The 115343-nt window shown below is 35.0% G+C and carries 98 protein-coding genes and 1 pseudogene (1 of these 99 running past the window's edge); 45 read left to right on the forward strand and 54 right to left on the reverse strand.

The window, feature by feature from the left end; all coding sequences use genetic code 11:
- Positions 1–89: 89 nt before the first annotated feature.
- Both VJJ03_RS05305 and radA read right to left on the reverse strand, forming a co-directional pair.
- Positions 90–1094, reverse strand: coding sequence for a hypothetical protein (locus VJJ03_RS05305; RefSeq protein WP_323974287.1), 1005 nt, complete (start codon positions 1092–1094; stop codon positions 90–92).
- Positions 1095–1191: 97 nt separating this feature from the next.
- On the reverse strand, positions 1192–2568 hold the full coding sequence (gene radA, locus VJJ03_RS05310) for a DNA repair protein RadA (protein ID WP_323974289.1): 1377 nt from the start codon (positions 2566–2568) through the stop codon (positions 1192–1194).
- 217 nt (positions 2569–2785) lie between these two features.
- Here radA and VJJ03_RS05315 point away from each other — a divergent pair, with 217 nt between their 5' ends.
- Positions 2786–5692 (forward strand): glycoside hydrolase family 3 N-terminal domain-containing protein, encoded by a 2907-nt coding sequence (locus VJJ03_RS05315; protein WP_323974290.1) that lies wholly within the window; start codon positions 2786–2788, stop codon positions 5690–5692.
- A gap of 69 nt (positions 5693–5761) precedes the next feature.
- Here the strand turns inward: VJJ03_RS05315 and VJJ03_RS05320 are convergent, their stop codons facing one another.
- The 18 genes from VJJ03_RS05320 to VJJ03_RS05405 form a co-directional block, all read right to left on the reverse strand.
- Positions 5762–6619 carry a cbb3-type cytochrome c oxidase N-terminal domain-containing protein gene (locus VJJ03_RS05320; RefSeq protein WP_323974291.1) on the reverse strand — a complete coding sequence of 286 codons (858 nt, stop codon included), beginning with the start codon at positions 6617–6619 and terminating at the stop codon, positions 5762–5764.
- Positions 6616–6807: a cbb3-type cytochrome oxidase subunit 3 gene (locus VJJ03_RS05325; RefSeq protein ID WP_009745516.1), complete on the reverse strand. Its 192-nt coding sequence runs from the start codon at positions 6805–6807 to the stop codon at positions 6616–6618. Before VJJ03_RS05325 ends, VJJ03_RS05320 begins: the two co-directional genes overlap by 4 nt.
- Before the next feature lie 9 nt (positions 6808–6816).
- Positions 6817–9012, reverse strand: coding sequence for a cytochrome-c oxidase, cbb3-type subunit I (gene ccoN / locus VJJ03_RS05330; RefSeq protein WP_040358034.1), 2196 nt, complete (start codon positions 9010–9012; stop codon positions 6817–6819).
- 11 nt (positions 9013–9023) lie between these two features.
- A complete protein-coding gene (locus tag VJJ03_RS05335; RefSeq protein WP_323974294.1) occupies positions 9024–9257 on the reverse strand; it encodes a cbb3-type cytochrome oxidase assembly protein in 234 nt (77 codons plus the stop codon).
- A 96-nt stretch (positions 9258–9353) separates the two neighbouring features.
- Positions 9354–10001, reverse strand: a complete 648-nt coding sequence (locus VJJ03_RS05340; RefSeq protein ID WP_009745519.1) for an alpha/beta hydrolase — start codon at positions 9999–10001, stop codon at positions 9354–9356.
- 12 nt (positions 10002–10013) lie between these two features.
- Positions 10014–10436, reverse strand: coding sequence for a copper resistance protein NlpE (locus tag VJJ03_RS05345; protein WP_009745520.1), 423 nt, complete (start codon positions 10434–10436; stop codon positions 10014–10016).
- A gap of 12 nt (positions 10437–10448) precedes the next feature.
- The gene (locus VJJ03_RS05350; RefSeq protein ID WP_323974296.1) at positions 10449–11393 is read right to left on the reverse strand and encodes a glycosyltransferase family 2 protein; all 945 of its coding nucleotides are present in this window, start codon (positions 11391–11393) and stop codon (positions 10449–10451) included.
- A gap of 14 nt (positions 11394–11407) precedes the next feature.
- Entirely contained in the window at positions 11408–11917 is a 510-nt protein-coding gene (locus VJJ03_RS05355; RefSeq protein ID WP_323974298.1) for a DUF4199 domain-containing protein, read from the reverse strand.
- Positions 11914–12306, reverse strand: a complete 393-nt coding sequence (locus VJJ03_RS05360; protein WP_323974299.1) for an SRPBCC family protein — start codon at positions 12304–12306, stop codon at positions 11914–11916. The genes VJJ03_RS05355 and VJJ03_RS05360 overlap by 4 nt, the downstream gene beginning before the upstream one ends.
- Position 12307: 1 nt before the next feature.
- Complete coding sequence (pyrE, locus tag VJJ03_RS05365; protein WP_323974301.1) at positions 12308–12946, reverse strand: orotate phosphoribosyltransferase; 639 nt, start codon at positions 12944–12946, stop codon at positions 12308–12310.
- Positions 12947–12950: 4 nt separating this feature from the next.
- Positions 12951–15794, reverse strand: a complete 2844-nt coding sequence (gene infB / locus VJJ03_RS05370; protein WP_009745525.1) for a translation initiation factor IF-2 — start codon at positions 15792–15794, stop codon at positions 12951–12953.
- Between the two features lie 65 nt (positions 15795–15859).
- Positions 15860–17095, reverse strand: coding sequence for a transcription termination factor NusA (gene nusA, locus VJJ03_RS05375; RefSeq protein WP_009745526.1), 1236 nt, complete (start codon positions 17093–17095; stop codon positions 15860–15862).
- A gap of 7 nt (positions 17096–17102) precedes the next feature.
- The gene (gene rimP / locus VJJ03_RS05380) at positions 17103–17567 is read right to left on the reverse strand and encodes a ribosome assembly cofactor RimP (RefSeq protein WP_323974303.1); all 465 of its coding nucleotides are present in this window, start codon (positions 17565–17567) and stop codon (positions 17103–17105) included.
- Between the two features lie 124 nt (positions 17568–17691).
- A complete protein-coding gene (gene mnmD, locus VJJ03_RS05385; RefSeq protein ID WP_009745528.1) occupies positions 17692–18366 on the reverse strand; it encodes a tRNA (5-methylaminomethyl-2-thiouridine)(34)-methyltransferase MnmD in 675 nt (224 codons plus the stop codon).
- Positions 18366–22376, reverse strand: a complete 4011-nt coding sequence (locus VJJ03_RS05390) for an AAA domain-containing protein (protein ID WP_323974305.1) — start codon at positions 22374–22376, stop codon at positions 18366–18368. Before VJJ03_RS05390 ends, mnmD begins: the two co-directional genes overlap by 1 nt.
- A gap of 93 nt (positions 22377–22469) precedes the next feature.
- On the reverse strand, positions 22470–23279 hold the full coding sequence (locus tag VJJ03_RS05395; protein WP_009745530.1) for an enoyl-ACP reductase FabI: 810 nt from the start codon (positions 23277–23279) through the stop codon (positions 22470–22472).
- Positions 23280–23360: 81 nt separating this feature from the next.
- Entirely contained in the window at positions 23361–25955 is a 2595-nt protein-coding gene (mutS, locus tag VJJ03_RS05400; RefSeq protein WP_323974308.1) for a DNA mismatch repair protein MutS, read from the reverse strand.
- Positions 25956–26060: 105 nt separating this feature from the next.
- The gene (locus tag VJJ03_RS05405) at positions 26061–26336 is read right to left on the reverse strand and encodes a Sec-independent protein translocase subunit TatA/TatB (protein WP_009745532.1); all 276 of its coding nucleotides are present in this window, start codon (positions 26334–26336) and stop codon (positions 26061–26063) included.
- A gap of 105 nt (positions 26337–26441) precedes the next feature.
- Here VJJ03_RS05405 and VJJ03_RS05410 point away from each other — a divergent pair, with 105 nt between their 5' ends.
- Positions 26442–27146: a phosphoadenylyl-sulfate reductase gene (locus VJJ03_RS05410; protein ID WP_323974311.1), complete on the forward strand. Its 705-nt coding sequence runs from the start codon at positions 26442–26444 to the stop codon at positions 27144–27146.
- On the opposite strand, the gene VJJ03_RS05415 is transcribed toward VJJ03_RS05410, so the two are convergent.
- Positions 27147–27797, reverse strand: a complete 651-nt coding sequence (locus VJJ03_RS05415) for an alpha/beta hydrolase (RefSeq protein WP_009745535.1) — start codon at positions 27795–27797, stop codon at positions 27147–27149. It lies immediately after the preceding gene.
- A 127-nt stretch (positions 27798–27924) separates the two neighbouring features.
- On the reverse strand, positions 27925–29181 hold the full coding sequence (locus tag VJJ03_RS05420) for a dihydroorotase (protein WP_323974315.1): 1257 nt from the start codon (positions 29179–29181) through the stop codon (positions 27925–27927).
- 292 nt (positions 29182–29473) lie between these two features.
- Here VJJ03_RS05420 and VJJ03_RS05425 point away from each other — a divergent pair, with 292 nt between their 5' ends.
- From VJJ03_RS05425 to VJJ03_RS05445, 5 genes are all read left to right on the forward strand, one after another.
- Complete coding sequence (locus VJJ03_RS05425; RefSeq protein ID WP_323974316.1) at positions 29474–32011, forward strand: TonB-dependent receptor domain-containing protein; 2538 nt, start codon at positions 29474–29476, stop codon at positions 32009–32011.
- A 111-nt stretch (positions 32012–32122) separates the two neighbouring features.
- The gene (locus VJJ03_RS05430) at positions 32123–32950 is read left to right on the forward strand and encodes a hypothetical protein (protein WP_009745538.1); all 828 of its coding nucleotides are present in this window, start codon (positions 32123–32125) and stop codon (positions 32948–32950) included.
- Positions 32950–33903: a transketolase family protein gene (locus VJJ03_RS05435; RefSeq protein ID WP_009745539.1), complete on the forward strand. Its 954-nt coding sequence runs from the start codon at positions 32950–32952 to the stop codon at positions 33901–33903. Before VJJ03_RS05430 ends, VJJ03_RS05435 begins: the two co-directional genes overlap by 1 nt.
- 1 nt (position 33904) lies before the next feature.
- Positions 33905–34225, forward strand: a complete 321-nt coding sequence (locus VJJ03_RS05440) for a translation initiation factor (protein ID WP_009745540.1) — start codon at positions 33905–33907, stop codon at positions 34223–34225.
- A 144-nt stretch (positions 34226–34369) separates the two neighbouring features.
- Positions 34370–34732, forward strand: a complete 363-nt coding sequence (locus VJJ03_RS05445) for a diacylglycerol kinase (RefSeq protein ID WP_040358331.1) — start codon at positions 34370–34372, stop codon at positions 34730–34732.
- A 103-nt stretch (positions 34733–34835) separates the two neighbouring features.
- On the opposite strand, the gene purE is transcribed toward VJJ03_RS05445, so the two are convergent.
- Positions 34836–35321, reverse strand: coding sequence for a 5-(carboxyamino)imidazole ribonucleotide mutase (gene purE, locus VJJ03_RS05450; protein ID WP_009745542.1), 486 nt, complete (start codon positions 35319–35321; stop codon positions 34836–34838).
- Between the two features lie 148 nt (positions 35322–35469).
- Here purE and obgE point away from each other — a divergent pair, with 148 nt between their 5' ends.
- From obgE to VJJ03_RS05470, 4 genes are all read left to right on the forward strand, one after another.
- Complete coding sequence (gene obgE / locus VJJ03_RS05455) at positions 35470–36468, forward strand: GTPase ObgE (protein WP_009745543.1); 999 nt, start codon at positions 35470–35472, stop codon at positions 36466–36468.
- A 155-nt stretch (positions 36469–36623) separates the two neighbouring features.
- On the forward strand, positions 36624–37022 hold the full coding sequence (locus VJJ03_RS05460) for a hypothetical protein (RefSeq protein WP_009745544.1): 399 nt from the start codon (positions 36624–36626) through the stop codon (positions 37020–37022).
- Positions 37023–37161: 139 nt separating this feature from the next.
- Entirely contained in the window at positions 37162–37431 is a 270-nt protein-coding gene (gene rpsO, locus VJJ03_RS05465) for a 30S ribosomal protein S15 (protein WP_009745545.1), read from the forward strand.
- A 137-nt stretch (positions 37432–37568) separates the two neighbouring features.
- The gene (locus tag VJJ03_RS05470; RefSeq protein ID WP_009745547.1) at positions 37569–39746 is read left to right on the forward strand and encodes a polyribonucleotide nucleotidyltransferase; all 2178 of its coding nucleotides are present in this window, start codon (positions 37569–37571) and stop codon (positions 39744–39746) included.
- 103 nt (positions 39747–39849) lie between these two features.
- On the opposite strand, the gene VJJ03_RS05475 is transcribed toward VJJ03_RS05470, so the two are convergent.
- Genes VJJ03_RS05475 through upp form a run of 3 tightly spaced genes read right to left on the reverse strand, consistent with a single transcriptional unit; the run spans position 39850 to position 43163 of the window.
- The gene (locus VJJ03_RS05475; RefSeq protein ID WP_323974322.1) at positions 39850–41700 is read right to left on the reverse strand and encodes a hypothetical protein; all 1851 of its coding nucleotides are present in this window, start codon (positions 41698–41700) and stop codon (positions 39850–39852) included.
- Between the two features lie 25 nt (positions 41701–41725).
- A complete protein-coding gene (locus VJJ03_RS05480; protein WP_323974324.1) occupies positions 41726–42505 on the reverse strand; it encodes a hypothetical protein in 780 nt (259 codons plus the stop codon).
- Between the two features lies 1 nt (position 42506).
- Positions 42507–43163: a uracil phosphoribosyltransferase gene (gene upp / locus VJJ03_RS05485; protein ID WP_009745550.1), complete on the reverse strand. Its 657-nt coding sequence runs from the start codon at positions 43161–43163 to the stop codon at positions 42507–42509.
- Positions 43164–43227: 64 nt separating this feature from the next.
- Between upp and VJJ03_RS05490 the strand changes: the two genes are divergently transcribed.
- From VJJ03_RS05490 to VJJ03_RS05520, 7 genes are all read left to right on the forward strand, one after another.
- Positions 43228–43827, forward strand: a complete 600-nt coding sequence (locus VJJ03_RS05490; protein WP_323974327.1) for a DUF4254 domain-containing protein — start codon at positions 43228–43230, stop codon at positions 43825–43827.
- A 132-nt stretch (positions 43828–43959) separates the two neighbouring features.
- Complete coding sequence (locus VJJ03_RS05495; protein ID WP_323974329.1) at positions 43960–46461, forward strand: SLBB domain-containing protein; 2502 nt, start codon at positions 43960–43962, stop codon at positions 46459–46461.
- Positions 46462–46478: 17 nt separating this feature from the next.
- Positions 46479–47582 (forward strand): Wzz/FepE/Etk N-terminal domain-containing protein, encoded by a 1104-nt coding sequence (locus tag VJJ03_RS05500; protein WP_323974331.1) that lies wholly within the window; start codon positions 46479–46481, stop codon positions 47580–47582.
- A 48-nt stretch (positions 47583–47630) separates the two neighbouring features.
- On the forward strand, positions 47631–47813 hold the full coding sequence (locus VJJ03_RS05505; RefSeq protein ID WP_009745554.1) for a CAL67264 family membrane protein: 183 nt from the start codon (positions 47631–47633) through the stop codon (positions 47811–47813).
- A gap of 23 nt (positions 47814–47836) precedes the next feature.
- Complete coding sequence (locus tag VJJ03_RS05510) at positions 47837–49423, forward strand: NADP-dependent glyceraldehyde-3-phosphate dehydrogenase (RefSeq protein WP_009745555.1); 1587 nt, start codon at positions 47837–47839, stop codon at positions 49421–49423.
- A 21-nt stretch (positions 49424–49444) separates the two neighbouring features.
- Entirely contained in the window at positions 49445–49636 is a 192-nt protein-coding gene (locus VJJ03_RS05515) for a hypothetical protein (protein ID WP_009745556.1), read from the forward strand.
- 56 nt (positions 49637–49692) lie between these two features.
- Positions 49693–51681 (forward strand): ComEC/Rec2 family competence protein, encoded by a 1989-nt coding sequence (locus VJJ03_RS05520; protein ID WP_323974333.1) that lies wholly within the window; start codon positions 49693–49695, stop codon positions 51679–51681.
- A gap of 55 nt (positions 51682–51736) precedes the next feature.
- Here the strand turns inward: VJJ03_RS05520 and proS are convergent, their stop codons facing one another.
- Positions 51737–53215 carry a proline--tRNA ligase gene (proS, locus tag VJJ03_RS05525; RefSeq protein WP_323974335.1) on the reverse strand — a complete coding sequence of 493 codons (1479 nt, stop codon included), beginning with the start codon at positions 53213–53215 and terminating at the stop codon, positions 51737–51739.
- A gap of 180 nt (positions 53216–53395) precedes the next feature.
- Between proS and VJJ03_RS05530 the strand changes: the two genes are divergently transcribed.
- The gene (locus tag VJJ03_RS05530) at positions 53396–54346 is read left to right on the forward strand and encodes a hypothetical protein (RefSeq protein ID WP_323974337.1); all 951 of its coding nucleotides are present in this window, start codon (positions 53396–53398) and stop codon (positions 54344–54346) included.
- An 18-nt stretch (positions 54347–54364) separates the two neighbouring features.
- Positions 54365–55957, forward strand: a complete 1593-nt coding sequence (locus tag VJJ03_RS05535) for an OmpP1/FadL family transporter (protein ID WP_009745560.1) — start codon at positions 54365–54367, stop codon at positions 55955–55957.
- Positions 55958–56038: 81 nt separating this feature from the next.
- On the opposite strand, the gene VJJ03_RS05540 is transcribed toward VJJ03_RS05535, so the two are convergent.
- A complete protein-coding gene (locus tag VJJ03_RS05540; RefSeq protein WP_009745561.1) occupies positions 56039–57211 on the reverse strand; it encodes a sigma-54-dependent transcriptional regulator in 1173 nt (390 codons plus the stop codon).
- A 15-nt stretch (positions 57212–57226) separates the two neighbouring features.
- Positions 57227–57718, reverse strand: coding sequence for a hypothetical protein (locus VJJ03_RS05545; protein ID WP_009745562.1), 492 nt, complete (start codon positions 57716–57718; stop codon positions 57227–57229).
- Positions 57719–58008: 290 nt separating this feature from the next.
- Between VJJ03_RS05545 and VJJ03_RS05550 the strand changes: the two genes are divergently transcribed.
- Positions 58009–58458 (forward strand): DUF6790 family protein, encoded by a 450-nt coding sequence (locus VJJ03_RS05550; protein WP_009745563.1) that lies wholly within the window; start codon positions 58009–58011, stop codon positions 58456–58458.
- A gap of 121 nt (positions 58459–58579) precedes the next feature.
- Here the strand turns inward: VJJ03_RS05550 and VJJ03_RS05555 are convergent, their stop codons facing one another.
- From VJJ03_RS05555 to VJJ03_RS05570, 4 genes are all read right to left on the reverse strand, one after another.
- Positions 58580–59050: a hypothetical protein gene (locus VJJ03_RS05555; protein WP_009745564.1), complete on the reverse strand. Its 471-nt coding sequence runs from the start codon at positions 59048–59050 to the stop codon at positions 58580–58582.
- Between the two features lie 16 nt (positions 59051–59066).
- Complete coding sequence (locus VJJ03_RS05560) at positions 59067–59723, reverse strand: PASTA domain-containing protein (RefSeq protein WP_009745565.1); 657 nt, start codon at positions 59721–59723, stop codon at positions 59067–59069.
- Between the two features lie 38 nt (positions 59724–59761).
- Complete coding sequence (locus VJJ03_RS05565) at positions 59762–60319, reverse strand: TlpA family protein disulfide reductase (RefSeq protein WP_323974342.1); 558 nt, start codon at positions 60317–60319, stop codon at positions 59762–59764.
- Between the two features lie 65 nt (positions 60320–60384).
- Positions 60385–61746 (reverse strand): exonuclease domain-containing protein, encoded by a 1362-nt coding sequence (locus VJJ03_RS05570; RefSeq protein WP_009745567.1) that lies wholly within the window; start codon positions 61744–61746, stop codon positions 60385–60387.
- 183 nt (positions 61747–61929) lie between these two features.
- Here VJJ03_RS05570 and VJJ03_RS05575 point away from each other — a divergent pair, with 183 nt between their 5' ends.
- From VJJ03_RS05575 to VJJ03_RS05585, 3 genes are all read left to right on the forward strand, one after another.
- Positions 61930–63039, forward strand: coding sequence for an adenylate kinase (locus tag VJJ03_RS05575; protein WP_323974344.1), 1110 nt, complete (start codon positions 61930–61932; stop codon positions 63037–63039).
- Between the two features lie 437 nt (positions 63040–63476).
- Positions 63477–63731, forward strand: a complete 255-nt coding sequence (locus VJJ03_RS05580) for a hypothetical protein (RefSeq protein WP_117601759.1) — start codon at positions 63477–63479, stop codon at positions 63729–63731.
- A gap of 154 nt (positions 63732–63885) precedes the next feature.
- Positions 63886–64683 (forward strand): PepSY domain-containing protein, encoded by a 798-nt coding sequence (locus VJJ03_RS05585; RefSeq protein ID WP_009745573.1) that lies wholly within the window; start codon positions 63886–63888, stop codon positions 64681–64683.
- A gap of 725 nt (positions 64684–65408) precedes the next feature.
- Here the strand turns inward: VJJ03_RS05585 and VJJ03_RS11495 are convergent.
- The 4 genes and pseudogenes from VJJ03_RS11495 to VJJ03_RS05605 form a co-directional block, all read right to left on the reverse strand.
- Positions 65409–65510 (reverse strand): annotated as a pseudogene (locus tag VJJ03_RS11495) (penicillin-binding protein); the annotation flags it as partial.
- Between the two features lie 169 nt (positions 65511–65679).
- The gene (locus tag VJJ03_RS05595; RefSeq protein ID WP_323974347.1) at positions 65680–67533 is read right to left on the reverse strand and encodes a DNA topoisomerase IV subunit B; all 1854 of its coding nucleotides are present in this window, start codon (positions 67531–67533) and stop codon (positions 65680–65682) included.
- A gap of 42 nt (positions 67534–67575) precedes the next feature.
- Complete coding sequence (locus VJJ03_RS05600) at positions 67576–68286, reverse strand: hypothetical protein (RefSeq protein ID WP_323974349.1); 711 nt, start codon at positions 68284–68286, stop codon at positions 67576–67578.
- Between the two features lie 9 nt (positions 68287–68295).
- Entirely contained in the window at positions 68296–69003 is a 708-nt protein-coding gene (locus VJJ03_RS05605) for a porin family protein (RefSeq protein ID WP_323974351.1), read from the reverse strand.
- A 108-nt stretch (positions 69004–69111) separates the two neighbouring features.
- Between VJJ03_RS05605 and VJJ03_RS05610 the strand changes: the two genes are divergently transcribed.
- From VJJ03_RS05610 to VJJ03_RS05640, 7 genes are all read left to right on the forward strand, one after another.
- The gene (locus tag VJJ03_RS05610; protein WP_416377845.1) at positions 69112–70020 is read left to right on the forward strand and encodes a dimethylarginine dimethylaminohydrolase family protein; all 909 of its coding nucleotides are present in this window, start codon (positions 69112–69114) and stop codon (positions 70018–70020) included.
- 26 nt (positions 70021–70046) lie between these two features.
- Entirely contained in the window at positions 70047–72092 is a 2046-nt protein-coding gene (locus tag VJJ03_RS05615; RefSeq protein WP_323974353.1) for an HDIG domain-containing metalloprotein, read from the forward strand.
- 83 nt (positions 72093–72175) lie between these two features.
- Positions 72176–73408, forward strand: coding sequence for a metallophosphoesterase (locus VJJ03_RS05620; RefSeq protein ID WP_009745581.1), 1233 nt, complete (start codon positions 72176–72178; stop codon positions 73406–73408).
- 75 nt (positions 73409–73483) lie between these two features.
- Positions 73484–73786 carry a thioredoxin family protein gene (locus VJJ03_RS05625; protein WP_323974354.1) on the forward strand — a complete coding sequence of 101 codons (303 nt, stop codon included), beginning with the start codon at positions 73484–73486 and terminating at the stop codon, positions 73784–73786.
- Positions 73787–73789: 3 nt separating this feature from the next.
- Positions 73790–74470, forward strand: coding sequence for a trimeric intracellular cation channel family protein (locus VJJ03_RS05630; RefSeq protein WP_323974356.1), 681 nt, complete (start codon positions 73790–73792; stop codon positions 74468–74470).
- 185 nt (positions 74471–74655) lie between these two features.
- Positions 74656–77496 (forward strand): excinuclease ABC subunit UvrA, encoded by a 2841-nt coding sequence (gene uvrA / locus VJJ03_RS05635; protein ID WP_323974358.1) that lies wholly within the window; start codon positions 74656–74658, stop codon positions 77494–77496.
- Entirely contained in the window at positions 77493–78608 is a 1116-nt protein-coding gene (locus VJJ03_RS05640) for a glycosyltransferase family 1 protein (RefSeq protein WP_323974360.1), read from the forward strand. Before uvrA ends, VJJ03_RS05640 begins: the two co-directional genes overlap by 4 nt.
- Before the next feature lie 4 nt (positions 78609–78612).
- Here VJJ03_RS05640 and VJJ03_RS05645 read toward each other — a convergent pair whose 3' ends face one another.
- Both VJJ03_RS05645 and VJJ03_RS05650 read right to left on the reverse strand, forming a co-directional pair.
- Positions 78613–79692 carry a mannose-1-phosphate guanylyltransferase gene (locus tag VJJ03_RS05645; protein ID WP_323974362.1) on the reverse strand — a complete coding sequence of 360 codons (1080 nt, stop codon included), beginning with the start codon at positions 79690–79692 and terminating at the stop codon, positions 78613–78615.
- Positions 79693–79754: 62 nt separating this feature from the next.
- Entirely contained in the window at positions 79755–80621 is an 867-nt protein-coding gene (locus VJJ03_RS05650; RefSeq protein WP_009745588.1) for a ComEA family DNA-binding protein, read from the reverse strand.
- Positions 80622–81502: 881 nt separating this feature from the next.
- Between VJJ03_RS05650 and VJJ03_RS05655 the strand changes: the two genes are divergently transcribed.
- The 5 genes from VJJ03_RS05655 to VJJ03_RS05675 all read left to right on the forward strand — a co-directional run bounded on the left by VJJ03_RS05655 (position 81503) and on the right by VJJ03_RS05675 (position 88098).
- Positions 81503–83230 (forward strand): DEAD/DEAH box helicase, encoded by a 1728-nt coding sequence (locus tag VJJ03_RS05655; RefSeq protein ID WP_323974364.1) that lies wholly within the window; start codon positions 81503–81505, stop codon positions 83228–83230.
- 136 nt (positions 83231–83366) lie between these two features.
- The gene (locus VJJ03_RS05660) at positions 83367–84122 is read left to right on the forward strand and encodes a carboxypeptidase-like regulatory domain-containing protein (RefSeq protein ID WP_009745591.1); all 756 of its coding nucleotides are present in this window, start codon (positions 83367–83369) and stop codon (positions 84120–84122) included.
- A 26-nt stretch (positions 84123–84148) separates the two neighbouring features.
- A complete protein-coding gene (locus tag VJJ03_RS05665) occupies positions 84149–86860 on the forward strand; it encodes an AsmA-like C-terminal region-containing protein (RefSeq protein WP_323974366.1) in 2712 nt (903 codons plus the stop codon).
- 6 nt (positions 86861–86866) lie between these two features.
- Positions 86867–87529 carry a protein-L-isoaspartate(D-aspartate) O-methyltransferase gene (locus tag VJJ03_RS05670; RefSeq protein ID WP_323974368.1) on the forward strand — a complete coding sequence of 221 codons (663 nt, stop codon included), beginning with the start codon at positions 86867–86869 and terminating at the stop codon, positions 87527–87529.
- Positions 87530–87681: 152 nt separating this feature from the next.
- Positions 87682–88098 (forward strand): CBS domain-containing protein, encoded by a 417-nt coding sequence (locus VJJ03_RS05675; protein ID WP_009745594.1) that lies wholly within the window; start codon positions 87682–87684, stop codon positions 88096–88098.
- A gap of 137 nt (positions 88099–88235) precedes the next feature.
- Here the strand turns inward: VJJ03_RS05675 and VJJ03_RS05680 are convergent, their stop codons facing one another.
- The 6 genes from VJJ03_RS05680 to rpiB form a co-directional block, all read right to left on the reverse strand.
- On the reverse strand, positions 88236–90140 hold the full coding sequence (locus tag VJJ03_RS05680; protein WP_009745595.1) for a S9 family peptidase: 1905 nt from the start codon (positions 90138–90140) through the stop codon (positions 88236–88238).
- Between the two features lie 57 nt (positions 90141–90197).
- The gene (gene dnaJ / locus VJJ03_RS05685; RefSeq protein ID WP_009745596.1) at positions 90198–91319 is read right to left on the reverse strand and encodes a molecular chaperone DnaJ; all 1122 of its coding nucleotides are present in this window, start codon (positions 91317–91319) and stop codon (positions 90198–90200) included.
- A gap of 21 nt (positions 91320–91340) precedes the next feature.
- Positions 91341–92036: a nucleotide exchange factor GrpE gene (locus VJJ03_RS05690; protein ID WP_323974371.1), complete on the reverse strand. Its 696-nt coding sequence runs from the start codon at positions 92034–92036 to the stop codon at positions 91341–91343.
- Positions 92037–92107: 71 nt separating this feature from the next.
- The gene (locus VJJ03_RS05695) at positions 92108–92860 is read right to left on the reverse strand and encodes a YoaK family protein (protein ID WP_009745598.1); all 753 of its coding nucleotides are present in this window, start codon (positions 92858–92860) and stop codon (positions 92108–92110) included.
- Positions 92861–92895: 35 nt separating this feature from the next.
- Positions 92896–93918 carry a phenylalanine--tRNA ligase subunit alpha gene (gene pheS, locus VJJ03_RS05700; protein ID WP_009745599.1) on the reverse strand — a complete coding sequence of 341 codons (1023 nt, stop codon included), beginning with the start codon at positions 93916–93918 and terminating at the stop codon, positions 92896–92898.
- A gap of 21 nt (positions 93919–93939) precedes the next feature.
- Positions 93940–94362 (reverse strand): ribose 5-phosphate isomerase B, encoded by a 423-nt coding sequence (gene rpiB, locus VJJ03_RS05705; RefSeq protein ID WP_009745600.1) that lies wholly within the window; start codon positions 94360–94362, stop codon positions 93940–93942.
- 136 nt (positions 94363–94498) lie between these two features.
- On the opposite strand from rpiB, the gene VJJ03_RS05710 reads away from it, so the two are divergent.
- Positions 94499–95269, forward strand: coding sequence for an MBL fold metallo-hydrolase (locus VJJ03_RS05710; RefSeq protein WP_040358342.1), 771 nt, complete (start codon positions 94499–94501; stop codon positions 95267–95269).
- Positions 95270–95301: 32 nt separating this feature from the next.
- Here VJJ03_RS05710 and VJJ03_RS05715 read toward each other — a convergent pair whose 3' ends face one another.
- The 6 genes from VJJ03_RS05715 to VJJ03_RS05740 are packed head-to-tail and all read right to left on the reverse strand — an operon-like array spanning position 95302 to position 102291.
- Positions 95302–97419 carry a glycoside hydrolase family 97 protein gene (locus VJJ03_RS05715; protein ID WP_009745602.1) on the reverse strand — a complete coding sequence of 706 codons (2118 nt, stop codon included), beginning with the start codon at positions 97417–97419 and terminating at the stop codon, positions 95302–95304.
- A gap of 47 nt (positions 97420–97466) precedes the next feature.
- Complete coding sequence (locus VJJ03_RS05720; RefSeq protein ID WP_009745603.1) at positions 97467–97934, reverse strand: hypothetical protein; 468 nt, start codon at positions 97932–97934, stop codon at positions 97467–97469.
- 20 nt (positions 97935–97954) lie between these two features.
- A complete protein-coding gene (locus tag VJJ03_RS05725) occupies positions 97955–98503 on the reverse strand; it encodes a hypothetical protein (RefSeq protein ID WP_009745604.1) in 549 nt (182 codons plus the stop codon).
- Positions 98504–98530: 27 nt separating this feature from the next.
- Entirely contained in the window at positions 98531–100276 is a 1746-nt protein-coding gene (locus VJJ03_RS05730) for an ABC transporter ATP-binding protein (RefSeq protein WP_009745605.1), read from the reverse strand.
- Positions 100277–100328: 52 nt separating this feature from the next.
- Positions 100329–101798: an RNA polymerase factor sigma-54 gene (gene rpoN, locus VJJ03_RS05735; protein WP_323974377.1), complete on the reverse strand. Its 1470-nt coding sequence runs from the start codon at positions 101796–101798 to the stop codon at positions 100329–100331.
- 25 nt (positions 101799–101823) lie between these two features.
- Positions 101824–102291: a hypothetical protein gene (locus tag VJJ03_RS05740; RefSeq protein ID WP_009745607.1), complete on the reverse strand. Its 468-nt coding sequence runs from the start codon at positions 102289–102291 to the stop codon at positions 101824–101826.
- A gap of 404 nt (positions 102292–102695) precedes the next feature.
- Between VJJ03_RS05740 and prmA the strand changes: the two genes are divergently transcribed.
- From prmA to aroC, 8 genes are all read left to right on the forward strand, one after another.
- A complete protein-coding gene (gene prmA, locus VJJ03_RS05745) occupies positions 102696–103526 on the forward strand; it encodes a 50S ribosomal protein L11 methyltransferase (protein ID WP_323974379.1) in 831 nt (276 codons plus the stop codon).
- Entirely contained in the window at positions 103523–104605 is a 1083-nt protein-coding gene (ribD, locus tag VJJ03_RS05750) for a bifunctional diaminohydroxyphosphoribosylaminopyrimidine deaminase/5-amino-6-(5-phosphoribosylamino)uracil reductase RibD (RefSeq protein WP_009745609.1), read from the forward strand. The genes prmA and ribD overlap by 4 nt, the downstream gene beginning before the upstream one ends.
- A gap of 52 nt (positions 104606–104657) precedes the next feature.
- Positions 104658–105899: a hypothetical protein gene (locus VJJ03_RS05755; protein WP_323974381.1), complete on the forward strand. Its 1242-nt coding sequence runs from the start codon at positions 104658–104660 to the stop codon at positions 105897–105899.
- A 5-nt stretch (positions 105900–105904) separates the two neighbouring features.
- Complete coding sequence (locus tag VJJ03_RS05760; RefSeq protein ID WP_009745611.1) at positions 105905–106159, forward strand: hypothetical protein; 255 nt, start codon at positions 105905–105907, stop codon at positions 106157–106159.
- Between the two features lie 690 nt (positions 106160–106849).
- Complete coding sequence (locus VJJ03_RS05765; RefSeq protein WP_323974384.1) at positions 106850–108079, forward strand: hypothetical protein; 1230 nt, start codon at positions 106850–106852, stop codon at positions 108077–108079.
- A 23-nt stretch (positions 108080–108102) separates the two neighbouring features.
- Complete coding sequence (mnmE, locus tag VJJ03_RS05770; RefSeq protein ID WP_323974386.1) at positions 108103–109530, forward strand: tRNA uridine-5-carboxymethylaminomethyl(34) synthesis GTPase MnmE; 1428 nt, start codon at positions 108103–108105, stop codon at positions 109528–109530.
- Positions 109531–109598: 68 nt separating this feature from the next.
- Complete coding sequence (locus VJJ03_RS05775) at positions 109599–110207, forward strand: IMPACT family protein (protein ID WP_009745616.1); 609 nt, start codon at positions 109599–109601, stop codon at positions 110205–110207.
- A 4-nt stretch (positions 110208–110211) separates the two neighbouring features.
- Positions 110212–111285, forward strand: coding sequence for a chorismate synthase (aroC, locus tag VJJ03_RS05780; RefSeq protein WP_323974388.1), 1074 nt, complete (start codon positions 110212–110214; stop codon positions 111283–111285).
- Here aroC and uvrB read toward each other — a convergent pair.
- From uvrB to VJJ03_RS05795, 3 genes are all read right to left on the reverse strand, one after another.
- Positions 111267–113270 carry an excinuclease ABC subunit UvrB gene (gene uvrB, locus VJJ03_RS05785; RefSeq protein WP_323974390.1) on the reverse strand — a complete coding sequence of 668 codons (2004 nt, stop codon included), beginning with the start codon at positions 113268–113270 and terminating at the stop codon, positions 111267–111269. The two genes, aroC and uvrB, sit on opposite strands and share 19 nt — an antisense overlap.
- Positions 113267–114340, reverse strand: a complete 1074-nt coding sequence (locus VJJ03_RS05790) for a GDP-L-fucose synthase family protein (protein WP_009745619.1) — start codon at positions 114338–114340, stop codon at positions 113267–113269. The genes uvrB and VJJ03_RS05790 overlap by 4 nt, the downstream gene beginning before the upstream one ends.
- A gap of 88 nt (positions 114341–114428) precedes the next feature.
- A protein-coding gene (locus VJJ03_RS05795) for a metallophosphoesterase (RefSeq protein WP_323974392.1) crosses the window boundary here: on the reverse strand, positions 114429–115343 show its 3' portion. 255 nt of this gene lie beyond the right edge of the window; 915 of the gene's 1170 nt are visible here — the last part of the coding sequence; its start codon lies off the right edge, out of view — the gene reads right to left on this strand; the stop codon is at positions 114429–114431.

Consider the following 115343-nt stretch of genomic DNA (forward strand, 5'->3'; position numbering starts at 1 on the left):
TATCTTGATGTAACTTGGATTGGAATGCTTCTATTAGGGTTTATCTCCAAGTTCCTCAAAAAAGTTTAAACACGTTTAGTATTAAAATTTTATTTGTAAAAGGTAAAAGTTCTTTCGTAGATATGGGATAGTTTGTTATTGTAATATACTTCTTGCTTGACCCAATTATCATGCTCGTCATAAAAATAAATTATTTTTTGAGAAAGACGGCTATTACTTTCTTCAATCAAATTTCCCTTTCTATCGTATTGGTATGTAGTATAAGAATTATATTGACTATTATCAGGAAAAGTATAGACATTTTTTATTTCTCTTCCTTTCTCATCATATTCATATGCTATATTATTTTGTAATTTATGACCTACATAGATATCACAAGATATAAGAAGTTCTTTGTCATTGTATCTATATATTTTTTCTACATCTGTAGTATAGCATCCTGCGAAACTGCTATTTTCTTCCTTTTTAGTTTTTAATTTTTTATTTTCATAGAAATAAGTATAGGTATATGAATAGCTTTTTTCTGCGTAACATTCTTTTATTAGTAAGTCATCTTTGTAAGTTCTTTTGAAAATATTGAGTGTATCTTCTCTATCAGTATTTTTTTCTTTTACAAAAATGAGACGGTTTTTGTCATCATATTTATATTTTCTTAGATATTTGTAGTTTTTTTGAGTATCTTCATAGGTTTCTTCTATTTTATTGGTGTGCTCGTCATATTTGTAAGTATAGCTGCTTATCAGATCATTGTTTTTATAATATAATTCTTTTGTAAGTAAGTTCTTTTCATTATAAGAGTATAGAAATTTTTTCTCTTCTATGAGTTTGTTTGAATTATCATATTTATAAGTTTGAGTTATATTGCCTTTTTCATCAAATAAATAAAGATATTCATTGTCATAAACTTCACGAAATGTTCTTATGGTATTTCTATTATCTATAACACTACAGCTAATATAGTTTATAGATTTTACTTTTCCAGAAAAATCGCCTATTGTTCTATGTGTTTTTTTAATTTTTCTCGGTAAAGGATCGTTTTGTCTCCATATAACAATAGAGTAAAGGAATAAAAAGGGGAATAAATAGTTTTTCATAGCATTACAAATTAAAATTATCTTACAGAACGGAGTGTTTTTGGTAGTGATTCCTTCCAAAACTTCTAGTTATGAGTACCTTGTCAGAATATTTCAGTTAGTCAAATAGGTGAGCGATGACCTCTTCTACTTTGGCATAGGCAATGACATTGATATTGCTTTTGGTAGCGGTGAGTTTGCAGTATTTGGAGATAAAGATAGTGTTGAATCCCAATTTCTCTGCCTCCGAGATACGTTGTTCTACGCGCTGTACGGGTCGTATTTCTCCCCCTAAGCCTACTTCGGCAGCAAAGCAAAAGGTCTTAGGGATTGCCACATCTTCGTTGGAGGAGAGGATAGCCATAGCCACGCCCAAGTCGGTGGAAGGGTCATCTACCGAGATACCTCCTGTGATGTTTAGGAACACGTCCTTGCTGCCTAAGCGGAAACCGGCACGCTTTTCCAGTACTGCAAGAAGCATATTCAGGCGCTTGGCATTGAAACCTGTGGTGGAGCGTTGAGGGGTGCCATATACAGCGCTGCTCACAAGGGCTTGTATCTCAATCATGAGCGGACGCATACCTTCTATAGTAGCCACTATGGCTGTGCCTGAGCTATTCTCATCAGTCTTGGAAAGGAGTACTTCGGAGGGGTTGCTCACTTCCCTAAGACCTGTGGAGAGCATCTCATAGATGCCCAATTCGGAGGTAGAGCCAAAGCGATTTTTCAGAGCTCTGAGGATACGGAATACATGGTTGCGGTCGCCCTCGAACTGTAAGACCGTATCTACCATGTGTTCTAATATTTTAGGGCCTGCTATGGTACCGTCCTTGGTGATATGCCCTACGATGATCACAGGTACTCCCGTGAGTTTGGCATACTTGATGAGCTCTGCTGTACATTCTCGAATCTGGGAGATACTCCCAGCTGAAGCCTCTATATAGTCCGAGTGGAGTGTCTGTATGGAATCTATGATAAGGATTTCAGGGTCAAGGCCTTTTATCTGTTGAAAGATGTTTTGGGTCTTGGTTTCTGTAAGTATATAGCAATTGTTACGAGCATTGGTGATACGCTCCCCTCGCATCTTGATCTGTTTTTGGCTTTCCTCGCCCGATACATATAGAGTTTTGTAGGGCATACGCATGGCGATTTGTAGCAGCAGCGTACTCTTACCTATCCCAGGTTCGCCTCCTATGAGTACGACTGAACCAGGTACAATCCCGCCCCCAAGAACGTTGTTCAGTTCTTGGTCACCACTATCCAAGCGCATTTCCTTTTCAGTGGTGATTTCATGTAAGGGAATATATTTGTTCGTTTTCCTTGAGCGGAGGGTATCATCTTCCTCATCATTCTTTTTCCACTCATGTTTTTCTTCTTTTTGGATTACTTCTTCTACTATAGTATTCCATTCCTTACAAGCATAACATTGTCCTTGCCATTTACTATATTGTGCTCCACAATTCTGACAGAAAAAAGCGGTTTTTGTCTTTGCCATTCTGATATATTTTTAGAAAAGACAAATTTAAGCAAAAAAGGGAATAGTTAAAAGTTAAAAATGAATACCATAAAAAATATTTAATTATCTTATATCTGAATTATTTCATCCTAAAAAATTAACAATTTTATCGTTAATAAATAGAATTTGTGAGGAAAAGAAAATCTTGACAAGAGAATTTATTTTCTTTATTTTTGCTTTCTAAATAAGAGACGAAATGAAATCATTTACTTTATTATTTTTTATACCTTTTTTTTCAATCTCTCAAAATATAGATCCACTTCGTACTAAGGATGATCAAGCACAAACACATTGGGTAGATAGCATCTATAAAACAATGAGTTTAGAGCAAAAGATAGGACAACTATTCATGGTGCAATCCTTTAGTTCTCAATCTTCTAAACAAAATAAACCTATTAAGGAACTGATAGAGAAACATTATATAGGTGGAATTATTTTTTCAAAAGGGACTCCTGTAGCTCAAGCTAAACTTACCAATGAATTTCAAAGGAAGTCAAAAATTCCATTATTTATAGCTATGGATGCTGAGTGGGGGTTAGCAATGCGCTTAGATTCTGTTTATGCCTTCCCTTGGAATATGACTTTAGGAGCTCTTAAAGATAACGGCTTGGTAGAACAGACAGGTATTCGTATCGCCCAACATTGCAAACGATTAGGGGTTCATATTGACTTTGCTCCTGATATTGATATTAATACCAATCCAAAGAATCCTATTATAGGAAATCGTTCTTTTGGAGAGAGTAAATTTAATGTAGCCCAAAAAGGAATCGCTTTCACTAAAGGCATGCAAAGTATGGGAGTATTGGCTTGTGTTAAACATTTTCCTGGACATGGGGATACAGAAAAGGATTCTCATAAAACACTTCCTACAGTTTCTTTTTCTAAAGAACGATTAGAAACTACTGAATTTTATCCTTTTGAGCGACTTATTCACACAGGAGTAGCTTCCTTAATGGTAGGGCATCTTAATGTACCTGCTTTAGATGAAGGAAAACCGGCATCTATATCCTATAAAATAGTTTCAGGGATCATCAAACAACAAATGAATTTTCAAGGAATTATTTTCTCTGATGCTTTAGGAATGAAAGGAGTAGCCGATTATGCAGATACTGCACAGGTGGATTTGCAAGCTTTTCTAGCTGGAAATGATGTTCTCCTTATGTCCTCAGACCCTCTTAAAGGGATTGAAGCTCTTAAAAATGCTTATAATACAGGAGTAATTAATGAATATCGTTTAGCATACTCTGTTAAAAAAATTCTTAAAGCTAAGTACTGGGTAGGACTTAATAAGTATAAACCTATTCCTCTTACTAATCTTACTAAGGATCTTAATATGAAAGAAGATGAACTTCTCTCTGAGAAAATTTATGAAAAGGCAATTACTTTGGTACAAAATAATAGAAATATTCTTCCTTTGAAAGATTTGGCTACAAAAAGAACTGCTTATATTAAGTTTGGAGACGATAGTGGTTGGGAGTTTTTTAAAAATTTGCGTTATTATCAAGATGTAGTACAACTGAAAAGTAGCTCTTGGGGAGCTCTTAGTAAAGAGATGGCTCCTTACGACCGTATTGTTATTGGGGTACATCGTTCCAATACAAACCCTTGGGCTGAATATAAGCTTAATGCTCAAGAACTCACTCTACTACAGAAAATAGCTTCTCAAAAGGAGGTTATTCTTACTTTTTTTGTAAAGCCTTATGCTCTTTTAGATGTTCCTAATGTAAAACAAATCGGAGCTATAGTGATGGCTTATCAAAATGCCTCTATAGCACAACAGAAAGCAGCTCAGCTCATTTATGGAGCATTACCCTTTGAAGGAGTATTACCTGTAACAGTACATAAGGATATTCTCTTTGGGAGAAGCCTACCCACTCGGAGCCTTAAACGGTTAGGATATGGTTTGGCTGAGAATGCAGGAATGAATTCTAACAAATTCTATAAGATTGATTCTATTATTACAGAGGCAATACAAAAACAAATGACCCCTTCTGCCCAAATATTAGTGGCTCGTAGAGGAGTAGTTGTCTATAATAAAAGTTTTGGAAGATGTACTTATGATATTACTTCTGATCAAGTTACTAATAATACTCTTTATGATCTAGCTTCTCTTACTAAAATTCTTTCAACTCTTCCTGAACTTATAGAATTGTATGATAAACAAAAAATTAAGTTGGACACTACCTTGGCTACACTCTTACCTATACTTTCAGGAACCAATAAGGCTAATATTACGGTAAAGGAGGCTCTTTCTCATTATGGTCAATTACAGTCTTGGTTACCATTTTATCGTGCTACAATAGATAGCAAAACAAAGGTACTTTCTAATGAGGTATATAGCCCTACATTGAGTAGTAAATATCCTACTCAAGTAGCTGATAATCTTTTTATTAAAGAACATTATCGCGACACTATTTTAGCTTCTATAGCACAAAGTGATTTGATTAAACAAAAAAAATACCTTTATAGTGATCTTGCCTATTATATTTTTCAGCGATATATAGAATTACAAAAAGGGAAACCTTTGAATGAGATTATTCAAAAGGACTTCTACGGAAGTATGGGAGCTTATCAACTTACTTATTTACCATTACAACATTTTTTGAAATCACAAATAGCTCCTACTGAAGAGGATAAAAATTTTCGACAACAACTCATACGAGGATATGTACATGATCAAGGAGCAGCTATGCTCGGTGGAGTTGCAGGACATGCAGGTCTTTTTGGGACAGCTAATGATGTTGCTAAGATGATGCAACTCTATTTGCAGAAAGGATATTATGGAGGGATTCGTTATTTTTCAGCTAATGCTTTTGATGCCTTTAATAAGACTTACTTTATTTCAGATCGCAATCGTCGGGCATTAGGATTTGATAAACCTCAATTAGATGGACAGATAGGGTATACCTGTGGCTGTGTATCCCCAGAGAGTTTTGGTCATACTGGCTTTACAGGAACCTTTGCTTGGGCAGATCCTCGAACACAAACAATATATGTTTTTCTTTCTAATCGTACATTTCCTACTTCAGATAATAAAAAACTTATTACTGAAAATATTCGTGCTAAAATACAGCAAGTAATACAAGAGGCTATTATAAATTAAAAAGAGATGATATTCCAAAAATTATCATCTCTTCTATTAATATGAGAGAAACTATTCAACAATCTCAGTTTATTCTTTCCAAACATCTCCCTCAGGTGCTTTGGGGCTTGCAGGAGTAGTCCCTTGTAAGGAGAGTACATAACTGGCTACCTGTTGGCGTTCTTTAGCTGATAGAGTTGCTTTCCACGCTACCATTCCTTTCCCTTCACGTCCTCCTTCTGAAATGGTATGAAAAACATTCTTAATGCCACCTCCTAATATCCAATGATCATCTGTAAGATTAGGTCCTATACCTCCACCTCCATCTGGGGCATGGCACATCATACAGTTAGCTTGGAAAATATTTTTCCCTTCTTGGATATCTGCATCATCAGTCAGTTGAGTAACATTATCTGCATCTATTAAGTTGGGATTTGCTTTCTTAAATGCTTCGATGGTAACCTTAGCTTCATTCATTTCTTTGTTATATTCTGTAATCTGGCTGTCTCCTCCAAACACTTCATATCTAAGTAAGTAGACTATAGCAAAGATTATACAAGCATAGAAAAGGTAAGTCCACCAAGGAGGAAGATTATTATCAAGTTCTTGAATACCATCATAATTATGGTCAAGGATAATTTCAGATTCTTTCTCAAGAGGTTTCTGATCTAACATCTTTTGATAAAGGCGCCCTAACCAGCTATTTTGTTGTTGGACTTCTCTTTGTCGTTTTTGCTCATCGGTAAGCAGGTGGTCTATAATATCCTCTACTCGATAATTGACCATCTCAATAGCAATGAGGATTAAGGTAAGAAAACCTAAAAATATATCGATAGCAGGGATAGAGACAATAGCTGAAGCTTCTTCTGTCCCATATATGTATTCAAGTGATAAGGCAGCAAGCCCTACAATGATAAGAATACGTATTAAAGCTAATAAATTTCTCATAAAAAGTTGTTGTTTTGTTCGTCGTCGTTTAAAGGGAGGTTACTGATCTCATTCAAATCTTTCTTCTTATAGGAAAGGACCCACCAAAAAAGAAGTACAAAAAAAGTAAAGCAAATAATTAATGAAATGATGGGGTAGATAGATACTCCACTAATTGTTTCCATGTGGTGTTTTATGAACTTCATCATAACAAATTATTATTTTTGGGTTGTTTCTTTCTTTGTTTTAATATCTACACCTAATCGTTGTAGGTAGGCAATCATGGCAACAATCTCACGCTTTTCTATAGGAAGAAATTTTTCACCGCGAATTTCAGCATTTTTCTTTGATTTTTCATAGCTTGCTACGAATTTGGGATCATTATTTAGACTATTGGCAATAGCACGTGCTTGCACTTCTATATTCTTTTGAGCATACTGGAAGTCTGCTTCATTATAAGGAACACCAAGTTTTGCTAAGGTACGCATTTTTTGAATAATTCTATCAGTATTTAGCTCATTTTGGATAAGCCAAGGATAGGCAGGCATAATACTTCCGGGAGAAGTTTCTCTAGGATCGAGCATGTGATTGAAGTGCCAATTATCATTATATTTTCCTCCTAAGCGATGTAAGTCCGGACCTGTACGCTTGCTTCCCCATAGGAATGGATGATCATATACAAATTCTCCTGCTTTTGAATATTCTCCATAACGTTCTACTTCACTACGGAATGGGCGTACCATCTGAGTATGGCATCCTACACACCCTTCACGAATATATAGGTCTCTTCCTTCTAATTCTAAAGGGGTATAAGGTTTTACTTCAGCAATAGTAGGTATATTTTCTTTTACTAATAGGGTAGGAATAATCTGTACAGCTCCTCCTATAGCTACTGCAATAGTTGCCCAAATAGTCATTTGTACGGGTTTCCTTTCAAGCCAATGATGGATGGTTTCTCCAGCGACCCTCCTTTTGCTAATAGGAGTCAAGGCTGGTGCCTGAGCAAGCTCATCTGTAACTCTCTTCCCATATCTGATAGTCTGTATTACATTAATTACAGCGAGGATAGCTCCTACAATATAAAGAGTCCCCCCGATGGCTCGCATAATATACATAGGCATAATGGCATTCACAGTATTGAGAAAGTTACCATATACTAAATTACCGTCAGGAGTAAATTGTTTCCACATAGAGGCTTGAGTAAATCCTGCAATATAAAGGGGAATAGTATAGAAAACAATTCCTAAAGTACCTATCCAGAAGTGTATGTTTGCAAGGCGTACGGAGTACAGATTGGTTTTCCACATCTTAGGAACGAGGTAGTAAATCATACCAAAAGTAAGAAATCCATTCCAAGCTAGTGCTCCCACGTGTACATGAGCAATAATCCAGTCAGTAAAATGAGCTATAGCATTTACATTTTTGAGAGCCAAGGTAGGTCCTTCGAAGGTAGCCATTCCATAACCAGTAATAGCCACCACCATAAATTTTAATACGGGCTCGGTACGCACTTTATCCCATGCACCACGAAGGGTAAGTAGTCCATTAATCATACCTCCCCATGAAGGAGCTATAAGCATTACAGAGAAGACAACACCAAGATTCTGTGCCCATTCAGGGAGTGCGGTATAGAGCAGATGATGAGGTCCTGCCCACATGTAGATAAATATTAAACTCCAAAAGTGTATGATAGAAAGCCGATAAGAGTACACCGGGCGTTCGGCAGCTTTGGGTACAAAGTAGTACATTAATCCAAGAAAAGGTGTGGTAAGAAAGAAAGCTACTGCGTTATGTCCATACCACCACTGTACAAGGGCATCCTGCACTCCAGCATATACGGAGTAACTTTTCATAGAAGTGATGGATATAGGAAACTCTAAACTGTTGAAGATATGTAATAAGGCTACAGCAACGAAAGTAGCTAAGTAAAACCAAATTGCTACATAAATATGACGTTGTCTTCTTTTGATAAGAGTACCTATCATATTAGCACCCCATGCTACCCATACAATGGCAATAGCGATATCAAAAGGCCATTCAAGCTCTGCATATTCTTTGGAAGTACTTATTCCCATTGGAAAAGTAATAGCAGCGCCTAAAATAATAAGTTGCCATCCCCAGAAGTTTAGTTTGCTCAGAAAGTTACTATACATACGAGCTTTAAGCAGACGTTGTATTGAGTAGTAGCTTCCTGCGAAGATCGCATTTCCTACAAAAGCAAAAATTACTGCATTAGTATGTAATGGACGCAGACGCCCAAAACTTAACCACGAGATACCTTCAGTCATTGTAGGAAATAGGAATAGATATGCAAGGACTAAGCCCACTCCCATTCCTACAACTCCCCAAAAAAGAGTTGCATAGATGAAGTTTTTAACAATTTTGTTGTCGTAGTAAAATTGTTCCATTTCCATAAAAAATGATTTTAGCAAGTTTTAAGTTGTTTTTGCTTTTCATTTTTATTTTTGTGGTGAGAAGAATTTTCTTGGTTTGATTCAGTGGAAGAGGAGTTTTCTATTAATTCATCTTCAAAAAGCATTCGTATGGCAGGACTTTCCACATCATCATACTGGCCTTTGTGTATGGCACGTATGTATAGATATAAGAATAAGCCCACTACTATTGTGCTAATAGAAATCAACATATAGATAACGCTCATCTACTTACAAATTTGGTGCAAAAATAATATTTTTTACTATATCTAAAAAATATTTTTTCTAAAAATTATTAATGCTATTAAGTATAATTAATTTGTTTATTGCAAATCGTTAGTCATTAGTATCTTAGGTAATTGTTCATTAAGCCAACGGAAACGATTGATGATCATAATATGTGTACCTTTAGGAAGTACTATACATTCTTTAATGTTTTTAATAGGGAAAATGGGGTCTCTGTCCCCATGTATATGAATAATTTTCTTAAGAGAGTTAGGTGCTTTCCAATCCAATAACTCTTGTACTGACCATGCTAAGTAATTAGCGGTATGTAATCCTATATATTTAACATACAGTTTTTTATATCGTTTTGTGTTTTTCCAAAACTGTATAGAAGCTAATCTTCTTAAGGGTAGGAGGTGATGAAGTTTCAATCTTTTACACCATTGCATCCAATGGGGGAGTTCTTTCTCAGACTTTATACTGGAAATAAGAATAATATTACGATAGTTAGGGATAAGTAAGGCTATCTCCTGCATAAGTATTCCTCCTAAGGAAACTCCTATCAAAATGGGTGAGGGAAGAGTAATTTGTTGGGCTATACGTTTAGCATATTGTTTGAGAGATTCTTTTGGATTAGGTTCGACCCATTCCAGAAAATGCATTTCATATTCTTTAGGCACGTTCAAGTGCTCAAATATGCGAGAACTAGCGGCCATACCAGGCATACAATAGATAGGAATTGCCATACTTATAAGGAGTTATTTTTGGTGTAGAGAGTAGCGCTCTTCTTCTTCTGCTGTCATTTTTTTGTTAGGGTTATTGTCATTGAGGAATATAAGTACCTGTGCATCTACTTTATAGAAAGTTTTTTTATTATTCTCCCCTATAAGGGCAATTGTTTTATCATTTTCATTCCACTCAAAAATACCCTTCTCTGTATGGGTACGTCCATCTTCTAAGAAGGTCTCTGTTATTGTATAATTATTATTCTCTTTTAAAATGATGGTAGTGTCTACTCCTTTACCATTGGTACTGGGGAGAATCCCTTGATAACGTATTCCTTCGGTAGCAGGTGCTTTTTCGGAGGTACTTTGTTGTGTTTCTGTAGCTAATGTATTTTCTTTCGGAGAGGATCCATTACAAGCTATTAGAATTAAGAAAATAATACAAAGACGGTGCATATAATTAAATTTTTAATTGATAGATTCTTTAATATGGTATCTAGGTTCTGGGTCTCGACTTCTTAGAATAAGTTCAGCTAAGAAGCCTGTGAGAAAAAATTGAGTACCTATGATCATGGTAGAAAGAGCAATAAAAAATTCTGGGCGGTTCGTAATTAGCCGGTTATATGGATTGATAAAGAGTTTATCTATTCCTAAATAGAAAGCAAAACAGAAGCCTATAAAGAACATCAAAACCCCTAAAGCTCCAAATAAATGCATAGGACGTTTGCCAAATTTAGAAAGAAAACCAATAGTAAGTAAATCCAGAAAACCATTAATAAAGCGCTCTACGCCAAATTTTGTCTTCCCATATTTCCGTGCTTGATGTTGCACTACTTTCTCTGTAATCTTTTCGTAGCCAGCAGATTTTGCTAATACGGGAATATAACGATGCATTTCTCCTCTTACATCAATATTTTTGACGACTTCCTTTCGGTAAGCCTTGAGTCCACAGTTGAAATCATGTAAGGTAAGTCCGGATACTTTTCGTGCTGCCCAGTTAAAGAGCTTGGAAGGGAGATTCTTCGTAAGTATATGATCATAGCGTTTTTTCTTCCATCCAGAAACAAGGTCATATCCTTCTTGAGTAATCATTTGATAAAGAACAGGTATTTCTTCGGGACTATCCTGTAAGTCAGCATCCATAGTAATGACTACATCCCCTTGTATTTTGGCAAATCCAGCATTGAGAGCCTGAGACTTACCATAATTCTTTAGAAAACGAATAGCCTTGATGTGAGAATCCCTTGCACTAATTTCTTGTATTTTCTTCCAAGAAAGGTCTTTAGATCCATCATCTACAAAGAGTATTTCATAAGAAAAACTTCTTTGATTCATTACCTGCGTAATCCATTGATAAAGTTCAGGTAAAGATTCTTCTTCATTGAATAGGGGAATAACTACCGATATTTGCATGATTTGAGTTTTAGTTATCTTTGTCTTTGAACAATTTTTGAAAAGGAACTTCTTAATAAGGAAATGATAAACCCAAAAAGCATATTACTTACTACTGAAAAATTGAATTGCGCCCATAGTGATTTCCCCTTTTCCATACTTTCTTTTAACTGGGTAATTTCTTCAGGAGTAGCATTGGGATTTTCTGTGATGAACACTTCTAACTGAATAGTATTGAGAGTATTTAAAAGATCAGGATGGATATACTTGATAAAAATAACCCAAAAAATACTTGTAATTATAGAGAATAACAGAGAAATACCTAAACCTATCTTGAGCATTTGGCGAAAACTTCTTTCTTTACTTTGGTAAATTCCTAAAAAAATAAATAAAGAAAGCATAAATACAGGGAAAATTCCAAAAAACAATTTTATTAAAGAGGAACTATTATAAGAATTGGTAAAATATTGTAATAAGACAAGTCCTATACTGATAATCCCTGAAAGAAAGCCATAGATAAGCATTAATTGTTTGGAACTTTTCATAAGGATTTTGTTTTTTCAGCCATTGTTTCTAGGAGCTTAGTAATAGGAGCTTTCACCATCATAGATATCACAGGATTGAAATTTCCTTCAAAGGTATAGATGATCTGTGTTACTACTTCATTTATTCTATTTAGTTGTATGGATAGAATAAAAGGTAATTTACCTTCAGGAGCTCCATAAATAAGTTCTATAGAAGGGATTGATTTTTTTTTCTCTAAAAAAATTTCAGGCATTCCTTTTAATGCAAAGGAAAAGGAATGAGTACCTCTAATAGAAAAATGAGCTAAATTATTAGGCATTAGATACTCAAAGTTAGATACATTTTCTAACTTTTTAAATAGAAGAGTGTCTCTTTCAAGAACTTGTACAGGAGGAGAAGTTATTTTCATATTAATCCCATTTATCAGGAGCTAAGCGCCATTTAGTTAAAATATCTATTTCTTGAACAGAGATATAGTTTCTATCTTTAGCCTCTTCTAATAAAGCATCATATTGACTAAGAGTGTCTAGAGGAATATTTTCTTTGGTGAAATTTTGTTTAGCAATTTTGAATAGGTATGAAAAGATAGCAACCATACCTAGTACATTTAATTGACTTTCACGTAAGGCTTTTACAGCTCCTAAACTACTCATTCCAGTGCTGATAAGATCCTCTATTACTACTGTTTTTTCTCCTTGAGTGAAATTTCCTTCTATTTGATTTTGTCTACCATGTTTTTTAGGTTCAGGACGAACATATACAAAAGGAAGATCAAGCCTATCAGCTACGAGCATTCCTATGCCAATAGCTCCTGTAGCTACTCCTGCTATAAGTTGTACTTCAGGATATTTCTCTTTAATAAAGGCACTTATAATAATAGCAACTTTATCTCGTGCTTCTGGATAAGAGAGCAACATACGATTATCACAATAGATAGGAGATTTCCACCCTGAAGCCCATATAAAAGGCTTCTTAGGGCTGAGCTTAATAGCATGAATATCTAATAATAAACCCGCTATAGTTTTAGCTATTGAAGGACTTATTTCCATAAATTTATAGTTTTTTCTTAACAGCTATTTCTTGGAAGGCTTCTAATACATCTCCTTCTTTGATATCATTGTAATTCTTTATCTGTAATCCACAGTCATATCCTTTGCTTACTTCCTTCACATCATCCTTAAAACGCTTAAGGGAAGAAAGTTCACCTGTATAGACAACAACATTCTCACGTAATAAGCGTATTTTGGAATTACGATATATTTTTCCATCGGTAACCATACATCCCGCAATAGTGCCTACCTTTGAAATCTTAAAAAGTTCTCGTATCTCTACAGTACCTGTAACTTCTTCTTTCATTTCAGGAGATAGCATTCCTTCCATAGCAGCTTTTAGATCATTGATAGCATCATAGATGATAGAGTATGTGCGAATATCTATCTCTTCTTTTTCTGCTAAAGCCCGTGCATTGGACATTGGACGAACATTAAAGCCGATAATGATTGCATTAGAAGCAGAAGCTAATAATACATCAGATTCAGTAATAGCACCCACTCCCTTATGAATAATAGATACTTGAATTTCTTCAGTAGAAAGTTTCTGGAAAGAATCTGTAAGAGCTTCTACGGAACCATCTACATCTCCTTTAAGGATGATGTTAAGTTCTTTAAAGTCGCCAAGAGCAATACGACGACCAATTTCGTCTAAGGTGATATGACGTTGTGTACGTACAGATTGTTCACGAAGAAGTTGAGTACGCTTAGCAGCAATTTGTTTTGCTTCTTTCTCATCTTCAAATACGTAGAACTTATCTCCTGCTTGAGGAGCTCCATCAAGCCCTAAAATGGTAACAGGAGTTGAAGGAATAGCCTCTTCTACATTTCTCCCTCGCTCATCCTGCATAGCGCGAATTTTTCCAGAATGGGTTCCTGCTAATACATAATCCCCTATTCTAAGTGTTCCTTCTTGTACTAATACGGTAGAAACATATCCACGACCTTTGTCAAGAGCAGCTTCTACTATGGTTCCTACAGCATGTTTGTTGGGGTTTGCTTTTAGTTCTAGTATTTCAGCTTCTAAAAGAACCTTATCGAGCAAGTCACTTACACCGATTCCCTTTTTAGCAGAAATATCTTGAGATTGTATCTTACCACCCCATTCTTCTACTAAAAGATTCATATTAGCTAAATGTTCTTTTATTTTATCAGGATTAGCCGTAGGTTTATCTATTTTATTAATAGCAAAGATAATAGGTACTCCTGCCGCTTGAGCGTGACTAATAGCTTCCTTAGTTTGTGGCATGATGTCATCATCAGCAGCAATTACAATGATAGCAATATCTGTGATCTGAGCTCCACGAGCACGCATTGCAGTAAAAGCTTCGTGTCCTGGAGTATCTAAGAATGTAATACGTTGTTTGCTTCGTTTAAGAGTTACAGAATAGGCTCCAATATGCTGAGTGATTCCTCCACTTTCTCCAGCAATTACATTTTCATTACGAATGTGATCAAGTAAGGAAGTTTTACCATGGTCAACATGTCCCATTACAGTAACAATAGGAGCACGAGGTACTAAATCCTCTGGATTATCTTCTTCTATAGGGATTGCTTCATCAATATCAGCAGTAGAGAATTCTATTTGATATCCAAATTCATCTGCCACAATAGAAAGGGTTTCAGCATCCAAACGCTGGTTCATAGTTACAAAGATTCCCAATGACATACATGCTCCAATAACCTTATTTACAGGAACATCCATCATTGTAGAGAGTTCATTCACGGTAACAAATTCTGTTACACGTAAGATAGTACTTTCCTTTTCTTGTAGTGCTATTTCCTCCTCATTTTTATGTCGGTGAGTGTCACGTTTTTCTTTACGATACTTTGCCCCTTTAGATTTGATTGATTTTCCTTGTAATTTTTCTAGAGTTTCTCTTACTTGTTTTTGTACTTCTTCCTCTGTAGGCTCTACTTTTATAAAGGGTTTATTATCTTTTTTCTGTTTTTTATTGCTTTTATCTCTATCCTTATTATGAGGATTGTTCTTCTGAATAGGAGGAGTAACTGCATTTTCTTTTTCAGAAGAAATACGCTTACGTTTACGTTTACTCTGTTTTCCTTCAGTTGTGATAGAAGTATTTTTATCTTTTTCTTTTCCGTTCTTTTTCTTTTTAGGACGTTCAAATTGAGATAAGTCAATTTTTTCACCCACGAGTTTAGGCCCTGTAAGTTTAGTATATTTGGTTTCAATAATACCTATTTCAGGTTCGGGCTGTATCTTTTTTTCTTCTTTTTTAGCAGTTTCTTTAGGAGGCACAGTTTTTCCGGATAGAAGTTCTCTACTCTTATTCTTAAAGTCTTTTTCTTGTTTGGAAAGAGTGTTTTTTTCTTCTTTATCCTTATGTTTGTGCTTATTTTCCTTTTTTACTTCTCCCTTTTCTTGAGGTAGAAAATCCTCTTGAGTTACAGTTTGAGTAATAGTATTGTTTTCTGTAGATTTTTCAGCAGCTGGAGTTTCCTCCTTAGTAGGTTCTATTTTTTTAGATTCTACTTTTTTAGGTTCTTCCAAATCAATTTTTCCAATAATTTTAGTTCCTGCAATAGATGCTTTAGCACGAATAATTTCTTGCTCTTTTTGTTTCTCTTGCTTTTCTTTTTCCAATAACTCTTGGCGGATGGCTTCTTTTTCTTTACGTTGTTCCTCACTTATCTCTTGAGAAGCCATACGACGGCTCTTATCTGAACCAAATTCTTTATCTAGCAAAATAATGAGTTCTGCCGGAATTTTTGTATTTGGTTTAGATTCAATGGTATGCCCTTTTGATTTAAGAAACTCAACAACTCTATCTGTAGAGATATTGTATTCTTTTGCTGCTTTATTTAGTCTTTTATCCTCAGCCATAAATTCTAAGCTCGTTTTTTAATTTTCTGATTGTGGTGTTATATATATTTAGTTTTATTGTATACTTAGTTTTCGAATTCTTCTTTAAGAATGCGTAATACATCTTGAATAGTTTCTAATTCTAAGTCTACTCGTTTTTCTAACTCTTCGGCACTATATTCTAATACACTTTTTGCAGTATCAAGACCTATGCGGCGAAATTCTTCAATTATCCATGGTTCTATTTCATCTTCAAATTCAGAGAGTTCTATATCTTCCTCTGCTCCTTCTCTGAATACATCTATTTCATAACCAGTGAGCATGCTCGCCAAACGAATATTGCTTCCTCCTTTACCAATGGCTTTGGAAACTTCCTCAGAAGCTAAGAGTACCTCTGCACGCTTAGTTTCTTCATTTACAGTAATAGAGGTAATCTTCGCAGGAGCTAATGCTTTGCTAATAAATAAGCTAATATTGTTAGAGAAATTTATAACATCAATGTTCTCATTGCCTAATTCTCTGACAATACTACGAATACGTGCTCCATTCACTCCCACGCATGCTCCTACAGGATCTATACGGTCATCATAGGAATCTACTGCGATCTTAGCTTTTTCTCCGGGAATACGAGCTACTTTTTGTATTGTAATGAGTCCATCTGCAATTTCTGGTATCTCTTGTTCGAAAAGGCGTTCTAAGAATAGAGGAGAAGTACGAGAGAGAATAATTGCAGGTTTGTTACCTTTAAAATCTACAGATTCAATGATTCCTTTAATTGTTTCTCCTTTCTTAAAAAAGTCAGAAGGTATTTGTCTATCTCTGGGTAAAAGAATTTCATTTCCATCATCATCTAGAAGAATAACAGTTTTTCCTTTTATATGATGGATTTCGGCAGTATAAATACCTCCAATGAGTTCCTTGAATTTTTTATAGATAGTATTATTATCATATTCATGTACTTTTGAAATCAGATTTTGTCGTAAAGCTAAAATAGCACGACGACCTAATTGACTGATTTTTACTTCTTCAGAAACTTCTTCCCCTACTTCGAAATCTGATTCAATTTTAAGAGCCTCACTTAAAGGAATTTCAGCATTAGGATTCTCTACCATCCCATCATCTACAATAATACGGTTGCGCCATATTTCTATATCTCCCTTGTCAGGATTGATGATGATATCAAAGTTCTCATCGGAACCATATTTCTTTTTTAAAGCAGTTTTGAATACTTCATCTAATATTGACATGAGTGCCTCTCTGTCAATAAGTTTATCGTCTCTAAATTCTGAAAAGGATTCAATCAAGTCTAGATTATTTTCCATAAAGTATTTAAAATTTTAATTTTAATTTTGTTTCTTTAATATTATTAATAGGTAGCACTATGGTTTCAGTAATAGTTGTTTTCCCTTTTCCATTAGCTTTAGGTTGGTGAGAGGTTACTTCTAAGGAAACTTTCCCTTCATGAACTTCTTTGATAACCCCTATATATTTTGTTTCTGTAGTTTCTATTTCTACTTCACGTCCTATATTTTTTATATATTGTCTTTCTTGGGTTAAAGGAGCAAAAATACCACAAGAACTTACTTCCAGAGAGAAATTCTCCTCTTCTCTGTCTAAATTATGCTCAATGGCACGACTTAGTATCACACAATCATCAATATTAACACCATTATCACCATCAATGATTACTTTGATAAGGTTACCTTTTCCTATTGAATATTCAATAAGAAATAAAGAAGGGTTCTCTTTCAACGCCTTATCTATCAAATATTTAACTCGTTCTTTTAAGTTCATGTTATTATAAAAAAAGAGGACTTAACTGCCCTCTACCTCTTTAATTACCAATTCCGAGTGCAAAAGTACAACTATTTATTTAAAAAACAAATATTTGTAAGGAAAAATTTTTATGTAAGAAAAATCATTTATGTTTTTCATTCTTATAAGCTCTAAGCATCTCTCTTTTTCCCATCGCACCGGGAAGTTTCTCTACTTGGAATCCTACCTCTATCATAGCTCTTCGCGCGCTTCCTTTAGAGGAGTAAGTAACTAATATCCCCTCATTTTTTAGAGCTTGATACATTTTCTCAAAAATGGGTATTGTCCATAGGTCAGGCTGTACACGTGCACTAAAAGCATCAAAGTAGATTATGTCAAACTTGCTTTTATCAGAGATATTTTCAAAAAATTGTTGTCGTTTTTTAAAGGTAAAAGTAGGGGAGAGTTCTATAATCTGTTCCCAGGGAGATTGATGTATCATATTGAAAACAGACATTTTATCAGGAGCATTAAGTTTGTCAGTATAATTTAAGTTTTTTATCTCTTTTTCTGTTAAAGGATAAGCTTCTATTCCTTCATAGTGAATAGTTTGCTCAAATCCTTTATGTTCTAAAAAGGTAATAAAGGCATTGAGACCTGTTCCTAATCCTATTTCTAAAAGATGTACTTTTTTTCCCTTGAATAAGGATAACCCATTTTTGATGAATACATGATAGGATTCTGCTATAGCCCCATGAGTAGAATGGTAATGTTCTTTCCATTCCTCTATTTCTATGGTGGAAGAGCCATCTTGAGTAAGTATAATTTTTCGTTTCATTAGTTATTTAAGAATTTTTCAAGTGCGGTAAGATAGTTTTTTATTGGCATATCAGCATGAATACGCATATAGAAAAGTCCGGCTTGGGTGAGAATCTGTTCTTTGTGTATATCTTCTAAATATCCCATTTTATTTTGATAGATAGATTTGCTAATACATTCAATAGCGATGGATTTTTCTTTTTCCCTTTCTATAAAAATGTCTATTGTGTATCCACCAAAGGGCTTGTCCTTAGTAAGGGTAAGTGAAGGAAATTTTTCTTTTAGTAATAGAAATACCTGTTCTTTAAATAGGAGTTGTCCGACGGAAGTTTCTTCTTTTTGATTATTTCCATACAGTGCAAGAGTTTGTAATACTTTTTGTCGTTCGAGTTCATTATTTTCACTAATAGATTTGGTGTAAGCAAGATATGCATAGAGAACGGCACGACGGTTATTGGATTGTTCTTGGGCTAATGTGTCTGCATAATTCATGAAAAATTCCTCTGGGATTGAGTTGCATATATATATTTTTTCCTTAGCACGAGTGATAATTACATTTAGAAGTTTATATCCTTTCTGATGGTTCAAAGGTCCAAAACTTTGAATAAATCTACCATCTTTTTTTCTACCATAGGTGATGGATATAATAATAATATCACGTTCATCTCCTTGTATATTTTCTAAATTCTTAATGAAGAGCCCTGCTTGTTCCAATAGGTTTAGCTTTTGAGCAAAAACTTCTTCCTTGGGATTATTACGCAAAGAGAGGAGTTTTTTTCGAATAAAATTTCGTTGTGTGATGTTGAAAGTGGCTACTCCTATTGAGGGGTAAGAGCCATCAGGTTTTTGAGGGATATTTCTTAATATGTCAATTACTTTGAGTGCCTCTTGTTCATTGATGTGTTCATGAAAAATGCCATTAATTTGGTAAAATTCAATAGGGGAGATGGATTCAAAACAAGGTAAGGGGCGGAGCATACCTTTATAGAAGGCTATATTGGAGAAGTCTATCAGATATGGATGTTTAGAACGATAATGAAAGTTTAAATAATGCTTGTCATACTTATATTCTAAGGCAAAATCAAGTAAGGATTCTATGGAAAGTAATGAATTCTTTACAAGAACTTCATCCTCGTCTTCCATGTCCTCTTCATCTTCATAGTTTCCTTCAAAAATTTTACTAAAATAATTACTTGGAGGCATCTGATGCTCATCTCCTGCAATAATAACTGTTTTTCCTTTAAGTATGGCAGGAAGGTTATCTTCTAATTTCAATTGACTAGCTTCATCAAAAATAACATAGTCAAAGTAAAAATATTCTCCTTGGAACAGGTTACAGCAGGCATCAGGAGTGGTTAGGATAATAGGAAAGAAAGTAGTGAGTAGGTCTATATCTTTCTTGGCAATTTGTCTAAGAGTAAGCCTATTGTGTTTTTCACTTTTGCGTTTATTATATAAGTTGGCTACAGTAAGATCTTTATGATTAGTTTCAAAGTTTTTAACAGCAACTTGCTGAGCATTATCCCAATATCTTTGAATTATATCTTTCTGTAAAAGAGTGAAGTGTTGTATTTTCTTTTTAAAATCTTCATAGATTTTTGCGGAAAAGGGAATATTCTCTTCTGATTCTTTAAGTAAGAACATTTTATAGTAGGCATATAAAAAGGAGGCTTCCCAATGATTGGCTCCTGCCTTTTGTAGAAGGGAAATACATTGTTTTTGAAGGTTATTTAAGGGGAAGTAGAAGGAGAACCACTCATAGCCTATTAAAAGAGGATTGTTTTTGTCCTCTTGATATTGATCATATTGAGTAAAAATAGCTTTTATTATTTCTTCAAATTCAAAGAAAGTACTACCAAAATCTTTATGAGAAACATAATTATCTAATTTTATTTTTTCTTTTAAGGATCTAATATTAAAAATAAGATTTTTTAGAGTTTCATTGGAATATTTTATTTCAAAAAAAGTACAAATGTCTAATGTTCTAAAATCATTTATAATATTTTTCTCAAAGTTTTGCTTTGCATTATCTATTTCTTTCCTATATAATAGAATATTTTCTTTGTTTGAATATAAGTTGTCAGAGAGGGATATAGTAGGGAAGTTAGAATGTAGACTTATTTTCTTGATTTCTTGGAAGAGCCATAATAGGCGCTTTTGATTGACAAGCACTTCCTTCTTAGTAGAAGAAAACAGGGTGCTTATTTTATAAAAAAGACTTCCTGTTTTCTTTCTATTATATTCATCTGCATCAAGAGGCAAAAGGGTAGTAAGCGTTTCTATTTCATTGATGTATTGGTTCAAGTATTTTAGTTGATGGGCAAATTCTTCTTGGCGCATTCTTTTGTAATCACATTCATATTCCTTATAAAGGGATAATATTTTTCCCCATTCATTTTTATAGAAAAGGAATGCTTCTTCTATATTATGAAAGGTTTGTTGTAATGATTTGTGAATTAATTCTTCAGGATTATATAAATAATTTTCTTCGTAAGGAGTAAAAGGCATGTAAAGTTCCTGAGCTCTTTCTAATATATTTTTTAAAGATGCATATTCTTTCTCATTGAAGGAGAGTGCTAGTACAGATAAGTCAATAGGAGTTTTTATAGCCTCATATTCAAGGATTTTTCCAGAGATATCTGTCCAGTTTTCTTGAGAGAGAATAGGAGAAAAGAGTGTCGAGTGATGTAGGTTGATAGCATTTTTCAAAGAATCTATACTTTCTGTTTGCTCCTTTCTGATATTTTCTGGATATGGTTCTATAGCATTTTTAAAAGTAGCACTATCAAGGGTATTTCTTAGGGCATCTACTACTAATTTCCGATCAGTAATACTATCTTTGATAAGGATGGTATATTTTCCTAACCCCCGTTCTTTAAGAGCATTATGGAGTACTTCTAAGGCAGTTTGCTTTTCGCATACTACTAATGTTTTTTGTTTATTCTCAAGAGCATTGATAAGAATAGCAGTTAGAGTCTGGCTTTTTCCTGTACCAGGAGGACCTTGTATAAGGATATGTGATTGGGTGCGTAATCCCTCCAATATCTCCTGTTGAGAAGGGTCCGTGGGAACTGAAGAATAAGATTGAAAATCTTGTTTAGAATTAATTTCTATTGGTTTAAAGTTATCTTTTAGAGTTTCATAATCATTGATGATATTCTGTTTCTGTACTTCGAAAATAGAAAAAAGTCCTGATTTTTCTATAATTGCTTGTCCTTTCTCATAAAGTAGTTTTTCATAAATAGATTTTGGTTTAATAGGAAGAATTTCTGTATAATTATTTTCTATAAAATCAATATTTTGTGTAATCTTTAATTGATTGAGAAGATCAGTACATATTTTGAACAGTTCTGGTTTGTCTATCTTTCCATCTTCCAGCATCTCTTCAGGAATAGGATTGATAATAATACCAGAATCATTTTGTAGATGGTTGATAAGTACTTCATTAATATAAATAGGGTCATCCTCAGTACGGCTAATTTCCCAAGTATTCATCTGTGAAGTTGGTCGTATCCTGACCGACCAAATAAGGATCGGAGCCACTGTGATCTGTCCATCAGCAAAATCTCTTCTCGCTAAAATAGGGAAGCCAAATCCTAAGGAATTAATACCTTTTTCCTGAAAAATGGCATCACCTTGGAAAATGAGATTGTCCATACTTGTGGATAATTTTTCCAATAGACTTTCTCTCTCATTATTTTTCTCTGCAGAATTATCAATTCTTTTAACTATAGCTCTATTAAACTTTTCCTCTGTAGGAACATCCTGCATTATTTCTGTAGTATAAGAACGATTATCTATAGCAGTAGAAGGAGTATCATAGAGAGAAAAAGTAAACTTAAGATTCTTTAGAGTAAGTAAATCTAAAACGAAACGCTCTGGTAGGCTTTTAAAAATAACAGAAAGTCTAGCCAAGTCAAACTTATAGCGAGAATTATTTGGAATAGCATTTAGGTGCACTCCTCTTCGATTCCCTACTTTTAATTTTTGTTGGAATAGTTCAAAAATTTCTTTATTGAAAGGTTCCATAGAATTTATAAGAATTGATTACAATTTAAAAAACTATCATTATTTATAAGCACAGTAAATAATGATAGTTCTTACTTTAAAGAAAAGAGGTTTTTATTTGTTAATATAAGCAATCACTTCAGGAGTTACTCCAACTTTGGAAAAGCCTCCGTCATGATAGAGGTTTTGCATTGTTACTTTACGGGTAAGGTCACTGAAAAGGCATACAGTATAATTAGCACAGTCATCAGCAGTAGCATTACCAAGTGGAGACATCATATCAGCGTAAGTAATAAAACCATCAAATCCTTTTACTCCTTGACCGGCAGTGGTAGGAGTAGGAGACTGAGAGATAGTGTTGATGCGCACATTTTTATCTTTCCCATAAAAATATCCAAAACTACGAGCAATAGATTCCAAATAGGCTTTATTATCTGCCATATCATTGTAATCAGGGAAAGTACGTTGTGCAGCGATATAGGTAAGAGCAACAATACTTCCCCATTCGTTCATTGCGTCGTTCTTATGAAGAGCCTGACATACTTTGTGGAATGAAAGAGCTGATACATCCCAACCTTTAGCATAAAAATCATAATTGGATTCTGTGTAAGGAATATTCTTACGTACATTTACAGACATTCCTATGGAATGTAATACGAAATCCAGTTTCCCTCCAAGTATTTCCACTGCTTTAGTTACCAAATTTTGTAAATCATCCATACAGGTAGCGTCAGCAGGAATTACTTGAGCTCCTGTTTTTTCTGCTAATTCATTTATTTTTCCCATACGCATAGCTATAGGGGCATTAGTAAGGACAAATTGTCCCCCTTCTTCATGTACACGTTCAGCTGTTTTCCATGCTATGGAATTCTCATCTAAAGCACCAAAGATGATACCTTTTTTTCCTTTTAGTAAATTATACATATGATATTTATTTAAGTTGTATCGCACAAAAGTAATAATTTTATTTTAAACAGCCACTATTTTATAGTAAAAAAAGTAATTTTACTTTTTTTCAAGCATTCTTTTAATATTATTAAGTTTCATCAATGCTTCTATAGGAGTGAGATTATCAAGATTGGTGTTCATTATTTGCTGTTTTATGTTTTCCAAAAGAGGATCATCTAACTGAAAAAAACTTAATTGCATTCCTTCTTTATTGGTTAATTGTTCTTTATTACTTTCTAATTGATGACTATTTTCTAATTTCTTTAGCACATTATTAGCTTTCTCTATTACATATTGAGGCATTCCTGCCATTTTGGCTACATGAATACCAAAACTGTGTTCACTTCCTCCTTCTACAAGTTTTCGAAGGAACAGAATGCTTCCTTTGACCTCTTTTACCGAAACAGAGAAATTTTTTATACGAGAGAATTCATTTTGCATTTCATTTAACTCATGATAGTGAGTGGCAAAGAGGGTTTTTGCATGAGTAGGATGCTCGTGTAAGTATTCAGCAATAGCCCAAGCAATGGAAATACCATCATAGGTACTGGTGCCTCTACCTATTTCATCTAAAAGAATAAGACTTCGTTGTGATAAGTTATTTAGGATAAGAGCAGCCTCATTCATCTCCACCATGAAGGTAGATTCTCCTTGAGAGATATTATCACTAGCTCCCACTCGGGTGAAAATCTTATCCACAATCCCTATTTGTGCTTCAGAGGCTGGGACAAAACTACCTATCTGTGTCATAAGAACTATGAGAGCTACTTGTCGTAATAAAGCAGACTTACCACTCATATTAGGTCCTGTAATCATCATAATCTGCTGTGAATCATTGTCCAAATAAATATCATTAGCTATATAAGGTTGAGTAGGAGGAAGTTGTTTCTCAATGACAGGATGGCGAGCCTGTTTAAGATTGATAGTGAATGATTCGTCCAATTTTGGACAGATATAATGATTTTCTATTGCTAAAGTAGAAAATCCACAAAGAGTATCTATTTCACCTATGATAGAGGCTGTTTGCTGAATAGGTGAAATATAGCGAATGATCTCAGTAATAAGTTTAGAAAAATATTCTTGTTCTAAAATAGTAATTCTCTCCTGAGCATGAGTAATTTTTTCTTCATATTCTTTTAGCTCTTCGGTAATATACCGTTCAGCGTTTACAAGGGTCTGCTTACGAATCCAATGATCAGGGACTTTGTCCTTGTGAACATTGCGTACCTCAAAATAGTACCCAAATACATTATTATTATCAATTTTTAAGGAAGAAATATGAGTGTTTTTTATTTCACGTTCAAGCATCTGGTCAAGATAAGTCCTCCCCGATACAGAAAGATTTCTCAACTCATCCAGTTCTGTGGAGAAATTCTCTCTAATAACATTTCCCTTTAAAATATTTACAGGAGCTTCTTCATTTAAAGTTTCTTCTATTCTATCGCATAAGTCTTGCAAATTGTGAATTTGTTTTCCTAAAGAATTTAGGTATGAGCTATTGGATTCCATAGCAAGTTTTTTGACAGGAAGGATAGCTGTAAGAGAATTTTTAAGATAGATAACTTCTCGTGGAGTAATTTTTCCTGTTGCTATTTTAGAAAGCAAGCGTTCTATATCATTTACTTTTTTAAGATGATCACGTACTTTTTGGCGAATCTCATTGTTTTCTACGAAAGTAGCTACTACTTGATGTCTGTTTTGTATTTGAGATAAAGAGGTCAAGGGAAGAGCAAGCCATCGTTTTAGAGTACGACTTCCCATGGGGGATAATGTTTTGTCAATAATATCTAATAAAGATACTGATTCTGTGCTTTGTCCACTATAGATTTCAAGATTTCGAATGGTGAATTTGTCCAGCCATACATATTCACCATTCATAATGCGCTTAATGGTGATAATATGTTGTAATTGATGATGTTGTGTTTCAGATAAATAATGTAAAATAGCACCAGCACTTAGGATACCATTATGCATATCTTCTATAGCAAATCCCTTGAGAGAATTGGTGTTAAATTGTTTAGTAAGAATGTCGTAAGCGAAATCTTCCTTATATACCCAATCTTCTAATCCAAAGCAATGAAAATGAGTTCCGAAGCATGTCTCAAATTCTTTTCGCTGTTTCTTAGCAATAAGTATTTCGTTAGGCTGGAAGTTTTGTAGAAGTTTATCAATATAGGCATTGTCTCCTTCGGCAAGGTAGTATTCTCCTGTGGAGATATCTAAGAAGGAAATACCATTATTAGTAGTATCTAACCAAACCGATGCTAAAAAATTATTCTTATTAGCTTGAAGGATATCGTCATTTAGAGCAACACCGGGAGTTACTAATTCTGTAACTCCTCGTTTTACGATAGTTTTGGTAAGTTTAGGATCTTCTAGTTGATCACAAATAGCCACACGAAATCCTGCTTTGACTAATTTAGGGAGATAACTATTAAGAGAATGATATGGAAATCCTGCTAGTTCCGTTTGTTCTCCTCCATTATTTCGGTTGGTAAGAACAATTCCCAATACTTGTGAGGTTTTGATAGCATCTTCTTTGAAAGTTTCATAGAAATCTCCTACTCTGAAAAGTAATAAAGCATCAGGGTATTTAGCCTTTATCTGATTATACTGTTTCATTAGAGGAGTCTCTTTGTCTGTTTTAGCCATAGTTCTAATTGTTTAGATATTATTATCTTTTGGAAAGGATATTAAAAAAAGGGATTGATTAAAAGTCCCTTTTTCTAATTAATTTAAAATCTTATAAAATGACATTTATTTGTTTCGCTTGATGCTTCCAAAGGGGTCTTCTAATCCTTCTTTTGCTTTTTCTACCTCTTCTTTTACTTCATCAATTAAAGAGGTATCTACCCCTGCTTTCTCTACACTTTTATTGATTTCATTCTTAATTTCAGAAGTAGCATCTCTTAATTGGCGCATTCCCTTGCCTAAGGTACGAGCTATTTCTGGAATTTTATCTGTACCAAAAAGCAATACAGCCACAAAGAGAACAAAAAACAATTCGGGAGTACTTATGAATAAAGGTACCATCTATTGTATGAAATTTTTTGCAAATTTACAAAGATTTTGCAGGAATGAAAGTAATTTGTCAAATTATTTTTTATACTTTTGCCATTGCTAACAAAAAGAAACTGAATGGAAATAGAAATAGCAACTTTACTTACTGAAATAGAGAAACTTACAGAGAAAGAGATCCTTGAATTACTTATAAAGAGATACCCACATAAGGTGGTTTTCTCTACTAGTTTTGGAATGGAGGATCAGGTTATTACTGACTTTATTCTTAAAAATAAAATCCCTGTGGAAATATTTACCTTAGATACAGGTAGATTATTTTATGAAACCTATACGACGTGGGAAAATACAAATGAATATTATCATACAGAGATTACTCCTTATTATCCTGATGCCAAAGCAATAGAGAGATATGTAAAGGATAATGGTGTTAATGCTTTCTATAATTCAGTACCTTTGAGACAAGCATGCTGTCATATCCGTAAAGTAGAACCCCTTAAACGAGCATTAGCAGGGAATAAGGTTTGGATTACAGGGCTCAGGGCAGAGCAATCTGCTAACCGCGAGCAAATGAAAATGGTAGAATGGGATGAAACAAACCATATTATAAAAGTACATTTGCTATTACATTGGAGAACGGAACAGGTACTGTCTTTTCTTCGTAAAAATGGAATACCCTATAATCCTTTGCATGATAAGGGTTATCCTAGTATTGGCTGCGCTCCCTGCACCCGTGCTATTAGGGAAGGTGAGGATTTTCGTGATGGTCGTTGGTGGTGGGAGAGCAAAACCAATAAAGAGTGTGGGTTACATATACATAAATAGTTATTCTTTTTCTATCCATGTCTTAACTGCATAGAACATCTCAGCAGAAAAGACATGTCCAGAGGCAAATGTTTGATAAGAATATGGAATGTGCAAATTCTTGAGAAAATTGATAGTTTCTTCAGCCCACTCTAAAGGAATCAATTCATTGGAAAAACCATGTAGTAGACATATTTTTAGGTTTTCGAAATTGTTCTTTTGGTAACCAAAGTTGAGGAGTTTTTTATCTATAAAGCTGTTAATAGCCACTACACGCTGAACCTTTTCAGGGAAAGAAATGGCTATAGAAAGGCTCAAAATTCCTCCTTGGTCGAATCCTAAAAGTGTAATATTCTTCATATCGATATTAAACCTTTCACAAGACTGATTGATAAAAGTCAAAAGTTTATTTTGAGTAGCTTGTGCTTGAACAATGTCACACCACTGGGAAGAGGCAAGTTCTATGGCATACCAAAAAAATTGTGTTTCTGATAACCCATATGGAGCTTGGATAGAAATAACAATATACTCCTCTGGGAGTTCGTTGGCTATAGAAAAAAATTCCTCTTTATTTTGACCATAACCATGTAACATAAAAATGGCAGGTGATTTACCATTTTCCTGCTCTATAATAGCAGGCCTTACCAAATAGTTCAAAGAAAAACCTTTCATTTTGGTAGGTGAGAATAAAAATTGTAGAACTTAATTGTATGCCTGTATTAATTGAATATAGGTAATTAGTATTTTGTGTTTGTTTTTTGTTAGGATTTTAAGTATTCTTAAGTACAATTATCTGTATTTATTGCTCTCCTTTAAACCATTTACCTCTTTCAGTGATAACACCAAGGACATTTCCTTTGCATTTTTCACCAATAAAAGCACAATTTTTAGAAGAAGAGCGGATCATTTCTGTAGAAAAAGTAGTTTCTCCATCTATATTAAAGAGAGTAATATCTGCTTTAGCTCCCACTTTGATAGGAGAGGAGGGAAGGAAAAATCTTTTTTTTGCTTTAGTGAGCATTTCAATTACTTTTTCTAAAGAAAAGTGTTGGATAAGGATACCAAAAGCTGCCTCTAAGCCTATGGTGCCAAAATCTGCAAGGTCAAATTCTTTAGCTTTACATTCAATATCAAGCGGATAATGATCTGTGGTTACCATATCAATAGTTCCATTTTCTACTCCTTTATGTAAGGCCTCTACCTGTGCCTTATCACGCAAAGGAGGAAGGACTTTGTAATTGGTATTGAAGTTGTCAAGTGTATTATCTGTAAAATGCAGATTATGTAGGGCAACACTGCAGGTTACATCTAATCCTTTTTCTTTAGCTTGAGCGATAAGGGCTACCGATTGTGCTGTAGATATAGTAGGTATATGAAGCTTTCCTCCTGCATACTCTAAAATAGATAAATCTCGTGCAACAATAATTTCCTCTGCTAAAGCAGGAATTCCTTTAAGCCCTAATCGTGTGGAATTTATATGTTCATTTACGACTCCCTTTCCCATAATGGAAGAATCACAAGGGAAAGAGATAACAATTCCTCCAAAAGGTTGTGTGTATTGTAGGGCTATCTTTAACAAGTTTGCTTGAGGAATACATCTCTTATAGTCTCCAAAGGCAATAGCTCCAGCCCTTTGCATATCATAAAGTTCAGCTAAATATTCTCCTTTACTCTCTGTGGTGAGAGCTCCTATAGGGAAAACTTGTGTTATAGCTCCTTCTGTAGCCGTTTTTAAGTAGCTAATTTGACTACGGGTTTCAGTAATAGGATGTGTTGTAGGATTAAGTATTATTTGTGTAAAACCACTCTCAGAGGCAACCTGTACTCCATGAACTAAGGTTTCCCGTTCTTCATAACCAGGTTCTCCAAAACTCACACTACTATCCGCCCACCCTTGTGATATATAACAATTAGAAATAACATCACAATCCTCTGAAGGAGCAATCTCATGAGCAATCTGGATGATAGCCCCATTCTCTATAAGAATATCTTGTGTCTTCTTATGAAAGGAACTATCTCTGTCTATGATAGTTACGGATTTTAATAGTGTTTTCATTTTATGAAAAAATCTAAGTAGCAAATGTAATCAATTTTTTTATAATCACAAACATAAAATAAGTTTTTAAGTATAAAAATGACGAGAATATCTTTTTATATGTAAAAGAATATCAGAAACTATAACAAAGATAAATGAATAACAAATATAAATAAATATTATTCTCTCATTTATTTTGTGTAATGGATGATAATAGTAAAGTAGAATAGTTAAAAATATATTTATTATTGAAACCTATAAAATAATGAAAAACATTTGTAATTTTGCAACAGTCTAAATAAAAATATTATATATGATTTTTCAAAGAAATTTATTATTCATTTTTACATTTTTGTGTGGAATGTCATTGTATGCACAAACATACAAGATTAAAGGGAAAGTCCTGGATGAAAACAAACTTCCTATAAAAGAGGCTTCTGTTAAAGATATTTTAACAGGTACTTATGTATTTACAGATAAGGGAGGGAATTACTCTTTAGAACTGCAAGAAGAACATCCTACCTTGCAGGTAAGTAAGGAAGGATATACTACTATTGAATTCTCAGTAGTACTCCAAAATAATGAGAATAGAGTTACCTATGTGGAAACAATCTTGAAACATATTCAAGAGGATATTTCAAAGGTGGTGGAATTGCAACCTGTGATAATCTCTGATAATCCAAGCCTTGTAGCTAACTCCGTGGGGTTGGCAAAGATGAAATTAGACAAGATAGCAGGAGGGACTAACTTAGCTGATCTCAAAGATCTTACTACTCAACGTTCCCAAACGCTCAAGGATGCACTCCAAAGAGAACCTGGAATTATTATTCAGGATTTTTTCGGTGGGAATGACCAACCACGACTCAATATCCGTGGTTCAGGTATCCAGAGCAATCCTCAATCTCGTGGGGTGGCACTCTCTCAAGATGGAATCCCTATTAACTTTGCTGATGGTTCTTATATCATTGGTGTACTGGAACCCCAAGTAAGTAATTTAGTAGAGATATATCGTGGTGCCAATGCTTTAGAACATGGAGGGGCTACTTTGGGAGGTGCTATGAATTTTGTAACTAAAAATGGCTATAATGCTTCTCCTTTGAGTGTAAAGATGGAAGCAGGTAGTTTTAATTATTTTAATAGTAGTATTTCTTCAGGGTTTTCATCAGGGAGAAATGATCTCTTCGTAGCATCCTCTTATACCCATAGTGATGGTTATCGTACCTATAATAGCTCTAAGCGCTTTAATGCCTTGCTCAATGTAGGTCGCAAATTCACCGATAAGTTTGAGGCACGCCTTTATGCATCTTTCACTGATCTCTATTTTGATATACCGGGGCCCCTCACTCGCTATCAAATGGAGACAGATAGTAAACAAATTAATAAAGCCCCTAAGCAAACATTCCCTTATGCATTTGGTCCTAATGTGCTTCGAGATAAACCAAATAGAAGTAGTAAGATTGCACGTTTTGGAACCAAATTTGCCTATCAGATAAATGATAATAACTTTTTATTAGCAACTCTCTACTATCAATATGCCGATGATGCTTTCACTTATCCTATTGCCAATGGTATTCGTCAGGATTTCAATAATGACTATGGGGTACGCCTCTCTTACACTAATACTACAGAGAAGAATGATTTTACTCTTGGATTGCAGTACAGTCAAGGTCTTATGCACCAATCTCGCTTCCACAACGATCGCGGTAATTTCGGAGCACTCTTTGCCAAACAGGATCTGACTGCTAACCATGCTATAGTTTATGTTTCTGATACTTACAAGATTACGACTTCCTTCTTAGCCAATGTAAGTATACAAGGGAGCTATGATACCCGTAAGGTAGAGGATAAGTTTACAGGAGCTAAGCGCCCATTCCTTTTTGTAACACCTAATGGCTTGCAGGCACGCGCATTACCTAATCCCAATGCAGTTACACCTGTCACAGGTGATTTCTCTTACAGTGCGATAAATCCTAAGGTGGGGGTTATCTACAAGCTAACGGATCGTGCACAGGTCTTTGCTAATTTCTCTCGTAGCTATGAACCACCTACATTCTTAGAGATCGTACGACTTACAGGAAGTGCAACGCCTAATCCAAACCGTCCTCCCGTACCTCCTGTGGTTTATAGCAATAGTTCCAACGTGAATTCAGGACCTACTACTATTACTATCTCTGACCTAAAGGCACAAAAAGCATCTACTGTGGAGCTTGGTACCAAAGGAAATATTGGACAAGCCCTCGTTTGGAATGTAAGTGCTTATCACTCTTGGGTGAAAGATGAAATTTTCACCATTGCTGATGGAAGTGTTGGCGTAGGAGGAAATACAGTGAATACCCCTTATAGAACTATACACAGAGGAGTAGAAGCAGGTTTGAAATCTATATTTTTGACAAATATTTTTTCTTCTAAGGAGGATTCTTTTACTATTTCAGTCAATTATAACTATAGCGACTTCTTCTTTGACGGTGGCGAGCTTAAGGACAACCAAATTGCAGGAATTCCTACGCATTACGTCTTTGGAGCACTTACCTATAAGCATCCAATAGGTATCTTTGCCGAAGTGAACCTCGAATCGCTTCCTGTAAAGACCCCAATTGACCACAAGAATACTCTTTATCAAGATCCTTACAGCCTTGTAGGGGCACGTATTGGATATAAGAAAGGACAATGGACATTCTTCTTACAAGGTAACAACTTAGCCGATAAGGTATATGCCTCCAGCTATCTTATCCAGGCTGAGGTTACACCCCCTCCTGCAAGACTTACACCTAAACCTGTACCAGATGATAAGACAAACTTTATTCCAGGGGTAGGAAGAAACATTATAGGAGGACTTTCCTTTACTTGGTAGTTGATCCTTTTCACATTTTTCATAAACTTTGTCAGCCTAAATCAAGGTTGACAAAGTTTTTTTGTCTAATAGAATTAAAAATAGTATCTTTGCGCTCTGATAGCAAGTACTATGAAACTGATAACTTTGCTGGAAACAAAAGGGATAAACTCACAACCTCTACAGTATTTCAAACCTCGTGGAGGCGTTATTCTCATGGACGACAACGAGCGTGAGGAAATCCTTCAGTGGATAGCACAGTACGACCTTGGCTTTGAGCTACTGCCCCTGTTCTCCAACCAAGAGAGTGATTGTATGGCTATCTATACCACAGGTTTCCTAAAAGGCAAAGTGGTAATCGTAAGGCACGATGAGGCGGTGTTTGCCCCAACATTCAGGAGCTTGGACTCTTTTCTCAAGGCTTATGAAAAAGCAGCCAAGCAGGCCGATTTTTATGATTGGGATGATATAGAGGAAGAAGATTATCCTATTACAAAGGAGAATGAGGCAGAACCCATTGTATTACAAGAATGTTGGCAGTATATAAAAGCAGCCAATTTTATCTCCGATGTACAAAAAGAAACGATACAAACCATGACCATTTGGCTTACCCCTCCTTCTCAGTTGGACTCCTTATTGCCCTTTGTCCAAAAGGAGTTTGCTCTTAAAGAAACTCTGTTTGTAGTGGCTTATGCTATAGATGCATTAGGCATTACCCATCAGTATACGCCTGCCAAACCTTTGATAGCAGAGCTGCTCAAAACAAGGCGATTTGCCAACTATTATAGGCGAGATAGCTTGTATCATGGGGAGTTTAAAGTAAAAGAGACCCTTATAGGAAAAATGGTGCGCCCACTGCTTAGGGTGATCACCGTTCCTTTTATGCTATTGAGTCTTCTTTTTGTAGAGCTTATAGATAGGTTTAAGAAGAAAAATAAAAACATTAAAAATAGTATCTGATGAAAAAATATACCGATACAGGCAAGAAAGACACCCGAAGTGGTTTTGGGGCGGGACTTGCCGAGCTGGGACGTAAAAATCCTAATGTAGTGGCTCTTTGTGCGGACTTAGTAGGTTCGTTGAAAATGGAAAAATTTATTGAAGAAAATCCTACCCGTTTCTTTCAAATAGGCATTGCTGAAGCTAATATGATGGGAATTGCAGCAGGGCTTACCATAGGAGGAAAAATTCCTTTTACAGGTACCTTTGCCGCTTTTTCCACAGGACGTGTGTATGACCAAATACGTCAGTCTATTGCTTATTCTAACAAAAATGTAAAAATTTGTGCCTCCCATGCAGGACTCACTCTCGGTGAGGACGGTGCTACTCATCAAATATTAGAAGATATTGGGCTGATGAAGATGTTGCCTAATATGGTGGTTATTAACCCTTGTGATTATAATCAAACCGAAGCGGCTACCCTTGCCATTGCGGACTATGTAGGACCTGTGTATCTGCGTTTTGGACGTCCTGCTGTACCTAACTTTACCCCTGCAGACCAAACCTTTGAGATAGGAAAGGGTATCTTGCTCAATGAAGGGAATGATGTAACTATTATTGCTACAGGACATTTAGTATGGGAAGCACTCTTGGCTTGTGAGGTCTTGGAACAAAGAGGTATCTCAGCAGAAGTAATAGATATTCATACTATTAAGCCATTAGATGAAGAAATTATTCTAAACTCTGTAAAGAAAACTAAAGCAGTTGTAACTTGTGAAGAACATAATTATTATGGTGGTTTAGGTGAGAGCGTAGCTCGTATACTGGTGCAACACTATCCCGTACCACAAGAGTTGGTAGCAGTCAATGATACTTTCGGGGAAAGTGGTACTCCATCCCAACTGATGCAAAAGTACGGCCTTGACAAAGAGGGTATCCTCAAAGCAGTAGAGAAGGTGCTAAAAAGAAAATAAGATGCTAAGAGAACAACTCCAAAAACTCTTCCCTGACCATAAGGAGGAAATACTTCCCGGAGAACCTACCTCTAATATCTGGCTACAGGACAACCCTCTTTTGTGTAAATACGAAAAGCGCAAGGGTAAACCCATTACCCTTATTGAGGGCTATACAGGTGCCGATGCCGATTTCAAAATATTAGCTAAGGAACTCAAAGTCCGCTTAGGAGTGGGAGGGGCTGTAAAAGATGAGAAAATTATTATTCAGGGAGATTATCGAGATAAAATAATGGATTTCCTGAAAGAAAAAGGATTTAAGGTAAAGCGAGTGGGAGGGTAGACTTTTTAATAAGATAGCTTCATAGCATCATAGAGCACTTAGTGTTAAGAGTGTTTATACATGCTATTGTTTGATATAAATATGTTTTTACAATTGCTAATTTCAGAGGATGAAAGTGATAAGAAAATACAAAGTAGAATAACAATGAAAAAATTTATAGTTGGGCGTGTGAAAAGCACTCGTTATGCTTTGCAAGGTTTTTGGTTATTAGTTCGTACGGAGGATGCTATTATTACTCATAGTATTGGTTTTGTGCTTTTTATAGGTTTAGGGATATTTTTTAAGATTACTTTTACTGAATGGATGTTTCAGCTATTAGCTTTTGGAGTTCTATTAGCTATAGAGGGGCTTAATACAGGGTTAGAAAAATTATGTGACTTTGTTCATCCTGATTTTCATGTTAAAATAGGAGAGATAAAAGATGTAGCTGCAGGAGCAGTTACCATGATATTTTTTGCTGTGGTAGCAGTATTAGGATTTATTTATATACCCTATTTGATTAGGTAAAAAAATTAAAAAGTAAAGTTGTGCCAGTGAGTATGTGGGAAAAATTGTGTATTAGTATAGGGCATATCCATTGTATCTTAGAAAGATAAGAATATTTTACGTATTATCTATTATTTACCTGCTCCGCTCCTTTTAATACTGCTTCTTCTAAGGATTTTTTGTAGAGGATGATTTTCTCTTGGATCTCTTTATGGGCGACACCTAAGATTTGGGCAGCGAGGATACCCGCATTCTTAGCACCATTGAGAGCAACAGTAGCTACGGGAACACCTGCAGGCATTTGTAAGATAGAGAGTACTGAATCCCAACCATCAATAGAATTTCGACTTTTGATAGGTACCCCAATTACAGGAATAGGTGTAACAGCAGCTAACATTCCTGGCAGGTGGGCAGCACCTCCTGCTCCTGCAATAATTACATCAATCCCTTTTGTGTGGGCAGTTTTCCCAAAAGAAATGAGTTTTTCTGGGGTACGGTGAGCAGAGACAATATCTACTAAAATAGGGATTTGTCTCTCTTTTAAGAAATCAATGGCCTCTTGCATAATAGGAAGGTCACTTTGGCTTCCCATAACTACAGCTACTTTCATTACTGAACTATTTTAATTAAAAAGCAAAGATACAAAAATAATAATGAATGGTGAATGATTAATGGTTAATTAACATTACTCAATATAATATTAATAGCTTTTTTTATTGTTAGAGTTCTTATAAGAATGATACTAATATCAAATCACTATGACAGAAGGAAATTTCACAGATTATGTAAAAGTATATGTCCGATCAGGCAATGGAGGAAAGGGTTCTGCACATTTGCATAGAGAAAAATTCATAGAAAAAGGGGGACCTGATGGAGGAGATGGTGGACAAGGTGGTAATGTAGTTATTCGTGGAAATAAAAATCTTTGGACACTTATTCATTTTAAATTTCAACAGCATTTTAGAGCAGAGCACGGTGGTGATGGCGGTGCCAATCGCAGTACAGGTGCCGATGGAGAGAGTGTATATTTAGAGGTGCCTTTAGGGACTATTATCAAGGATGCTCTTACTGGAGAATCTCTTTTTGAGATTACTGAAGATAAAGAGGAGAAAATAGCTTTAAAGGGTGGAAAAGGAGGTTTAGGAAACTGGCATTTTCGCACCTCTATCAATCAAACACCTCGTTATGCACAACCTGGTTTACAAGGTGAGGAAAGAGAGTTATTATTAGAATTGAAAGTCCTTGCTGATGTAGGCTTAGTAGGTTTCCCTAATGCAGGAAAATCTACTTTACTTTCGGTATTAACTTCTTCTAAACCTAAGATAGCAGACTATCCTTTCACTACCTTGAAACCTAATTTAGGAATAGTTCAATATCGTGATTATCATTCTTTTATTATAGCTGATATTCCAGGTATTATAGAAGGAGCTTCTCAAGGAAAAGGATTAGGATATTATTTTCTGCGGCATATAGAGCGTAATTCAGTGTTGTTATTTTTAGTGTCCTCTGATAGTAAAGATATTGTAGAGGAATATTATATTTTACTTTCTGAACTAGAAAAATATAATCCGGAACTTCTAGATAAACAACGAATTCTTGCTATCTCAAAAGCTGATTTATTAGATGAGGAACTTCGAAATCTGATGATGAAAGAACTTGAGAAATCTTCTTTGAATATTCCTTATTTGTTTATTTCATCTGTGGCACAACAAGGGATTATACAGTTAAAAGATAAGCTATGGCAGATGCTTCAATAATTATGTTAAATTGATTGGTGTAAATAAGTTGAATAGTTATAAAATGTTAATAATAAGTGTAAAAATAACTTTTTTTTAACTTGTGAGATTATTTGATACTCATTTTTTTCGCTTAATTTTGCCCCACTTAAAACAATAAAAATATTTAGGAAATAATGAAAAGAGCTATTGTTGATTACAAAAAATTGACTAAAGACATTTTAGCTCTCTTAGTGGAGAAGTATCCTGAGGGTTACCAAGACCATGATGTGATCAAATTTAAAAATGCCAAAAATGAGACAGTAGAGGCTCTTGAAGTACGTACAGAGGATACTATTTATTTAGTGAAGGTAAGTACTCGATTGGCTAGTTCTATGGAACGCTATTATGAAGAAGATGAGGAAGATGCGTATTATGGAGAGGGAGCTATAGAAATGCCGAAGGAAGATGAAATTACTTTTAAACCTAGGAGAGAGGCTTCTAAAATGATTCCTCCTATAATAGAAGAGGAAGAAGAGGAGGATAGCTATAATGATAATTATGATGATGAGTTAGAAGAGGAAGAAGAAGAATAGGATGATGATTAAGTAAGAGATAATTATTGATCATAATTAGTGGATAGTTTTTTTTCTCATAAATGTTGTGTGTAAAAAAAAAATATATTAACTTTGCCGCCGATTTAAAATACATAATAATCATTTAAATAATATTGGAATGTATCTAACAAAAGAAATTAAAGCTGAAATTTTTAAAAAGCATGGAGGCAGTGAAACTAATACAGGATCTGCTGAAGGACAAATCGCTCTATTTACGCACCGTATCAATCATTTAACAGAGCACATGCGTATTAATCGTAAGGATTATAATACACAGCGCTCTTTAGTAAGACTTGTAGGTAAGCGTAGGCGTTTACTAGATTATCTAAAAGAAAAAGATATTGAAAGATATCGTACTATTATTAAGGAATTAGGTATCCGAAAGTAGTTTTGTTATTGAACAAGAGGGGCTTTTTGCCCCTTTTTTTATGAAAAGAAGCCATTACAATCTTGAAAAGTAGTTTTTCATTGGGATAGACGTAATACAACACAACACTATTTGTTTCATTTTAATAAAAAAAAATTATGATTCCAGAAGTAAAAAAAGAAATCATTGAACTTGGCGATGGACGTACTATTTCCATTGAAACAGGTAAATTGGCTAAGCAGGCAGATGGTGCTGTAGTGGTACGGATGGGTAATGCAATGCTCTTGGCAACCGTAGTTGCCAATAAAGAACCTGGAGAAGGAGTTGACTTTCTTCCACTTACGGTAGATTACCGTGAGAAATTTGCGGCAGCAGGACGCTTTCCGGGTGGATTTTTTAAAAGAGAGTCACGTCCTAGTGATCAGGAAATACTTACCATGCGCTTGGTAGATAGAGTGCTACGTCCCTTGTTTCCTGAAGAATATTACTGTGAAGTACAGGTAATGATTCAATTAATGTCTCATGATGAAAATGTAATGCCTGATGCCTTGGCAGGACTTGCTGCTTCTGCATGTTTGGCAGTTTCTGATATTCCTTTTGATGGTCCTATCTCTGAAGTACGTGTAGGACGTATTAATGGACAATTTGTTATAAATCCTAATGCTAAAGAACTTACTCAATCTGATATGGATATTATGGTAGGTGCCTCTAAAGAGTTCGTCGCTATGGTAGAAGGAGAAATGGATGAGGTTTCTGAAAAGGATATGGCAGATGCTATTCGTTTTGCACATGAAGCAATCAAAACACAGATAGAAGCTCAAGAGCGTTTAAAGGCTAAGGTAGGGAAGGTTCTCCGAGCTTATGAAGTACCTCAGGAGAATAAAGAGGTTGCTCAGAAAATATATGATTTTTGCTATGATAAGTGCTATGCCATTGCTAAGGAGAATACTACCAAGCATGAGCGTAATGACAAGTTTGATGCTGTAAAGGAAGAGTGTAAGGCTCTATTTACTGAAGAAGAATTGGAAGAATATAGCGCTTTAGTGAATAAATATTTTTCTAAAGCACAAAAGGAAGCTGTTCGTAACCTTATCCTTAATGAAGATATTCGTTTGGATGGTAGAAATACCAAACAGATACGTCCTATATGGTGTGAGGTAGGCTACCTTCCCTCTCCTCATGGTTCTTCTATTTTTACCCGTGGAGAAACACAAGCACTTGCTACTGTAACTTTGGGAACTTCACGTGAGGCTAATGTTATAGATATTCCATCTGAACAGAGCGAAGAACGTTTCTATTTACATTATAATTTCCCTCCTTTTTCTACAGGAGAAGCGCGTCCACTCAGAGGAACTTCTCGTCGTGAGATAGGACATGGTAATTTAGCACAACGAGCTCTTAAGCGTATGATTCCAGAGGATTGCCCTTATACTGTAAGAGTAGTTTCTGAAATTTTGGAATCTAATGGATCTTCCTCCATGGCAACAGTATGTGCAGGTACTTTGGCTCTGATGGATGCAGGTATTCAAATGAAGAAACCTGTATCAGGTATCGCAATGGGGCTTATTACTGATGGTGATAAATATGCAGTACTTTCTGATATTTTGGGGGATGAGGATCATTTAGGAGATATGGATTTTAAGGTGACAGGAACAAAGGATGGAATTACAGCTTGTCAAATGGATATCAAGATTAAAGGGCTTACCTATGAGATTCTTGAGAAAGCTTTAGAACAGGCTCGAGAGGGACGTATGTACATTTTAGGTAAAATTACCGATACTATAGCCGTACCTAATCCAACCGTAAAACCACATGCACCTAAGATTATTCGTCTTGAGATGCCTAAAGAATATATTGGAGCCTTTATTGGAACTGGAGGTAAGAATATCCAAGACTTACAAGAACGTACTAAAACGACTATTGTAGTAGAAGAATTAGGTGAATTGGGTATAGTGGAAATCTTAGGTACTGATACTGAAGGTATCCAAGAGGCTGTAGATGCTGTATATCATGTGTCTTTTGAACCTGTAGAAGGAGAAATCTATAAGGTAAGAGTAGCGCGTTTGGTTGACTTTGGTGCTTTTGTGGAATTCGTTCCTGGTAAGGATTCTCTTTTACATGTTTCAGAAATAGCATGGGAACGAGTAGAAAAACCTTCTGATGTGCTTAAAGAGGGTGATATTATTGAGGTGAAATATCTTGGTATAGATCCTAAAACTAAGAAGACTCGAGTATCTCGTAAAGCACTTCTTCCACGTCCTGAGCATCTCGAAAAGAGGGAAAGACCTCATTCTGAAAAAAAAGATAAAACTTCCCTTAAGAAAGATAAGAAATAGAAGTTTTAGTACATATCTTTGATTTTATTAGAGTACCTTTTCTTTTTCTAGAGAAGGTACTTTTATATTTATAATTCCTTATTAATTAAGTTATAATATAAGGTTACTCATAGCGGATAAGTTCAGGGACACTATAGTTAAAGTTTGGGAGCCTGAAATCTGTGTTTCCAATACCCATAAACTTCTGTATACCGTTGCCTACTCCAGGTACTCTTGGCATAAAAATGAAAGAGAATTGGAAATTTCCCAAAGGAATATAGTCATTGGTGATATAGAAACCAATACCAAATTTAGTGAATACTTGATCCTTAAAAAAGGAAGTGGAAGGTTCTCCAATGAATCCTACATCTGTTGTCAGAAAAGGGCTTACACGGAATCCCCATATGGAAAAGGGTGAATAAGATTGAGTTTGTGCTGTGAAAATAGACTTATGTGTACCTGAGAGTGTGGGACTATCAAAGCCCATAATACCTGTGCGTCCATTCAAGGTTATACGATCTTTTACATAATCTATACGAGAGAGACCAATTACAGATCGCCATTTGCCAAACTGTCTGAAGTTCCATTTTCCTAAATGGAATAATGGAGAAAAATAAGTAAATTCCCATTTGAGGGTTGTTTGTTTGTAATCTTTGTTAGAAAAAAAACTTCCTAACTGTACATCTCCGGAAAAATAACCTAAAGAAAAATAATCTGCATACATTATCTTTCCTCCTAGATAGGGTTCCATTTTTCCGAGTTTCTGTTGTGCTCCCCAGAGGAAAGTCAGGGATTTCCCTATGGGGATATCTTCTATGTCTCGATGACGAAAAATATACCTATCCTGTTCATATCCAAAGTAGTTAATCCCTATAGAGGCTAAAAATATATCTCTGCTTGAGTAAAAATGATGTTCATCTAAAAAGGAGGAAGGAGCCTTGAGATAGTCTATCTGATAATGCCGTAAGGATAAGACTAATTTTGTGATATGGTTGGTAGGGGTATATTTTTTTAAGATAGGAAAAGACACACTCCCCCATACTCCTTTTCCAGCTATTTTAAAATTTTGATGATATAAGGAATCACTTTTTAATATAGTATCCTCAAAAGTACGTGAATATACATTAATTCCTCCTGCCCAACGTGTATATATAGAGTAATATGGGCGAGTAAGTGACCAGTATTTGTAGTAATGTTTGTCAAAATCAAAAGAATAGCCTATAGCAGTATTAAGTGTACTGGCATAAATATTGGGAATTTCATAGTCAAAACCAAAACTTGGGCGTGCATTTCCTGAGAATTCTTGGCTATATCGAGCAGAAACTTGATGTCCATATCCTAAAAAGTTCCGTTCAAATACTCTTATTGTCCCATGTTTTAATGAACCATCTGCATCAGCATATAGGCTCCAGCTATCTAATATAGATACACTTATATCTACTGAGTCCTTACTTTGGGTAGGTAAGGGGATAATGCGTACCCTACGTATGTAATATTGGCTGCGTAATACTCGCTCAGTTTCTGTAACCTTAGTAGAATCTAAAGGCATGTTGTTATTGAAAAGAAGTAACCGTTTGATTACTTTATTTTTTGTTTTGTTATGGAAAACATTCCCTAATCGTTCCCATTTGTCAGGTTGCTTGGAATTGTCTCGTTCATCATAACCTAAAGGATCATAAGTATCTATATAGATTTTACGAATGATCTTTCCTTGAAAAGGCTTCCACGGACGTTTCTCCTTTTTCTGTATAGGAGCAGAAGGTATGTCCTCTTTTATTGAAGAGAAAAGAAGTTCATGAATTTTTTGAGTAAATTTGTTCTTCTGTGTTTTTAGTTCTATTTTTTTGTAGAGGGTGTCATCTTTTGCTTTTAAGGAGTCGTTTTCAATCACTTTAGTACGTAAAGTGTCTTGTGCCAGTAGCAACTGGCACCAAAAAAAGACTATAAGAGCTATGAAAATAGATAGTTTTTTCAAAAAGGTACAGTAATTTGTGTCTTTATCAGTCGATGAAACTTTCGTACTCCGTTGTGTTTAGTTTAGTACAGGTATAAGGAAAGATTTGTTCATTTTCATTTTTCCTATGGTTATACTCTTCTACTACCCTATAGATATTTCTCCCATTAAGTTGTTTTCGGTTAACCTCTACAAAGTAAAAAGCATTGGTATTGAAGCCCGAAGCCCTTCTATCATAGAAAAGAACTAAGGTCCGTTTATGCTTAGGACAGTGATAGATAACGTGTTTCATTGTAGCCTCTACCAGCTCGTAAGTGTCTTTGAAGTGATATTCTTCAAAGCCCGTTTGTTCCTCCTCAAAAGGTAATTTCTTAGGAAAGACTACCCTCTCTTTTTTCCTTGGCAAGCTAAAACGTACCCAAGTAGTATATCCGTCAGGCGCTCCACAATCAAATCCATGTAGGTCAAAAGGGAGTTCTATCTGGATACTATCAGAAGTAGCAATAAGCATGCCACGAATGTAAAACTCTTGTAAGATACTTTTTTTTAAATAATTATCTTTTTTTTGGTTGAGTATATGTTGGCGTAAAGCCCTCTGATACCCATCAAAATCCTCTCCATATTTGGCTTTGGTTGCCCTGATGATACTATCACTGTGAGATTCTTTTTCAGGTTCTTGAGTAGTCTTCTGCATAGGTGTTTCTGTACTAATGACAGGAGATGTCTTTGTGTTATCAATTATGGTAATTGTTTGATTGGTAGTAATCTGAGGCTTCTTTTGACAAGAAGTTAAAAGGATAATGAGAATAATAGTAAGAGGTTTCATACTATCCTTGCATTTTTTCACCAAAAGCCAGATCACCAGCGTCGCCTAAGCCTGGAACGATATAGCTATTTTCGTTGAGGTGGTCATCTATAGTGGCAATCCAAAGGTGGGTACTTTCGGGGAAATGTTGGCTGACATACTCCAATCCTTGTTGGGATCCGATGACGGCAAAAAGGTGTATTTCCTTGGGGGTGCCCAGTGGCTGGAGGGAGTTATATACATTGACAAACGAACGTCCTGTTGCCAACATAGGGTCGGCTAAGATCAGGATATTGTCCTGCAAGGAGGGAGATGCCAAATACTCTACCAAAATCTCAAACTCCGAGGGAGAACTGTGTTTACGGTAGGCAGAGATAAAGGCATTGTCTGCTTTGTCAAAGGAATTCAATATTCCCTGGTGTAGTGCCAGTCCTGCGCGTAGGATAGAACAAACCACGATCTTATCTTGTATCAGGGGAATGTCCTTTTCCCCCAGTGGGGTGGTGATCCGTTGGGTCTGGTAGGGGAGCGTCTTGCTCATCTCGTAGCTTAGGAGAGCACCTATACGTTCTAAGTTTTTTCTAAAGCGCATCCTATCCTGTTGGACATCAACGCTTCTGAGTTCGGCAACAAACTCTGAAAACAGGGAAGGTGTTTGGTCAAAGGGGTGGATAATCATTTGTTTAAAAATAAATTTTTTTATTACGCAAAATAACGATATTTTTGCAAATAAAACAAGGAATATGTTTAGTAAATTAGCTTATGACATTTTTTGGGAGAGTATCCTGCATTATCATATAGTCGATAATGTGAACCAACCCTTTGAGAATCCGTATGATAGCAAGACTATTGAACACCTATTGTACCGTAAAAACTGGATAGACACAGTACAATGGCACTACGAGGATATCATTCGAGACCCTAAAATTGATCCCAAAGAAGCGCTGCTGCTCAAGCGAAAAATAGATGCATCCAACCAAGATCGTACCGATACCGTAGAGTATATTGATAGCTATTTTCTACACCAATATAAGGACGTAATCCCTAGGATAGGGGCGACTATCAACACCGAAAGTCCTGCATGGGCAGTGGATAGACTTTCTATATTAGCCCTAAAAATCTATCACATGCAACAGGAAACAGAGCGTACTGATGCTACTGCTGAGCATATTGCCAAGTGCCGAGAGAAGCTACAGGTACTCCTTGAACAGAAGGAAGACTTATCCCTTGCTCTTGATCAACTTCTTACTGACATCGCTGAAGGTAAGAAATATATGAAAGTATATAAGCAAATGAAAATGTATAATGATGAGGAGCTAAATCCTATTCTTAGAAAAATGTAATGATATATATTTTCAAGAGATGGGTAATTAATTTTATTTATCTTTGTTATGTCTTAAAATAATAAGTCATTAAAAAATTTTATTTTTTCGGAGAAAGGAAGTATATTTGCACTCTGATTTAAAACAACGAAAATGATTAGGAGAATATTATTTTTTCTTTTTCTAAGTATAAGTTTTACAGCACAATTATCTGCTCAAATACAGAATCTTAACTTAGAACAACTGACTTATATCAATGTAGATCAACTTTCTGATGAGCAAATACAAGCTTTTTGGGATAAAGTGCAAGCACAAGGATATTCTCTTACAGATTTGGAAACAGCTGCTCGTGTGAAGGGAGTCCCTGTTTCTCAGATTAATAAATTACGTCAACGTATTATGTTAACATCTTCACAAAAAGGAAAGAAAGCTACATCATTAGATAAAGCAAATGTTCCTCAACAAGAAATATTTGGACGTACAGGAAGAGAACGATTGAAGGATACTTTAACACCCGTAAAGAAAAGTCGTGTTTTTGGATATGATTTTTTTCAAAATCCTAAGATTTCCTTTACTCCTAGTATCAATGTACCTACTCCTGAGAATTATATTATTAATACAGGAGATGAGCTTTTGGTGGAAGTATGGGGTGCAGCAGAAAGTAGTTCTATACAAAAAGTAGATAATCAGGGTAACATTATCCTTCCTATGGCAGGAAAAATTCATGTAGGAGGACTTAATTTTGTAGAAGCAAAAGCAAAAATTAATACAGCTTTACGTAAAATATATGCAGGAATTTCAGCCCCTGAAGGAAGTTACTCTAAGGTATATACAGGTGTCTCTATAGCTAATATACGTACTGTAAAAGTTAATATTATTGGGGAAGTAGAAACTCCCGGAACCTATTCCTTAAGTGCTCTTTCTACTGTTATCAATGCTCTTTATGCTAGTGGAGGTCCCACTGAGAATGGTTCTTTTCGGAATATACAAGTAGTTCGTGGAGGAAAAACAATAGATCATTTAGACATTTATAATTTCTTACTTAAAGGGTCTCAGGAAGGAAATATTAATCTGAATGATCAGGATGTCATTATTGTTCCTCCTTATAAAAACCAAGTAGAAGTGATAGGTTTTGTTAAGAGAGAAGGTATTTATGAAGTGAAGGAAGGGGAAAAACTTTCAGACTTGATAGATTATTTTGGAGGTTTTAAATCCAATGCTTATAAAGATAATTTAGTAGTAGAACGTATAATAGGAGCCAAACGTGAAGTAAAAGAAGTACCTTACACAGAAGCGGGAGAGTTTGCAATGCAAGGGGGAGATAAATTATTAGTTCACAGATTATCAGATATCTTTCATAACAGACTTAGTATTACGGGAGCAGTATACCAACCGGGTAATTATGCTTATTCGGAAGGAATGACGGTTCTGGATCTAATTAATAGGGCGGCGGGAATACGTGATGAGGCTTATCTCAATAGAGCTATTCTTTTTAGAACAGTAGATAGGGTAGATAGACAGAGTATTCATTTCTCATTGAGAGATATTCTGAGTAAAAAACAAATAGTTGCCTTGCAGCCTAATGATAGTTTGCATGTATATGGAAAAGATAGTTTAAGTATAAAACCTATGGTGCGTATAGAGGGAGCTGTACGTAAACCTCAAAAAATTCCTTTTGCAAAAGGAATGCATCCGGAGGATTTAGTAATTATGGCAGGGGGGTTTATTGAAGGCGCTGATAATACACATTTACAAGTAGCACGACAATTGAATGATACTAATTTTAAAACGATTAGTAAAGTATATGATGTCATTCTCTCTCAAGATAAAACTACAGAAACTATAGAGCTAGAACCTAATGATATTGTAACAGTACATTATCAAAAAGGATATGTTCCTCAACAAATTGTTAAGATAGAAGGAGAGGTTACTTATCCGGGATTCTATGCAATCCTATCAAAAGAAGAACGAATTTCAAGCCTTATAGAACGCTCTGGAGGATTTGCTCCTTATGCTTATATAGAAGGAGCTACTTTAGTAAGAAAGAAAGGAAAAGAGAAGGATGAAAAAACACAAGAGAAACAACTTAATGAACTTAAAAAAATAGATAAAGAATTATCAGTTATTAAAACTAAAGATACTTCAGAAAATAGTAAAAATGAAAATAATGAAGATGTTAAAAGTATTAAAAAAGAGAATAATGTAGAGAGTGAAGATGAACTCTCAGAATATCGTGTAGGAATTAATCTTAGAGAGATAATGGAGAATAAGGATTCCTATCAAGATCTTATTTTAAAGGAAGGAGATGTACTTATAGTCCCTTCAGAGAAGCAAACTGTAGAAGTAAAAGGATTGGTCTTAGCACCTTCATTGGTACGTTATGAAAGAGGAAAATCTACTCGTTCATACATTAATAGTGCAGGAGGATTCTCTGATAAAGCACAGAAAAAGTCAGTATATGTAATGTATACTAACGGAGATGTAAAAGGAACTAAACATTTTCTTTTTTTTAGAAGTTATCCTAAAATAGCTCCAGGAGCTATAGTTATAGTACCAGAGAAACCAGAGAAAAAAGGTCTTTCAACTACGGAGACAGTGAGTATTACTACTGCTTTAGCTACTTTAGCTGTTTTAATATACAATACATTTAAGTAATTGATAATACATTGAATATGAATCAAGAAATACAGAGAGAAGATGAAATAGATTTAATAGCTCTTTTACAGAAAATATGGAAGGGGAGAAAAACTATTCTAAAATATTTTATATTATTTTTTCTAATAGGTGTTTTTATAGCTATATTTTCTAAGAAAGAGTATACAGCAACCTCTTTAGTATTAGCACAAGAAAGTAATTCATCAACAGGGAATTTATCAGGATTAGCCTCCTTAGCAGGAATTAATATTAATTCTTCAACTTCTGAACTAATCTCTCCTAAATTGTATGCTATTGTCGCTAAAAGTATTCCTTTTCAGAAGAAAATGATACAAACTCGTATTCAAGTTCAAGAAAATAGAGATTTTGTTACCTATCAAGAATATTATCAAAAGCATAATAAGACTAATTTTTTAGATATAGTAGGAAAATATACTATTTTTCCTTCTCTTATTATGGATAAAGTATCTCCTAAAAAAGAGAATTTTTCACAATATGCAGTAACAGAAAAGGACACAACAGGAGTTTATAAACTTACTCCAGAAGAAAAAAGTCTTTTTGAACTTTTGGAAAGTCAATTGAAAATTACTAATAATGAAAAAGATAATACAGTAAGTATTTCTTTTTCAATGGACGATCCTTTGGCAGCGGCACAAATGCTTGAACAGGCTAAAAATTATCTACAAGAGACAATTATTGAATTCAAAACACGCAAAGCAAAAAAGCAGTTGGAGTTCGTTCAAAAACAATATGAAGAAGCAGAGAAATCTTTTAAGGAAAAACAAATTCGATTAGCTGCTTTTCAGGACAGTAATAGGGGGCTTATTACAGCAATTCCTATGACCCGACAATCACAATTACAATCGGATTATAACCTAGCTTATAATCTTTATGTAGAATTAGCAAAACAATTTGAAAATCAGAAAATAAAAGTACAAGAAGATACACCTGCATTTATTACTATAGAACCTGTAAGTGTTCCTTTGGAAAAATCAAAACCTAAAAAAGGGATGATTATTGCTATTTGGAGTTTTTTGGGAATTATAATAGGAATTGGCATTATTTTTGGTAAGGACTTTATGAAAGCTATGAAGAATAGATCTTTGTCAGTAGAAGAGTAAATATAGAAATTATTTTAAAAAAGATATAGATTTTGAAAAGAATTAATTATGAGTTTGAATAAGAATTCTGTTTTAGGATATGCTACTTTGATAATGATTTTTTTTGGGTTAATATTATTAGGGTTAGGTATATTTCGTTATAAAGATATTGCTGGTTGGGGATTTGCTGCTACGGGGATAGGCTTTTTAGCTATAGCATGGGTATTTGATTCTTTAAAAGGTAGAGTATAATAAGGAAAATATCAGATTTAGAGATGAATGAATTTCAACCTATACCTAAGGCTTATGAGTGTGAGCCTTTATATTATAGAAATTACTTAATAAATGGGAGGCTTATACAATGGGATGGAGCCTATGATAAGGTATATTCTACAATTTCTTCTACAGAGAAGTATGCCCCTACTTTAGTAGGAGAAGTGCCTCATTTGAGCAAAGAACAGGCACTTGAGGCTCTTCAATCTGCTGCTAATGCTTTTGGAAAGGGAAATGGGCTTTGGGCAACTATGAGAGTAAGAGATCGCATAGAAATATTGGAGAGATTTACTGAGCAAATGAAAACCAAGCGAGATGAGGTTGTACACTTAATGATGTGGGAAATAGGAAAAACAATTAGTGAATCTCAAAAAGAATTTGATCGAACTATAGAATATATCTATGATACTATAGAGGAATATAAAAGACTTGACAGAGAGAGTGCTCGTTTTCAAAAAAGAGATGGAATATACGCTCATATACGTAGAGGACCTCTTGGAGTTGTACTATGCTTAGGTCCCTATAATTATCCATTGAATGAATCCTTCGCATTATTAATTCCTGCCTTGCTTATGGGGAATACAGTTATTTATAAACCACCTAAATATGGAGTGTTACTCATTACTCCTCTACTGGAGATTTTTAAAGATTGTTTTCCTAAAGGGGTTATTAATATTATTTTTGGTCGTGGTCGGGAGATAGCAGCCCCTATTATGGAGACAGGAAAGGTAGATGTATTAGCACTTATTGGGAATAGTCATTCGGCTATAGCTTTGCAAGATAAGCATCCACATAAGAATAGGTTACGCTTAATTTTAGGTCTAGAGGCTAAGAATCCGGCAATTGTCTTGCCTGATGCAGATATTAATTTAGCTGTTAGTGAATGTGTGGCAGGAGCCCTTACTTTTAATGGACAGCGTTGTACGGCATTGAAGATCATATATGTACATAATAGTATTAAGGATGAATTTCTTTCTGAATTTACCAGGAGAGTGGATGCTCTTCCCTTTGGGAATCCTTGGGAGTTAAATGTGAAACTTACTCCTCTTCCAGAACCAAATAAGCCTCAATATATACAAGAACTTATTGATGATGCTTTAGAGAAAGGTGCTAAAATATTAAATAGAAAGGGAGGAGAGCGCTGTGAGAACTTTATTTTCCCAGCAGTGCTTGCTCCTATTACACCTGATATGAGAGTATATCAAGAAGAGCAATTTGGGCCTGTAGTACCAATTCGTTTTTTCTCTGATATAGACGAGGTACGACAAGAAATAGCAGATTCTCACTATGGGCAGCAAGTAAGCCTTTTTGGAAGGGATATTTATACGTTAGCTCCTTTAATTGATAATTTAGTTAATCTTGTCTGTCGTGTGAATCTTAATAGTTTATGCCAGAGGGGACCTGATGTATTCCCTTTTACAGGAAGAAAAGATTCTGCAGTAGGGACACTTAGTGTGTATGATGCACTCCGTTCTTTCTCTATAAGAACGTTTGTAGCTTCAAAAGATAATAAATATAATAATGAAATCCTTGAAAATCTTTTGAAGACAGGCATTTCTAATTTTGTACATAATGATTATATTTTATAGAAATTTTAGTTTTAATATATTATGAAATTATTTATCATTGTATTGGTTATTTTAACCCTATGTATTATAGGGATGGCTATAAAAATTTGGGCAAAGAAAGGTGGTAAATTCTCAGGCACATGTGCTAGCCAAAATCCGCATCTGAACCCAGAAGGTGAACCTTGTAGTTTTTGTGGTAGACTTCCAGATGAAGCAGAATGTAGAAAATCGTAAATAAAAAAAGAATCAGTTTGTTGGAGGCTGATTTTTTTATTTTTAAGTAACGAATAATGAGGCAAAATCCATTTAATTTTCCTTTATTTATTATTCTTTTAGGAGTGATTCTTGGTATTATATTTCAAGATTCATTCTTTGTGATATCTTACTTATATAGCATAATTTTCTCTCTTGTAGGGATAGTATTTCTATTTGCTTGTTTTTATATTATAAAGAAATTTCAAAAGGAATCAATATTTTTATTATCTTTTATAATGGGTGTTTTATTATATAATGCTCATTATGAGCCTAATAATAAAAACCATTATCTACAGAAACTCTCGCCAAATACAGAGTATATTCTTTCAGGGACAATACAAGAAATAAAGGGAAAAAGAATTATAGTCTCTTTACAGAAAGAAGACCAATTTAGAGTGAAAGGGAAAGTTTCTCTTCAATTGAAGGATACACTTTCCCAGAATATAGTGGGAAAATATATTCTATGTTTTACAAGTCTTGCTCCTATATCTCAAGCTAAGAACCCCTCTCAATTTAACTATAAAAAATATATGTGTCGCCAATATATTTATTGGCAAGGAACTCCTCTTTGTTATCAATTAGAAGAGAATCATTCACATTCCATAGTTTTTTTGGCAAAGAAGACACAAATACAATTAGCATCTTCTCTGGATAAATATCCTTTTTCCGATTCTTCAAAAGCAATTATAAAAGCTTTAGTTTTAGGTATTCGTTCGGATATTGATACAGATACCTATCAGCATTATATTGATGCAGGGGCAGTTCATATTTTAGCTATTTCAGGACTTCATATTGGACTTATAACTTTCATACTTACTCAGATAATAAACTTTATTTTTCCTTTTCGACAAAAGAAATTAAAAACAGCAATTATCTTTACTATTTTGCTTGGATATAGTTTTATAACAGGACTATCTGCCTCTGTATTGAGGTCTGTATTAATGTTTGGAGGATATAGTATGGCTTTTTATATAGGAAATGGCAAAGCTCGATTTGATAGTTTAATGTTTTCTGCTTTTATACTTCTTCTGTGTAAACCTATGTTCCTTTTTGAGGTTGGTTTTCAGTTAAGTTATATGGCGGTACTCTCTATTGAACTCTTCTTACCTTTTTTTAATAAATATTGGTTTTATGAAAATAAATTACTGAATTTGTTTCCAAGTATCATAAAAGTGAGTATCGCTGCTCAGATAGGGATTATTCCTTTATCTTTGTATTATTTTCATCAATTTGCAGGTTTATTCCTTATTACTAATATGCTTATTCTACCTTTTTTGGGGATTATTTTGGGTTTGGGAGTAATTGTTGTATTTCTATCAAGTATTCACTCTTTACCTTATTGGTTAGTAGTAAGTTATGATTTTATAATTATATTAATGAATAAGAGTATTGAAAAAATAGCTTCTTATAGAGATTTGATTATCACAGGAGTCTATTTTAATGAAATAATGTTGATTGTCTCTTATATAGTGATGTTATGGGGAGTGTTATATCTGTATTTTAGAAAAATACGCTTTTTATACCTATTACTTATATCTGTCCTTTTGTTTCAAGGTTATCTTTTCTATCAAAAATATGAAAAGAGGAAAATAGATCAGCTTATTGTTTATCAACAATATAAAAAGACAATGATTTCTCATCAACAAGGGGGAGAAGCTATATTTTATCTATCGGATACTATATCACTACCACGAACATATATAAAGAATTTTTGTACTCAGAGGAATATAAAACATTTTCAATATAAACCTATTACAAATATAATTTCTTTTAAAGGAAAACATTTTGTGATAGTAGATGAAAAATTTTATCTGGATAAAACAGATTCTATAGATTATCTTCTACTTAGAAATAGTCCTAAAATTCACTTAGAGAAATTTTTAGAAAAAGGGTCTGTTCCTAAGATAATTATTGCTGATGGAAGTAATTACCCTTACATGATGGAGAAATGGGAGAAAACATGTAGAAAGTATCATATTCCTTTCTATAATACATACAAGGAAGGATATTTTTTATTAGAATAGAAAATTAGAGAAAATATTTTATTATTTTCTCTAATTCTAGTTATTTTTTATATTTTTAATAAGCTTTTGCAAAGAGAACACGTCCCTTAGAGGGTTTCCCTGAATAGATGCAAGTTCCTGTTTCTTCTTTCCTTTCTAAAGGAATGCAACGTATAGTGGCCTGAGTCTCTTCTTTTATCTTAGCTTCTGTTTCAGCAGTACCATCCCAATGAGCAGATATAAATCCTCCTTTATTGTCCAAGATTTCCTTAAATTCCTCATAGGAGTTTACTTCTGTGATATGAGAGTTACGATAAGCTAAGGCTTTTTGATATATATTTTTTTGGATATCAGTAAGTAAGTTTTCTATATGTTCTACTATTCTTTCTCCAGAGATACTTTCCTTAGTTAAGGTGTCACGGCGCGCTACCTCGTATGTATTGTTTTCTAAATCACGTTGTCCCACCGCCAAGCGTATAGGTACCCCTTTGAGTTCGTATTCGTGGAACTTGAACCCTGGTTTTTGGGTGTCATCATCGTCAAACTTCACCGTAATTTCATGCTTCTTGAGTGCTTGCATGAGAGGAGTTATTCTTTGACGAATGGATTGTAGTTGTTCTTCTCCTTTGTATATAGGTACAATGACTACCTGTATAGGTGCCAATAGTGGTGGCAGTACCAATCCATTGTCATCGCTATGGCTCATAATTAGCGCACCCATAAGGCGGGTGGAAGATCCCCAAGAACTTGCCCAGACATAGTCTAATACACCTTCTTTGTTAGCATATTTCACTTCGAAGGCTTTAGCAAAGTTCTGTCCTAAGAAGTGGGAAGTTCCTGCTTGTAAGGCTTTTCCGTCCTGCATAAGGGCTTCTATGCAGTAAGTATCATCAGCTCCGGCAAAGCGCTCTGTCTCGGTTTTTCTACCTCTTATCACAGGTACTCCCATATATTGTTCTACGAAAGTAGCATACACCTCATTCATCTTTTGGGCTTCTTCTATAGCCTCCTCACGAGTAGCATGAGCGGTATGTCCCTCTTGCCAAAGGAATTCAGCAGTACGGAGAAACAAACGTGTACGCATTTCCCAGCGCACTACATTTGCCCATTGGTTAATAAGAATAGGTAAGTCACGATATGATTGTATCCAATTCTTATAGGTATTCCAGATAATAGCCTCACTGGTAGGGCGTACAATAAGTTCTTCCTCCAACTTAGCTTCAGGATCTACAATAAGTTTCCCCTTTTGAGATGGATCTGTTTTAAGGCGGTAGTGAGTGACCACAGCACATTCCTTAGCAAAACCTTCAGCATTTTTCTCTTCTGCTTCAAAATAGCTTTTAGGGATAAAAATAGGGAAGTAAGCATTTTGGTGTCCTGTTTCCTTGAACATTTTGTCCAAAATATCTTTCATCCTCTCCCAAATGGCATATCCATAAGGCTTAATAACCATACACCCACGCACCCCTGAATTCTCAGCGAGTCCAGCTTTTACTACTAGTTCATTGTACCACTTGGAATAATCTTCTGCTCTTGATGTTAAATTTTTACTCATACTAAAATCTTTGGCATAAAAATTGTATATTTGTGCAAAAGTACAAAATATTTTGAAAACAGACTTATCATACTCTTTATTTTTTAGAAAAAGTAAAATATTTATTCTCTAAGAAAATTTGACACTTGTGAGGATAAGTATGAAGTGTGTTAAGAATCAATAACTTAAAAGGATACAAAAATGAAAAAAACAGCAATTATTCGTTATGTCACGGGAGTTTTTTTAACTCTTGTAGGATTTACTTCTTGTGGTATCTATTCAGGAATGGTATATGATGATGGTATTTATGGGGATGAAACTCCTCGTCCTAAATATGAACCCAGAGAAGGAAGTTATCAGCAACCAGAAAGCTATCGTGAGCACCTTAATCAAAAGATAGCTGGCTATAGGGATTTTGAGCGACAAGCGCAACGTCCAGCTCCCTCTTATACACCCTTGACAAATGTGGATGGTTATCGTACTCCTGCTGAACAAAGAGCCCCTTCTTACAATACTTATGGAGGATGGGGAGACAATGCACGTCCTTCTACAATAAATGTGTATAATGGTTATGGAGGATGGGATTATCCTTACTACTGGGGAGCTGGTGCTTGGGGAGGGTACTATTCTTCCTATTATTATCCACGCAGTGGGTGGAGTTGGGGATTCTCTTTAGGATCTTATGATCCTTATTGGAGTTGGCGTTACTATGATAGTTATTACTATCCTTATTATGGATATGGTTACTATTATCCTTACTATGGTTACTATTATCCCTATTATGGATATGGTTACTATTCACCATATTACTATTATTCACCATATTATTATGATAGCCAGAATAATTATTATTATTATGGAGGAAGGAAATATTCCCCTACCTATGGGCGAAGGGGGGATGATAGGCGCTATGAAAACTATAATTACGAACGAAATTCCTCTCACTCTTATGGTAATTATAATAATTCTTATGATAATTCTTCTCGTTCTTATCATGAGAATAATACCCGCTCTTATGATTCAAGGAGTTATAATAACTATAATAATGATAATAGTTCCCGTTCTTATCATGAGAGTAGTAACTATGGGGGAGGAAATAGTAATGGAGGAGGGAATAGTGGAGGTTTCCAAGGCTCAAGAAAGAATTTTTAATTATTAATTTAGAAAGAAATGAAAAAAAATATACTAATAATAATATACTGTTTATTAGGTGGCTTTGCCTCTGCTCAAAACCTTACAGATGGTTTACGTTATTCTATGGAAGAACTTAATGGGACAGCTCGTTTTAAAGCAATGAGTGGTGCTTTCTCTTCTTTAGGGGGTGATCTATCTGCTATTTCACTGAATCCAGCAGGAAGTACTATTTTTGCAGATAGTGAAATTGCTTTAACTGCAGGGAGCCATAGCACACAGAATAAAAGCACTTATTTTGGAACAGGGAAAACGGTCAATTCTTCTGATTTTTCTCTTGATCAATTTGGAATAGTTCTACCAATTTCCCTACTAAGTGATGGTTGGAAGAAAATGTCCTTTGGGTTTAACTATCAACGAACTCATAATTTTAATCCTCAGGATTTGATATACAATGGACAAACAACAGGTAAGAATTTAGGTGATTATTTCCAATATTATGCTGAAGGTATAGAACAACAAAACTTAATGTTACAGGAGTATAATTCTGAAAAAAAACCTTCACAAAGATGGCGATTGGATGATCTCTATAGTTCTTATGGACGTGCACAAAGATTTAGCCCTTATAGATTACGTAATGCTCTTTTGGGTTATACAGTAGGATTAGTGAAACCTTTAAGTGGTAATACTAGTATTAATCCTTCTATGACAGATGATCAAGCTAATGCAGTATTGAATGAGACTACTTATGAGAAAAACATCTCTCCTAATGCTACAACCATTCAAAATATTGAACACTATACAGAGGGGGGGGTGAACAAATATAGTTTTAATTTTGGAGCATGCTATGATTTTTTCTCTTTTGGAATTAATCTTAATACTCATAGTGTGGATTATAGGTCTCTTACTCGTCATAGGGAGACATATTTAAATAATACAAAATCTACGATTACCTCTGCTTATTTTCAAAATGATGTAAAAACAACAGGAAACGGCTTCTCTCTGCAATTAGGAGCTATAGCTGAAGTTGCAAAAGGAGTACGATTGGGACTTACTTATATATCTCCTACTTGGTATAATTTGCAGGATGAAATAGCACAATCATTGAGTGCTAATAATGGTGATTACTATGCTAATCCTAATGTGGTAGCTGTTTATGATAGATATCACTTCCGTACACCAAGTTCTTGGATCGTGGGAGCCAGTTGGGTATGGAATAAACAGCTTATTCTTAGTGGTGATTACATTTATAAAGGATATGGTAAGATATATTACAGTACAGATAACTTAAAATCTGAGAATAGTATTATAGAGCAAACCTTAGGAGACACTTCTGCTTTGCGTTTTGGAGCTGAATATCGTTTCATAATTCACGATAAGGTTAATTTATTCTTGAGGACAGGTTATCGCTATGAGCAGAGCCCTTATAAAACAAACTTGAAGCCTATAGGGGATCTTAATGGATTTTCTACAGGAGCAGGAATAGCTTTCAGAGGTATGCGTTTTGATCTTTCTTATGATATGGCAGAGCAAACTCGGTACCCACAAATCTATGAAAGTGTTTTGACAGATACTCCAAAAACAAATAGTACTTTTCAAACATTACTTCTTTCAGTTACTTTTAAATTATAAAGATTATTGATTTTAGTTTGTTTTCATAATGAAGAGAGGTTGCTTGAAAAGGGCAACCTCTCTTTAATTTTATAATATTCTTTATTCTTTTCCACCAAAGGCTTTTACATCTTTTACAGTTACATCTCCTTCAGAGAGGATTAGTAAACGTTCTACAACATTTCTTAGTTCTCGGATATTTCCTGTCCATTCGTATTGTTCAAGTTGTTCTATGGCTTTAGGTTGGAACTTTTTATGGATTCCTTGTTCTTTGTTTATCTTATCTGTAAAGTAATTAACAAGTAAAGGAATATCATCTTTTCGTTCATTTAACGAAGGAACTTCTAAGAGAATTACTGCTAAACGATGATATAAATCTTCTCGAAAACGGCCTTCAGCTATTTCTCGCTTCAAATCTTTATTAGTAGCAGCAATTACTCGTACATCTACTGATATATCTTTTTCACTTCCTACTTTGGTAATCTTTTTTTCTTGTAAGGCACGCAATACTTTTGCTTGTGCCGAAAGACTCATATCACCTATTTCATCCAAGAAAATAGTTCCTTTATCTGCAGCTTCAAATTTTCCTATACGGTCTTTCACAGCAGAGGTAAAAGAGCCCTTAATATGCCCGAAAAGCTCACTCTCTATTAGCTCAGAGGGAATTGCGGCACAGTTAACCTCGATCATAGGGGATTGTGCACGTTCACTTCCTTGATGCAAAGCACGGGCGACTAACTCTTTTCCAGATCCATTAGGTCCGGTAATAAGTACTCGGACATCAGTAGGGGCTACCTTATCAATCATGGCTTTTATCTTCTGGATAGGCTCACTTTCTCCTATCATCTGATCTTCAGTAGGATTTTTCTTAATATTTTTTGAGTTTCCTTTGGGCTTCTCTTCTTCTGAAGGAACTGTCAAAGCATTACGGATGGTGGTTAAAAGGCGATTCAGATCAGGAGGTTTAGCGATATAATCAAAAGCTCCCATTTTCATAGCCTGTACTGCTGTCTCCAGATCACCATGTCCGGAAATCATTACTATACGAAGGTTAGGATAGAGCCCTTTAGCCTCTAAAAGGACTTCTAAACCATCTTTCTTAGGCATTTTTATATCACAGAGAACCAAGTCATATAGTTCCTTACGGATTTTGTCTATAGCTTCTTGTCCATTGGTAGCCTCTTCTATTTGGTAGCTTTTGTCCTCTTCACTAAGAATGTTATTGAGTACACGTCGTATAGAAGCCTCATCTTCTACTAATAGTATCTTAGGCATGGGATAGTTTTTACTTTATTTTACATCAATGACCAAAGGAAGTATATATTCAGTAGCTACATTTACTTGGTTTTTCTTAGCAGGAATTATAGGAGCTAACTTTTCAGTTTCATTCTTTAATAAACTTTCTAAGGAGGGAAGGAGCTCTTTTGTTTTATCAGACATTTCAACTTCTTTTACGCTGATAATTCCTTCATTACTAATGAGTAAAGTTACTTTTACAGTGTCGGTAAGCGCATCTCCAATAGCTAACTTTTGACTGTTGAGCATCTCTTGATAGTGTTTAGAGAGATTATCTGTAAAGCATTTGAGTTTTTCATCTTTGGTGGTGATACTTTCACATTCCTTGAAAGAAGGATATTCATCAAGTTCCTTTCCCAAGGCAGTAAAACGTTCTTGAGCTAATTTCTTTTCTTGCTCCTCTTTGGTTACAGAAGGTTCTGTAGCATTGTTTTCTTGACAAGCATAGAGGGCAATACAAAGCATAGAAAGTAATATTTTTTTCATACAACTATTTTAATTTAGGGTGTAAAAGTACAATTTTTTTGGCAAAAAAAGTAGCTGTTCAGAGAAATTATATGACTTTAATTATTTATGGGCTTTTTATATAATATGTAACTAACTGTATTTTAATAAATAATAATTGAAAAAGAATAAGCAATAGATATGAAATTAACAATAATTTAATGTTCGTAACTTCTTTATTTTTAGTAATTAAATTTGTAACTTTGCTTAATTTATTTTGATAAAGAAGGGATAAGTTTTCCTATCTGAATTAGTAGTATAAATTAATAAATATGATATATCTTATTGTTTATTTCATTTGTTGGATAATAGCTTTTATTCTTTATAGTTTTGTGGGAGGAGCTAGTTTTCTTTTTTGGTCTTTGTATTCACATCTGGTTATTGGAGTTGGATTTTTTGGAATCTTTAACTTTATTGGTCATACTATATTAAGTGAAAAAGTGGCTAGGACAATAGGCTGGGTTTCTAATGGATTCCAAAAAGAATTAGGATTTGTATCCTTAGGAATTGGCATTTGTGGTATTTTATGTCATTGGGTACGTGATTGTTTTTGGATAGCGACAGCCATTCCTTTTTGTGTATTTCTGATAGGTGCAGGTATTCTACATATTATTGAAATAAAGCAAAAGAATAATTTCAATAAAGGAAATGTTTGGATAATATTACCTGATTTTCTAATGCCAATAACTTTAATCATATTATTTATATCTTTGAAAATATGAATAATTGAGTAAACAATATTCATTGATTAAGAAATTGACTCTTGGAATGGAATAAGAATGGATTAATGTAAAATAAAATTAAACTTCAAAGTTTAGTTTCTAATAAGGTAAGGCTTCTTTCTTATTCTAATTCTCTAAGAAAATCATTTTGCTCCTTTGGATTGAGGTTCAAATCTCTTATAACTTTTTCTTTAGTAGGAGAAAAAGTATAGAAAAAACAAAGTAATACTAAACCTAATAGCCAAGAAATAGCTGTGTGTAAAAGAAAAGCAATAGCAAGGTTAAAGAGAATGGTGCCTTCTATAATGGCATAACGTTGGATGGAATATTTTTGAAAGTCAATGAGCTTTTTATTCAAAGATATTTCTGTAGAAATATTATTTAAGTTTTTCTTATAAAGCCAATTACTAAAAAAAGGAGCAATAATTGAAAGTAATATACCCACAGGAAGTAAAGCACTTTCAGAGGAAAAAGAATAGCTCCAAACTTCTTTTGGAGTAATAAAATAGATAACTGATCCAAAGAACATTATGGAAAATAGCATACCAAAATAAATGGCTTTAGTAGTTTTAAATAAAAGTTTTATATTCATGATTTTTTTCTATTTATTAAAAATCAATTCCTCCGTTATCCTTAGATTTATCGTTATCTGTATCATTATCTTCGGAAATGGGAGCATCAGGATTAGCAGGGTTAAACCCATTTCCACATTCTAAATCCACTACTGATTTTTTAGTAAGCATATCTCCAGGTTTTACTTCCTTTCCCTTATAGAACATTCTTAATACCATATCCTTACCTATATTATTGACATAGGTTACTTTACCTACTGATAAGCCGACTGCTTTTAAGGTAGCATCAGCACTACGATAAGTGATTTGAATTACACGAGGTACAGTAACTTTGGGATAATTAGAAGGGTTAAGAGTTAGGTATATTTTTCGGTTTTTCTTTACCTTTTCATTAGCTTCTGGGCTTTGGCTAATGACGGCATATTTAGGAATTTTGGGATCATAAGTAGCAGAATCAGTTACCTCATAGCGTAGATGACTTTCTTCTAACAGTTTTTGCGCTTCACTCAAGGGCTTTGAGGAGAGATCAGGAACTACAACAAATTGTCCATGCCTTGTCCAGCTATTCAGAGAAAGCAGTATTATATAAACAATTACAGTAATTAGCACAATAGCTAAAAAAATTTGTAATCCCCAGAAACGGAAATCTCTGTTTTTTAAGATCTTTGATATGATGGATTGTATTTTCTTCATGATAAATAATATTTAATAAATATTTCTTTTAGAAAAAGTTATAAGGATGAACTTATTAAATTATTCAATAGCTTTCGTACTTTGTTACTATTCCACCGAGTATTTCCAAACCCCTGAGCTACTACTTTATCTTCTTTATTTATAATATATCCAGAGGGAATCTTCTCAGGATCAAAAGGCATTTTAACTTCTTGAATAAGATAAGTTACTTTAAAAGTGAATTTTCTATCTTGTTGTTTCTGTTCTACAGGCTGGGGAAGTTCATTGGTGATGATGTAGAAATCTATTTTGTTGTGATAATCATCATAAAGCTTCTGAATACCTGTAAGATCAGCAATACTCATAGCTCTCCATGAAGAGAAAAAATAAACAAACTTTACTCTTCCTTTGGATTGAGTAAAAGAAAACTGCCTGTTGTTTTTATCTTTAAGAATCCAATCTGGGTCAATACTATATTGTTTCTCTTGAGGGAGAATTTCCACTTGAGAGGAAAAAATCCTTTGAAGGAGTATCTGTGATTCATAACCTAAATTGGTCACAAAAAATGAGAGAACAAAAGCAAAGAGTAATAGGTTAAGGATAGTACGTTTTTTCATTAAAAAATATAGTAATCTTTTTCGGGGCAAAGGTACATAAAAAAAATGGGATTCAGTTCAAGATGTTAATCTTTTATAGGAATCTGTTTTGCTAAAGGGTGTTTTCTAAGGTGATATTCTAATAAATGTGCCATTTCAGAATTATGCTCCATAGGAGTAAGATACTTTTGGAGAATATTCTTTGACAGATGATAGTTCAGTTCAATGAAGCCATATCCTTTGATATAACCATTTTCCACAAAGATAATACTTTTCTCCTGTACAGTACGTCCTTTGTCCATAATGACAAAGGTTCTATTTTTAAGTGTATAATGTTCAAGCGCTTTATAAACTCTTTGATTATATTCATCAAAGGGTTCATCACCCATGCAAGCTCCCTTACATTGACCGATAGAGTGGTTATAACAATAAGTATGTGCTTTAGAAAATCCATTGAGTTTAGTACAGAGTTGGTAACGTTCGGTAAGTTCAAAAAGTAGATTGAGACCTTCTTCTTTGCTTTCAAAAATGGCTAAATTCTCTTGAGAAGTATTTACAAATTCTATGGAAAGTTGTATGTATCCTTTTTCATTAGTATGAGCTACTAAAACAAAGGGAAAGGATTTTTTCTTTTTCTTTCTATTAAGGAAAGGTTTCTTTTGAAGTTCCTGTGCTTCCTTGAGAGTGGCAATGAGAGTAGTTCCTGTGAGTTCATACATGATCTCTCCTACATGTTTCTGTATATAAAGATCTCTTTTATTTTCAGAAGTAAAATGTTCATTGACACGCTTATAGATATTCTTGCTTTTGGATAGAAAAATGAGCTTTCCTTTTTTGTCATAAATATAATATATTCCTAACTGGTTAGGAAGTGTATCCAAAATGGATAGTAAGTGAGTGTTTAATGAGGGATGTAAATTTTGTTTAACAAACTCAGTCAAAGCGGTTTTTTGAGTATCTTTAGTCAGTAGTAGCTTAAAAAGGTGTACTGTAGCCATGGCGTCTCCATTTGCTCTGTGCCTGCCCAACAGGGGAATACCTAATGATCGAGTGAGTTTTCCCAGACTATAAGAAGATTCCTGGGGTAGCAATCGCTGAGACATCTCTACTGTACAGATAGTATTGCGATGAAAATCAAAACCTAATCTTCGAAACTCCAAGCGCAATATTCGGTAATCAAAAGCGGCATTATGAGCTACGATAATACATCCATCTGTAATTTCTATAATGCGCTTAGCTACCTCGTAGAACTTAGGTGCATTGCGAACCATTTTGTTAGAGATACCAGTAAGATGAGCTACAAAATCATCTATTTTCTTCTCAGGGTTGATAAGAGAAATAAAACGATCAGTTACCTCATTGCCATCAAAACGATAGATAGCAATTTCAGTAATAGATTCCTCATTAAGCTTTCCTCCAGTGGTTTCTATATCTAAAATAGCGTACAATTTTTTCTTTATTTATTGGGCAAAGGTAGGAATTTTAGTATTTTTTGCAAAAGAAAAAACGTTTTATTTTCTTGAGTTTTCTAAATACTTAAAAATAAAGTATTTTTATAATTAAAAAAAGATAAAAAAAAGTATTATTATGTGACAGAAAAATCTTACCTTTGTAGCTTTAAAAAAATATTTATGCTAATTAAGATACTTGATAAAGAGTTCCGCCCTTATATCTCTAGTGAAAAAATAGCACAAGAAGTAGAAAGGCTTGCCAGAGAAGTAGAAGAGCAAATGCATGGGAAAACACCCCTTTTCATCTCTATACTTAATGGTTCATTCATGTTTGCATCTGATTTTATTCGTGCTTACAAAGGAAATTGTGAGGTGTCTTTTGTACGCTTTTCCTCTTATGAAGGTTTGCAAAGTACACATAAGGTTAAGCAACTCTTTGGGCTTCCTTTTGATATAGTAGGCAGAGATGTAGTTGTGATAGAAGATATTGTGGATACAGGTAATACTCTGGAGGAAATCTATAACTTCTTTGCAGATAAAAAGGTAGCTTCCTTACGTATAGTAACTTTGTTTTTCAAACCAGAAGCTTATACAAAGAATTTAACAGTACATCATATAGGATTTTCTATTCCTAATCGTTTTATTGTGGGCTATGGATTGGATTATGATGAATTGGGGAGAAATCTCCCTGAAATATATCAACTAAATATAGAAAATATGAAAAATTTGGTTTTGTTTGGGAAACCAGGAGCAGGGAAAGGAACACAAGCAGCTTTTCTAAAAGAGAAATATGGATTGGTGCATATTTCCACAGGGGACTTGTTCCGAAAGCATTTGAAAAATGATACTGATTTGGGAATATTAGCTCAATCTTATATGGATAAGGGACAACTTGTTCCCGATGAGGTAACGATCCAAATGCTCCAAGAGGAAATAGAAAAGAACCCCAATGCAGCAGGCTTTATCTTTGACGGATTCCCTCGTACCATAGCCCAAGCCGAAGCGCTAGATGCATTCTTGGCTTCTAAGCAAATGAATATCAGTGCAACTTTAGCCCTTGATGCTGACGATGAAGAGCTAATCAAAAGACTTGTAGAACGAGGCAAAGTAAGTGGCCGCTCTGATGACCAAGACGAAGGCAAAATTCGCAACCGCTTTGTAGAATACAACCAAAAAACCGCTCCTCTCATTAACTTTTACAAAAAGCAAGGCAAATATCACTCTATCAATGGTATAGGTTCTATTGAGGAAATCACACAGCGTCTCTCTAAAGTGATAGATGTGTTGTAAAGAACACCTATATAAAATACAAATCTCTAACCTCGATGGTTAGAGATTTTTTATTGTACAGTGGTATAATTTTTTGTATATTTGTCCCCATAGATAAGTTATTCCCTCCCAAGGCACTAATGAAAGCGATCGCCAAAAGGAATGCTATTAGATGGATCTTGGAAATAGCTACACTTACCAAAGATTGGATTTGTGTGGATAGTGAAAAGAGTATTTTTGTTTCTGAAGAAATAAAAAATGAATGGGAGAAAATGAATTTAAACTCTCTTACTTTTTCACTAGTAAGGTAATATATCAGATATGTTGTTATAAAAATAAAGCACTAACAATTAGCATAATATAAAAGCACTAAAGCCTAATTGATAGGAATCGAGCTACAAGGAATATGCCAGTGTAGTGAGTGGATTTTTAGAAATAACTATAAAAATTTTAAAACGATGAAACTATATAAAATTATATTTTTATTTTGGATTTACAATATTTTTGCGATATTTCAGTTCTCTTGGATGGCTGGAAGTTGGTTTGATACGGAAGATCTAATGCAACGAATGGATTATGAAATATACAAACCACCTCTGTGGCAATATCAGGTGTATTATATATTGTTTGGGGTGTATGTAGTGATTTGTTCTTTGTTATTATACCTTTGGCAAAAGAAGATAAGAGATGCTGAAAGAGCTATAATTGTTTAGGTGTTGCATATTATATGGGTATTATTTTTTATATTAGGCTGGATAATTGCTATTTGAAAAATATATCTTTGTTGGTAATGTGTTAAATATACTGTTAAAAAATAAGACATGAGCCGCAAGTTTGCATCAGTGGAGAATTAGATAAAAAAATAATATGAACAAAAGATGTATCTTATTAGTGATCTTTATAGTAGCTATAGGTAAAGCGCAAGTCATCAAAGGCTATGATTATTGTCATGATAATCATACAGAAAAAGTTAATATAGTAGATTTGAAAACCTACCAAGCATTATTGGATATTTGCTATAATTACCCCGAAGATGAGGAGTGTAAACGAGAATTAGAAAAATATTATGATAAACTTAAAGGTGCTTTTTCATTTAAAATAGAATTTGAAAAGAAGAATAACATAGATATTTCTCTTTTTTCCAAAAATGCAGGTGCTAGAATGACTATAGTTTTTGGAGGAGGAAATTCTTCTTTTGGAAATGAGCCTTTAAAAACAGTAAAGATATATGACAGAAAAGGTAGGCTCATAGAAAAAACTTTCTATGTAAGTGATTGTGAGGTAGGTCCTACACGTACTTTTAACCGCAAAGGAAAGCTTATAGAAACTAAATATTATGATGACTACTATTTTATAGGTATAGAACAAGTAAGAAATATTATTCTTAATGCTCTTGGGGTAGATATCTTTGAACCTTACCAAGGAAGATTTGTAAGATGTTTCTTTAGCCGAATGAAGATAGAAGGAAAATACGTTTATTCATTAGAATTTATTAGTCGTGGAGAAGAAGGTTCCGCACGTAAGTATTATATAGATGCTTATGATGGGAAATTTCTTTTTAAAGACATCCGTTATTCTACAAAAAAGGAATATTATGATTCATTTGAATTTCCAAAAGAGAGAATATTTATTCCTATTAGAGATAGTATTGATATTGATAAGTAGAACCTGTTGTGCATTTCAAATAATATAGGCTTTTAGATTGAGAGTTTCTCTATATAATATAAACTTATTCATGTGTTGTATCAATGTTAAAGATGTTATCTTTCTGTATATCATTGTTTTAAATCCTTCAAAATGATTTTGCATAATTGAAAATTAAAAATATGAAAAATCTCAATATAAATATAAGATGTAATATTTATATAGTTCTCCTACTATTTTTATGTTATAATAGTGTATTGGCTACGACAGCTTTTGTTGCGATGCCTGGTACAGGAGGGTTTAGTATTTCTACTCCACATTATATAATTGCTTTTTTTAGAACAATTCCATATTCATTGGCACAATCTCTGTTTTTTGAAGACAGAATAGATATTCCTTTTCTATTCAAGACCTATTTTTATATTTCTATATTGTTATATATCCTTATTCCTTATTTTTTGTATAAGGAAAAGAAAGGGAAACCCTATTTTTATCATTATGATATAGAAGATAAAACCTATTTTATATTAATAGATGTAATAATACTTCTTTTATATGCTCCTTTGTTAATTATAGGGTGTATGATGTTTTCTTTTTTTTCTTTATTCAATATCATTCCCTTATTTTTATTTGTTTTAGGGGTAAGAATATACCAATATAGAAAGAAATTAAACTTTATAGTAAAGTTCAATTTCTTTCAAAAGCATAGAAGATAATATTTTGGGAGGTACTTTTAGAAATCAATAGGACAATCCTACAGCTTTAAGAATGACATTAGCATTGCGATAGGTGATTTGGATTACACGAGGGACGGTAACTTTAGGGTAATTGGAAGGATTGAGAGTTAGGTTTTTCTATTTTTTTTACTTTTTCATTAGGTTCTGGACTTTGACTGAATTTTCAAAGGAAAGAATATTTATTCCTATTAGAGATAGTATTAATATTGATAAATAGAATAAAAACTACAAAAAATGAATCCCCACAAATATATAAGCTACTTGTGGGGATTTGCTTTAGCTATACTTCGTATTTGAGGTTATTAATGATAAAGTCTTGTCGTTCGGGAGTATTGTTGCCCATATAGAAGTCCAATAATTTCTCTATATGCATGGTTTTATCCATCATTACAGGGTCAAGGCGCATATCCTGACCGATAAAGTGCTTGAACTCATCGGGGGAGATCTCTCCCAACCCTTTGAATCGTGTAATTTCAGGATTTTTTAGTTTTTCTATAGCAGCAATACGTTCTTCATCGGTATAGCAATAAATAGTTTCCTTACTATTGCGTACACGGAATAGGGGCGTTTGTAGGATATATACATGCCCCTCCTTGATCAGTTCAGGGAAGAACTGTAGGAAAAAGGTGATCAGCAGCAGGCGAATGTGCATCCCATCTACATCGGCATCGGTGGCAAGGACAATATTGTTATATCGCAGGTTCTCTATGGAGTCTTCTATGTCTAAGGCGGCTTGTAGGAGGTTGAACTCTTCATTCTCATAGACAATCTTTTTGGTCTTCCCAAAGGAGTTCAGCGGCTTTCCTCGTAGAGAGAATACCGCTTGGGTATTGGCATCGCGGGAGGTAGTGATAGACCCTGAAGCGGAGTTTCCTTCGGTGATAAAGAGGGTACTTTCAAGGGCTTGTTCGTGCTTACTATCAGTCAGGTGAATACGGCAGTCTCGTAGCTTTTTGTTGTGTAGGCTCACTTTCTTGGTTCGGTCGCGCGCGAGTTTACGAATATCTGATAGTTCCTTGCGTTCGCGCTCTGCTTGTAGGATTTTTTTCTGTATCTCTTCGGCAATCTCTGGTTGCTTATGTAGATAGTCGTCTAAGTGTTTTTGTACGAAATTGGTAATATAAGTACGTACAGAGGGCATGCCTTCTCCCATCTCAGTAGAACCCAATTTGGTCTTGGTTTGACTCTCAAAAACAGGCTCCATCACCTTGATAGAGATAGCTCCAATAATAGACTTACGAATATCAGAGGCTTCATAAGGTTTGTTGTAATAGTTACGCAAGGTAGCCACAATGGCTTCGCGATAAGCATTCAGGTGGGTACCTCCTTGGGTGGTATTCTGCCCATTGACAAACGAATAATATTGTTCGCTGTACTGGCTTTTGCTATGGGTGAGGGCAATCTCTATATCCTCCCCACTGAGGTGGATAATAGGATAGGCAAAATCTTCTTCATTGTTGTCTTCTTTGAGCAGGTCTTCCAAACCATTCTCAGAGAAGAATTTTTCTCCATTGTATACAATAGTAAGTCCAGGATTGAGATAGGTATAGTTCTTAAGCATCCTTACTACATACTCAGAACGGAATTTGTAGTTCTTAAAGATGGTTCCGTCGGGGACAAACGTTACTAAGGTACCTCTTTTTTCATTAGAGGCTTCCAAGGGAGATTCTTCTTGTAATACCCCCAAGGAGAATGTGGCGCTTTTTTGCTGTCCGTCACGTACGGAAGCTACATAGAAATAGGAGGAAAGTGCATTGACAGCCTTGGTACCTACTCCATTAAGTCCCACAGACTTTTTGAAAGCACGGGAGTCATATTTCCCTCCTGTATTCATTTTGGAGACCACATCTACCACTTTTCCCAAGGGAATCCCACGTCCGAAATCACGTACAGTAACCTTGTTGTCCTCTATACGTACTTCTATCAGCTTACCAGCCCCCATGACAAACTCATCTATGGAGTTATCAATCACCTCCTTCAGTAGGATATAGATCCCGTCATCAGCTGAGGAGCCATCACCAAGCTTACCTATATACATACCAGGACGCATACGTACATGTTCCTGCCACTCAAGGGTTTGTATATTATCTTCTCCGTATTCCATATTGGGTTTGTTAAAATCTATGGGTTCCATTTGTGTTTTCTATAGTTGTTAAGGGTTTGATTCGTTTTTATATTATAACTGTCCTATTTTCAGTAGTTCAAAGCTCTTGGTATGTAAGTTTGCTACAAAATCATAATCAATAAAAGACACCCTATTCCTTATATCTTTGAAGGAAGTATAAGCTATTTTCTGTTCAAATTCTCGTTTTCTTTCTGCTGCACTAAGGATATAGAACTTAGTGTAGAAATCTTGTAACTCGTTGAATTTGAGTAGAGAATTTTGTATATCAGTAGTATGCTCTACTTCAAAGAAAGCGTGAGGGAATTTCCGCTCATTGAACCATATGACATCAATGGTTTTGGCTCTTTTGATCACTTCAGGATAGGTGAAATCTAATATCTGATCTAAGGAAGAGACATTACCTAATTTTCTATCAAGGAATAGTTTATTCTTATCCTGCGGCGGGATATATGTGTGGTATCCCTTGAGATTCCCAATTTCAACCAATAATCCTTGGAAATAGGAATGGGAAAAATCTTGTTCTTTCTTAGTGGATACTTCTAATTCAAATTTCTCTAAAAGCTGCTCTTTGTGACTTTTCAGTGCCCATAGTCCTGCTTTTATTTTGAAAAAGAAGCGTTCGTCCTGAACAATTCGCCTTATGGTAGCAAAAGGCGTTTTGGTTTTCCATTCGGACGTATCTACATGATGATAAAGAAAACCAAGGGTAGCCCATCCTCCGTTTTCTTCCATAATCTTGATAACTTCTTCATGTTGTTTCATGCTATAGTGTTAATTATTCTTCTTATACCCTAATTTGTACCCTACTCCTACTGAGACGAGAGTGAGAGAAAAGCTTGTACTATCACTAAAATCTACACCACGAACTTTGTGACCTGTAATAGGGGTGAGATTACAAGATACACGCATATCGGCGGTGATCACCACTCGCTTGATGTCCCAGAGCACACCGCATCCTACTTGCCCTGTAAGAACGAGTCGGTTAAAATGTGGGGTTACATTCTCATCAGGGGCATTAAACCAACCATTAGTATAGGAGGCATAGGTTAAGAATTTGAGAGAAAAACCTGCTTGTAGGTACCCCCTGAACATACGCTTGCCTTCCCATTGTAGCAGACAAGGAGCATCTATATATTGGAGGGAAAAATGTCTTTTTTCTTCATAGAGGCTTTCTCTATAATAAGGCCCTCTATCCTTATCGGGAATATCGAAGCCACTGAGATGAGTTCCCTCATTCTTATATAGAAGTTCAGTATGTAATACCCAATGCTTTTCTTTGAGAGGAATCCGAGCAAAGACGCCTGAATTGAAAACGCCCCAATTCCCATAGGTGTTGAATTTTTTCCCATCCTCATTATATAAGGGAGAAATAAAAGAAGCATAGACTAATGGATTATTGAGCCGTATCCCAACTGTAATTTGTGCCATACCCACTGTGGAAGTGAGCAATAGCAACAGCAAAAAGATATGTTTTTTCATAGCAGGAGAATTTATTGTTTAGGTAGGCAAAGATATGATTTTTTCTTTTTTTAGCCAAATAAAATAATTTCATATATTTTTGTATCTTTGCAAAAAAATTGCCCCATAATGAAAATACAGATTAAGAATGAAACCAATCGCTTACGTTCAGTTATCTTAGGGACTGCACAAAGTAATGGAGCTACTCCTACACCAGAAGAAGCTTATGATCCTAAGTCATTGGAACACATACTTAATGGTACTTATCCGATAGAGAAAGATATGATTCTTGAGATGGAAGCTTTTGCTGAGATACTCAGAAAATATGAAATACATGTTTACCGACCTGAGATTATAGAAGATTGTAACCAGATTTTTGCTCGTGATATTGGATTTGTTATTGATGACAAGTTTATTAAAGCAAATATTCTTCCTGAGAGAGAGAATGAATTTCAAGCTATTGAATATATAGTAAATCAAATACCTTCTTCTCAACGTATTATGCCTCCTCCTGAGGTACATATTGAGGGAGGGGATGTGATGCCGTATAATGAATATATATTTGTAGGTACTTATAAAGGGGAGGATTATCAGAATTATAAAACAGCACGTACCAATATGGCAGGAGTAAATTTCCTCAAAGAGCTATTTCCTAATAAAATAGTGAAAGAATTCGACCTGGTTAAGTCTAACAATCCTCATGATAATGCACTTCACTTAGATTGTTGTTTTCAGCCTGTAGGTGTTGATAAAGGAATTATTTACAAAGGAGGATTTCGCAGTGAGGAAGATTATCAATACTTAGTAGATCTTTTTGGCAAGGAAAATCTTTTTCATATAGAACGTGAGGAAATGTATCAGATGTTTAGTAATATTTTTTCTATTGCTCCTGATATAGTGGTTTCTGAACGAAATTTTATCCGGCTTAATCAGTGGCTTAGAGCTAAAGGCTTTACTGTAGAAGAAATCCCGTATGCTGAAATCTCTAAACAGGAAGGGCTCTTACGATGCTCCACTTTACCATTGCTCAGGGACTAATACTATCTTTAGATAAATCTTTTATTATGAAAATAAAGCATTTTTGGTATAAATTATATACAAAGCAAGGTCTCCTTTACAAATTCTTTCTTGCAGTAGTACTTGTGGTAGCTATTATTTTTCTCTTACCCAAAGGAAGTAAATTCTCTTATGAATTTCAGGCTGGGAAACCATGGTTACATCCTTCTTTGTATGCTCCTTTTGATTTTACCTTAAAAAAAACAAATGAACAGATTGCTAAAGAAAGACAGTTCACAGAAAGCCAATCGCCCACTTATTTCTTTAAGGATACTACAGTTTTGGCCTCTGTTAAGAAAAATTATTATCAAAAGGCTTTGTCTTACTTTGCTTCCATAGCACCTTCACAACAGGAAAGACTCTTACATAAAGGAGAAGAATTTCTAAAGAAGGTCTACCGTAATGGTGTTTTTTATTCTTCTCAGGAACTTTCTGATAAAGAAATTTTCTTGGTAGAAGGTAATGAAGTCTCTACCTTTACTCCGAATGACTTTTTCTTTCTTAACCAAACAAAGGAGGCTATTTATTCTTATTTTAAGGAAAAGCCTTTTGTAGAATATATGGACACTTATTATGCTATTCTTTCTGAAGTTATGTTACCTAATATTTTTGTTAACGAACATTTTACTCAGAAAACATTAGAGGAAAATCTTAAAAAGATTATTCATTCTTATGGAGTAGTTAAAAAGGGTCAACTTATTATTGAAAAAGGTCAGTTAGTATCAGCCGAAAAACTTGCAATACTTACTTCTTTGCAAAAAGAATATGCGCTGAATAGTTCTGAAAATATAACAACCCTTTCTTTCTTAGGCTATGTGCTTATTGTGACAATGCTTATTAGTATGATTCTACTTTATTTGTATCACTTCAAAGGAGAAATGTTTGCTAATAATAATATTGTAACTCTGATTTTTGTTACTATATTACTTTTTGTTGCAGGTGTTTCTTGGATCACTAAGGCAAATGCGGATTATATTTATGCCCTACCAATATGCATTTTTCCTATAGTAATGAAAGCCTTTTTTGACCTACGTCTGGGAATGTTTCTTTATATCATCACACTTATATTAATAGGGTTTATTGTTCCTAATAGTTTTCAATTTATCTATACTAATGTCATAGTAGCAGGAGTGCTTTTACTTGATACTAAAGGTGGAATGCATTATCGTATTAATCTTTTTATGGTTATTACATACATTGTTGCCGCATATATTGTAACATATCTTTGCCAATTGATGATATCTACGGGAAATCTCCATAATATCCATTATCCTACAATTGGTCTTTTTATTCTTAATGGGTTTCTTACACTTTTTGTACAACCTCTTACCTATTTGTATGAGAAAGTGTTTGGATTGGTTTCTAATGTTTCTCTCTTAGAGCTCTCTGATACTCACAATAGACTGCTTAGAGAGCTTTCTGAAAAAGCACCTGGTTCTTTTCAGCATTCTTTACAAGTGTCTAACTTGGCTGAAGCAAGCGCCTTAGCTATTGGCGCTAACGCGATGCTTGTGCGTGTAGGTGCTCTCTATCATGATATTGGTAAGATGAAGAATCCACTCTATTTTACTGAGAATCAAAAAACTTCTGTAAATCCACATGATGAGCTTACTCCTGTTGAAAGTGCCAGGATTATTAAAAGCCATGTAATTGATGGTATTGAGATGGCAAGAGCTAATAATATCCCAGACCGTATTATTGATTTTATTCGAACTCACCATGGCAATAGTCTTATTTATTATTTTTATAAAAAACAACTGGATTCAGGAGAACCTCTTAATGAAGATGATTTCCGCTATTCAGGTCCCATTCCTTTTTCTAAGGAAACAGCAATCCTTATGATGTCTGATTCTGTAGAAGCTGCTTCTAAAAGTCTTGTTAATCCTACTATTGACGCAATTGATACTTTAGTAGAGAATATTGTTAAAAGGCAAATAGAAGAAAGGCAATTCCTTAATGCTGATATTACTTTTAAGGATATTGAGAAAATTAAAAAAGTTCTTAAAGAAAAACTTTTTAATATTTATCACTTGCGTATTGCTTATCCAAAATAATTTTTTTGTTAAAATATCTTTATTATTGAGCGTATTTGTGCCTTTTTGTTGTACATTTGCGCTCAATTTAGTAGAATTAAGAAATGCATCATTTTATTAATTATCTTTGTATCTTCTACGTACTTATGGTGCTTTTGAGTGCTTTTTGTGTACGTAAAGCAGTAAAATACAAGGTCTTTACTTACCTATATTACGTGGCATCTGCTTTTTTCTTTTTTTATTTCCTTTATTTTTGGAATGAATCTTTTGCAGGTGTTTGGGATGTTCATCGTCAATTTTCCTTTGGACTTTTTCTCTCTTGGCTTTTGTTTGTTACGCTTATAAGTTTGTTTTTTCTTGGGGAGACTCTCATCCGCTTACTCTGTGCTCCTTTCCGTATGAAAAAGGAAGAAGTAATTCCCTCTCGTAGACGTTTTGTCAGCCTTATAGGGATGGGGATTGCTGCTATTCCTTTTGCAGGTATGATTTACGGAATGTTCTGGGGAAAATATAATTTTAGAGTTATAAAGCATACCCTTTATTTTGATGATCTTCCTGATGCCTTTGATGGTTATCGGGTGGTACACATCTCCGATATTCATTCAGGGAGTTTTGACAATGCAGAAAAAGTACAATATGGCATTGATATGATTAATGCCCAAAAGGGAGATGTGATCTTCTTCACGGGGGATTTGGTCAATAATAAGGCAGAAGAAATGATTCCCTGGATATCATATTTCAAACAAATACATGCTAAAGACGGCGTGTACTCTGTGCTTGGGAACCATGACTATGGTGATTATGTACAATGGGATTCACCACAAGATAAAGCAAAAAATTTAGAAAACCTCAAGCAAATGCATGATCAGCTTGGTTTTTGTTTGCTCAATAATGAGTCAGTGTTTCTCTCCCGTGGAAGACAGCGTATTGCTGTAGTGGGAGTAGAAAATTGGGGTGAAGGATTTATTAAAAAAGGGGACTTAGATCAAGCATTGCTTACAGTGGATAGGTCTGATTTTAAGATTCTTCTCTCTCATGATCCCACTCATTGGCAATATAAGGTGATAGATGACCCTAATTTCATTCACTTAACCCTAAGTGGTCATACTCATGGCATGCAGTTTGGTATAGAAATTCCAGGAGTAATCAAGTGGAGTCCTGCCAGTTGGCGATATAAATATTGGGGTGGTGTTTATAAGGAAAAAGGAAAATATATTAATGTAAATCGTGGGTTTGGTTACTTGGCTTTTCCTGGACGTGTGGGTATGCCGCCTGAAATCACTGTTATCGAACTAAAAAAGAAAGATAAAAATGAGCTTTCCTTTGAGGAGAAATAGAAAAAAATTTTATGTTGTTTAGAAAAAGTATCATAATTTTTCAACTGAAAATCTGAAAGATAAAAGAAGAATAACATGTCAGTATTTGGAGATATAATCAGCACTAGTAAGCCTGTGCTTATTGTTTTTTATGCAGGATGGCATTATTTAGCTAAAGATGCCACTGATTCTATTCAGCAAGTAGCCGATTCTTTAGGAGAGGCTGTGCGTGTGATTAGGATTGATATTGATAAAAACAAGGAACTTACCCAAAAGCTAAAAATTAATGGGATTCCCACCTATATGATTTTCCACAAAGGAGAACTCGTATGGCGCACTGAAGCTCTGCAACCTAGTACTAACCTTATCAGTGCAATAAAACCTTTTATAGAATTATAGAAAATGAATGAAATGATTTCATGTCTTGGTGAAGGGTTTACTTCTCTAAGCCAAGAGATTAAGACAATAGCCTCAGATCCTATTTATCTTTGGGATCTTATAGGAACTTTTGTTTTTGGAATTTCCGGTGTTTTGCTTGGTTTAGAACGACGTATGGATGTTTTTGGAATGTTTATTTTAGCTTTCGTTACAGGAGTAGGGGGAGGTACACTCCGTGATGTTATGATAGGGAGTACTCCTGTCTTTTGGATGAAGAACCTCATGTATATCTTTATGATAGGAGTAAGTGTAGTTTTCACTTTACTTTTCAAGACTAAGTTTTCGGCTCACTGGAGTTATTGGCTGTTACTTTTTGATGCTATTGGGTTGGGAGTTTTTACTATTATTGGATTAGAAAAAGCACTTCGTTATGATCTTTCTCCAACTATAGCTATTGTTTTAGGAACTATGACAGGGAGTTTTGGAGGAGTAATACGTGATATTTTAGCTAATAGAATGCCTGCTATTTTCCAAAAAGAAATCTATGCAACAGCCTGTGTGGCTGGAGGTACAGTATACTTTCTACTTAATGGTATTATGGTAGAATATCATGCATGGGTGGTTTTTATTACCATTTGTGTAGTTATCGCTGTGCGTATGCTTTCCGTAAAATATCATTGGGAACTCCCAAAATTCTTAGGCTAAAAGATTTTTCTTTTTCCTTATATAAAAATAGAAACTACTTATCTTTAGTCCTGATTGGGCAAATTCTCTTGGAGAAGCTTACAAGACAAAAGTGAGTAGCTTTTTCTTTTTAGGAAAATCTTTTAAAATAAAAGTAAGGAAATTCTGAAAAAAAACAATTAACTTTGTCCGCTATTTATAACTGAATGAAAAAGGATAAGAATATTATAGTGCAAGGAGCAAGAGTGCATAATTTGAAAAATATAGATGTACAGATTCCTCGTTATAAACTAGTGGTGGTAACAGGGCTGTCGGGGAGTGGGAAATCGTCTTTAGTATTTGATACAATCTATGCCGAGGGACAACGTCGCTATATAGAGACCTTCTCAGCTTATGCCCGCCAGTTTTTAGGAGGACTGGAGCGCCCTGATGTGGATAAGATAGACGGACTCTCTCCGGTAATAGCCATTGAGCAGAAAACTACCTCCAAGTCACCTCGCTCTACTGTGGGGACTATTACCGAGATTTATGACTTTCTACGTCTACTCTATGCCCGTGCATCCGATGCCTATAGCTATCGCACAGGCGAAAAAATGGTTAGCTATACCGATAGCCAGATACAAGAGCTTATTCTCCAAGAGTATGAGGGCAAGGCAATTCATATCTTAGCGCCTATAGTACAATCGCGCAAGGGACACTATCGCGAACTCTTTGAGCAAATCGCCAAGCAGGGTTTCCTCAAAGTACGTGTAGATGGGCAGATTCGTGAAATAGAGTACGGAATGAAGCTGGATCGCTACAAAACCCATGATATAGAGGTGGTGATTGACCGCTTGGAAATAAAGAACAATGATATTACCCAGCGTCGTTTATCCGAAAGTATACAAACAGCTATGCGACATGGTAATGGGATCCTGATGATATTAAGCGATAAGAACGAGACACCTCGTTACTTCAGCCGTAACCTTATGTGTCCTACCACGGGGATTTCTTACCCCTTACCTGAGCCGAATACCTTCTCTTTTAACTCTCCCAAAGGGATGTGCCCGCACTGTAATGGACTGGGTACCATACAAGAGGTAACCTTGAGCAAGCTCATTCCCGATATGTCGCTTTCTATCAAGCAGGGTGCTATTACCGCTATAGGAGCCGAAAAGAGGACTTGGATATTCCAGCAATTGGAAACCATACTTAGGAAGTTTGGACATAAGCTCTCTGATCCTGTAGAGAAACTCCCCAAGGAAGTCATAGATATGATACTCTTCGGGGGAAAGGAAAAATTCTCTGAAAAGTCTGAAGTGATGGGGATTACTCGTGATTTTTCTATTGATTTTGATGGAATTGTTAATTTTATAGAACAACAATACCAAGATATGGAAAGTAGTGCCTCTATACAGCGTTGGGCAAAGGATTTTATGGAAGAAAAGACCTGTCCTGAGTGTGGTGGCTCTCGCTTGCGCAAGGAAGCTTTATATTTTCGTATTGCTGATAAAAACATAGCAGAACTTTCAGCTATGTCCATAGCTGAGCTTATGCAGTGGTTTGATATCCTGCCTGAGAAACTCTCTGTTCGCCAAAAGAAGATAGCTCATGAGATTCTCAAGGAAATTCGTGAGCGCCTGCGTTTTCTCTTGGATGTGGGACTTGATTATCTTTCCTTAGGCAGAAGCTCCAAAACCCTTTCAGGAGGAGAGGCACAACGTATTCGCTTGGCTACCCAGATAGGCTCCAAGCTCACCAATGTACTCTATACCTTGGATGAACCCAGTATAGGTCTACACCAGCGTGATAATGAACGACTTATTAATTCTCTTAAATCGCTTCGCGATATAGGAAATTCTGTAGTGGTGGTAGAGCATGATGCCGATATGATGCTCCATGCTGACTATGTGATAGATATAGGCCCTAAGGCAGGTAAGGGTGGGGGAGAGGTGATTTTCGCCGGTACTCCTAAAGAAATGCTCAAGGCACATACGCTGACGGCCTCTTACCTCAATGGAGAACGTGCCATAGAGGTGCCTGAGGAACGTCGCAAAGGTAACGGACATTTTATAGAATTGATAGGATGTACGGGGAACAACCTAAAGAATGTATCAGTGAAATTCCCTTTGGGTATGATGATTGGGGTAACAGGGGTGTCAGGCTCTGGAAAATCTACCTTAATTAATGAAACACTCTATTCCATCCTCAATGCACACTTCTACAATGCGCTTAAAAAACCAATGCCCTATAAGCAAATCGTTGGTTTAGAGTATATTGATAAGGTGATTGATATAGATCAATCTCCCATAGGACGTATTCCTCGTTCCAATCCTGTTACCTATACGGGTGTGTTTTCGGAAATACGAGACCTCTTTTCCCATACTCCAGAGGCTATGATTCGTGGCTATAAACCTGGACGCTTTAGTTTCAATGTTAAGGGCGGTCGTTGTGAGACTTGTGAAGGAGGTGGTATGAAGGTGATTGAAATGAACTTTCTTCCCGATGTTTTGGTAGAATGTGAGACCTGTCATGGTAAGCGTTTTAACCGAGAAACCCTTGAAATTCGCTACAAAGGGAAATCTATAGCCGATGTACTAGCTATGACTATAGACGAGGCAGTAGCCTTCTTTGAACCTATTCCGAAAATCTATAGAAAGCTCAAGACGATACAGGAAGTAGGGTTGGGTTATATCACCTTAGGACAGCCGTCTACTACGCTCTCAGGAGGAGAGGCACAGCGTATCAAGCTCGCTACGGAGCTCTCCAAGCGTGATACAGGCAATACCTTTTATATATTGGACGAACCTACTACAGGACTGCACTTTGAGGATATAAAAATCCTTATGGAGGTGCTTAACAGGCTCACCGAAAAAGGAAATACAGTGCTTATTATTGAACACAATTTAGATGTTATTAAGATGATGGATTACCTAATAGACATGGGGCCAGAAGGTGGTAAAGGAGGGGGACAGGTAGTGGCTATGGGTACTCCAGAGGAAGTAGCTAAGAATAGGAAGAGCTATACAGCTAAGTTTTTGAAAGAGGTTTTAAAGACAAAAAGATGAGAATAGGATTTGATGCCAAGCGGGCTTTCCATAATTTACGAGGCTTAGGTAACTACAGCCGCGACCTTATTCGTATCTTGCAAGAGAGAACGGATATGGAATTGATGCTTTTTAATCCTTTAAAAAGGAAATTTTTAGGGGTAAAGATGACGGAAAAGACCACTGAGATCAATCCCAAAGGCTTCTTTTGGAAGCGGTTTAAGAGTCTTTGGAGACTTTTTTATATCACAACTCTTGCCCAAAAAGAACGACTTGATATCTATCATGGACTTTCAGGGGAGATACCTATAGGCATATATAAATATGTACCTACGGTAGTTACCATACATGATCTTATTTTCTTGCGTTTTCCTCAGTGGTACAGTGCTTTTGATAGGAAGATACATACCCTAAAGTTTCGCTATGCCGCCCAGAAAGCACAACATATCATCGCTATCAGCGAGCAAACTAAGCAGGATATAGTAGATTATTTTCATATAGATCCTAATAAAATATCAGTAGTCTATCAGGGGTGTCATGCTGCCTTTAAACAAACCTATACGGAGAAGGAAAAAGATCAAGTAAGAGAGAAATATGCCTTACCTGACCGATTTGTACTGAATGTAGGAGCTATAGAGGCGAGAAAGAATGCCTTAGAGATTGTAAAGGCACTCAAAGGTACTGACCTACCGCTGATTATGGTAGGGAAAAAGACTGCTTATTATGAGAAAGTAGAGGCTTATTGCAAGGAAAATGATATGCAATCACAAGTGCGAGTACTTTCTGATGTTTCTATGCAAGAGTTGGCTATGATATATCAAATAGCTACTATATTCTGCTATCCTTCTGTTTTTGAAGGGTTTGGTATTCCTATCATAGAAGCCCTCTTTTCCAAAACGCCAGTGATTACCTCTAAAGGAAGTTGCTTTGAGGAGGCGGGAGGTAGTGGCAGCATTTATGTAAATCCTACTGAACATACTGCTTTGGAGATAAGGCAGGCAATAGATCAACTTCTCGCTTCTTCTGAGCGTATGCAGCAGATGAAAGAGGTAGGCTATAGTTATGCGCAAAAATTCACAGACGAAAAGGTCTGTGAAAATCTTTTGAAGGTATATCAAGAGTTGATTTCCTAAGAGGCTAAGAGAGGTTATTACCAAACTTCTCTTTGACTTCGCCTAACAGTTCTTTGATGCTCTGTTCTTTTTCCTTAGGATAAATCATCAGTACTGAAGCGGTATCTACAATGATATAATTTTCTATACCATCTACAATTACCACTTTGTTAGTATCAGTACGAATGATATTATCAGAAGCATTTTTGAACAAGGTAAGAGCATTGACCACAGCATTATTATTGGAATCTTTAGCCAATTTCTCATGTAGAGAGCCCCAAGTACCCAAGTCATTCCAATCAAACCCTACAGGATACACATAGATGTTGTCAGAGGGCTCCATAATGGCATAGTCTACCGATATATTTTCTGCTTTTCCATAATTATTCTTGATAAATAACCATTCCTCAGGAGTATTATAAACAGCTTCTCCTTTCTTGAAGAGCGAAAATAACTGAGGTTGGAATCTCTTAAAGGCTCTTAATACACTCTCAGTACGCCAGATAAAGATTCCTGCATTCCATAGATAGTTCCCTTCCGCAAGGAACTGTTTAGCCCGCTCATAATCAGGTTTCTCAGTGAATTGAAGTACTTTTTTGCTGGGCTGTGGGTCAGTTTTATCATATTGTATATAGCCATAACCTGTATTAGGAAAGGTGGGCTTGATCCCCAAAGTCATTAGTATATCCTGTGTTTCACATAGGGAAAAGCAGTTTTTTACATTGTCCTGAAATTCGTCTTCTTGTTCTATCCAGTGGTCAGAAGGAGCTACAATAAAGACCGCATTGGGATTGCGCTTTTGAATTTTCATAGTAGCATAGAGGATGCAAGGAGCCGTATTACGCATGGAGGGCTCCAAGACCAAATTTTCGTCGGAAATACCTGCTAATTGTGTTTTTACCAAGTTTTTATAAATTTCATTGGTAGAGATAAGAATATTTTCCTTAGGAATAAAATCAGCTAAGCGTTGATAAGTGCGCTGTAAGAGCGTCTGTCCAGTACCCAGCATGTCATGAAATTGCTTAGGAAAAGCCCAAGTACTTACAGGCCAAAAGCGAGAGCCAATACCCCCCGCCATGATAATGGCATAATGGTTCTTATTCATAGAATTTGAAATAATAAAGTGCAAAAATACAATATATTAACCAATTGAACAAAGAAAATTAGCTATTTTTCTATTTTCAGGTACCAACTGAGTTGTTCTATTTTTTCATCAGGGTATCCTATAGATTGTAACTCATTTAACGAATGGATTATTCCCTTTTCTGAACGGAATATAAGCAGGCTTTCTACCTCTTTATAGTTAAGATAAGGTACCTTAGAGAGTTCTTTCTTGGAAGCGAGATTGATATCTACTTTACTGATTTGTGCAGGAGTAAGTAAGTCAAAATATTTCCATACTTCTGTAATGACTTCTTCGGAAAGCCCATATACTTCATTAAGTTGCTTTCGGGAAGAAAAACCATGTAAACGTTCACGATATCTTACAATACGCTCAGAGAGTTTTTCTCCTATTCCTCGTATAGGTAATAAATCCTCGGCCGTAGCGGTGTTGAGGTCTTTCTTGATGATCTTTGCCGTGGGCTTGTTGTCATAGGAGTTGGGGTAACCTGTTTTTTTCTTAGTTACCCAATCAGGAAACTTAAATAATGGTGTTATAGTGGCTAAGAGTGAATCAGAGACACCTGTTACCTTTTGGAATTCCTTGGCAGAATTGACATACTTACCTGTCTCTCTAAAGGATTGTAAGCGAGAAAGTTCTTCAGCAGAAATACCTAAAATATAAGCTCTGTAATCAGAGATAAAATTAGGGTTAAAGGGATTTAGTGTATATTGTTTGCTCTTCTCTTGTGCTTTTAGGCTGTCAATTCGCTTCTGGAAAGCTATGAAATTCTCTTGAGAAGATGTCGTAGAAGGAATAATATCTATCATGGAATAAGTTATTTGTAGTAATATGCAACAGGTAATGAGTCCTAAAACACCTCGTCTTTGTTGCTTATTCCATTGAGAGAAACCTGAGATAGATTGTTTCATTTAATAATTATATGAATTTTCACTAAGAGATAGCAAATTTACAAAAAAGATAATAGAAAAGCAAGAGAAGAGATAAATTCCTTTATTCTGTTAATTCAACCAGCAAATGTAATTTTTTGGCTTACAAATTTATAAAATAAATCCTTTGTTTTTGCAAATCCTAAAATTTTTCTTGGTCGATTATTAATTTAATGTTGCGTTTTCCTTATATAATTATTTGTAATTTCTTTAAAATCAGTATTCTTATGTAATAGTACTTTTATTTCGTAAATTTGAGTATCTTCTACAGAGGCTACCTATAGTCCTTTTTCGAGTTCTTCCAAGGAAATAACCTTATCTTTATCGAAATATTCTTTTCCTTCTTTCATAATCGCTTCATCAACAAAATTTTAAAAATTTTGAATAGTCATATAAATAATCTTTTTCAGCAAAGATAACAAAAACAAATGATTCCTTGTCTATATTTGTTAAAAAAGTTAAATAACTATATATAGTTTGATATCATCTATTTTTGTTTCCAAAAGAAATTGATTAATAAAACATGACCAATATGTTTTTCCAAAATTATAATATTTCACCATAAGTAGTTGGTTAATAAAATAGTTACTAAACATGATAACTTCACTTACTGAAATTACTTATTTTATTGATTTTTAGATAACTCATAGAAAATGGTAATTCTAAATAGTTTGCAGATATAATAAGTCTATATACTATATGGTTTTTATTATTTTTAATTAGATAAAATTTTTATTAATAAGACAGTATTTTCTATAACAAGTAATCTTAATGAAATAATTAAAATTTAATTTTTAATTTTAGTATTTTTTTAATAATTACACATAAATTAATTTCTACCTTTGCGCCTTATTACAATTTGTATGAATTTATTTGAAACATTGGGGCTAAGCGCACCCCTACTCGAAGCAATTGATGACTTGGGCTTCGAGCGTCCGTCTGAGGTACAACAAGCCGCTATACCTGTGTTGCTTGCTGCCCCTACCGATATGGTAGCATTAGCACAAACAGGAACTGGGAAAACCGCTGCTTTTGGTTTTCCACTTCTTCAACTCATTAACCCTACAGAACATATTACTCAAGGGCTTATCTTGGCACCTACTCGTGAATTATGTTTGCAGATAGCTTCCGAGTTAAAGCAATATGCTAAGTATATGCCACAGGTGCATATTGTAGCGATTTACGGAGGAGCAAGCATAGAGGAACAAGCCCGTAACCTAAAGAAAGGGGCACATATCATCGTGGCCACCCCTGGACGTATGCAGGATATGATGCGTAGAGAGTTTGTTTCCATTACTCATATTAACTACTGTATACTTGACGAAGCCGATGAGATGCTTAATATGGGGTTTTATGAGGATATTCGAGCTATCTTAGCAGAAACACCCAGGGAAAAGAATACTTGGCTTTTTTCTGCTACCATGCCTACTGAAGTAGCTAAGATAGCTAAAGAATTTATGCATCATCCTAAAGAAATTACTATAGGACACAAAAATCAAGCTTCCGACAATGTACTCCACGAATGTTACATTGTTAATGGTCGTCAGCGTTATGAGGCTCTCAAGAGGCTTGCTGATGCTAATCCCTCTATCTTCTCTGTCGTATTCTGCCGTACAAAACGTGATACTCAGGCGGTAGCTGAAAAACTCATAGAAGATGGTTATAATGCAGCTGCTCTACATGGTGACTTGAGTCAAAACCAACGTGATTTGGTTATGAAAGGCTTCCGAGCCAAGCAGATTCAGATGCTTGTAGCTACTGATGTTGCTGCTCGAGGAATAGATGTAGATGATATCACTCACGTAATCCACTATCAACTTCCTGATGAAATAGAAACTTACACCCATCGCAGCGGACGTACAGGACGTGCAGGAAAATCAGGGGTCTCCATGGTTATCTTAACTAAAAGTGAAACCAAGCGTATCAAGACCATTGAACGAATTATTCAAAAGACTTTCGAATACAAGACTATTCCTAGTGGTATGGAAATCTGTGAGATACAGCTCTATCACTTAGCTAATACAATCAAGGATACCCAAGTGAATCCTGCGGTTAATGAGTATCTCCCTGCTATCTACGATGTATTAAATAATCTTAATCGTGAAGAACTTATCCAACGTATGGTAGCCGTAGAATTCAATAGGTTTTATAACTACTATAGTAAATCCAAGGACCTTAATGCAGAGTCCTCTGGAGAAAAATTTTCTTCTACAGAAGGTGAAACACGCTATTTTATTAATATAGGGGAGCGAGATGGTTATGATTGGCGATTGCTTAAGGATTTTCTTAGAGAGAATATTGGATTGGGTAAAAATGATATTTTCAAAGTAGATGTAAAGGATACTTTTTCCTTCTTCAATACTGAGGCAGAAATGACTCAAATAGTATTAGATACTTTTTCAAACTTTAAAATGGATAATAGAGCTATCCATATAGAAATTTCTCAACAGAAATCCTCCGAAGGAAAGAGTAAAAAAGATAAAAAAAATAAAAAAGATAAGAAGCTTCTCCATAAAGGAGATAAAAGGAGAGCAAGTAGGCGTAAAGATTCCTCTGTTATCTCTTCTTCTAAAAGAAAAAGGAGAAAATGAAATAAGGGACAAGAATATTCAAGAAAAAATAAAGAATACGGGATAATAATTGCAGATGTCCCGTATTTTTTCTATTTTTACGGCAAATTTTTTACCTCTATACCTTTATTGATAATTAATTGAAAATAAATATCTTATGAAAAATATTTTTCTGATTTTTTTCTTTATCTTTTTCCTTATAGGATATGCTCAGGAGGAGACGATCATGCGAGGAAATGTCTTTAACACTAAGACAAATTTGCCTTTAGATAATGTAAATATTCTGAATATTAATCAAGTACGAGGAGCTGTTACCAATATTAAAGGGGACTTTGCCATTCGGGCTTCGGTAAATGATACTTTACACTTTTCTTATTTAGGTTTTAAATCTATCAAAATTAAAGTAACTCAAGACATGATTAAGTTTCCTGGTACGCGTATAGGACTTACTGAGTTAGCGTATGCTTTGGAGGAGGTAGTTATATCTCCTTATCGTCTAACAGGGTACTTAGAGATAGATGCTAAATATATGCCTATTAATACTAATAGACAATATAGCATTTCAGGATTGGATTTAGGCTATGAGCCTAGAACACGAGAACCTAATGTAACTGAAAAAGTAGTAGGATCTATTTTCAATCCAGCAGGATTACTTTATAGAGCATTCAGTGGTAGAGCAAAAGACTTACGTAAGCTCAAGAAAATGAAACAGAATGATGAGATTCGTAATATTCTTAATGGAAAATATGATAGAGAAACGCTCTCTGAAATACTGGGAATTGAAAAGGATAAGTTAGAGGATTTACTTCGCCATTGTAATTATTCTAAGGATTTTATAAAGAACTCTAATGATTTACAGTTTTTAGATGCCCTTACCCAATGTTATGAAGAATATAAACTTTTGAATAAATAGAAAATTAATTATTAAAAATAAATAAAATGAAAAAGATTTTAAAAATTGTTGGTATTATCTTTTTAATATTGATACTCACCATTGTTTCCATTCCTTTCCTTTTTAAGAATACGATAAAGGAAAAAATCATGGAGAAAGTGAACGAAAGTGTAAATGCACAAGTAAGCTTCACTGATTTCTCTCTCAGTATATTTAAGAATTTTCCTAATGCCACTGTAGAATTAGGCGGACTAAAGGTTATTAACAATGCTCCTTTTGAAGGTGACACTTTAGCTTATGTGGGAAATTTTCAAGCCAAAGTAAATCTTAAAGATATCCTTTTTAAAAAAGATAATGAACCCTATAGGCTTCTGGGGTTCTCTATTGCTGATGCAGTGGTTAATATACGTATGAATTCGGAAGGAAAAGGTAACTTTGATATCGTCAAGGACACCTCTGAAACTCCTGATAATGAGGAACCAAATAATTTATCTTTTGATTTGAAAGAGTATAGCATTGAGAATTTGCGCTTTACCTTCAAAGATGATACCTCAAAAATGAGTGTAGTGCTTGATAGTCTCTATCACAAAGGGAAAGGAAATTTTGCTGAACAAATACTTGACTTAGAAACTACCACAGTAACAAAAGTATCCTTTGCTTCTGATGGTACTGCTTTCTTACGCAACAACGTAGTCTCATTAGATGCTATCCTAGGAATAGATCTTAATCAACAAAAATATACTTTAAAGAATAATACTTTGAAGTTAAATAACTTAGAACTTAATTTCAATGGTTTTGTACAACTTTTAGATGATGGACAACTCTATGACCTTTCCTTTAAAACTCCCAAAACTACTTTTAAGAATTTTTTAGATTTGATTCCTACTGCTTATACTAAGAGTATAGAGGGAGTACAAACCACAGGAGAATTTACTATTGATGGGAAAATAGCAGGTAAGTACACCTCTACCTCTATTCCTAAACTTGATATTCAGATGCTATCTAATAATGCTTCTTTTAAGTATCCGTCTTTGCCCAAATCGGTGAGGAATATTGATATAGATATTAAGATAGGTAATGATACTGAAAAAATGGAAGATACTTATGTGAATATCAATCGATTCTCCTTTACTATTGATCAAGATGCTTTTTCTGTAAAAGCACTCCTTAGGAATCTTACCGAAAATATGCTTGTGAATGCTGATCTTAGAGGAACTATAAATTTAGAAAATGTTCAAAAAGCTTATCCTGTCAAGATGGATTTAGATCTAAAGGGAATTCTCAAAGCAGATATTACCACTGCTTTTGATATGGCTTCAGTAGAGAAAAAAGCTTATGAGCGTATCAAAAACTCAGGGAAAGCCTCTTTGGAGAAATTCGTATATTCAGGAGCTGGGTTTCTCCAACCTTTTCATATAGAAAAGGCAGGACTTTCTTTTAATAATAGCAAAATAGAACTCACTGAATTCAGTGCCAAAACAGGAAAAACAGACTTTAATATAAAAGGAATACTTGAAAATTTCTACGGATTTACCCTTCGAAATGAAGTAATTAAAGGAAATTTTAGCCTTGCCTCCAATCATATAGATGTTGGTGATTTTATGCAAACTGATACTCCATCCGAAACTTCTAAACAAGAAGACAGGGCTGAAAAAACTAAATCTGCTACCTCAGGAAATACATCTATCAAAATTCCTGCTTTCTTAGATTGTACTTTGGATGCAAAAGCAAAAAGTGTCCTCTATGATAATCTTACTTTAAATAATGTTTCCGGAAAACTCATCGTCAAAGATGAAAAAGTGAGTTTACAAAACCTACAAACGGATATCTTTGGTGGAAAGACTGCTGTTACAGGTAACGTTTCTACCAGAGGAGATACTCCTACTTTTGCTGTGGACTTGGATATGACTAGACTTAATGTAATGGAATCTTTCTCTCAGATAGAAATGCTTAAAAAAATTATGCCCATTGCTAAAGTTGTAGAAGGATTCTTCAGTTCTAAAATAAATGTAACAGGGAAACTTACTTCGGAGCTTACTCCTGATATAAATTCAATTTCTGGAAATATTTCTGCATCATTATTGGATAGCCATGTGAAGCAAGCCTCTCCTTTAGTTTCTGCCTTAGATGCTCAATTCAATCAACTTAACCTTTCCAAACTTAATCTTAAAGACCTCAAAGCAAGCATAACTTTTGAAAATGGTCGTGTAGTAGTGAAACCTTTTACTATCAAGTGGAATAATAGTACCATTAATGTAGCTGGAACTCATGGCTTTGACCAGTCTATGGACTATAAACTTACCTTTAATGTGCCAGCTAAAATGCTAGGTCAAGATGCTTCTTCCCTTCTTGCAAAACTTACAGTAACTGAGCAGCAAAAGTTAGGAGACATACCAGTGAATGTGAACCTGGGAGGAAATTTTGCTAAACCACAAGTTTCTACTGATATAAAACAAGTGGTCAACAATCTCGCCTTACAAGTAGCTAAAGCACAAGCTAATCAACTTACTGATAAAGTGATGGATAAAGTAACCAATGAAGTAACCAATAAAATTACAGAAAAAATAGGAGGAGATGCAATGAATAAAGCAACCGATGCTATAGGCAAACTTATAGGGGGTAATAAAACTTCAGCTAATCCGACTGACTCTACTAAAACCCAACAACAAGCTCCTAAAGACCAAACTAAAAAGGCAGTAAACAGCCTTTTGGATGGACTTTTCAAGAAAAAAGAAAATACCCAAGAGCAGAAGAAATAAGCTAAAATGAAAGATACAGCAAGGCATCAGGGGATGCGAAATCTTCTGGTACAGCAACTTCAAGAACGAGAACACTATCCCATTTCTGATGAAAAAGTATTACAAGCAATACGAACTATTCCTCGTCATTTATTCTTAGATAGTATTTTTGAAGAAAAAGCCTATCAGGATATTGCTTTCCCAATTGGTGCAGGACAAACAATTTCGCGTCCTCATACAGTAGCTTTTCAGACTGAATTACTACAGGTGAGAGAAGGACAGAAAATACTTGAGATAGGTACTGGAAGTGGTTACCAGTCAGCTGTATTGATAACCCTAAATGTAGAACTTTATACTATAGAGAGACAACAAGAACTTTTCAAAAAAACTAAAATATTCTTTGAAAAAATGGGTTATATCCCTAAGAAAATGCTCTTAGGAGATGGGTATAGAGGATATTTACCTCAAGCACCTTATGATCGCATTTTGGTAACAGCAGGGGCTCCTGAAGTACCTAAAGAACTTTTAGCACAACTTAAAATAGGAGGAAGAATAGTTATTCCTATAGGAAAAGGAGAACAGGTTATGACCGTTCTTGTAAGGCTTTCTCCTACTGAATTCAGTAAAGAAGAATATGGAACTTTCGGTTTTGTTCCTATGCTAGAAAAAATACAGACAAGAATAAGATAAATGAAAAAATAAGGAGTAAAAATTGAAAAAAGGTAAATCAAGCAAAATTACAAATAAAAAACAGAAAATAAAAATAAATTTTTTGTAATTTTTAAAATGTTTTTCATTACCTTTGTAGGATAAAAGGAAGTAATCTATAAAATTTGTAAGATATGAAACAAAGAGTTCCTGTTTCTCAAATTATGTCCAAGGACATAGTTACCCTGACCCCTACACAAACATTGTATGAGGCAGAAGCATTATTCAAAAAACACAATATTCGTCACATTCCTGTGGTGGAAGGTCATAAACTCATAGGAGTATTAAGCCTTACAGATTTGCTTCGTATTAGCTTTGCTGACCTTTCTGATGATGAAAAGCATGTAGACAGTATTGTGTATGATATGTTCACTATTCCACAAGTAATGGCTAAGGTACCTCTTTCTATTTCTCCTGATACCACAATAAAAGAAGCTGCGGAAATTCTAGCAGGACAGACTTTCCATTCTCTTCCTGTTACTGATAATGGTAATTTGATAGGAATGCTTACAACTACTGACCTACTTAAGTATCTTCTAGAACAATACTAATCAAGAGACAGAGTTTTTAATTTGAATAAAGAAGTTGACCAATATAAAAAATCTTGATTTCTTTATTTCCTCTTCTAAAGTAAAAAGATAAGGCTGTTCATTTTGAGCAGCCTTATCTATATCACAAAAGATTATTTCTATTGGAGTGTTTCTTTTAACCAATTAAAGAAGGTACGTTGCCAGAACAATCCATTTTGAGGTTGAAGCACCCAATGGTTTTCATCAGGAAAGTATAGTAACTTACTCTTAACACCTCTAAGTTGAGATGCAGTAAAAGCCTGAAAGCCTTGTTCCTCAGGTACACGATAATCCTTTCCTCCATGAATAATAAGAATAGGAGTATCCCAAGCACTCACCTTTTCAAGAGGATTGAATTCAGTATATGTCCTCTGAGCTATAGAATTATTCTTATCCCAGTAAGGACCTCCGAACTCATGATTATTAAAGAAAATTTCTTCAGTAGTACCAATCATACTTCGAGTATTGAATACACCACAATGAGCAATAAACGTTTTAAAACGCTTGTTATGAATACCAGCCAAATAATACACGGAATATCCTCCATAACTAGCCCCTACGGCTCCCAAGCGAGAGGTATCTACATAAGACTCTTTGGATATATCATCAATAGCAGCAAGATAATCACGCATAGGTTGACCTCCCCAATCACCACTAATTTCAGCATTCCAAGCCACCCCATGTCCAGGCATACCACGTCGGTTAGGTGCTACTACTATGTACCCCTGAGAAGCCATTAACTGAAAATTCCAACGGAAACTATAGAACTGAGTAAGAGCTGACTGTGGACCTCCTTCACAAAAGAGTAAAGTGGGGTATTTCTTTTTAGGATTAAAATTGGGCGGATACATTACCCACACTAGCATATCCTTACCATCAGAGGTCTTTACAGTACGTTCCTTTACTGGACATTTGGCAATATTCTTATATAAATCATCATTGACATGGGAAAGTTGCCTTACCTCCAAATTGGATTTTCTTCCACGCAAATTTACAGTATAAAGTTCTGTAGCTCTATTCATATCTGTACGACTTACAATAAGTAAGTCTCCTGACTGCCCTATAATATCATTGATATCAAAAATTCCCTTAGTAATCTGCTTTGGAAAGGGATTTTTAGCAAAAGGTTCTATTTCAAAAATCTGTTGAGTCCCATCAATAGCAGCAGTAAGATATATTTTCCTTCCATCATTACTCCATATATAACTGAATACAGTATTATCCCAAGTGGCTGTAATATTTATTCTTTTTCCATTTTGAAGAATATATAAGTCATTCTTATCAGCTTCATTACCATCTTCTTTCATACTTAGCCATGCAAGTACTCCATCTTTATTAAAAGAAGGATTTGTATCATACCCCATCATACCTTCTGTGAGATTGGTTGTAGTCTTACTAGCTATATCATACTGATAAATATCAGTATTAGTACTTACTGCATACTGAGTACCTACTTTAGCTTTGGTCACATAAAGTACTTGTTTTCCATCATTACTCCATATATAATCCTCAGGACCTCCAGAGGGTTCTTGAGGACAATAATAGGGTAATCCCTGCATAATATCCGTTTGTACTCCTGTAGCTATATTTTCTATAAACACATGATTATAAGTTCCCTCATTCCATTTATCCCAATGGCGATGATCTAATCCTTCATAGATCCTCCCAGAGGATTTTCCCAAATCTTTATAAAAATCCTTAGCAAGTACAGAGTTGATTTTTACCGTCTTGTCGAATAGTTTAAAACTCTTGTCTGCGTTGAACTTAGTAGTTAAGTTCTCCATTTGTTCTTTGGTGATCGGAATTGGTTTTCCTCCCTTTACAGCGAGCTTATAATACTCCTTTTTGAAAGAATTCTCAGCGATATCTGGTGTGGTAACGCTTAGGAGTACATAATTTTTGTCAGAAGTGAGTCCAATACCGCTCACACGATGTAACTCCCATAATTTCTCAGGAGTAAGCAATTGCTGTGAATACGTACTATACACCATAAATAATGCTAGTATTAGTATAATTTTTCTCATGATATATATAATTAGAAATTTTTCTCATGATTTTTAGGAAAATAACCAATTCACTAGTCAGGAAAACATATCTCTGACTTTTTCAAAAAAACTTTTCTCAGTTTTATCAGGCTGAGGGGTAAAGTTATCATCCTCCAACATTTTTTGGAAAAAACTTTTCTGTTCCTTAGTAAGAGTTCTAGGGGTCCAAACATTTACATGTACCAACAAATCTCCTGTACTATATTCATTAATATTAGGAAGCCCTTTTCCTTTAAGCCGAAGAATCTTTCCTGATTGAATACCTTCTTCTAATTTGATACGTACCTTCCCAGTTGCGGTCTCTATATCCTTTGAAGTTCCTAGAACAGCCTCAGGCATACTTATATAAAGATCTAAATGAAGGTTATCACCTTCTCTCTTAAGGGTTTTGTGCTCTATTTCTTCAATAATAACTAATAAATCACCAGGAATACTATTACTACCAGGAGCATCATTTCCCTTTCCAGGAACTTTTAACTGCATTCCTTCCATTACTCCTGCTGGAATCTTAATAGATACTGTCTCTTCTATATTTTTTAGCCCTTGAGAATCAGCTCCATCAGGTCTCTTGTCAATCACCTCTCCACTTCCTCCACAAGTAGGACAAGGAGAAGAAGATTGCATACGACCTAAAATAGTATTTACTTCACGAATAATACTACCATTACCATGACAGGTACTACATGTTTTATAAGTAACTCCTTCAGCCTTAACTTTTCGCTGTACTTTTACTTTCTTTTCAACTCCTGTAGCAATATCAGCCAAATTGAGTTTTACTCGAATACGTAAGTCACCTCCTTTTACACGATAAGAGCGTGAGTTTCCACCACCAAAACCACCAAAACCACCAAAACCGCTAAAGTGCCCACCAAAGATATCCCCAAAGTTACGGAAAATATCTTCCATAGTACTACTATAACCACCACCCGTACTACCTTCAAAGGCAGCATGTCCAAACTGATCATATTGAGCACGTTTTTGCTCATCACTTAATATCTCATAAGCTTCAGCTGCTTCCTTAAATTTTTCTTCGGCTTCCTTATCTCCTGGATTTTTATCAGGATGATATTCCAAAGCTTTTTTACGGTAGGCCTTTTTTATCTCAGCAGTGCTTGCATTCTTGCTAACACCTAATACTTCGTAATAATCTCTTTTCATCTAAAACATTAACCAAAAGGACTATTGTCCCACAACTACTTTAGGATAACGAATAATTTTACCCCCCAACTTATATCCTTTTTCTATTACATCAATAATTTTCCCTTTCAATTCTGGTGAAGGAGCAGCTACTTGGGTGATAGCTTCATGAATTTCACTATCAAAGGGGTCAGAAACAGAGACCTTGATCTCTTCCAATCCCTTTGATTGTAGTGTTTTAAAGAATTTACTATGAATAAGCTCTACACCCTTTAATAAGTTTTCATCACCTGATTTTGAGATTTCCACTAAGGCTCTATCAAAATCATCTAAAATAGGGAGCATAGCCTGTATGACATCTTGTCCTGCCGATTTAAATAACTCTATACGTTCTCTGGTTGTTCGTTTCTTATAATTTTCAAATTCCGCAAAAAGACGAGTGAATTTATCTTTTTCCTTATGGAGTTCAGCTTCTAAGATGGAAATTGCCTCATCTGCTTCCGCAGTGTTATCAAATTGTTTTCCGGAAAAGTCAGGCTCAGGTGTATTATCTCTTAAATCAATATTTTCTTCAACAGAATTTTCTGGCTCTACAACTAATGGCTCCTCATTGACCTCTTGATGAACAGGGTTACTATCATGCTCTTCATCTATAATTTCAGCATCTTGAAATTCTTCATCATGTATTCCATCAGTATAAAAATCACTATTAGTATTATGGGTATGTTCTATAATCATTGTCCTCAATTTTTTTAAATTTTGTATCAAAAACTTTGCCAAATATAAAAAATGACAAAATGGCAGAATTTCTATTTTTCTCTTTTTCTATGATATCTCCTATGCTTTCTCTTTTTATATCTGAAACGTAAATCATCATAGTAAAGCCCTAACAAGAGGATAACTATAGCAAAAAATAAAGTTTGGAGTCCGAGGCTCATTTCTACATACGCAAAACCTGCAAAAAAGCCTCCTAAAAAGAAGAAAATAACAATAAAAAGACGTAACTTAATACTATTTTTTATCTTTTTTTCTTGTTCTAAATAATTATTTCTTCTTAAATAGAAAAGCTGAGATAGTTCAATGCCTAAATCCGTAAAGAGTCCTGTAAGATGCGTAGTACGTACCGTTGCATTAGAAATTTTAGTCACAAAAGAATTCTGTAATCCCATAGCATAAAGAAGCATAAAAGTAGTTGCTTCGTGCGGAAATTCTTCAAAAATATAGTTCAACAGAATTACCGATCCTAATACTAAACACTCCAATAAGGTTGGGCGAAAGTATTTATTTTGTTTTTTATAATAATTAGCATCTTCTATAAGCCATCCAGAAGTAAAAGATCCCAAAAGGAAACAAACGATATAAAATAAGTAGATTGTTCCTTTCCAGAACTCAGCTATGGACATATCATAGATAAAAAAAGCAAAATGTCCTGTTACATTAGTTGTTAATCTACTTAAAAAAAGAAAACCTGTTACATTGACTATACCTGCCACAAAGGAAAGTACTACAGCTATTTCTAAGTTGTTTTTAGCAGAACGCTTTTTGCCCTGATGCCTAAACATTATGAAAAATATTAGAGTTTCTCAGAAAACAAAACTTATATAGAACTTTTAAATTGTTCCAAGAAACGTATATCATTTTCATAAAAAGTGCGAATATCTCCTATTTGATACAAAAGCATGGCTACCCGTTCTATTCCTATTCCAAAAGCAAATCCATTATATTCATTAGGATCAATTTGACAGTTTGTTAGCACATTAGGATCTGTCATTCCACATCCCATAATTTCAAGCCAACCTGTTCCTTTAGTGATTCTATAATCAATTTCATTATTAAGTCCCCAATAGATATCCATCTCAGCACTAGGTTCAGTAAAGGGAAAATAAGAAGGACGTAATCGGATTTTGGATTTCCCGAACATTTCCTTAGTAAAATATATAAGTGTTTGTTTTAGATCAGCAAAAGAAACATTCTTATCTATATACAACCCTTCTATTTGATGAAAGAGACAGTGAGAACGTGCTGAAATATCCTCATTACGATAGACCCTACCAGGAGCAATAATACGTATAGGAGGACGATTTGCTTCCATATAACGGGTCTCCACAGAACTAGTATGGGTATGAAGTAGAATGTCAGGATTAGTTTGTATAAAGAAAGTATCCTGCATATCACGAGCAGGATGATATTCGGGTAAATTGAGGGCAGTAAAGTTATGCCAATCATCTTCTATTTCAGGACCTTCAGCTATACTAAAACCAATATTAGAAAAGATGTCAATAATCCTATTCTTAATTAATGAAATAGGATGGCGCCCACCTATAGTAATAGGGAAAGCAGGACGTGTAAGGTCATTATTGTTTTGTATAGTCAAATCTTGACCATTCATCTTCTCTTTTAAAGTATTGATCTTAGCTTCTGCTTTGCTTTTCAATTCATTGATAATCTGTCCAAAACTTTTCTTTTCTTCCTTAGGTACTTCCTTAAATTGAGTAAAAAACTCATTAAGTAATCCTTTTTTCCCAAAGTATTCAATACGGAATTGTTCTAATTCTTCTTTCTTCTCAGTAGTAAAAGCCTCTACTCGAGCAATATGTTCCTTTATCTTATCTATAATCATAAAAAGCTAATTTCGTTGTGGTTATATTTTTTCTATTCGACGTAAGTGTCTACCTCCTTCAAAATCCGTCATAAGGAAAGTTTTCACTATTTCTATAGCTTGTTCTTGAGCAGTAAAACGTGCAGGAATAGCTATTACATTAGCGTCATTATGTTGGCGAGCTAAAGAAGCAATTTCTTTAGTCCAACATAAGGCACAACGCACTTTAATATGTTTATTCACGGTCATAGCTACTCCATTTCCACTACCACAGATAACAATTCCATAATCAGCTTCTCCCTTATCCATTATCTCTCCTACAGGATGAGCAAAATCAGGGTAATCTACACTCTTTGTATCATCAGTGCCAACATTTATTACTTGATAGTTTTTCGATAATAGGTAATCAACAATTGCTTTCTTGTAAAGTGTACCTGCATGATCATTTCCAATAACAATTTTCATTAGTCTGTCTTTTAGGGTGCAAAGTTACATTTTTTTTACTACTTTTGAAATTTATTGTAAAGAAAAATTGTATCTTTGCCGTAAGATTTTTTCCCTTGAAAAGGGATCAAAAAACAAATTAGAAAAATTAAAATTAATGAAACTTACCTTCTTAGGTACAGGTACTTCTCAGGGAGTACCTGTGATAGGCATGAATACTCCTGTAGCACGAAGTAAAGATAAGAAAGATAAGCGGCTACGTACTTCGGTTTTACTCTCTTGGGGAGGAGTCAATGTAAATATAGACTGTTCTCCTGATTTTCGTCAACAAATGTTACGACACAAAGTACAACACTTAGAGGCTATTCTCTTCACTCATGAACATGCTGATCATACAGCAGGGTTAGATGATATACGTCCTTTTGTACTCAAACAAGGAGATATGCCTATCTATGGACTTCCCAGAGTGATTGAACAGCTTCGCATACGCTTTGCTTATATCTTCGCTAAAGAGAATCGGTATGCAGGTGCTCCTTCAGTGAAAGTTACTGAAATAGAGGATTATACTCCTTTTCTTCTTTTTGGTAAGAAAGTAACCCCCATTTCCATACAACATGGAACACTTCCTATTATAGGATACCGTATAGGTAATTTGGCTTATATCACTGATGCTAAGTATATAAATGAAAAAGAACTTTCTAAATTTTATAAAGTAGATACTCTTGTGCTCAATGCTTTACGTAAAGCTCCTCATCCTACTCATCTAAACTTAGATGAAGCACTCACTATCATCAGAGAAGTGTGTCCACGTCAGGCATTTCTTACTCACATGAGCCAAACTATGGGATTCCATGCCAAAGTACAAAAAGAACTTCCTTCACAAGTATTTTTAGCCTATGATAATTTAACAATTAAAGTAAAAGAATAAGAGACTCTTTAACAATAGCTTTCCGTATATATTTACTTTATAGGTTGGATACTTATAGCATAGCCTCCTCCATGAGCTGCAATTATTTTGAGCTTACTTTTAGCATTAACTTTTTTCTTCTCTATAGTATAGGATTTAGCATTACTGCGAAAATCAGCATTTTTAGCATCAGCATATATAGTAGCTTCATATTCACGACCTTTATCTAAAAAACTAAGTAATAATTCAGAAGAATGTCCATTTTCATTAGCAGTACAACCTATATACCAGTTATCACTATTTTTATCCTTTCTGGCAATAGTAATGTATTTTCCTGGCTCAGCCTCTAAATATATACTCTTTTGCCAAGCTACGGGTACTTGCTTAATAAATTCAAATGCATCAAGATACTTTTCATAATTTTCAGGTAAATCAGCTGCCATTTGTAAAGGACTATACATAGTTATATATAAGCCTAATTGTTTAGCAAGAGTACTACTCATCTTATGATGATTATTTGGATTAACATTTACTATATCAGTTTCAAAGATACCAGGAGTATAATCCATAGGCCCTCCCTGTAGGCGAGTAAAAGGTAAAATAGTGGTATGAAAAGGTTTTATAGTCTCTAGGGCTTCATATTCCGTACCACGAGCCGATTCATTACCTATAAGGTTTGGATAAGTGCGGCACAACCCCGTAGGACGTACTGCTTCATGAGCATTAACCATAATTTTATGTTTAGCAGCTTCTTTAATAGTATAGAGATAATGATTCACTGCCCATTGTCCATAGTGGTGTTCACCACGAGGGATGATACAACCCACATAACCACTTTTTACTGAATTATAACCGTACTTATTCATCAGTTGAAAAGCCTTCTCCAAATGACGCTCATAGTTGCGTAAAGAGGCAGAAGTTTCATGGTGCATCATTAATTTAACTCCTTTGCTATGAGCATAATTATTCAAGCCTTTGATATCAAAATCAGGGTAAGGAGTTACAAAATCAAATACATAGTCCTTAGAATTGTCAAACCAATCCTCCCATCCTATATTCCAACCTTCCACTAATACTTGATCAAAACCATGCTTAGCTGCAAAATCAATATAATGACGTACCTTTTCATTATTAGCAGCATGAGTTCCATTAGGACGTGTTTTAGTATAATCCACACTATCCAAGTCAATAGTAGGTAAATCATTAGTATAAGCCCAAGAAGACTTGCCTGTAATCATCTCCCACCATATACCTATATATTTTACAGGTTTTATCCAAGAAGTATCTGTTAAAACACAAGGATCGTTAAGATTTAGTATCAGCCGAGATGCTAAAATATCACGAGCATCATCACTAACCATCACTGTACGCCAAGGAGTATGGCAAGGGGTATATAGATAGCCTTTATTTCCTTGAGCATCAGGAGTAAGCCAAGATTGAAATATAAAGTTTTTATCATCCAAATTCAAACTCATACAAGCATAGTTTACTAATGCTGCTTCATGCAGATTAATATATAAACCATCTTGACTTTTCATCATTAGAGAGGTTTGTACTCCCGTAGGCGAAAAAGGTGTCTGACACACATTTTTGATGACAGCTTTAGGCATCTGTGAGCGGATTTGAGAGAGTTTGCATTCAGTATAATCATACTCCTGTGTATCATAATCACCAGGAATCCACCATGCTGTGTGGTCTCCTGACATAGCAAATTGACTAAGTTCTTCCTCAATAACAAAATAAGTTAGCTCTTTTTGCTGTGGAAATTCATAACGGAAACCTATTCCTTCATTATATACTCGAAATCGAATATTCATTTTCCGCTGGGTAGTTGTCTGCTCAAGAGACACTAAAAGTTCATTATAATGGTTTAAGATTTCTTTCTCCTCTCCCCATATAGGTGTCCATATTTCTTTAAAAGTAGACTTTTTCGTATCAACTACTTTGAAGTGTTGGGTAAGAGGTTCAGATTTTTTAATCAAAAAGCCTAATGTGCTTTCCTCAATAACTGATTTATTTTTATAAGTTACCTTATAAGAAGGAGTTCCTTTTTCATTAAGAGAGAAGGAAAGCATGATCTTTCCGTCAGGAGAGATTTGTGTTTGTGCCTGAGTAGAGGCAGTAATATTGGTAAAAAGAGACATAAATAAAGTGATTAACAATTGTTTCATGTGATAAGTATAAAAATTAATTTGAGAAATTTCTGTGGTATAATAATTTATTCTTCTTTTTGAAGAGCATCAACATTCTCTTTTTCCTGTTCTTGCAGAATAGATTTAGACATATCGTCTTTAGCAACAATAAAATACAAACAATTTATTGCCCATCCTATCCAAAACAAATAGAAGCCAAAATGGAACCTTATTTTCATCACTCTATGCATAGTAGTAGTAAAATCCCAATAAGTAGCTATAAAGCCTCCTATGCCTACAAGAAGTAATAGCCAAGCAATTTTTTTAGCAATAGCAAGGGACACAATTGATCGAATAGTGTAGAGCACACCAAAGAGTAAGCACTGTATAAAAAAGAATAACAGAGCTGTTTTCCACCAAGAACGAAAAACCATAAATTGTCGGTACATAGTATGAATCCCAATGCGTCCTAAGAAAGACATCTGAGTAATGAGAATACCCGAGATTACTGATAAGAGAGATTGGAAAAGGAGGAGAGAAGTATTTTTTTTCATATAATTTTTAAATTAAGAGATTATTTAGAAAGTATCCACCCTTCTTTTTCTTGATATCTAGCTTTAAATTTCTTCTGGATAAAATCCTGTCCACCTATTTTCTTACTTAGAAAACTGAAGGGAGTTTCTTTTTTCTGCAGGGTAGCAGTAATGGTAGCATTTTTTTCATTTTTTTGTTCTACATTTATTTCATCAGCTAAAACATATTCAAGAGTTTTGACTTTGGCACGTGTCTCTTTAAGTTCTGTTACATAAGGGAGCGCCTTATCTGTACACTTGATATTCACTACCCATACGCTATCATTCGAGAGCCATTTCTTCTTTACTTTGATCTCTTCTATAGAGATATAATCATCTTCTTCTAACTTTTTAAGTTGTTTGATTTTTTCTCCATCTTTTTGGGTACGATACTTTACTTCTCCCAAAGTGAAGTGAGCAGTTTCATACATAGGTTTTGCCTGCAAGGATTCTTCTACTAATATTTTTGCTTGAGAAGAGGATAGTTTTCCATCAGAACAAGCTATAAGAATTAGAAGACTTCCTAAAATAATAAAAAAATATTTTTTCATAAAAATTTCATTTTTAATTTATTATGTTTATTCAATAACTTGGGTATCATAATAATTACGATAACTTTCATTTTGAGTATAGAGCTCTGTGTGTGTTCCTTTTCCTATAAGTTTTCCCTTGTCCAAGAAGAGAATAAAATCAGCATTTCTAGCTACTGATACACGGTGACTAACAATAATACGAGTACTTTGTTGTGCTACCTGAGAAAGGTTATGTAGGATTTTTTCTTCAGTATCAGTATCCACAGCAGAGAGGCAATCATCAAAAAGATATATCTGAGCATCTTTAATTAAAGCTCTAGCAATAGATACTCGTTGACGCTGTCCTCCACTGAGAGAAATACCTCGTTCTCCTAATATAGTCTTATATCCGTTCTTAAAATCTATAATATTATCATGTACTTGGGCAAGTTTAGCCACAGCAATGATTTCTTCTTCAGTAGCATTTTCTTTACCAAACTTAATATTATTCTCAATAGTGTCTGAAAAGAGAAAAGAATCCTGTGGAATAACTGAGATAGATTTTCGCAAATCATTCAAGTTAAGCGTCCTTATATCTTGATTATCTATAAATATATGTCCTTCCTGCGTATCATATATACGAGTGATTAGGTCTAAAATAGTGGACTTTCCGGATCCAGTCCTTCCAATAATAGCAATGCTTTTCCCCTTTGGAATATGAAAAGAAATATTCTTCAAAGCTGTAATTTGGGTATCAGGATAAGTAAAAGTTACTCCTTCAAAACGAATATCTCCCCTGATAGGGGTATGTTTTAAGGTAGGCGTTTCAATATCATTTTTCTCATGCAAAAATTCATTAATGCGTCCTTGAGAAGCTTCTGCTTGTTGGACTATATTACTTACCCAACCTACTGTAGCCACAGGCCATGTAAGCATCATTACATAGATAGTAAATTCCGTAATTACTCCAATGGAATCAATTTCATTGTTAATATATAAATACCCACCAATAAAGATAACAAAAATAACGCTAATACCAATGAGGAATACCATAATAGGAAAGAACCAAGCCTCTATCCGTAGTAATTCTAAGTTTTTCTCACGTCCTTTTTGACTAAGAATTTCCATATTTTTTTGTATTTCTTTTTCCATAACAAAAGCCTTTATAGTATGAATACCTGAGAAAGTCTCCTGTGAGAAGGAAGAAATATCAGAAAGAAATCGTTGTACTTCAATAGTTTTAAGATTTATTTTTTTACTTATAAAATAAACAAGTATCGCTAAAATAGGTAATGGAAACAGTGCATAGGTAGCTAATGTAGGGGACGTATAGAACATTAAAGGAATACTACAGACAAAAAGAGTAATTGTCTGTACACTGTACATCAGTGCAGGTCCTGTATACATACGAACTTTACCCACATCTTCACTAATACGATTCATTAAATCTCCCGTGCGATTTTGTTTATAAAAACGCTGAGAAAGAACTTGATACTTTTGATAAATTTCATTTTTCATATCAAACTCTATATAACGGGAAACATTGATAATCAGTTGTCGCATCCAAAAAGTGAAAAAGCCAGAAAGTAAGGCTGAACCAATAATAATCAAACAGAAGAAGAAAAGTTCTCTTCCTAATCCTCCTTGAGGATTAGGATTTTTCAAATAATCTTCTACTACTTTTATGGCATATTGTACACTCTTAGGCATCACTAAGGAAAAAAGCCGTGCCACAATGGTAATGAATACTCCTAAAATAAGTTTTTTTCGGTATTTATAGAAATATTTATTTACGTAGGCTAAGTGTTTCATTGTAATAAAATAGGGCACAAAGGTAGAAAATAATTACGAAATACCAAGACCATCATAATTCTTTTCTTAATCGTGCTACGGGAATATCCAATTGTTCACGATATTTAGCGATAGTACGTCTAGCTATAGGATAACCTTTCTTTCTGAGGAGTTCCATAAGTTTATCATCTGTATAAGGTTTATTTTTATCCTCCATTTCTATTACAGATTGTAATATCTTCTTTATTTCATGAGTAGAAATATCCTCTCCTTCCTCATTTTTGATACCTTCTGAAAAGAAAGCTTTCACTGGCTTGGTACCATAAGGAGTACTAACAAATTTACTATTAGCAACACGTGATATGGTGGAGATATCCATTCCTATACTCTCAGCTACATCCTTGAGAATAAGAGGTTTTATCTTAGTCTCGTCTCCTGTGAGAAAATATTCTTTCTGATGTTGCATAATAGCATTCATAGTAATAAGGAGTGTGTTCTGTCGTTGCTTAATAGCATCTATAAACCATTTAGCAGCATCCAATTTTTGTTTGATAAATTCAACTGCTTCTTTTTGTTTTTGTTTGTCCTTTTCAGCAGAGTCTCGATATGTCTTAAACATCTCTGTATATTCTTGAGATACATGTAACTCTGGAGTATTTCGTCCATTAAGAGAGAGTTCTAACTGTCCATCATTGATGTGTATTGTAAAATCGGGGACTATTTGCTCGGTAAGTTTTCCTCCCTCAGAATAAGAACTTCCTGGTTTAGGATTTAATTTTTCAATCTCTTGCACTACTTCTCTAAGAGTATTCTCTGAGAGATTATATTTTTGTGCTAGTTTCTCATAATGTTTCTTACTAAATAGTTCAAAATTTTCGTTAAGTATTGTAGTGGCTATCTCAATGATGGATGTATGTGGCTTATGTTGCAGTTGAATAATAAGACTCTCCTGTAAGTTACGAGCTCCTATGCCTGCAGGTTCTAGCTGAAAAATAACTGATTTGAGTATTTTCTCTACCTCTTTCTCATTGGTATGAATGTTTTGAGTGAAAGCTAAATCATCTGCTATATCTCTCATACTACGGCGAATATAACCATTATCATTGATACTTCCCACCAGAAATTCAGCAATCTCTCTTTGCTTATCATCCAATCGAAAAGTGCTGAGCTGATCCAACAAATATTGATGAAAAGAAACTTCTTCTCTATAAGGCTGAGAATATTCCTCTTCATTATAATTATTAGCATAAAGCCGATAATCAGGAATCTCATCATCACTAAGATATTCGTCTACATTGATATCCTCAGCTTCAATGATTTGATTATCTTCATATTCATCCTCAGTAGTATCATAAGAGTCATCAAAGTTATCTTCATCCTCCCAAGAATCTTCATTAGATACCTCCAAAGCGGGATTTTCCTCTAACTCCTTTTTTACACGTTGTTCAAAAGCAATAGTAGGAAGTTGCACTAATTTCATTAATTGGATTTGCTGAGGAGATAGTTTCTGAGCAAGTTTAAGTTGTAATTGTTGTTTTAACATAAAGTACTTTTAGTAAACAAAATGCTTATAAATATTTTATACAAATTTTATTATCCTTACAATAGTCTATAAAAATAGCAATAATTTCATTTTTATCATTTACTACAATGGGGGAACGTATTAAAAAACGTTTAAAATAGGTTAAATATACATAAAATACAGTTCCTTTGTCAGAGAATAAGATATCAGAACTTCGTTTATCATTCTCTGTTTCCATAATTTGCAGAGCTTCCTCAGAGGAAACTATTATATATTCACGTTTTTGAATTTGATTCTTTAAAAGTGCAAATACTTGATTTATTTTTTCCATTCCTCCTTCTTCCTCAGGTATAGTTTGAGTTATTTTAAGCATTTTCCAAAGTCCTGGATAATCTCCTTCTTCTGTTTGCAGGATAGAAGTGATAAATTGTTCAACAACTTCTTTTTGTGTTTGCTGTGCTCTTGAAAAAAATACACAACAACAAATACTTAATAGGGTAAAAAATATTTTCATAGATTAACATTTTATATTTAGGCAGTGCAAGGTAATGATTTTTCTTCAAAAATATTAATTCAATTTAATATTTAACATTAATTTAATAAAAGCGAATAATTTTATATAGAGGCTGTTTAAACTTTTCAAATAAAGTAAAAGTTGGCTTGGCGAGCATAAAGAATTTATAATTAGGTATGGATATTTAAATATAACTTGGATTGGAATGCTTCTATTGGAATTTATATCCAAGTTCCTCAAAAAAGTTTAAACACATTTATAGTTTTTAAATCATATAACAGACAATTTCTTATTTAATAATGAAAAGAATGAATGTATATATCTATGATAAAATAATATTTGTTTTTCAAACCTAATTTCTATATTTTTGTGCTTTTAAAATGATCAATAACTTATTTGCACAAATGAATTATATAGAGTATAATTTTACAGTTTCCCCTAAGGAGCCTGGATCAGAAATTCTTGTTGCCGAACTTGGAGAAGTGAGCTTTGAAAGTTTTGTAGATACACCTACTGGAATTAAAGCTTATATTCCTAAAGACCTTTGGAAGAAAGATATTTTGCAGAACATTTTTATTCTAAGAAGTAATGAGTTTATTATTTCTTACCAAATAAAGGAAATAGAGCAGGTTAATTGGAATGAGGAATGGGAAAAGAATTTCTCGCCTATTGTAGTAGAGGATATCTGCACTGTTCGGGCAACCTTTCACCCTACACCGACTACTCGTTATGATATTATGATTACTCCTAAAATGAGTTTTGGGACAGGACATCATGAGACAACCTATATGATGCTCCAGCAGCTCATTCTCTTATCTCTTGAGAATGTAAAGGTTCTGGATATGGGTTGTGGCACAGGTATCTTGGCTATTATGGCATCCTTACGAGGAGCTCGTGATATTACTGCTATTGATATAGACCCTTGGTGTGTGGAGAATGCTACTGAGAATGTGCAACAGAATAATTGTCCATTTATTAAAGTAATGGAAGGAAATATTTCTACAATTATTGGAGAGCAATTTCAGCTAATCCTTGCTAATATCAATAGAAATATCTTGCTTTCGGATATTCCCGCTTATGCCAAAGCATTGTCTCCTGCGGGCTTACTTCTTGTAAGTGGTTTTTATATAGAGGATTTGCCTGTCATAAAGGAGAAATGCCAAGAAGTGGGACTTTCCTTCCTTAGCCATATAGAGCGTAATCATTGGGTCTCAGCTAAATTCCAACAGAAATGATTATGATAATAGACGAAAAATATATGCAGCGTTGTCTGTTTTTAGCTCGTAAGGCGATGGGCTATACTTATCCCAATCCTTTAGTAGGTAGTGTGATTGTTCATCAGGGAAAAATCATAGGAGAGGGGTGGCATACCAAGGCGGGTGAACCCCATGCCGAAGTTAATGCAATAACCTCAGTGAGGGATAAAAGTCTATTGAAAGAGAGTACTTTGTATGTGAACTTAGAACCCTGTGTACATTTTGGGAAAACGCCTCCTTGTGCAGATTTGATTATTGAAAAGGGAATTCCCAGAATTGTTATTGGTTGTACTGATATCTATTCTAAAGTTGCAGGTAAAGGTATTCAGCGCTTGCAGCAAGCAGGAAGAGAAGTAGTTTTAGACGTCTTAGAACAGGAAAGCCAAGCACTGAATATTCGTTTTTTCACCTTTCATTCCCAGAAGCGCCCCTATATTATCCTTAAGTGGGCACAAACCAGAGATGGCTTCATTGCTCCACAACAGAGGAAAAACAAAGCTCCCGTATGGATTACCAATGATTTTTCCCAACAACTAACCCACTTATGGAGGGCTCAGGAAGGAGCTATCTTAGTCGGGAAAAGTACTGTAGTACAAGATAATCCTTCACTTACCACACGATATTGGGTAGGAAATACTCCTTTGCGCATAGTGATAGATGCTAGTCATTCGTTACCTGATTCCTTAGCAGTTTTTCAGAAGATGCCTACTGTTGTTTTCACTTCAAAAGAGATGACTGATACTTTTAATGTATCTTTTGTCCCTTTTAATCCTTCTTTTTCTATGCCAAAACAAGTTTGTAACTATCTGTATGAAAAGAATGTACAAAGCCTTATAGTAGAAGGAGGCACCCAAGTACTTCAGCAATTTATAAATGAAAGATTATGGGACGAAGCTCGAATATTTATAGGAAATAAGCGGTTTTCAGAAGGTGTAAAAGCCCCTCTATTACAGGATGGTAATTTAGTAGAAAGGCAAGATATACAGGGAGATAGCTTGTTTGTATATAATTCAAACTTCATAAATCTAAAATATGGTTTTAGGTATATCTCTCAATAAATATGGATACAATAAAAAGGAAGTTTCTATCTTATAAAATAAATTTAGGGCTGTGAAAAAGAAATTATTGCACTTATTTTTTGCTTTTCTTACAGGAATTATTTTTTTGTTAGTATATTTTCTGATATTGTCAGGAAATTACGGAACTGCATTTATAAAAAAAGAAATATTATTATATACTTTGTATGTATTATCTTTCTTTATAGGTGTATTTTCCTATTATTACTATCAAAAGAATAGCGTAACTAAGCGTTTTATACGTATATTTCCTATTTGTATGCTTGTGTTTTCTCTTGCTAAGCATTCGTCTGTGGTATATTCCTATTACAAATATCTTATTTCTTATATAGAAATGCCTAAGGAATTAAGAGGATATGATTTGTTAGACGATAAAGAGGTAAGACAAGCAGGAAAAATAATTATGCCTATTCCTCAAAGTGAAATATATGCTTATACTGATTTGTTCTTTGACCAAAATGATAATCTGTTAGTGTATTACAAATATGATGCAGAAGATGCCAATGCGCCCGTGGATTGTATATTGAAATATGATAAAGAGGGAAACCTTTCGGATACCTTATATTTGGAAAATAATCAGAAAGAGAAGAGAAACATCGCACTTAAAGAGGGCTATTTGATAGATTTTGTAGAAAAATCCTATTCTTCTTTTATGATAGATGGCAAGAAGGATTTTCTCCCTATGAAAGAACTAAAAGGGGAAGCTCAACTCTCAGAAAAAGATATAGAAGCCTATTTATTTGATGATCCTACCGACTTGATAACTATTATACACATATATGGTGAAGATAACCAAATTGTTATTATCAAAAAAGAAAATGAATTGTATTATTCCAAAATAAAAGTTTTTTTCTCTTCAAAAGATATAGATTTTTCTTTTCCAGCTCATTTTTATTTGTTTACTACTTTCAAAAATCCTACTCCTGAAATAGGAGAAGCCCCAAAAGAGCGCCATATAAAACCTGTGTATTATTTGAAAAAACAAACCTATAATTCTGGACTTCAGTTACTTGGAGAAAGAGAATCTTTTAAAGAAGAAGAATATCGAGGCAATGTATATTTCAAGTTGCTCTTGAATGAACAGCAGCTACACCTAAAGACTTTCTATTATCAAAATCTTTTTCCTTTTGGCCATACCGATGATATTCGCTATTATCAGAATCAGAATGAAACACTGGAAATATACAATGATATACGATTATATACTAACAGACACTTATCCTATGCTTTGCTCGGCACAGAATACAAATATTACCTAATAAAAAACAAATCTTGAAGATTATGAAAGAATATACGAAAAATAAAAAGGGATTCCCTATATTGGCTTGGCTTCCGATAGTAATTTTTATTGTTTTAGCAAAGATAAAATATTCATCAGATATTAATATTGATGTACCTATTAAGCTTTTTATCTATATTTCAGTAGGGATGATTGCTTGGCTTGTCTCACTTGCTAATGTGCTCTCTTATGTCAAGCGCTATCATTGGTTGGTTATTCTATTATATAGTCTTGTTTTTGTGTATTATACAGTATAAATGTTTAAAATATAACCGTTTTACTAATTAAAAATTAATTAAATGAAGAAAAAACCGAATATAAAAATAGGAATTATTATAAACATAGCACTTACTGTGTTATCTATTGTTTATATGTTTATATATTATATAGAAAGAAATGGTTTCGAATTTAATTATAATAGTTTGGAATTTTTCATTTATCTTTTTCTGTTCTATATATTCCCTTTTATCCTTGGGGTCAATCTATTATTCTTTCTATTTTATAGTTTCTTCTATAAATGGGCGAGAATAGGATTGGTTATTACGTAATTAATGGCTGCTTTATTTTATTTATAGGATAAGATTTTATACTCTCATTAGTTTATGAAAAAGAAACCAAGTATCTCAGTAGGCATCATTATAAGTTTGATTCTCTTACTTATCAATTTCTATTACGCTATAATGGCACATATTACCGATTTGGATTATCTTGATTTTAGTAATTTCAGAGTTTCGATGATGTATTTCTATATGAATCTTATAGCAGTTCCTTTATTTATAGCTTTATTATTCTTTTTATTTTATAGTTTTTTCTACAGATGGGCAAAGAAAGGACTTTGGATAACAAGTATTTTACTTGCAATGTCTATAATATGGTTTCGGCTATATATCTCTATGTGAATATATCAATAAGTATATAATTCATCTCTTAAAAATAATTTTACACTTATGGAAAATAAAAAACCACACTTTGGAAGGGTATTTGTTGTTAGTTTCTTATTATATATTCTATATTTTGGGATTATAGATACTATAGATACTTCTATAGATAACAAACTATTTTTTCTGCTTATAAGTCCTGCTTTCTTAGTATTAGGAATTTTGACTTACTATGCATTTTATTATGATATAGCAAAATATATGTTATTTTTCTTTATCATAATTGCTATGCTATATCTTTCTATAACACTTACCTTAGTGGTTGGAGTTCTTATCTATTTTTCTTTCTTTTACAAATCAGAAAAAGTAAGGAAAATAGCCAAAATAGGACTTTTTATTTCAGGAATTTTTGCCATTCCATTAATAGCCAATTTTTTTGGCTATGATTCTCTTTATAATTCTATAGCAAAAACATTTTCGGATATGACACTTCCTTCTAAATATAAAAAGTATGTAGCACTTAGTGGAAATACCGTTTCTTATGAAGGAAATACGATGGTGATGCTTCCTGAAGGAGAAAACAAACTAGTAGAATTTGCTTTTGTCAATCAGAAAAATGAACTTATTATAAGTGATGATGAACCTTTAGGTTATCTATCCAAATATGATACGCAAGGAAATAGGATTGATACATTGAAAATAGAAAAAACAGATGGAATAGAAAATCTTTTCGATGGATTTTATGGAGATTATCTTATGGATTTCAAAGGGAATCGTTATTGTTCTTGGGCGATAGATGGAAATAAGTCTTTTCGGTCTATGGAACAGCTTTCTGATTATGAAAAAGAGAATATCATTGATGATGATAAGATGTCAAAAGGAAAAAGAATAGACTTATTTTCACTAAAAAATGAAAATATTCCTAAAGAAGAAAGCCAAAGACGTGAAAAAATTATTCCTCAATATTTCAAAGTGGAAAGTTCAGGAAGTAATACCAGTTCAGGAATTGGAGGCGGATCAATCTCTTATCGTACCACTTGGGAAGAAGGTATTCTTTTCCTTTCTATTGAGGTAAATGGAAAAACCTTTCATCTGAAAAAAGGAATGACTATGTTCGATGAAGAAAACCTATTAAAGAGCAGCACAATTTATCGTACAATCTCAGGAGGAACCTTAGAACAATACGAAAACTATCAAGTATACACCCATCCTAAGTGGAATTATGCGTTGTTTGCTTATAAAAATTACAGATTCTCTAATGTTTACAGATTATTTATCATTAAAAACAAAAAAGGATAGCTGTAAAAAAGAATATTTTGTCTATGAATCACGAAAAAATACCTTATACTAACGATACTATTGTTGCTTTAGCTACTGCTACAGGGGTAGGAGCTATTGCCATTATTCGCTTGTCTGGAAAAGAAGCTATTGCACTTGCGGACAAAGTATTTAAAACACTAAGTGGGAAAACCTTATCCGAGGCACCTTCTCATACCGTCCATTTGGGAACGATCAAAAACGAAAACCAAGTAATAGATGAGTGTTTGGCAACGATTTTCAAGGGAAAGAAATCCTACACAGGCGAACCTGTGGTGGAGTTTTCCTGCCACGGGAGTCCTTATATCATTCAAGAAGTGATCAAATTGTGTTTGACAAATGGGGCAAGACTTGCTCAGGCAGGGGAATTTACCAAGCGTGCTTTCCTCAATAGAAAATTAGCCCTCAACCAAGCCGAAGCAGTAGCCGACCTGATTGCATCAGATAGCAAGGCTTCTCATCAAGTAGCCTTGCAGCAGATGCGTGGTGGTTTTACTTCCAAGATAGAAGGACTTAGACAAGAATTGCTTAACTTTGCCTCGCTGATAGAATTGGAATTAGATTTTTCAGAGGAAGATGTAGCCTTTGCCGATAGAGAGCAGTTGGAACAACTTTTGCAAAGAATAAGAACAATTCTGCAAAGACTTGTGCAATCTTTCTCCGCAGGCAATGCGATCAAGAATGGGATACCTGTTGCTATTGTAGGCAAACCCAATGCAGGCAAGTCAACTTTGCTTAATACACTGCTGAACGAGGAACGTGCTATTGTATCTGATATAGCAGGGACGACCCGCGATACGATAGAAGAAACTCTTCATATAGATGGAATTACCTTTCGCTTTATTGATACCGCAGGCATTCGTGATACCCAAGATAAAATAGAAGCTATAGGAGTAGAAAAAGCAAAAGAGAAAATAAAAAAGGCACAAATAGTACTTTATTTGTATAACGAAAAAGAGAATACCACCGATGAAGTAGTCCAATTTGTACAAGAGAATTACCGAAAAGGATTAAAAATATTGCTCTTACATAACAAAACAGATAGTGAATATATAGGGTTGTCTGATTTTGATGAAGAAATAGAAGAAAAACTAAACTCCAAGGAACGGAAATATGGTTATGGTCAGCTAAGAATATCGGCTAAAGAAAAAATCAATATAGAGGCACTCAAAGAGATCCTTTCTTCCTATGCCAAAGAACTCACCACAACAGAAAGTGCTACCATTATTACCAATATTCGTCATTTGGAAGCGCTTCAGCAAACTCTTATAGCTCTTGATAGGGTAGAGGAAGGACTTGCTACACAGCTCTCAGGAGATTTGTTGGCTATAGATATACGTGAGATGCTCTATCACTTAGGCAGTATCACAGGAGCGGTGAGCAATGACGAAGTCTTGGGGAATATATTTTCACGATTTTGTATTGGAAAATGAAATGTAATTAAGGAAAGGATAATAGATTATGAAAATTTTGTAAAGACCTATAATTCTCTATATAAGAAATGAAAGATACTTATAGAACTATTATAAAACCTGTTACCGATATTATCTATAAGGATAAGAGCAGTAAGTTTATAGGTTATTTGTACCCTGTTACTACCGAAAAGGAGGTAAAAAAGTACTTGGAGGCGGTTAAGAAAGAACACTTTTCAGCACGGCACTGGTGCTATGCCTATCAGTTGGGCAAAGAGCACTTTACCTATAGAGCGAATGACGATGGAGAACCCAGTGGTACAGCAGGGCTACCTATCTACAGGCAGATACAGTCCTTTGAGCTGACCAATGTACTACTGATCATAGTGCGCTACTTTGGTGGGATCAAGTTGGGGGTAAGTGGCCTTATTACTGCCTACAAAACCACTGCTCAGCTCACTCTTCAAGAGGCTGAAATAGAGGAACGCACCATTGACCTTACCTACCAAATTGTCTTTGATTACAAGGATATGAATAAGGTGATGAAAATCATCAAGGATAGGAATCTCACCATTGTTTCACAGACTATGGAGATGAACTGTACGCTCCTTGTAGAGGTACGTAAGGCTGAAGCCAGCTATGTAGAACAGCTTTTTGAGCAGCTTTATGAAGTTACTATTGAAAAATTAGAAGATTAGGACTATGGCAGGAAATACATTTGGACATTTGTTTAGACTCACTACCTTTGGTGAATCACACGGATCCGCTATAGGAGGAGTGATTGATGGTTGCCCTGCGGGAATCGCATTGGACTTTGAGCAAATACAGAGAGAGCTTGATAGGCGTCGGCCTGGGCAGTCGGCTATCGTAACCCAACGTAAGGAAGCTGATAAGGTACAGTTTCTTTCGGGTATCTTTGAGGGAAAGACCACAGGGGTACCTATTGGGTTTATCATAGCCAATACCCAACAACATTCTGAGGACTATGATCATTTGAAGGACTTATATCGTCCCTCTCACGCGGATTATGTGTATGAACAGAAATACGGCTTGCGCGACCATCGTGGAGGCGGACGTAGTTCTGCACGGGAAACAGCCGTTCGCGTAGTGGCAGGAGCTATCGCCAAGCAGTTCCTGAAAGGCATAAAAATTACGGCCTATGTATCAGCCGTAGGGGAGCTATCATTACCTGAAGAGGATTATAGTCAGCTTGATTTTTCTCAAATAGAAAAGAATCCTGTACGCTGTCCAGACCCTGTATTAGCAGCGCAAATGGAGGCTTATATCAGGGAGGTACGCAAGGACGGAGATACAGTTGGAGGTATTGTTTCTTGTGTAATACAAGGCGTGCCTGTAGGATTGGGCGAACCCGTTTTTGACCGCTTACATGGTGAGTTGGGTAAGGCCATGCTTTCTATCAATGCCGTAAAAGGTTTTGACTACGGAGGGGGATTCGCTTCTACTAGAAAAAGAGGAAGCCAAAACAACGATATATTCCTACCTGATGGCACGACTCGTACCAACTACTCAGGGGGCATACAAGGGGGCATTTCCAATGGAATGGATATCTATTTCCGTGTAGCCTTCAAGCCGGTGGCAACGCTTATGCAGGAGCAAGAGACGATCAATAGGGCAGGGGAGGTGGTGCAGTTCCAAGGAAAAGGCAGACATGACCCCTGTGTAGTACCTCGTGCGGTACCCATCGTAGAGGCGATGTCTGCCTTGGTGCTTGCTGATTATCTTTTGATACACAATGCCTATAAGGAGCTTGCTTGAAGCTTTTCCTGAAGTTCCTTGAGTAGGTCTCGATAGTGCGCCGCTTGAATGAAGTCCAATTCTTTGGAAGCTGCTTCCATCAGCTTGCGAGTTTGCTGTATTTCCTTTTCGAGTTCCTCACGACTCATTGGCTTGGTAGAGGTAGTTTCTTTCTTTTTTGGTGTATTCTCGTAGTGAAATTCCGTAATAGGGCTTTTGCTGAGTGCGTTTTCAATCCTTTTATGGAGTGGTTGGGGGGTGATGCCGTGGGTAAGGTTATAGTTCATTTGTTTTTCCCTTCGGTAGGCGGTTTCCTCAATGGTCACACGCATACTATCGGTGATTTTGTCGGCATACATAATGGCACGCCCATTAATATTACGTGCAGCACGTCCTACGGTCTGGGTCATCGAACGAGCCGAACGCAAGAAGCCTTCCTTATCAGCATCCAAGATAGCTACCAAGGATACTTCTGGGAGGTCTAATCCTTCCCTGAGCAGGTTCACTCCTATAAGTACGTCAAAAAGCCCTTTTCTAAGGTCTTGCATAATCTCAATACGCTCCAGCGTATCCACATCACTATGCACATAGCGGCAACGTACCTCCATCTTGGTTAGGTACTTAGTCAGCTCCTCCGCCATACGCTTGGTAAGGGTGGTTACCAGTACGCGCTGGTCTTCCTCTACACACTTTTGTATCTCTTCCAAGAGGTCATCTATTTGGTTTTTGCTAGGGCGTACCTCTATCTTAGGGTCAAGCAAACCAGTAGGGCGAATGACCTGTTCCACATATACGCCTCCGCACTTCTGCAATTCGTAGTCTGCGGGGGTAGCACTCACATAGATCACCTGATTTTGTAGTGCTTCGAACTCTTCGAACTTAAGCGGACGGTTGTCCATCGCTGCAGGAAGGCGGAAACCATACTCTACTAAGTTCTCTTTTCTGCTCCTGTCGCCCCCATACATTGCACGTACTTGAGGTATGGTGGCGTGGCTCTCATCAATGACCATAAGAAAATCCTTTGGAAAATAGTCTATTAAGCAGAACGGGCGACTTCCAGGAGGGCGCCTGTCCAAGTAGCGGGAATAATTCTCTATGCCAGAGCAATAACCTAATTCACGTATCATCTCCAGATCAAAATTAGTACGTTCCTCCAGCCGCTTTGCTTCTAAGGTTTTCCCTGCCGATTGGAAAAACTCAATCTGCTTGACCAAATCGTTCTGAATATCCTTGATAGCTGCTTGTAACACATCGGGAGAAGTTACAAACATATTGGCTGGATAGATGTTGATTTTCTCCAACCGTTCTATAGTCTTATTTGTCTCACGGTCAAAGGTCTCTATTAGTTCGATTTCATTGCCGAAGAAATGTACCCTAAGAGGTGTTTCGCTATAACCGGGAAAGACATCAATCACATCGCCCTTTACCCTGAAATTACCATGTAGGAAGTCGGCTGTAGTACGTGCATAGAGGCTCTGTACGAGTTGGTGCATAAACTTGGTACGTGTAAGAGTCTGTCCCTCCCCTATAGAGATAACATTCTTCTGGAACTCCAAGGGATTCCCAATGCCATACAGGCAGGACACGGAGGCTACTACCAGCACATCCCTTCGCCCTGAGAGTAGGGCAGAGGTGGTACTCAGGCGCATACGCTCAATATCCTCATTGATGGACAAGTCTTTTTCTATATACACTCCCGTAACGGGTATATATGCTTCTGGCTGATAGTAATCATAATAAGAGACGAAGTATTCTACTGCATTGTTAGGGAAGAAAGCCTTAAACTCATTATAGAGCTGAGCGGCAAGGGTCTTATTATGTGCCAAGACCAAGGTAGGCACCTGTACTTGCTCCACTACATTGGCGATGGTAAAGGTTTTCCCAGAGCCAGTAACCCCTAAGAGTGTTTGATATTTCTCTTGATCATTGATGCCACTGACCAAAGAAGCAATTGCACCGGGCTGGTCGCCCATAGGCTTAAAATCGGATATTAATTGGAATTTCATTTCAGGTAATGTTCATACATCATCTTAACGCCCTTTTCTAAGGAAATAGTATGTTTCCACCCCAAGTTGTTTAGTTTAGTAGGGTCAGTGAGTTTCTTCATGGTACCATCGGGTTTGGAATTATCAAAAGCTATCACACCTTTGTAACCGATTGTTTCACGAATGAGATCAGAAAGTGCTTTAACACTTAGATCGGATCCAGTACCTATATTGATATGTGTGTTGCGTACCTCTTTGCTATCGGCTGCATAAGTATCCTTGAAGTTGATGTGTTCCATGATAAAGACACAAGCATCTGCCATATCCTCACTCCATAGAAATTCTCTAAGTGGTGTACCTGTACCCCAAAGTATCACCTTATCTCTTAGTATTCCATATTTGGAAAGAATATCAATGATATCTTCTTTCTTGCTTTCTCCGGTGATATATCCTTCAATAGGACGTTTGTTAAGATCTTTTTTGATAGCCTGCCAATCGTCCTCCAAAAGAGCTTTAGCTAAATGAATTTTGCGAATCATAGCGGGGAGTACATGAGAACGTTCCAAATCAAAATTATCATTAGGTCCGTAGAGATTAGTAGGCATCACTGAAATAAAATTGGTACCATATTGTAGGTTATAACTTTCACACATCTTGATACCCGCAATTTTGGCAATAGCATAAGGCTCATTGGTATATTCCAGTGGAGAGGTGAGTAAGCAGTTTTCAGACATAGGCTGGGGAGCCTCTTTAGGGTAAATGCATGTGCTACCTAAGAAAAGAAGTTTTTTCACCTCATTCTCATAAGCGGCATGAATTACATTATTCTGAATCATTAAGTTCTCGTAGATAAAATCGGCACGATAAGTATTATTAGCCATGATACCTCCTACTTTAGCAGCTGCTAAGAACACATATTCAGGCTTTTCCTTATCAAAGAAAGCATTGACTGCTTCTGTGTTACGTAGGTCTAATTCAGTATGAGTACGACCTATAAGGTGCGTATACCCCTTGTTTTTAAGGTTTTTCCAAATAGCAGATCCCACCAAGCCTCGGTGTCCTGCTACATAGATTTTTGCATTTTTGTTCATAATAGAGATAATTAAAAAATCAATTTAGAATAACAAAGAAAGTATCCCAAATTGATTTTCATAGTTGTTAGTTCTAATTTATAAATGGTTAATCGTCATCAACTTCCTTAGCACGTTCTTTTATTGAAGATTTTTGTCCATTAATATCTACCATATATTCTTGTCCATTTTCGATAAGTAATCCTTGGGTAGTCCCTTGGGCATGAAGTACATCAAGATCAATCACTTGCTTATCCATGAGGTAAGTTACTGATTCATGAAGTGTGTGACCAATAACAAACTTTTTAGCTCCCATATTCTTAGCGATGGCAGCAAACTCATTTTTATCTATACTTTCCTTCCCGTAACCACGATACCACATTGGGCTTTTTCCACGCATATAAATAATAGCACGCATAGGATCAACTCCTGCTTTTTCCTCTACATTACTGAAATAATAGCCTCTGGCAAACTTATTAATTCCCTCTACTCCGAGGTTGAGATCACTCACTTCTTTTGAAATACCTGCATGAATAAAGATATAGTCTCCTATTTTTTCTAAGATATTTTTAGTAGCTAACCATCGTCCTAACTCTGTATTGGGCTTATATAAATTATAGTACTCTTCTCCCATGAGCTTGGCATCTTCAAGGTATTTCTTACGAGTATAACGAAAATCATTTTTCATATTCATAAGGTCATGATTTCCTAAAACGAAATGCACTTTACCCCCAACCTTTTCAGCTTGTTCTTCCAAGGAGTAGATAAGCCAGAGTGTCTGACTGACTAACAAACCGCGATCAAAGAAATCTCCTACAGTCACCAAGTGCCCCTTACCAAAAGTCCATTTGTAATTCTTATCCATTACTTTATTGTTTATAAGGAATTGTTTGAACTCATGGAAGCGTCCTTCTATATCGGAGATGGCAATGAGTTTTTCAGGCATAGGGTATACAGAGGGTTGATTCTGCAATAATTCTTGTACCTTAAAAGTAAAATGATCTTTATCATCTACATAACATTT

Source organism: Capnocytophaga sp. G2, assembly GCF_035282625.1.
GTDB lineage: Bacteria > Bacteroidota > Bacteroidia > Flavobacteriales > Flavobacteriaceae > Capnocytophaga.

What these genes read in the sequence shown, in the direction of transcription:
- VJJ03_RS05305 (WP_323974287.1), bottom strand. Translation starts at nt 1,094, where the DNA reads ATGAAAAACTATTTATTCCCCTTTTTATTCCTTTACTCTATTGTTATA.
- radA (WP_323974289.1), bottom strand. Translation starts at nt 2,568, where the DNA reads ATGGCAAAGACAAAAACCGCTTTTTTCTGTCAGAATTGTGGAGCACAA.
- VJJ03_RS05315 (WP_323974290.1), top strand. Translation starts at nt 2,786, where the DNA reads ATGAAATCATTTACTTTATTATTTTTTATACCTTTTTTTTCAATCTCT.
- VJJ03_RS05320 (WP_323974291.1), bottom strand. Translation starts at nt 6,619, where the DNA reads ATGAGAAATTTATTAGCTTTAATACGTATTCTTATCATTGTAGGGCTT.
- VJJ03_RS05325 (WP_009745516.1), bottom strand. Translation starts at nt 6,807, where the DNA reads ATGATGAAGTTCATAAAACACCACATGGAAACAATTAGTGGAGTATCT.
- ccoN (WP_040358034.1), bottom strand. Translation starts at nt 9,012, where the DNA reads ATGGAAATGGAACAATTTTACTACGACAACAAAATTGTTAAAAACTTC.
- VJJ03_RS05335 (WP_323974294.1), bottom strand. Translation starts at nt 9,257, where the DNA reads ATGAGCGTTATCTATATGTTGATTTCTATTAGCACAATAGTAGTGGGC.
- VJJ03_RS05340 (WP_009745519.1), bottom strand. Translation starts at nt 10,001, where the DNA reads ATGGCAATTCCTATCTATTGTATGCCTGGTATGGCCGCTAGTTCTCGC.
- VJJ03_RS05345 (WP_009745520.1), bottom strand. Translation starts at nt 10,436, where the DNA reads ATGCACCGTCTTTGTATTATTTTCTTAATTCTAATAGCTTGTAATGGA.
- VJJ03_RS05350 (WP_323974296.1), bottom strand. Translation starts at nt 11,393, where the DNA reads ATGCAAATATCGGTAGTTATTCCCCTATTCAATGAAGAAGAATCTTTA.
- VJJ03_RS05355 (WP_323974298.1), bottom strand. Translation starts at nt 11,917, where the DNA reads ATGAAAAGTTCCAAACAATTAATGCTTATCTATGGCTTTCTTTCAGGG.
- VJJ03_RS05360 (WP_323974299.1), bottom strand. Translation starts at nt 12,306, where the DNA reads ATGAAAATAACTTCTCCTCCTGTACAAGTTCTTGAAAGAGACACTCTT.
- pyrE (WP_323974301.1), bottom strand. Translation starts at nt 12,946, where the DNA reads ATGGAAATAAGTCCTTCAATAGCTAAAACTATAGCGGGTTTATTATTA.
- infB (WP_009745525.1), bottom strand. Translation starts at nt 15,794, where the DNA reads ATGGCTGAGGATAAAAGACTAAATAAAGCAGCAAAAGAATACAATATC.
- nusA (WP_009745526.1), bottom strand. Translation starts at nt 17,095, where the DNA reads ATGGAAAATAATCTAGACTTGATTGAATCCTTTTCAGAATTTAGAGAC.
- rimP (WP_323974303.1), bottom strand. Translation starts at nt 17,567, where the DNA reads ATGAACTTAAAAGAACGAGTTAAATATTTGATAGATAAGGCGTTGAAA.
- mnmD (WP_009745528.1), bottom strand. Translation starts at nt 18,366, where the DNA reads ATGAAACGAAAAATTATACTTACTCAAGATGGCTCTTCCACCATAGAA.
- VJJ03_RS05390 (WP_323974305.1), bottom strand. Translation starts at nt 22,376, where the DNA reads ATGGAACCTTTCAATAAAGAAATTTTTGAACTATTCCAACAAAAATTA.
- VJJ03_RS05395 (WP_009745530.1), bottom strand. Translation starts at nt 23,279, where the DNA reads ATGTATAATTTACTAAAAGGAAAAAAAGGTATCATCTTTGGTGCTTTA.
- mutS (WP_323974308.1), bottom strand. Translation starts at nt 25,955, where the DNA reads ATGGCTAAAACAGACAAAGAGACTCCTCTAATGAAACAGTATAATCAG.
- VJJ03_RS05405 (WP_009745532.1), bottom strand. Translation starts at nt 26,336, where the DNA reads ATGGTACCTTTATTCATAAGTACTCCCGAATTGTTTTTTGTTCTCTTT.
- VJJ03_RS05410 (WP_323974311.1), top strand. Translation starts at nt 26,442, where the DNA reads ATGGAAATAGAAATAGCAACTTTACTTACTGAAATAGAGAAACTTACA.
- VJJ03_RS05415 (WP_009745535.1), bottom strand. Translation starts at nt 27,797, where the DNA reads ATGAAAGGTTTTTCTTTGAACTATTTGGTAAGGCCTGCTATTATAGAG.
- VJJ03_RS05420 (WP_323974315.1), bottom strand. Translation starts at nt 29,181, where the DNA reads ATGAAAACACTATTAAAATCCGTAACTATCATAGACAGAGATAGTTCC.
- VJJ03_RS05425 (WP_323974316.1), top strand. Translation starts at nt 29,474, where the DNA reads ATGATTTTTCAAAGAAATTTATTATTCATTTTTACATTTTTGTGTGGA.
- VJJ03_RS05430 (WP_009745538.1), top strand. Translation starts at nt 32,123, where the DNA reads ATGAAACTGATAACTTTGCTGGAAACAAAAGGGATAAACTCACAACCT.
- VJJ03_RS05435 (WP_009745539.1), top strand. Translation starts at nt 32,950, where the DNA reads ATGAAAAAATATACCGATACAGGCAAGAAAGACACCCGAAGTGGTTTT.
- VJJ03_RS05440 (WP_009745540.1), top strand. Translation starts at nt 33,905, where the DNA reads ATGCTAAGAGAACAACTCCAAAAACTCTTCCCTGACCATAAGGAGGAA.
- VJJ03_RS05445 (WP_040358331.1), top strand. Translation starts at nt 34,370, where the DNA reads ATGAAAAAATTTATAGTTGGGCGTGTGAAAAGCACTCGTTATGCTTTG.
- purE (WP_009745542.1), bottom strand. Translation starts at nt 35,321, where the DNA reads ATGAAAGTAGCTGTAGTTATGGGAAGCCAAAGTGACCTTCCTATTATG.
- obgE (WP_009745543.1), top strand. Translation starts at nt 35,470, where the DNA reads ATGACAGAAGGAAATTTCACAGATTATGTAAAAGTATATGTCCGATCA.
- VJJ03_RS05460 (WP_009745544.1), top strand. Translation starts at nt 36,624, where the DNA reads ATGAAAAGAGCTATTGTTGATTACAAAAAATTGACTAAAGACATTTTA.
- rpsO (WP_009745545.1), top strand. Translation starts at nt 37,162, where the DNA reads ATGTATCTAACAAAAGAAATTAAAGCTGAAATTTTTAAAAAGCATGGA.
- VJJ03_RS05470 (WP_009745547.1), top strand. Translation starts at nt 37,569, where the DNA reads ATGATTCCAGAAGTAAAAAAAGAAATCATTGAACTTGGCGATGGACGT.
- VJJ03_RS05480 (WP_323974324.1), bottom strand. Translation starts at nt 42,505, where the DNA reads ATGAAACCTCTTACTATTATTCTCATTATCCTTTTAACTTCTTGTCAA.
- upp (WP_009745550.1), bottom strand. Translation starts at nt 43,163, where the DNA reads ATGATTATCCACCCCTTTGACCAAACACCTTCCCTGTTTTCAGAGTTT.
- VJJ03_RS05490 (WP_323974327.1), top strand. Translation starts at nt 43,228, where the DNA reads ATGTTTAGTAAATTAGCTTATGACATTTTTTGGGAGAGTATCCTGCAT.
- VJJ03_RS05495 (WP_323974329.1), top strand. Translation starts at nt 43,960, where the DNA reads ATGATTAGGAGAATATTATTTTTTCTTTTTCTAAGTATAAGTTTTACA.
- VJJ03_RS05500 (WP_323974331.1), top strand. Translation starts at nt 46,479, where the DNA reads ATGAATCAAGAAATACAGAGAGAAGATGAAATAGATTTAATAGCTCTT.
- VJJ03_RS05505 (WP_009745554.1), top strand. Translation starts at nt 47,631, where the DNA reads ATGAGTTTGAATAAGAATTCTGTTTTAGGATATGCTACTTTGATAATG.
- VJJ03_RS05510 (WP_009745555.1), top strand. Translation starts at nt 47,837, where the DNA reads ATGAATGAATTTCAACCTATACCTAAGGCTTATGAGTGTGAGCCTTTA.
- VJJ03_RS05515 (WP_009745556.1), top strand. Translation starts at nt 49,445, where the DNA reads ATGAAATTATTTATCATTGTATTGGTTATTTTAACCCTATGTATTATA.
- VJJ03_RS05520 (WP_323974333.1), top strand. Translation starts at nt 49,693, where the DNA reads ATGAGGCAAAATCCATTTAATTTTCCTTTATTTATTATTCTTTTAGGA.
- proS (WP_323974335.1), bottom strand. Translation starts at nt 53,215, where the DNA reads ATGAGTAAAAATTTAACATCAAGAGCAGAAGATTATTCCAAGTGGTAC.
- VJJ03_RS05530 (WP_323974337.1), top strand. Translation starts at nt 53,396, where the DNA reads ATGAAAAAAACAGCAATTATTCGTTATGTCACGGGAGTTTTTTTAACT.
- VJJ03_RS05535 (WP_009745560.1), top strand. Translation starts at nt 54,365, where the DNA reads ATGAAAAAAAATATACTAATAATAATATACTGTTTATTAGGTGGCTTT.
- VJJ03_RS05540 (WP_009745561.1), bottom strand. Translation starts at nt 57,211, where the DNA reads ATGCCTAAGATACTATTAGTAGAAGATGAGGCTTCTATACGACGTGTA.
- VJJ03_RS05545 (WP_009745562.1), bottom strand. Translation starts at nt 57,718, where the DNA reads ATGAAAAAAATATTACTTTCTATGCTTTGTATTGCCCTCTATGCTTGT.
- VJJ03_RS05550 (WP_009745563.1), top strand. Translation starts at nt 58,009, where the DNA reads ATGATATATCTTATTGTTTATTTCATTTGTTGGATAATAGCTTTTATT.
- VJJ03_RS05555 (WP_009745564.1), bottom strand. Translation starts at nt 59,050, where the DNA reads ATGAATATAAAACTTTTATTTAAAACTACTAAAGCCATTTATTTTGGT.
- VJJ03_RS05560 (WP_009745565.1), bottom strand. Translation starts at nt 59,723, where the DNA reads ATGAAGAAAATACAATCCATCATATCAAAGATCTTAAAAAACAGAGAT.
- VJJ03_RS05565 (WP_323974342.1), bottom strand. Translation starts at nt 60,319, where the DNA reads ATGAAAAAACGTACTATCCTTAACCTATTACTCTTTGCTTTTGTTCTC.
- VJJ03_RS05575 (WP_323974344.1), top strand. Translation starts at nt 61,930, where the DNA reads ATGCTAATTAAGATACTTGATAAAGAGTTCCGCCCTTATATCTCTAGT.
- VJJ03_RS05580 (WP_117601759.1), top strand. Translation starts at nt 63,477, where the DNA reads ATGAAACTATATAAAATTATATTTTTATTTTGGATTTACAATATTTTT.
- VJJ03_RS05585 (WP_009745573.1), top strand. Translation starts at nt 63,886, where the DNA reads ATGAACAAAAGATGTATCTTATTAGTGATCTTTATAGTAGCTATAGGT.
- VJJ03_RS05595 (WP_323974347.1), bottom strand. Translation starts at nt 67,533, where the DNA reads ATGGAACCCATAGATTTTAACAAACCCAATATGGAATACGGAGAAGAT.
- VJJ03_RS05600 (WP_323974349.1), bottom strand. Translation starts at nt 68,286, where the DNA reads ATGAAACAACATGAAGAAGTTATCAAGATTATGGAAGAAAACGGAGGA.
- VJJ03_RS05605 (WP_323974351.1), bottom strand. Translation starts at nt 69,003, where the DNA reads ATGAAAAAACATATCTTTTTGCTGTTGCTATTGCTCACTTCCACAGTG.
- VJJ03_RS05610 (WP_416377845.1), top strand. Translation starts at nt 69,112, where the DNA reads ATGAAAATACAGATTAAGAATGAAACCAATCGCTTACGTTCAGTTATC.
- VJJ03_RS05615 (WP_323974353.1), top strand. Translation starts at nt 70,047, where the DNA reads ATGAAAATAAAGCATTTTTGGTATAAATTATATACAAAGCAAGGTCTC.
- VJJ03_RS05620 (WP_009745581.1), top strand. Translation starts at nt 72,176, where the DNA reads ATGCATCATTTTATTAATTATCTTTGTATCTTCTACGTACTTATGGTG.
- VJJ03_RS05625 (WP_323974354.1), top strand. Translation starts at nt 73,484, where the DNA reads ATGTCAGTATTTGGAGATATAATCAGCACTAGTAAGCCTGTGCTTATT.
- VJJ03_RS05630 (WP_323974356.1), top strand. Translation starts at nt 73,790, where the DNA reads ATGAATGAAATGATTTCATGTCTTGGTGAAGGGTTTACTTCTCTAAGC.
- uvrA (WP_323974358.1), top strand. Translation starts at nt 74,656, where the DNA reads ATGAAAAAGGATAAGAATATTATAGTGCAAGGAGCAAGAGTGCATAAT.
- VJJ03_RS05640 (WP_323974360.1), top strand. Translation starts at nt 77,493, where the DNA reads ATGAGAATAGGATTTGATGCCAAGCGGGCTTTCCATAATTTACGAGGC.
- VJJ03_RS05645 (WP_323974362.1), bottom strand. Translation starts at nt 79,692, where the DNA reads ATGAATAAGAACCATTATGCCATTATCATGGCGGGGGGTATTGGCTCT.
- VJJ03_RS05650 (WP_009745588.1), bottom strand. Translation starts at nt 80,621, where the DNA reads ATGAAACAATCTATCTCAGGTTTCTCTCAATGGAATAAGCAACAAAGA.
- VJJ03_RS05655 (WP_323974364.1), top strand. Translation starts at nt 81,503, where the DNA reads ATGAATTTATTTGAAACATTGGGGCTAAGCGCACCCCTACTCGAAGCA.
- VJJ03_RS05660 (WP_009745591.1), top strand. Translation starts at nt 83,367, where the DNA reads ATGAAAAATATTTTTCTGATTTTTTTCTTTATCTTTTTCCTTATAGGA.
- VJJ03_RS05665 (WP_323974366.1), top strand. Translation starts at nt 84,149, where the DNA reads ATGAAAAAGATTTTAAAAATTGTTGGTATTATCTTTTTAATATTGATA.
- VJJ03_RS05670 (WP_323974368.1), top strand. Translation starts at nt 86,867, where the DNA reads ATGAAAGATACAGCAAGGCATCAGGGGATGCGAAATCTTCTGGTACAG.
- VJJ03_RS05675 (WP_009745594.1), top strand. Translation starts at nt 87,682, where the DNA reads ATGAAACAAAGAGTTCCTGTTTCTCAAATTATGTCCAAGGACATAGTT.
- VJJ03_RS05680 (WP_009745595.1), bottom strand. Translation starts at nt 90,140, where the DNA reads ATGAGAAAAATTATACTAATACTAGCATTATTTATGGTGTATAGTACG.
- dnaJ (WP_009745596.1), bottom strand. Translation starts at nt 91,319, where the DNA reads ATGAAAAGAGATTATTACGAAGTATTAGGTGTTAGCAAGAATGCAAGC.
- VJJ03_RS05690 (WP_323974371.1), bottom strand. Translation starts at nt 92,036, where the DNA reads ATGATTATAGAACATACCCATAATACTAATAGTGATTTTTATACTGAT.
- VJJ03_RS05695 (WP_009745598.1), bottom strand. Translation starts at nt 92,860, where the DNA reads ATGTTTAGGCATCAGGGCAAAAAGCGTTCTGCTAAAAACAACTTAGAA.
- pheS (WP_009745599.1), bottom strand. Translation starts at nt 93,918, where the DNA reads ATGATTATAGATAAGATAAAGGAACATATTGCTCGAGTAGAGGCTTTT.
- rpiB (WP_009745600.1), bottom strand. Translation starts at nt 94,362, where the DNA reads ATGAAAATTGTTATTGGAAATGATCATGCAGGTACACTTTACAAGAAA.
- VJJ03_RS05710 (WP_040358342.1), top strand. Translation starts at nt 94,499, where the DNA reads ATGAAACTTACCTTCTTAGGTACAGGTACTTCTCAGGGAGTACCTGTG.
- VJJ03_RS05715 (WP_009745602.1), bottom strand. Translation starts at nt 97,419, where the DNA reads ATGAAACAATTGTTAATCACTTTATTTATGTCTCTTTTTACCAATATT.
- VJJ03_RS05720 (WP_009745603.1), bottom strand. Translation starts at nt 97,934, where the DNA reads ATGAAAAAAAATACTTCTCTCCTCCTTTTCCAATCTCTCTTATCAGTA.
- VJJ03_RS05725 (WP_009745604.1), bottom strand. Translation starts at nt 98,503, where the DNA reads ATGAAAAAATATTTTTTTATTATTTTAGGAAGTCTTCTAATTCTTATA.
- VJJ03_RS05730 (WP_009745605.1), bottom strand. Translation starts at nt 100,276, where the DNA reads ATGAAACACTTAGCCTACGTAAATAAATATTTCTATAAATACCGAAAA.
- rpoN (WP_323974377.1), bottom strand. Translation starts at nt 101,798, where the DNA reads ATGTTAAAACAACAATTACAACTTAAACTTGCTCAGAAACTATCTCCT.
- VJJ03_RS05740 (WP_009745607.1), bottom strand. Translation starts at nt 102,291, where the DNA reads ATGAAAATATTTTTTACCCTATTAAGTATTTGTTGTTGTGTATTTTTT.
- prmA (WP_323974379.1), top strand. Translation starts at nt 102,696, where the DNA reads ATGAATTATATAGAGTATAATTTTACAGTTTCCCCTAAGGAGCCTGGA.
- ribD (WP_009745609.1), top strand. Translation starts at nt 103,523, where the DNA reads ATGATTATGATAATAGACGAAAAATATATGCAGCGTTGTCTGTTTTTA.
- VJJ03_RS05760 (WP_009745611.1), top strand. Translation starts at nt 105,905, where the DNA reads ATGAAAGAATATACGAAAAATAAAAAGGGATTCCCTATATTGGCTTGG.
- VJJ03_RS05765 (WP_323974384.1), top strand. Translation starts at nt 106,850, where the DNA reads ATGGAAAATAAAAAACCACACTTTGGAAGGGTATTTGTTGTTAGTTTC.
- mnmE (WP_323974386.1), top strand. Translation starts at nt 108,103, where the DNA reads ATGAATCACGAAAAAATACCTTATACTAACGATACTATTGTTGCTTTA.
- VJJ03_RS05775 (WP_009745616.1), top strand. Translation starts at nt 109,599, where the DNA reads ATGAAAGATACTTATAGAACTATTATAAAACCTGTTACCGATATTATC.
- aroC (WP_323974388.1), top strand. Translation starts at nt 110,212, where the DNA reads ATGGCAGGAAATACATTTGGACATTTGTTTAGACTCACTACCTTTGGT.
- uvrB (WP_323974390.1), bottom strand. Translation starts at nt 113,270, where the DNA reads ATGAAATTCCAATTAATATCCGATTTTAAGCCTATGGGCGACCAGCCC.
- VJJ03_RS05790 (WP_009745619.1), bottom strand. Translation starts at nt 114,340, where the DNA reads ATGAACAAAAATGCAAAAATCTATGTAGCAGGACACCGAGGCTTGGTG.